The sequence below is a fragment of the Labrenzia sp. THAF187b genome (genome assembly GCF_009363375.1).
GTDB lineage: Bacteria > Pseudomonadota > Alphaproteobacteria > Rhizobiales > Stappiaceae > Roseibium > Roseibium algicola.
Genome location: NZ_CP045344.1, coordinates 4,587,693 through 4,703,035 on the forward strand (window position 1 = coordinate 4,587,693; position 115,343 = coordinate 4,703,035).

Sequence of the window (115,343 nt, forward strand, 5' to 3'; positions counted from 1 at the left end):
ACCTTCCGCCGTGATCTGTTCAATAACCCGTTTGCGCGCCTCGAACCTGTCGAGACCGCGCAGGTCGTCCGGAACGATGTTGATGAGATCGACCTCTTGAATGGTCATCTCTGCGCCATCGATGATCGCCTGGGCCTTGGCGGCCTCTTCGACATAAGGCGCACCATCGGCGCGCATCGCACCCTTGGTGTCCATCAGGCGGTACATCGGGATCTTGTTGCGCTGAGCGACACCATAGTCGTTGAAATCATGTGCACCGGTGATCTTGACCGCCCCCGAGCCGAAATCCGGATCCGGATATTCGTCGGTGATGATCGGGATCAGACGGCGATGTTCCTTCGGCCCGACCGGGATTTCGCAAAGTTTGCCGACAATTGGCCTGTAACGCTCATCGTCCGGATGAACGGCAACGGCACCGTCGCCCAGCATGGTTTCCGGCCGCGTCGTGGCAATCGAAATATAGTCACGGGTCTCGCGAAGGGTGATGTTCCCCTCTTCGTCTTTCTCGACGTATTCATAGGTCGCGCCACCGGCCAACGGGTAGCGGAAGTGCCACATGTGTCCATCGGTTTCGATGTTCTCGACCTCGAGATCCGAAATGGCTGTTTCCATCTTCGGATCCCAGTTGACGAGCCGCTTGGACTTGTAGATCAGCCCCTCGTTATAGAGGTCGACAAAAACCTTGCGGACAGCCTCCGACAGGCCTTCGTCCATGGTGAACCGCTCACGCGACCAGTCGCATGATGCGCCCAGACGCTTGAGCTGAGTGATAATCGCGCTGCCGACTTCTCCCTTGTAGCGCCACGCACGCTGTACGAATGCCTCGCGGCCGATCTCTGTGCGGCTCGGCTCATTGCGTTCGGCCATCTGTCTTTCGACAGCGATCTGAAGCGCGATCCCCGCATGATCGGTGCCCGGCTGCCAAAGAGTATCGAAGCCCTGCATGCGCTTCCAGCGGATCAGGATGTCCTGAAGCGTGTTGTTGAGAGCATGCCCCATGTGCAGCGAACCGTTTACGTTCGGCGGCGGAATTACGATGGAAAAGGAGGCTGCACCCTCTTTGGCACCAGCTCCGGCCTTAAAGGCCTCCGCCTTTTCCCAGGTTTCGTAAATCCGCGGCTCAACGCTGGCCGCATCGTAGGTCTTATCCAGCATCAGGGTCACTCAATGGGAGAATGAATTTCGATTTTCGTGAAGCCCGTGTAAATCGGATGCGCTGCCGCAAGTCAACCGCCTATGCGGGCCAAACCTGCTGCCCAGTAGCGCTTTTGATAGGTGAAGTGCCTGTCTGCCGATCAGAACTTGGGTTGAATGACGTTTGCTGCGATAAGCGGGGCATGACCGTTTCAATCCGTCCACACCACCTGCTTTGCATGCTGACCTATCTGGGCAAAGGCTATACGCCGGCCTTTGTCGAAAATTACAGCACAATCGTTCAGCGCCTGAATGAAGGTGAACCCATTGAGCTGGTAGAAGGTCCTGACACCTTGTGCCAGCCAATGTTGGACGAACCGGGTTGCCATTGTCGAAATGAAAGCGTTCGCAACAGGGACCGGACAGCGGCGGCTGATATTGCACTGGTGCTCGGACGCCCTCTTGAAGAGGGCAATTCCGTCGTTTTGGACCGACAGACCCTGTCTTTTCTGAGGGATGCGTTCGCTAACGGCTCAATCCGCAAGGCATGCCAAGGCTGCGAATGGCAGAGCATGTGCTCAGCGATTGCCAGAAACGAATTCAGGGGATGCCATCTGACACCCCCTGACTGAAAATCGTCGGATAAATCCGGCCTAGCGCCGGCGCGTCACGCGCTGAATTTCCTTTTGAACCATCTGCTCGACCATTCCGGGCAGGTTCTGGTCCAGCCATGCCTTCAGCATCGGCCGCAGCATTTCCTTGACCAGCTCCTCAACCGTCTGCGCCTGCGAGCCTACAAACATGTTCGACAGGTTGTCGAATGCTGCATGAACAGCTTCACCGGTGTTCTGCGATGTCAAAGGGGCGTCGTCCGCCACATTCGGCAGATCGTCAGGCACCGGCCGAGCGGCCATCACAGGCTCAGGGTCGAAAACAGGTTCCGGTTCGGGATCAAATTCAGGAGCAGGTGGAGCCGCGAAGGAAATGTCCCCTTCGTCGCCGTCCAGGTCCTCTGCCATTCCTTCGACAATGTCCATCGCATCATCGTCAGGAATCGCCAGTTCCTCGGTCAGCTCCAGAACGTCTTCGCCTTCGTCTTCTTCGGCATCCGCAGCCATGGCTGCAGCCATGTCATCCGCGTCGTCGTCTTCTACCGGAAGGTCGTCTTCGTCGTCGTCGCTGCTCATGTCGAACAGCTTGTCGAGATCGTCCTGGGACATTTCGGAGGCATTGCCCATATCGTCCGCCGCCTCTTCTTCTACTGGTGTCTCTACGGGTTCGCTGCTGCCGCTTTCGCCGTCTTCGGCTCCCTGGGAGTCCTCATCGGATATGATTCGGCGGATCGACGCGAGGATTTCCTCCATCGACGGCTCATCAGCCTTCTTCGCCTGCGCCATGACTTCCCCCGTACTTACCGGCTACGCTCAGGAACAATCTGTTCCATCAAAATGATTCGTTAACCGAAATTATGCGGGTCAATAAGAAACGCGCAAAGTGAACGCGCCCCGAAGCATCGCCTTATCCCCTTTTTAGTCGGGAATTACCGATCAAGGGTGGAATTCAGCCAGGCGTTTCACGTCATCCTTCGTAAATTTGTCAGGATGTTCAGCCGAATAACAAAAGCGGCTGAAGATCTTTCGACCGTCAGCCGCCATCGTGAAGAATATAAGTTACCAGTTTCTTACCGGCCATCCGGAGTGCGCAGACCAAACCACTGGTCCCGCACGGCTTCGTAATGCTGCTTCGGATTGTAGCGGGCAACGTTGAGGCCAAGTGATTCAGCGTCCAACCGGCCAATCGAAGCAACCAGCTGATATCCGCTGACAATCCGATTGCGCTGCGCTGTTACGAGGTTGGACTGCTGAATGACCAGTTCGCGCTGCGCGTCAAGAACGTCGAGCGTGGTGCGCTGACCGACGCGCTGCTCTTCAATGACGCCTTCCAGAGCCAGCTGCTGTGCTTCGACAGCGGCCTGGGCTGCAACAATGGAAGCTTCAGCCGCCTGGTAGTTACCCCAGGCGGAAATGACGTTGGCGCGAATCTGATCGCGCGCCACATCCAGCTGCAGACGGGTCTGGCCCAGTTCTTCCTTGGCCTGTCGCACACGCGAAGACACGCCACCACCCTGATAGAGCGGAATGCTGACGTTACCGAAGATCTGCGCATTGTCGCTGTAGTCGGTCGTTGCAGACGGGTTCCACGATCTGGAAATGCTACCATCCAAGGTGACGGTCGGCAGAAGTTCACCTTCGATCGTCTTGATGTTGAAAATGGCGGCATCGACAAGGTGTTGCGCCTGCCGGATCAACGGCTGATGTGTTTCGCTCAGCTGCATCGCCTGGTCAATGGACTTGGGAACGTAGCGGCTGATCGACGTATCGGCCGAAAGGCTGCGTGCCTCAACGCCGATCACCTGACGGTAGATGGCGCGACTTGTATTCAGGTTGGCCATCGCGGTGTTGAGGCTGGCGCGGGCTTCGGCAGCGCGGGCTTCCGCCTGGCTGACGTCCGTCCGGGTGCCCTCACCTACGTCAAACCGGTCACGTGCGGCTCTTACCTGTTCCTGAAGGAAGGCAAGGTCACTGCGCTGAAGCGACACCAGAGCCGTATCCCTGATCACATCCACGTAGGACGTTGCCGCATCCAGCAGCGTGTCCTGTTCCGTCGACATCAGGCTTTCGCGCTGAGCACGCACGACAGCTTCTGCCTGACGGGTGGAATTGATCGTCCGGAAGCCGCGGAACAGGGTCTGACTGATCGTCAGCGAGATCGACGCGTTGTTGCGATAGTCGATCGCCGAGTCGGCCCCGGCTGCGAGGCGTCCGGCCGCTGCGGATGCTGTCACGGTTGGCCGCCAGCCTGTCAGTGCCTGAGGCACATTCTCATCCACACCACGAAGCTGCGCACGCGCCGCGTTCAAGGTGGGATTGTTCGAATAGGCAAGCGCCAGCGATTCTCTGATGGTTTCAGCATCAGCGGGGGACAGGGAGGCACCGGTCAAGGCGGTGGCGGAAACGCCACCCAACAGCCCAATAGCAATGGTCAAAACTTTTAGAGTTGAACGACCAGACACCCCACACTCCTTCCGGGTCAACCTATTTGATCCTGTTGAGTAAACTGATGGGTGTTATTCTTCAACCGTTTGAGAGCGGATAATTGCGAATTTCCGCGAGTGCGGCTTAATGGCAACAAGTTATCGCTGCGTTAAGCCATTTCTCGGCTTTTAAAGCAAAAACCCGCCATCATTCGGCGGGTTTCTGTCAGTCCGGACCAAATTGATCGCTCAGAAAACGAATTCGTCAGCCTTGTCGAAGCCAGGAAGCACGCTAACGGAGGCATTGAAACCGAATCGGCTGCTCACCGCAGATCCCGATTTCTGGTAGAGTTTGGCGACACCAGCACCACCGCGCCCTTCAATCACTGTCAGGCGTCCTGTCGGCTTCAGCTGGTCAGTCAGTGCCTTGGGCAGCACTTCGACGGCTCCGTCCACGAAAATGACGTCGTAAGGACCTTCGGAAGAATAGCCCGCTGCCAGTGCACCTTCCACGACCACCGCATTTTCGATGCCGAGATCGACCAGAACCTCGGTCGCGGTCTTGGCAAGGTCCGGATTTTCCTCAAGAGCCACGACGGATGCAGCAAGTTTGGAAACGACTGCAGCGCTGTAACCGGTGCCAGCTCCAATGACCAGAACGACATCACCTTCCCGGATATCCGCCAGTTGAACCAGCTTTCCGAAAATATGCGGCTTCATCAGCATGCGGCCGGTTTCGACTGCTCCAATCGGCAGGTCTTCGTCGATATAGGCAACGGCACGTTTGGATGCGGGAACGAAGCGCTCGCGCGGCACCACTTCCATTGCGTCCAGGATCCGGTGATCGGTCACATCGTTGGTGCGCAGCTGGTTATCCACCATCTTGCGGCGGGACTGATTAAAGTCCGTCATATCGGCCCTCACTTTGACATGCCGGATTACCGGCGCCTCTTGAGAAACGTTCATTAGCGATGCAAAGGCTGCCTGACAAGTATCCGCGCGAGCAGATCCTGCGATGGCACCCGGTTTCTGCCGAAAATAAGCAGCAACTAATGGCTTTCCTCAAATCGATAATCGGCAACGGTGGAAATGTGTACGACGTTGAAAACAGGGCTTGACCAAATCGCGCAACTGTTTGATAAGGCGCGGCACACCACCTAGGGGCCCTGTGGCGGAGTGGTGACGCAGCGGATTGCAAATCCGTGTACACCGGTTCGATTCCGGTCGGGGCCTCCAGACACTTTTTCAAATCATTGCATGTTTTTGGGCGTTCGTTGTCTTGAACGAAGCCGATGCTACATCTTTCCCTTGCGTCATGTTAGCTTCTGTCCAGAAGCCTTGAAAAAGGGGATGTGCCATGAAAACACCAGGTGGAAGTCCGCCAGCGCCAGGCAAACCGGCGCGAGTGATCACGACATCAACCATGAAACGCGTTGAACCGCCCCGGCCGCGCAAGACACCTCAAGCTGTTTCCGCCAGCGACAATACCGCGGCTCTTGTGGAAGCCTTGCGCCAGCGCATCAATGACCTGGAAAACCGAATTGCTGATCTGGAAAGCGTGATTTCGCTACAGAACCAGGATGTCATCATCAGTGCGCCGAAAAGCGTGCTCATCCAGGGCATGGACACTGTCGAGATCTCGGCCGGCAGCAAATTCAAGGTTTCTGCCAGCATGACCGAGACAAGCACTCCGATCGCCAGGTTTTCCGGCATTCTTGAGTGCGACATCGTCAAGGCGAACACGGTGATGGGTGCAGCCTATACGCCTGGCGCGGGTAACATCTGGTAGTTTTTGGCAAGGATGCGGGTGTCGATCGTTTCTCAGGTGCTCCATCCGCATTTATCCTGCCTTGACCGAACGCTGTAACAGCACGGAAGCTGCCTAGCATGAAGGAACCGAGTTTCAGCATTGGCGTCGAGGAAGAATATCTCCTCGTCGACAGATCGACCCGCATGTTGGCGAGTTCGCCACCACCGGAACTGTTCAAGGCCTGCGAAACCGCCCTTGAAGGACGAGTCAGTCCTGAATTTCTGAAATGTCAGATCGAGGTCGGAACACCGGTATGCTTCAGTCTGCAGGAGGTACGCACGGAACTCGGCTATTTCCGCAAGACCATTGCGCGCGAGGCGGCAATGTTCGACATGGCGCCGATTGCGTCTTCAACCCACCCGTTCGCCGACTGGACGGACCAGCCGCACACAGACAAGGAACGTTACAACGAGATCGCCAGGACCATGCAGCTCGTGGTCAAGCGCATGGTGATCTGCGGAATGCATGTTCATGTCGGTATCGAAGACGAAGAACTGCGCATCGAACTGTTCAATCAGCTCGCCTATTTCCTGCCGCACCTGCTCGCACTCAGCACTTCATCCCCGTTCTGGCGTGGTCGGAACACCGGCCTGAAGTCCTATCGTCTATCGGTTTTCAACGAAATGCCGCGGACCGGCCTGCCACCCGGATTCGACAGCTACTTCGACTATCGGCACACGGTCGACATTCTCGTTCGCGCCGGTGTCATCGAAGATGCCACCAAGATCTGGTGGGACCTGCGCCCCTCCGACCGGTTTCCGACACTGGAAATGCGCATTACTGATGTCTGCCCCTTGCTTGACGACGCCGTCGCCATAGCGGCGACTTTCAGATGCCTGTGCCGCATGCTTTACCGGTTGCGCCGCGCCAATCAGGGGTGGAGGCAATATTCACGGTTTCTCCTGGCGGAAAACCGCTGGCAGGCACAACGACACGGCACAAATGCACAACTGATCGATTTCGGCCGCAACGAAACGGCAGCCTTTCCGGACATGATCGAGGAACTGATTGAACTCATTCTCCCGGACGCAGTTCATTTTGACTGCGTGTCCGACGTGAGCCATTTGAGGGAGATCGCCGCCAGAGGCACCTCCGCGGAACGCCAGCTGGAACTGGCTGGCGATATTCCTGAAGACGGTCACCTGCCCCAGGACATTCTCGACAGGATTGTCGATCAGTTGATTTCCGAGACCCAACGAAGGCTTTGATCAATCCAATCGTGCTGTCGGCCCTCGCCACGATCAACCAGGTTGTCTTGGCGGCGTTCCGTGAGCGCCTGTGTGAAAAAACTCGGTCGAACCGGTCAGCACAAAGGCAAACTCGTCGATTTCCTCTATCACCGCGGCGGCAGAGCGTGACAGTCCGGATCTGGAGCGCATGCCGCGCTGCGCCTTGATCAAGGCCTGCCGCGCCAGCGCAAGCTGAGTCAACAGGGCTTCGCGTTCCGCGTCCAGCAATGGTGAATGGTGGTTTGTCTTTGCCATCAGGGCGTCCTTCGGTGCACAATGTTCTTCTTTTGTTCTTTTTTCTGCACTTTGACGGATCTGTCAATGCGCCCAAAGTTGCGTTGCTTTCGGCCGTACCCGCCTCCCTTGCACCCTAATGATAGAAGTGCGGTACCGAACACGGATAAATGTTTGAAAAGGCAGGCAACAGCGCATAACAGCTTTTGGGACAGGACGAACAAATGCGCAGGACGTTCTTGCGGCAACGCATGTCGGGAACCGTCTGTACTTTTGGCCTTCCTACCGGCTAGATGAGTGACAAGAGGCAGATCGGCCGACCTGCCAACTGCAAGAGGCATTTTCATGGAACACGGCGGGGATTTGACCCTTGCGATAGAGCGCTTTGGCGGAACGCATGACGACTGGCTGGATTTATCGACCGGGATAAATCCATACAGCTATCCCGTGCCTGACGACCTGCAGCTGTCCACCTGGACCAGCCTGCCGGCACGCGGGGCCGAAGAACACCTGATTGCAGCTGCTCGCCAAGCTTATCGCATTCCCGACAATCTCGCTGTCTGTGCAGCGCCTGGAACACAGGTTCTGCTGTCGCTTCTACCGATCATACTTCCCGAAGGGCCGGTCGTTCTCGCCTCGCCCACCTACACCAGCCACCGGGATGCCTGGACGCGGGAAAGCCGAGCACCTATCGAAGTATCCAGCGTCTACTCCCTGCCCGCTGATGCAAAGATCGTGGTTCTGGTCAATCCGAACAATCCGGACGGACGTCTGATAGATGTCAAAAGCCTGATCGAAATCGCGCGGACACTGAGCGCACGCGGCGGTTATCTGGTGGTGGACGAAGCCTTTGCCGATGTCGTTCCGGGCGCTACCTTGCTGCCGCACATCGGAACCGAAAACGTTGTCGTTTTGCGGTCCTTCGGAAAGTTCTTCGGTCTTGCGGGACTGCGGATCGGCTTTCTTGCAGGCGAAAAAACCGCCATTTCCAGAATGTCCGGCCTGTTGGACAGCTGGAGCCTCAGCGGACCGGCACTGGAAATCGGAGCCAGGGCACTGCGTGACAGCACCTGGCAGGACCGGACAACCAGGCAGTTGATCGAAGACATGGCGGATCTGACAGTCGCACTTTCCGAGGCAGGTCTCAGCGTCTTCGGCGGCACGCCTCTCTATGCGCTTGCCGGTCTGCGCAATCCAAAAGGCCTGCATGAGGCCCTTGCCCGCCGAAGGATCTGGACGCGGATCTTCGACTACGCACCAACCTGGATCCGCTTTGGCCTTCCAGGTGGACCGGAAAATCTCAAACGTCTGACAGACGCTCTTGCAGAAGCGCTAAAAGAGGTCTGACGGACCGGGATGCTGCTTTACGACCACGCTCTCTGGCTGCTTCTCGCCGCGCTGTTGCTGGACGCCCTGATCGGTGATCCCGACTGGATGTGGCAACGTCTGCCGCATCCGGTTGTCTGGATCGGCAAGTTGATCGGCCTGTTCGACCGGCATTTCAACAAAACGGAATTCGCACCGGCGACGCGCAAGCTCGGCGGCGTGCTGACACTCCTGGCGCTGCTTGCCGGCGCCGGACTTGCCGGTGTCGTCATTGAGGCCGTTGCGAAGTGGCTGCCATATGGCAGGGTGCTTGAGGCTGTCGTAGCTGCGGTGTTTATCGCTCAAAACAGTCTTTACCGTCACGTGGCAGCCGTGCGGGATGGCCTGTTGAAGGATGGGTTGGAAGGTGGCCGCAAGGCGGTTTCCATGATTGTCGGACGTGACCCGAACCGGCTGGACGAAGCCGGTGTCTCGCGGGCAGCCATCGAATCCTGCGCCGAAAATTATTCCGACGGTATCGTGGCGCCCGTATTCTGGTTCGCCTTGCTCGGCCTGCCCGGATTGATTGTCTACAAGGCGGTGAACACAGCCGACAGCATGATTGGCCACAAGAACGAGGTTTACGCCGACTTCGGCTGGGCGGCTGCCCGTTTCGACGATCTGGTCAACCTGCCCGCCTCACGCCTGGCAGGGCTGTTTATCGCCCTGTGTGCGCCCTTGTCCCGAGGCTCGGTCCGCAAAAGCATTGCCTGTATTCTGGACGACGCCCGCAAGCACCGCTCGCCAAATGCCGGTTGGCCGGAGGCTGCCATGGCAGGCGCACTGAACCTGGCTCTTGCAGGACCGCGGATCTATCCGGGTTACACTGTCAATGACCGGTATCTGAATGCGAGTGGACGAAAGGATGCAAGGGCAGAAGATATTTCGCGCGCCTTGAGGATCCTCATTGGCTGCTACGCACTCGAGGCGTTGCTGATTGCAGGTCTGGCGCTATTGCTGGCCTTCTAGGTCAGACGTTTTCAGCCGCGCCGCGTGCGATCGTCAGGATGGCCTCCACGTCGAGGACGCTGTCCAGATGCCCTGCAAGATCATCCAGAATCCTGTCCATGTCCCTGTCGTAACTGATGTCTGAGCGAACGCCGAAGGCATTCAGGTATGCCGTCCGGAAGGCATCGTCGGTGAACAGGCCGTGAATGTAGGTTCCGTAAACACGCCCATCCGCAGAGACCGCACCATCGGACCGACCATCATCAACACGCATCATGGGATTGGCACAGTCTGGCCCGGTCGTTCGGCCAACATGAATTTCGTAACCGGAGACAGGGGCTCCGCTGGCAACATGGGTCGCGCGTGCGGCAACGGTCGATTTGTCTGCCGTCAGTATGGTCTCGACATCCAGATAGCCTAGGCCTTCGACTGTTCCGGGAGATCCCTCGATGCCATCGGGATCCGAGATGATCTTGCCCAGCATCTGATACCCACCGCAGACGCCCAGGATATGCCCGCCCCGTCGGTGGTGTGCCTTGAGATCTATGTCCCATCCCTGTCTGCGGAAAAAGGCGAGATCACCAATCGTGGACTTCGACCCGGGCAAAAGCACGACGTCGGCGTCTCCCGGCAACGGGGTGCCGGGTTGAACAAGCTCAAGCGTTACACCCGGTTCAAGCCGGAGCGGATCCAGGTCGTCGAAGTTGGCGATCCGCGAGATCACGGGAACGACGATCTTGAGCCCCCCGTCACCAAATCCGTCCGCCAGACCGAGCGCATCTTCAGCCGGAAGTTTCGCAGCATCCGCAAACCACGGGACAACACCGAGACCTTGCCATCCAGTGCGCCGCTCGATTTCTCGCAAGCCTTCGTCGAACAGGCTCGGGTCTCCGCGGAACCGATTGATGAAGAAGCCCTTGATGCGCTGTCGTTCGTTTTCTTCCAGCACCGCACAAGTTCCGACGACCGATGCAATAACCCCGCCGCGATCAATATCCGCACAAAGGATCACCGGCAGATCCGCCGCCTCGGCAAATCCCATGTTGGCGATGTCTCCAGAGCGGAGGTTGATTTCCGCAGGGCTTCCTGCCCCCTCGACAATCACCAGATCAACACCTGAGGCGTTTATCGAAAAACTCTCCAGAACCTTCGGTAATAATTCAGCTTTCTGCTTTCCATATTCGCGCGCCCGCATCGTGCCATGTCGCCTGCCCTGTACGATTACCTGAGCACCGGTGTCGGTTTCAGGCTTCAACAGAACGGGGTTCATGTGAACACTCAACGGAACGCGGCAGCCCATGGCCTGAAGCGCCTGGGCCCTGCCGATTTCGCCGCCGTCGGCTGCTACGGCAGCGTTGTTTGACATGTTCTGCGGCTTGAAGGGGCGAACGTTCAGGCCGCGGTTGGCAAAGAGACGGCACAGACCGGCGACGACCAGGCTTTTGCCAACATTCGAGCCTGTGCCCTGGACCATGATTGCCGGCACCTTGCCGGCCGCTTTTGTCTCAACCATGCAACGTCAATCTTTACCGAATGGTGCTGCGCCATATGGCCGAAATTCGCTTGGTACCGGAAGATTGGCGAGCCGCAGTTCCAGCATCAAGCGAACCGTCGGCCGAACGGCAAAGAGAACGGATCCGATCACGAACAACCATGTTCCTGCATACATCAGGCTGTCGTAGAAAAAGAAGACGCTGCCGACAAGAAACGTCAATGCAGCCAGAAATTCGACAACGGTTCGGTAAAGTTCGTATTTCCGGACCGTTTCCACATGCGCCTTCGAGGCCGTGCGAAGACTGTGGTCGAATAGCTTGCTCATCCTCGATCCCCTTTGATTACCTCTGGGTTTCGTGATCCAAGTGCCCGGCTCTAAAACTCGATGCCTTCCTGTGGTTTCACACCAGACCGGAAGGGATGTTTTATCTGGGTCATGTCGGTGACAAGGTCTGCAATGTCGATCAGCTCGTCCTTGGCATTTCGCCCCGTGATGACGACATGCACATCGTCCGGTTTTTCGTTCTTCAGGAAATCGACCACTTCGGCGATGTCCAGATAATCGTAGCGCAGAACGATGTTGAGCTCGTCGCAAAGGATCAGGCGATATTCACCGGATGTGATCATGTCCTTGGCGGCTTGCCAGGCTTCGTTCGCCGCATCGATATCCCGCTGCCGGTCCTGTGTTTCCCACGTGAACCCCTCACCCATCCGTTTGATCGTGACGAGGTCGGAGAACCGTTCCAGCGCCATGCGCTCACCGGTTTCGATCCGGCCCTTCACGAATTGCACCACGCCCACCTTGTGGCCGTGACCGAGAGAACGGAACACCATCCCGAAACCGGCTGTCGACTTGCCTTTGCCCTTGCCCGTGTGGACGATCAGCAAGCCCTTTTCGATGGTCTTGGTCGCCATGATCTTGTCACGCGCAGCCTTTTTCTTGCGCATCTTCTCGGCATGGCGGGCATTGAGTTCTTCTTCGGTCAGTTCCGGCTTGTCCTTGTCGGCGGTCACGATGCGTCCGTCCCTTCCAGTCTTGTTTTCAAATCATTCAGTGCAGCATGGGTCGAATTGCGCCGCGGCGTCCAGAGGCCGCGTTCAATTGCTTCATGAAAGCGGTCCAGCATTTCGGTGAGACCCGCCGGATTGGCATCCTTGAGGAAATCCAGAACTTCTTGGTTATCCACGTAGGCATCATACAGCTGATCAAAATGGTGATCTCCCACGGCACGGGTGGTCGCGGCAAATGCGAACAGATAATCGAGCGTCGCAACCATCTCGAACGCGCCCTTGTAACCATGCCGCATGACACCTGCGATCCATTTCGGGTTTGCCGCACGAGCGCGCACCACGCGGCCGATCTCTTCCGAGAGGGTACGGACCACCGGACGCTCAGGCCGCGAATGGTCGTTGTGGTAGACCGTCGGTGCTTCGCCTTTCAGTGCTTCGACAGTCGCTGCCAGTCCGCCCTCGAACTGATAATAGTCGTCACTGTCCAGAAGATCGTGTTCGCGGTTGTCCTGATTGTGCAGGACTGCGTCCACGGTTTTCAGCCTCGTTTCGAGATCGTGCCTGGCGACGGAGCCTTCCGCACCGCCACCGTAGGCGTAACCACCCCATGTCAGAAAGGCATCGGCAAAATCCGAACGTTCCTCCCAAAGCTTCTCGTCGATCAGCGCCTGCAGACCAGCACCATAGGCACCCGGTTTTGAGCCAAAGACACGGAACCCGGCCCTGCGTTCGGCTTCGTTCTTGTCCAGCCCTTCAGCCTGAAGCCGTGCACTTTCCGATCGCATTCGTGCGGCAATCGGATTGGCTTCGTCCGGTTCTTCAAGCGCACCGACCGCACGGGCGGCGCTGTCAAAAAGATCCATTTGATGCGGGAAGGCATCGCGGAAAAACCCGGAAACCCGCAAGGTAACGTCGACACGCGGTCGTCCAAGCTCTGAAAGCTTCAGAATTTCGAATCCGGTGACACGGCCCGAACCCTGCTCCCACACCGGACGAGCCCCTATAAGCGCCAGCGCCTGGGCAATGTCGTCACCTCCGGTTCGCATGTTGGCAGTGCCCCAACATGTCAGGACCAGCGATTTCGGCCATTCGCCTTCTTCCTGGAAGTACCGTTCTGCAACGAGAGATGCGGATTGCCAGCCGAGCCGCCATGCGGTTTCGGTCGGCACTGCGCGTACATCGACGGAGTAGAAGTTCCGGCCAGTGGGCAGCACATCCGGACGCCCGCGCGAAGGCGCACCGGATGGCCCGGGGGCAACGAACCCACCTTCCAATGCCGTCAGCACCGCGCTTGTTTCTGCGTGTCCGGAGCCGGTTACAGCCGGCCGCAGAACCTGGTTCAGATCATCCAGAACAGCAAGGGTCGATTGCCACGCCCCAGATACTTCTCGATTACCCGCGACGATTTCACGGGCGAGAAGCTCGATACGTTCGACCGTATCGCCTTGCGATCTCCAGGGAGCCTCCAGAACATTTGCAAGGAGCTCCGGTCGACCTTGCTGCCAGGGGGCTGCGAAATCGCAATCCAGTGGATCAAATTTTTCAAAACCGAGGTCCGAAGCGATTGCCCTTTGCAGGCTCTGCTGTTCCGGCCTGTTGCCGCGCGGTACCCTTGCCAACGCAACCAGCAGATCCATCAGTAGGTCGCCTTCGGGGCTTTCACCAAGAATATGCAACCCGTCCCTGATCTGCAGTTCCTTGAGGTCGCACAAGTGAGCATCGAGGCGCGCAAGGCGGGTTTCCTCGTCCATGGTCTCGGTAATGCCGATATCCTTGTCCAGACCATGCCGCGCAGCAGTGTCCAGGATGTCCCGCGTCAATGCCTTCAGGCGGCGCGGGTCAACGCCGCTCGCCAGATAATACTCATCAAGCAGCGTCTCCAGCTCTTCGGCAACGCCATGGCTCTCCGCCCGGGCCAAAGGCGGTGTCAGGTGATCGACAATGACGGCCGAGGTCCGTCGTTTGGCCTGCGCCCCCTCGCCCGGATCATTGACGATGAACGGATAGATGTTCGGAATTGGCCCCAGAACGGCTTCCGGGAAACAGCTTTCAGCCAGGGCCAGTGCCTTGCCGGGGAGCCATTCCAGATTGCCGTGTTTGCCGAGGTGTATGACGGCATCGACGGCGAATTGTTCCCGCAGCCAGATGTAGAAGGCAAAATAGTGGTGCGGCGGCACCAATGCCGGATCGTGGTAGGTTTCCTTCGGATCGATGTTGTAGCCGCGCGCAGGCTGAATACCGACTACCTGGTTGCCGAACCGGTGCAGGGCCAGCCGGAAATGGCCATCCGTTACATGAGGATCGTCCGACGGTGCCCCCCAACGATCAACAACTGCTGACCGAACAACGTCGGGCAACTTGTTGAAGGAACGCTCGTAATCCTGAAGCGACAAGGCCTGATATTCTTCCTTGCCTGATCGGCCCTCCAGGGCATTGGTTACGCCCGAAGTCAGGATATCCATCAAATCGGCGGAGCTTGCTGGAACCCTGCCGGCGTCATAGCCCTCGGCGGACATGGCCTTGAGCAAATGCACGCATGACGCAGGCGTGTCGAGCCCTACGCCGTTGGCAAGACGCCCGTCCCGGTTCGGATAGTTTGCCAGGATTAGGGCCGACTTCTTGGCTGCAGCCGGTTTCCGGCCGAGTTTCCCCCAGGCAGCCGCAAGCGCCGCGGTAAACACGATCCGATCCGGAACAGGCGTAAAGGCAACCGGCGTCGACTGGGTGGCCTCATCGAAGATCCCTTCTTCCTTGAAGGAGACAGCCCGGGTCAATATCCGGCCATCAATCTCCGGCAAGACGACATGCATGGCGAGGTCACGTATCGACAAGCCCTGATCGCTGTCTTCCCAGCCCTCTTTGGAGGAAGACGAAAAGACGACCTGCAGCACAGGTTTGCCGGGACGATCGAGCGGTGTCGGCTGATGGGCTGCTCCCGCCTTCGAGACGGCGAAGGCAGTACCGTTCAACACAACATCAGGCGGAGCCTCATCGAACAGGCTTTCCAGAACGGCGACGGATTCCGCTTCCTTCAGGCTGGACACATAGATCGGCAGTGCATTTACGCCGGCTTTGTCGAGAGCAGCGATCAACGCATCCAGTGGTGCGGTTTGGGCACCTTGCACCAGAGCGCGGTAGAACGTGATCGCTGCAACAGGTCTTTCAGGATCCCGCCAGGAGGCCTTCAGTTGCGCTATATCGGGGGCGGCCTTGCCAGCAAGATAGATACCCGCGCGAGGAAGGGGCACCGGATGCGCGGGCTCCTCGCCCTTTCCGATCAGGTGCGCTGCATATCTCAAGGCATTGGCGTAATTCTCCGCACCGCCTTCCACACAGTATCGCCAGAAGCGATGCACTTCCGCTGATGATCGGGTGGAACGAGACGTCAGTTCTTCGTCCCACTTGTCGTCGCCCGGAATGACGATCAGATCGATACCATTCGCGCGGACTTCTTCTTCAAACCTTTCCAGGCCGTAGCGCCAGTACTCCACTCCACCCAGAATTCTCAGAACGATCAGCCGAGAGCCACGGACGGTCTGTTCGGCATAAAGATCGACCGAATAGGGATGCGACAGGGCCATGAGATTGGCGAGCCGCAGGTCTGCACGGGCTGTTCCAAGCCGTGATTGCGCAGCGGCAAAGCTTCCCAGCTCGGTGTCTGCAGCGGATAGGAACAGAATGTCGGCAGGGGACTGGTCGAGGTCGACCGCGTCCCCGCCGTCATCGATCCGGCGCGTCTGGCTGGCGAGAATGTGCATGCTTGGTCTTTATTTCCAGCTTCTATCCAGCGTGTCAGGCAGCAGCCGTCAATTCACCCAGCAGGCTACGAACCGCAGTCAGGTCGAGGCCCTTCAAACCGATCACGACCAGTCTGCCGCTGCTCTCGGCGCCGGCGGCGAACCAGGTTTCGACACGCGGTCCGACAGCTTGAACCATTGCAGGCGCTGCCTTGCCCTCAATTTTTACAGCCCCCTTGATGCGAAGGACGCCTTTTTGCGCCATGGCTTCCAGAACCTTTGCCTCAGCATCTTTCAGGCTGGCGAAAGACGAGACTGCCAGCACGTGACTTTCAAAATCGTCGTGATGGTGATGATGGTCGTCATGGCGATGATCATGATCATCACCATCGTGATCGTGATCGTGATCGTGGTCGTGGTCATCATGATGGTGGTGATGCTCGTGCCGATCAGCCATGTCGTCCTCGGCAGCAGAGCCCCTGCCGAGCAGAACTTCAATCGGAAGCGTGCCTTTTTCGGATGTGACCACGTGAACCGCCGGACGAACATCGGCGGCGATCTTCTCATGCACCTGCTTCAAGGCGTCTTCGGAGACGAGATCTGCCTTGTTCAGAACGACGAGGTCTGCGCAACGCAATTGGTCGTGGAAGAGTTCTTCAACCGGACTGTCATGATCAAGAGCTTCGTCGGCAGCACGTTGCGCGGAAAGTGCATCTTCATCAAGTGCGATCCGGCCTTCGGCGAGTGCTGCAGCATCCAGCACCGTGACAACACCATCTACCGTTACCTTCGGCTTGACGCTCGGCCAGGAGAAGGCCCGAACGAGCGGCTGCGGCAGAGCCAGACCAGAGGTTTCTATAACGATATGCTCCGGCGGATTGTCCCGCGCGAGCAGCATTTCCATGGTTGGCAGGAAATCGTCGGCAACGGTGCAACATATGCAGCCATTGGTAAGCTCAACCACCTCTTCCGCGGCGCAATCGGGATCAGCGCATCCATTCACAAGGGACCCGTCGAAGCCCATGTCCCCAAACTCATTGACGATAAGGGCAATGCGTTTGCCATTGGCATTGGTAAGCAAATTGCGGATCAGCGTGGTCTTGCCTGCTCCGAGAAACCCAGTGACGATCGTTGCCGGAATTTTTGCGCCCGGCTGCAAGGATGAAGTGGTCATAATTTGATATCCGGTTGTGAGGTGGGTTTCAAAAGTATCGGCAGGCCCGCAGCAACGAAGACAACCTGTTGGCACCTATGCGCCATATCCTGGTTCAGTCGTCCCTGCACATCGCGGAACGACCTCGACAGACGGTTCTCCGGCACGATCCCCATACCAACTTCGTTGGAAACGAAGACGCACGGCCCCTGAAGACCCTTCAGAACCGCGCAAAGCCGCGCCGTTTCGGCGGGGATGTCCTTGCCTGCAAACAGCAGGTTCGACAGCCACAGGGTCAGGCAGTCAACAAGGACCACCCGGTCTTGCCTGCATTCGTTTTCAAGCACGTCCGCAAGTTCGAGCTGTTCTTCCACGGTGCGCCAGGACGGTCCGCGTTGATCTTTATGAGCGGCGATCCGGCTGGTCATTTCATCGTCGTGGGCAGCACCAGTCGCGATATAGATTTTTTGCAGACCGGTTTCATGGACAAGCTTCTCCGCGAACCGGCTTTTTCCGGAGCGGGCACCGCCGAGGACCAGCGTTGTCCTCTCGCCGTTTGAATGCGTCATTCCTTCTCCCAGCCGTCCGCCCGACAGCGCCATAGGGTTGACAATGTGACGGCCGGTCTCCTGGCTTGCGGCTCAGCGCGGTCTGTACCCCTTCCCGGCCCCATCAGGACGCCAGTGGTTTTCGTACAGCCACTCACCGCTCACAGTTGCGGGGGCAGCTCCGGATCTGGACTTGAAAAAGACCGCACCGGATTCCCGTTTCATCCGGATCAGGCAAGGCCTTTTCCGGAACCGTCAGTTTCTTCCTAAACGTATCTTGAGGCCGACACAAGCAGCAGAAAGTCGCTGACGACTAACCTTGAAAATCGGCCAGGCAGTCAACACGGACGCCTTCTTGCGCCAAAGTCAGAAAAAGGCACAACGGATTTAGTCTGCCCGGGGTGTTCCAATCGTAGCGAAACGTAGGGTTTTCCAAGCGCGACAGAACGCCTAGCCATCTGAAATATATCGAGTTTTCCACACCGAGATCAAAAAAATGACGGCTTGATGAAAAAAACGCCCTCGGGGGCTTGGCAAACGGATCAAGCCTTTGATATACGCATCTCCATCGACGGGGCGGCAACGCGCTGGCCCCGAGCGTGGTGATCCCCAGTAGCTCAGTTGGTAGAGCAAGCGACTGTTAATCGCTGGGTCGCTGGTTCGAGTCCGGCCTGGGGAGCCATCACCACCTATTCCTAATCCTCCCGAATGCTGCATTTCTGAAGACCGGAACGCTGTTCAGTAACCGGGTTGATCTTATTAACGCGTGATCTTGCAGCAATCTGCACCGCCTCAAAAATCGACAGTCATTTGATGCGAACTCGTCTTTCGCGGCAGTAACGTTCGGTACCATCTTCCTAAACAACATTTCCTGGCTACGTTTAAAACGAAGATCGCTCCTCCAGTGGCTCTGCGTTGTTGAATCGCGCTTCTTGATAAAGCTCAAGGTTGCTCCTATCGTAATTTCTCCTAGGGGAGCATCATGAAGAATCGCAGCTAAGTCCAGCGCCCCTGAACCCGCAAATCTTCAAATGCGTGGTACCTTTTATGAGCGGCGACAACACGCACACCATTGCCACCGTAACCGCAGCACCAGGTTATGCCGAATTTCTTGAAGCCTACTGCGACAAGGAACAGCCCCTGCTGATCAAGGGATTGGCGAAAAACTGGCCCGCGCGGGAAAGGTGGCAATCCGGCCGATTACGAGCAGAACTCCATACGCTGCCAAAGGTCCGCGACAGAGGTGTCTTTTTCGTCAGCCGCTCACCAGTACTGGAACAAGATATCGAGATGCCGGAATTCCTGAAGAAAATCCTCGCATCCGACCGGATAATGCAAGATTCCGTTGCCTGGAGATTCTGGATCAACAGCAGGAACAACCGGACAGAATTCCACTACGATACCAACGCCGAGAATGTCATCACCGTTCAGGTGAAGGGTCGTAAGGAATGGGTACTGGTTTCGCCCGAAACACCGTTACCGTGCTACCCGTTCACCAACTTCTCTCTGCTGAAAGACGAACAGCGACTGCTACGGAACAAGCGTTTCTACAAATTCGACCTGGAAGAAGGTGATCTTCTCTATCTGCCTCCCCATTGGTACCACCGGGTGGTTGCCAAGGAAGACGAAAACATCAACATCAATTGGACCTTCACGAAACGCGAAACCGTGGTCATCTCGAAGGAATTCAAGCGTGACATGGAGCGGTGCGGCCTGCTGCATTCATTCAAGAACAGTGATTCCGCGCTGGTACGGCGCTGTTACGAAACTGCTATCCGCGCCCTTCCGAATGTCGGCGGAATTGGGTGGGGTCTGAAATCGTTCATTTCTTCACCCTACAAGCCAAGCCGCGGAGCGTTGGTCAGCCGCTTCTTCAAGGAATTGCTGCAAATACCAAATACGCTGCTGACACTTCCAAACGTTCGCTCAACGCTGAAAAAGGTCGACAAGACCTAACCGGCAAACGCGCTGCAAATCCCACAAGTTTGGCGCAGTTACCAAACCACCAGAGTATTTGCCGGGCTACGTATTCGAGAATTGCTCTCCCGCAATCCATACGCCCTCAACCTCATAGGCATTGCCAAGCTGTACGAAGTCGGCCGGGTAACCTTCTTCTAAACGACCGAGCGGGCGTCCAAGAACGTCCGCAGGATCACTGGTCGCCATTGCAAGAGCAGCTTCAACCGGAAGCTCGAGTGTACCGGTAAGAAACTTCAAGGACGCCGGCAAATCTATATCGGCGCCGGCAAGCGTGCCGTCTTCGAGGGTCAATGTGCCATCGCGGCGAAAGATTTCCCGACCTCCGAGAAAGAAGGACGTAACATCGGTGCCGGTCTGGGACATGGCGTCGGTAACGATAAAGATCCTGCCCGGGCCGGTCTTTGACTTGAACGCGACCCGCATCGCGACCGGGTCGACGTGGACACCATCAGCAATGATGCCCACGTTGAGCGCGCCCAGATCGAGCGCGGCACCCACAAGGCCGGGTTCGCGGTGTTGCAACGGGCTCATGGCGTTAAAAAGATGGGTGACCATCGAAGCACCCGCTTCAGTCGCAGTCTTGCACTGCCGGTATGTTGCTCCGCTGTGGCCAAGACTGACGTGAATTCCCGCGTCAGCCAATTCCCGCACCTGTTCTGGTGGCACCGTTTCCGGTGCCACCGTCATGATGAGGCTTGGCAATTCCCGCGCCGCGCGCAGGTAGAGTGCCATGTCTTCGCGGCTCAAAGGCCGGATCAGATTCGGGTCATGCGCGCCCTTGCGCCCCGCAAACAGATGTGGCCCTTCGAGATGCAGACCGTGAAACCCCTTCACGCCCCGCGACCATGCGGCGATTCCCAGATCAACGACTTTGCGCGTCACGTCGGGCGTGTCCGTGATCAAAGTCGGTGTCAGGGCTGTTGTCCCGAGGCTGACATGGGCGGCGCAGATACGTTCGATATCGTCGACTGTTTCCGCATCCCCCAGCATCAAGCCACCGCCGCCATTGACCTGCAGATCGATCAATCCCGGTGCGAGAATGCCGTCGCCAAGATCGACAGTCTCTACACCAACGGGCACCTGATCGGCCGAAAGAAGGCCAGCCACCTTGCCATCTTCGACAAGCAGGGCTGCATTCGCATGGATTTTCTCACCATCAAAAACCCGGCTGCAGAGATAGGCGGTTGTGGAGGTCATACGGTCTGGGTGACTTTTTTCAGGTGCTTGGGAACGTCCGGATTGAAACCGCGCTGCCGTGCGAACCATTCGATGAAGGCGTAGAAAGAAACAATCTGCACCAAGGCGTCTGTCAATGGATGCCCGGTTGCCTGGAACGCCAGCTTTTCTGCCCGCTCCACCTTGTCGGTCGTTGCAAAAACACTTCCGCCCTGGTCCACCATGCGATCCGCAGCCTGGGCCAGCCCCTCTTCGGCTGCATCGCGCACACCAAGTGCCAGGATCGGGTATCCGTTTTCGACGATCGAGACGGGACCGTGCATTACCTCGGCGGACGAATAGGCCTCCGCATGGATCTGGCAGGTTTCCTTGAATTTCAGCGCAGCTTCATTTGCGATTGCCAAACCAGGTCCGCGTCCAATGACATAAAGCGAACCCCGCTGCTCGATCGGCTTGGCAAGCGCGCGCCAGTCCTTGTCGATTGCTTTTTCAAAATGCTCCGGCAAGGCAGCCAACGCGTCGAGCAGTTCCTTGTCAGCCCCGATTTCCGCCAATAGCAGCAGGCCCGCCAAGACGGAATTGACGAAGGTCTTGGTCGCGGCGACACTACGCTCAGGACCTGCGCAGATATCGATGGCGGCACTGGAAAGTTTTGCCAGTTCACTTCCCGACGTGTTGGTAAACCCTACCGTGAACGCCCCCTGCTCGGTTGCACTTTCAACCACCGAGAGACTGTCCGGGCTGGCGCCGGATTGGGAAATTGCAATCACAAGAGCCTGCCCCAGCTTGACCTTGCCGCCATAAACCGAGGAAACGGATGGGCCGAGAGAGGCCATCGCAAGACCAAGGTAGATCTCCGAGGCATACTTGAGAAACGTTGCGGCGTGGTCAGAAGAGCCGCGAGCGACGCTTGCCAGAAACACCGGCGCGCCTGCTTTCCTTGCAATGTCGCGGATCAACGGGTGTCCATCGGCCAACAGACGGCGCGCAGCGTCCGGGATTTCTTCGATTTCCCGGCGCATGTGCGTCGGCGTGGCCATGGTACTTGCTTCAATCATCAGGATTAGTCTTCCGAAATCTGAAGTTCGGCGATGAAGTCATATGCATCGCCGCGGTAAACGGAACGGGTGAATTCGACGACATTTCCGGACGCGAGATAGGACACACGTTCTATTTTCAGCCCGGCAGACCCGGCCGGCACACCGAGAATGTCGGCATCGATTGGCTCAAGATTGCGGGCTGAAATGCGCTGAATAGCGCGGACAGGCTGCAAGCCGGCCGCGCGCAGAATGGCATAAAGAGACGTGGTGACCCGCTCCGGATGAGGCAGGACGCTCTCGGAAAGGGAGGCACGCTCGATTGCCATCGGTGTGCCGTCAGCCTTGCGAAGCCTGTCGACACGGGCAACGCGCTGACCGGACGTGAGACCGAGCGTGAACATTTCTTCGGGCGAAGCTGGAAACAGTCCGCGGCGCAGCCACTCGCTGCTGGCGGAAAGACCACGGCGTGCCATATCCTCGGAAAAGGACGTCAGGCTGGAAAGGCGCTGTTCAACCTTGTGCACCTTGGGCGCGACAAAGGATCCGCTGCCACGCTTCTGGACAACGACCTGATCCTCGACAAGACCGGCAACCGCCTTGCGCACCGTCACACGGGACAGATCCGTAATGGAGGCAATCTCGCGTTCAGACGGAAGCGGCTCATTCTCCTTCAGCACGCCGTCGTCAATAGCCTGCTGAATGCGCCGCCGCAGCTGCAGGTATCGGGGACCGCTGGAATTCGCCAACCAGTCACCATTTTCCAGCAAGGAAATGAAGTCAGTCATGAAATGGGGCGCCTTAGGAGATGAAAATAATACCTTTCAGATACCAATTTAAACTCTATCGAAACCGAAAATCAAGTGTTAAAACAATTTCCGAACCTGCATCACCACCGCTGGAGCACCCAACGGAAACGTTCCCGGAGCGTGATCGACTTGAGAGACTTAATTCCGCGATACGAAACTTGGTGTGCCTCCGAGTTCCTGAACCATGAATTTGCCGACGACCGAAGACCGCGATCCGATTTCCATTGGCCTGTCCAAAAAGTCTGATGAAGACGTCCTGTCGCTGCTGCTGCAACGGCAGAAAGATGCGCTGAATGCCACCGAAACGGCCATTCCGGAGATCGCAAAAGCCGCCGAAGCACTTCAGACAGTCACTGTTTCAGGTGGAAAAATTGGTTATGCCGGCGCCGGCAGCGCCGGACTGACAGCCCTCGCAGATTGCCTGGAATTGCCGGGAACGTTCGGCTTTCCCGTTGAGCGCATGCGCATGCTCTATGCCGGGGGTGCTGCAAACCTGCTTCACCTTGCCGGCACATATGAGGACGACGAAGAAGCCGGCTTCGCTGACTTTCAAAAATCAGGCCTTGGAGAAGGAGATATCCTGATTGCAGTTTCTGCAAGTGGATCAACTCCTTATACTCTTGGCACGTTCAGAGGCGCACAGGCGGCAGGCACGAAAACCGTTGCATTGGCAAACAATCCTGACACTCCCCTCCTCCGTCAGGCGGATTTTCCGATCTTCCTGAAAACACCTCCTGAAATCATCGCGGGCTCTACACGTCTCGGTGCGGCAAGTGCCCAAAAAGCTGCTCTCAACATGATCTCTACATTGGTGGCGCTGAGGCTTGGACACGCAGTTCGTGGTCACATGGTCAACCTGGTTGCGGATAATGAAAAACTGCGTCAGCGCGCCTATCGCATTCTTCAGGATCTGACGGGCTGCACGGCAGAAACTGCAGCGGAAAAGCTCCAGCAAGCCCAAGGCAGAGTGAAGGTTGCGGTTCTCATGATTCGAGAAGGCCTCGACGCGGAAAGCGCCGAAATGTCGCTCAACGAGCACAGTGGAAACTTGCGCCCCTTCCTTTGACGCGTGCCAGCGCCTCCAACAGACACCAGGCACGCTTTCGAACATAATCTCGTCCGCAAACAGCGGGCTTAGCCTCCTTACAGCACTATTGAGCTTGGGCGCTGTAGCCGTTGTTTTCGACAGGTGTCAGCCGCCCAATTCCTTTAAAAAATGATGCCAATTTCTTTTTTTGGTTTACTACCAATGCGATTGGTTGCATATTGGTATTATAACTGGACGTTAACAAATATAACCCAGAGGCGTTTGAACAGGCGATGACCACCTGTTTTGATATCGGCGGCTCCTTCATCCGACATGGAGAGCTCCAAGCGGATGGAACCGTTGCGGAAAAAGGCCGGGTAGCGACACCCGGAACCGACTGGCAGGCGTTTGTAGACGCGATTGCCAACTGCTCAGGGCCGGATGGATCTCCCATCTCGATTTCGCTTGCAGGCGCCTTTGATACCCGCAGCGGCATCGCGGATGTGGCCAACATCCCCTGCCTGCATAAACGACCCGTGCAATCGGATCTGGAAACCGCCCTCAAACGTCCTGTCGCCATTACAAATGACGCCAATGCTTTTGCGCTTGCCGAAGCCGTCGACGGCACCGGTCGAGGCAAGCCGGTCGTTTTCGGTATTATTCTCGGGTCTGGTGTCGGTGGCGGGCTTGTCGTCAATGGCACCCTTGTTACCGGTTATGGCGGCATCGCGGGGGAATGGGGTCACGGCCCCATCATGGACCCGACAGCTGGTGGCCAGTTGAAAGGTATTGAGCACTACCCCTGCGGCTGCGGCCAGACCGGATGCATCGACGCGATCTGCTCGGCCCGTGGCATGGAGAAGATCCACCGGTCGCTGCATGGGCTGGATCAGGCAAGCAAGGATATTACTGCCGCCTGGCATGCCGGTGATGCAGCTGCCACACAAACGCTCGACGCCTTCACCACTCTGCTTTCGCGAGCGCTTTCCGCTTTCGTCAACACCCTTGGTCCGGATGTCATACCGGTGAGTGGTGGCCTTTCGAACGATCTTGTTCTTCTCGACGTGATCGATAGAAAGACACGTGACCTTGTTCTTGCAGACTATAGCGAGCCACTCGTCATCAAGGGCGAATTTGCCGCCAATGGCGGCCTGCATGGTGCCGGCATCGTGGCCCGTACGCTCATCAAGGAGGCGGCCCGGTGACCAGGATCCCCCTCGAGGTATGTGTAGACACCCTCGAAGGCGCCTGGACGGCAGCCGAAAACGGCGCTGACCGAATTGAATTATGCGCAGCTCTGTCCGAAGGCGGCCTGACCCCCTCCCAGGGGTTCATGGTGGCCGCGGCCAGACTACCGGTTCCCGTCTACGCGATGATCCGCCCCCGATCCGGTAATTTTGAGTACTCGGACCTGGAAAAGGCCTTAATGCTGCGCGACATCCACGCGACTGAAAAAGCAGGTCTTGCGGGAATCGTGATCGGGGCAGTCGACAGCCAGCACAACCTCGATCGAGACTTTCTGGCCGCATCCCTGGACAGCACGAGACTGCCGGCAACTTTGCACCGGGCCATCGACACCGCACGCGACTACGAAAAAGCTATAGAAGACGCGATCACGCTTGGTTTCGAACGCGTGCTGACCTCTGGACAGGCCAGCAAGGCAGAACGCGGCCTTTCACTGCTTCAACAAGCGGTCAATGTCGCTGCAGGGCGGATTTCCATCATGGCAGGATCGGGCGTCACTGCCGCCAATGCTTCCCAAATTCTCAAACGATCCGGCGTGCAGGAACTGCATGCGTCCTGCTCTTCCGTGAAGCCCTTGCCGGAGCCGCAGGACCTGGAAACGCGCCTCGGCTTCGTTTCCGAGGCAGGCATCAAGGACACCGATGGAAACGTCGTCCAGGCACTTCGCCGTGCCATGGACCAATTTACGGAGGCCGCAGCATGAAGACCGGCTATGTCGGACTGGGCGCGAGAATTGCCAATGTCAGCAACTGCCTGCAGGAGGTTTCAGGAGATCTTGATCCCTGCGCTTACGTCGACCCGACACCCGCCGGCCTCAAGCATGTCGAGGCCAAATGCGGCCACAGCCTGACCGCCTACACTGATCTCGACAGGATGATCCGACAGGAGAAACTAGACCTCCTTATGATCGGGTCACCCAATTTCATGCACCTCGATCATCTGCGAACCGCGCTCAAATCCGATGTTCGCTACATCTTCTGTGAAAAGCCGGTTGTCGTCAGCGAAGAGGAAACCTTCGAACTCCTGTCCCTGATGAAGGAACACGGTGGATCGAAACGAGTCCTTGTCGGACTGGTGCTGCGATATTCGCCGCTCTACACCGAACTTCAGAAAAGTCTAAAGTCTGGCCAGATCGGCAAAGTGGTCTCGATTGAGGCGTCCGAGCATATCGGTCCCTACCACGGTTCCTTCTTCATGCGCGACTGGCGCCGCTATGACCGGAATTCCGGCGGCTTCATGCTGGAAAAGTGCTGCCACGATCTGGATCTCTACCAGGGTGTCACAGGTTGTCGGCCACGTTTCGTTTCCAGCTTCGGCGGACGCAAGAGCTTTGTTCCGGAGAACCGGCCGGATCAGGACCATACCTTTCCGACACCGAAAATCGAAGGCAGGGTCGATCCGTTCACACCACGCTGGGGTGGTGGCAACGCCGACTTCGACAGTGATGGCGACATCATCGACTACCAGACAGCGCTGATCGAATACGAGGACGGCGCGAACCTCTGTTTTCACACCAACATGTATGTACCAGACGAATTCCGGCGCTTTGCCGTCATGGGGACGAAGGGCATGGCGGAAGGAGACTTCATTCGGAATTACTACCGGGTGCATGACGCCCTGACATCCGCCTGCCTGATCGACAAGCCGCAGGTCGTCGATGCCAGGCGGCACGGCCACTATGGCGCCGATGAGGCCATGGCGCGTGATCTCGACCATTACTTCCGTAACGGCGGACATCTGCCGGTCAGCGTTCTGGATGCGCTTGAGGCCGGTCTGACGGCGATCAAGCTGGACGAAGCGCGCCGGACGCGCAGCGTCATCGACCTTGCCGAAACCTGGCAGCAATTCGACAGCTACGGCGTGGCATAGGGGGCACCATGGCGCACTCGCGAAAGAAGACCGACTATTTTCCTTATCTGCTTCTGGTGCCGGCGTCCCTCGTCATGCTGGCTATCGTCGCCTATCCGCTGTTCGAAACGTTCCGGCTTTCCTTCACCAACACGAGCATGAGCCCGAACTACGAATACGTCGGGCTGGAAAACTACGAGAAGCTCATGTCGCGCCGCTTTCCGGAAGTGATTGCGCGCACCTTCTACTGGATGGCTCTCTCTGTTGCCCTGAAAATGCTGATCGGAACCCTGGGAGCCGTGCTTCTCAACGCGATGGTGCCGGGTCGCACCCTGTTTCGCGTGCTGGTCATGCCGCCGTGGGTGATCCCGATCGCCATTGGCGTCTTCATCTGGGGATGGATGTACAACGGTCAGTTCGGAATGATTTCCGGAATGGCCCAACGGCTCGGTATTCTGAGCGGGCCATTCGAATTCCTCGCCTACAAGAACTCCGCCTTCATGTCGACCATCGTCACGGACGTGTGGATCGGCGTTCCAATGGTGACGCTTTATCTGCTGGCCGCCATGCAGTCCATTTCGAAGGACCTTTATGAAGCGGCCTGGGTGGACGGGGCCTCTCGGCTCTACAGGTTCCGCCGCATTACCTTGCCACTGATCATTCCCTCGATCGCGACGATGGCGCTTCTGTCGGCTATCGCGACCTTCAACTCCTTCGACATCATCTGGATCCTGACCGAAGGCGGTCCGCGCGGCGCAACCACCACGATGATCATCGACACCTACAAGACCGCGATCAGCCGCTTCAAGTACGGCGAAGGCGCCGCCAGAACGGTGATGATCGTGGTGTTCCTGGGCTCGTTCATGCTGGTCTACTTCATGCTGCTGTCGCGCCTTGCCAAAAGGAGCCCGCACAATGCTGCATAAGTATCGCTGGTACGAATATGTGCTGATCTATCTCGGTCTCGCGGTGTTCCTGACCTTCGTTCTGGCCCCCTTCGTCGAAGCCTTCGTGGTGTCGCTGAGGCCGCTCAGCAGCCTGTTCTCGATCCCCTACAAGTTCATCACCGACAAGATGAGCTTCGATGCCTACATCACCATGTGGCAGAACGTGCCGCTGTTGTGGGTCTACATGCTCAACTCGTTCTTCATCGCCACGGTGGTGACGGTCCTCGGCCTGTTCTGCATCATCCCGGCAGCCTATGCCTTCGCCCGGTTCGAGTTTCCAGCGCGAAACTCGCTGCTCGGCATCTTCATAGCGGTAAACATGTTCTCCGGTGCGGTGCTGATCATCCCGCTGTTCAAGCTGATGCAGCAATACGGGCTGCTGAACACCTATTTCGCGATGATTGCGCCAGGAACGGCCTTCGTCATTCCGACCGGTATCTGGCTTCTGCGCTCCTATCTGATCCGGATTCCCAAGGAGCTTGAGGAAGCAGCCTGGGTGGATGGCGCCGGCAAGATCTACACGCTCTGGCGCGTGATCATTCCCGTAGCGTTGCCGGGCATCGTGGTGGTCACGATCACCGCTTTCATCACCGCTTACGCGCAGCAATTCATCTATGCGCTGACCTTCAACTCCGTGAACGAACTGAACCCGCTTCCCGTGGGGCTGTTCCAGTTCTTCGGACGCCAGACCGTGGTCTGGAACGAACTCATGGCCGCCAGCCTCGTGGGCATCCTCCCTGTGCTGTTCGTCTATGTGTTCCTGCAACGTTTCATCGTCGCCGGTCTCACGGCAGGCGCCGTCAAAGAATAACAAAAAGTAGAAACCAACCAGAAAAGGGAAAACAGATGACACTTAAATCAGTGCTATTGGGAGGGGTCTTCGCGCTCTCTCTCGTCGGAGCCTCCCAGGCAGAAGACAAGGTCATTCACATGATCAACTGCGGCGACAACACCGGCGCCGGAATTCCGCTGCAGGATGAGTTGATCAAGGGTTGGGAAGGCGAAAATCCGGGCTACAAGGTCCAGCTCGAGTTCGTTCCCTGGGGCCAGTGCCAGGAAAAGTCCACGACGCTCGCGTCCGCCGGGAACCCGCCGGCCGTTGCCTACATGGGCTCGCGCACGCTGAAGCAGCTCGCGGCCAATGACCTGATCATTCCGGTCAACATGACAGAAGAAGAAAAGGCCACCTACGCGGCCCCGATCCTGGCAACGATCACTGCCAACGGCCAGCAGTGGGGCCTGCCGCGCGCCTTCTCCACCAAGGCACTCTACTGGAACAAGGATCTCTACGAGGCCGCAGGACTGGATCCGGATACGCCGCCGAAAACCTGGGACGAAATGTACGATTTCGCCAAGGCAATCAAGGACAAGACCGACTCTGACGGTTTCGGTCTCGCGGCCGCATCCTTCGACAACACCATGCACCAGTTCATGAACTACGTTTATACGAACGGTGGTCAGGTCATCAATGAAGACGGCGAAATCGTCTTCAATTCCCCGAACAACGTTGAAGCCCTCGCCTTCTACGGCAAGATGGCCGAAGTCTCGCAGCCGGGCCCGATCGCCTATGACCGCGCGAAGCTGCGTCCGCTGTTCTCCGAAGGCAAAATCGGCATGTTCATTTCCGGTCCCTGGGAGCGCACCCGCGTGACTGACGTGAACTGGGGCGTCGCGCCGATCCCGGTCGGTCCGTCCGGCACTCCGGGCACTTTGCTGATCACCGACTCCCTGGCCGTTTTCAAGGGGTCCGGCGTTGAAGAGCAGGCGCTTTCGCTCGCAAAGCTTCTGACCAACCCGGAAAACCAGATGGCCTTCGAACTGGCTGAAGGGTTCACGCCGCTGCGCGATCTGCCGGAAGTGCGTGCGCTGGTTGAGAAAGACCCGACCTGGTCGGCCTTCCTCGATGCGATCCCGACCGGTGGTCCGGAGCCGTTCGTAACAGATTACGTCGGTCTTCAGGATTCAATCAACGAAGCCGTTCAGGGTGTTGTCCTTGGTGAAGTCGATCCGGCTGAAGCCGTCGAAATCGCCGCGGAACAGCTTGAGGAATTCAAGTAACACCTTGAGCACTGTCCGGGCCCCCTCTCCCACTTTCGGGGGCCCGGTCACCTCTTCAAAAAAGGAATGACCATGGGCGAGTTGCAGCTGCGCGACGTACGCAAAAGCTATGGCCATATGGAAGTCATCAAGGGTGTCAATCTTGATGTGGACCATGGCGAATTCATTGTTTTTGTCGGTCCGTCCGGATGCGGAAAATCGACCTTGCTGCGCATGATTGCAGGGTTGGAGGAAATCACGGGCGGCGATATCACGATCGAGAACAAGGTCGTCAACGATCTGCCGCCGGTCAAACGCGGCATCGCCATGGTATTTCAGTCGTATGCGCTCTATCCGCATATGTCTGTCTACGAGAACATCGCCTTCCCCCTGCGCGTCGAACGCCTGTCCAAAGACAAGGTGGAGGAGAAGGTTCAGGCCGCTGCAGGCATTCTTCAACTGAAGGAAAGACTTCAGCACAAACCGGGCGAGCTCTCCGGCGGGCAACGCCAGCGCGTCGCCATCGGCAGGGCCATCGTGCGCGAGCCTTCTGTTTTCCTGTTCGATGAACCCCTGTCCAATCTGGATGCGGCACTGCGAGCGGAAATGCGTGTTGAACTTGCCAAGCTGCACACGGAACTTGACGCGACCATGATCTACGTCACCCACGACCAGGTTGAAGCCATGACCATGGCGGACCGGATCGTGGTGCTGGATCACGGTATCATCTCCCAGGTCGGTTCACCGCTGGAGCTTTATCACAAACCGCAGAACACCTTTGTTGCCGGCTTTATCGGCAACCCCAAAATGAACTTCATCGAGGTGTCCGGAAAGAGTTCCGGTCCTGAAGGCGTTGTCGTCACCTTGCCATCAGGCAAGGACCTGACAGTCAAGGTAGATGCCGCGGAAGAGGTTGCAGGAAAGAGCCTTACTCTTGGTATTCGCCCGGAACACCTGACGTTGGGTGCCGCCGATGCATCCATTGAGATTGTTCCGACCGTCGTTGAACATCTCGGCATTCACACCGTCACCTACAGCACTGTTGCCGGTGCCAAGTCCACCTTCTGCAGCGTCTTGCCCGGATCCGCTCCGGCGAAAGTTGGTGTGCCGGTTTCCATGGGACTGAAGGGTGTAGACTGCCACCTGTTCGACGGTAACGGAAACGCTTTTGACCGCCAGCTTTCGCTTGAAGAACTGGATGCTGCGGACATGCATATCTGACACTTGGCATCAGATAGCCCGAATGAAAACGGCCGCCCCGAAAGGCGGCCGTTTGAAATTTCGGGAAACGGCGGGCAAGTCGTCTGGAGGACTAGACGACTTGCCCACGGGCGGCGACCGTCTCGATGCGGGTCACCACGCCGTCTCTGTGAAACACCAGGCGGTCGAAAAGGTTTGAAACGACGCACGTATGGTTTGGAATGATCCGGACCCGTTCTCCGATCTGCGGTTTTTTGCCAGACTTCGTCAGGTCGACGACGGCATGCTCCTCGCTGAGCGCGGCAATGGATGCCTCCGGATAATCGATCAACAGGCCGTGGTCGGAAAACCCCAACAAATCGGACGTCAACGCTTTCGATCCCGCATCCAGAACCGCCCGGTTTTCGGTCGGCCGGGAGACGACTGTGGCCAGCACATGCATGGCGCAATCGTCAAAATCGCACATACCGGCGCGCACCATCGAGCGGTCGTTGAAGATATAGGTTCCGGCCCTGTGCTCCGTCGCGCTAGGCACAAGATCACTGTCGAACAGGCTCGGTGAACCTCCATGCGAGACGACGGGGCACTCAAGACCTGCCTGTTTCAGAAGTGACAGTGTTTCAGAAAAAAAGGTTTCAACTGCCGTTTCGGACGATGCCTTGGGATAGGTCAGCAGACCATGGAATACCAGTCCGGGCGACGCATCGATGCGCTTTGCCAGCGCGACCGCAGCATCCGGATTTTGCACGCCGTTGCGTCCGGCCCCTGTATCGCATTCGACCAGAACCTTCAGCGGTTGATCCCCCGAAAACGCGCTTGCCAGACCGTCGACGACAACTTCATTGTCGGCAACGACCTGCAGATCCACCTTGGTATTCAACAACTTCAACCTGTCGAGCCGCGATTTGCCGAGCATATTGAAGGTGATCAGGATATCGGTGAAGCCTGCGTCGGCGAACACTTCCGCTTCGCTTATTTTTTGGCAGTTGATACCGCGTGCACCATAGGCCAGCTGCAATGCGGCCAGTGCCGGGATCTTGTGTGTCTTGATATGAGGCCGGAAGTTCCGGCCAATACGGTCGAAATACTCCTGTGCAACCTTGATGTTAGTCTCCATGACCGTTTCATCGATCACGGCGACAGGGGTCAGAAGATCCTGCACTGACAGCCCGACACTCATCGCTTAGCCTCCCTTGCGGCCGGCGGTGCCGGCACTGGTATCGGTTTCATGCCCACTCACAGTGGCTGCCTCGTTGATTGGCCAGATATCCCTCGGTGCTTTCTTGTAAGGGGTTACCCTCGGGTCGTTGGGATATGGACGTCCGGCGGCGCAATAGAGGATCAACGGACTGATGCGGGCAAACGATTGATGAAAATGGTTCGTCGACTTGACCACCAGGATCTTCCTTTTGGTCGGATCGATACCAAAGTTGGAAAACAGGCTCGTGTCGAAGCATTGGGCGCGGGTCGAATTCAGGATCACTTCAATCCCGCCAATCCGGATCAGACTTGCGTCACCGATGGGAACGATGCTTTGGCCAAAAAACTGCTCTGCATTCCGGATGTTGCGGAGAATTTCAACTTCTGCGTCGATCGGCTCACCGGTTTCCGGTGCTGATTTAGCTCCGAACCGCAGCATCATGCGAGCCCCCTCGCCCGCTGCGTGACAGAGCTGGACGGCTACCGGGTCCCAGATTGAACCGAAGGCGATATTCTCGAGCTTGCCGGCAATGGCTTCTGCCAGCAGGACGGTCGCATCCCCGGCCGTTCCCCCACCGGGATTGTCCCACATGTCCGCGATCGTGACCGGACCACCTTCACAGGACAATGCCTTGGCGTAGGCTTCGGCTGGCGCAAGTTCAGCACTTCGAACCTTGCCGCGCAGCTTGAACAGAGCCTCTCCAAGGTCACGGGCAACTTCGGACCCAAGCGCCGGATCGTTGTTTGTCACTGCCAGCAACTTGGTCCCCATTTCGGGGACGTCGCCCGCCATGAAGCCATGGATGACCGAGAGAGACAAAAGGCTCGGCGTTTCCTGCTCCCGGCGGATCATGTCATCGACAAACCGGCGCATAGGCTCGGATGTTGTCGGGAAGACGTCAATCATCTTGGGATCGTAAACGCTCATTACAGGTTTGACTTCGCCTGCAACCGCTTGCCCCGCAATACGCCATGCATCCTCGGCCCGATCGACGAAATCGATGTGGGGAAATTCCTTGAAGGCGATGAGCGCATCAGCCGCGGCAACACGTTTTGCAGTCAGATGACTGTGCGGGTCGAACGTTGCAATAACAGGGACATCCGGGCCGACCACGGATCGAATTCGGCTCAGCAGATCCCCTTCCGGATCATCATACCCGTCAGCCACCATCGCACCATGCAGGCCAATGACGACAACGTCAAAAGGTCCACCTGCCACGATCTGATCCAGAATTTCGTCACGCAAACCTTCAAAGGTCTGCCGCGAAACCAATCCGGCCGGATCTGCCCACGCCGCGGTACCTTCAACCAGTTCCCAGTTGTTTTCACAAGCAAACCGGCGCCCCACGGTGACGACGGCAGAACACAGGGTCGGGGTTTCCGGATGCTCCCCCGGCCTTGCCAGCAGCGACGCCCTGAATGCGTTGATATCAATCCGGATCGGTGAAAACGTGTTGGTTTCTGTTGCCAGAGCTGCCGTAAAAGCGCGGGGCTTCGTCATGATCAGGACGCGGCTCCGAGGGGATTGGGCAAATATCCGGCAAAGCCGCAGATTTTCCAGCGTCCCTCCTTTCGGACACAGAAATAGAGCGTCTGCCACAACAAGCGATCCTCGCCGCCATCTGCTTTCCGGATGCGGCCGTCGAATTTCTTGTGCGCGATCGCCCGATTTCCGTTGATGTCGATCTCGGTCAGGCGGGTAGCGTCGAAAATGGCGGCACGCGCGTCTTCGGCGAATTCCGTCGCTCTGAAAATTTCCGCCTGGCTCAACCAGCGCTCCCTGTAGGAGCCGAGATCCGGAAACCCGAGTTTCCAGTCGTCGGGATTAGGTACCTTTCCACCGTCTACGCCAAAAAAGGCGGGTTCGTCGAAATCATCGGCCACCTGCTCCCAGTCTGCTGCGACGAAGGCATTGATGTCCCGCATGACAAGCATGTCCCAGATCTCGGAGCGATCTTCGTCTTTTCCTGCAAATGGATTTGTCTGGCTGTCTGAAAGGGCCTGCATATCGGAAACCATTTTCATTTTGACGGTTGATTTTTGAAAAATATAAGGGTGAAATAAAACCAATGTCAAACCACTATGTAAATCATTTTCATTTTGGAGCCAAATATGTCTATCAAGCGCTATGGTGCTGAAAAATCAGGTGCCGGCGGCCAGAATCTGCCCTTCGCTCGAGCCGTTGAAGCTGACGGCTGGCTTTATGTCTCCGGCCAGGTGCCGATGAAGGATGGTGAGATTGTCGGCACGGGGATTGTCGAACAGACTCACCTGACCATCAAGAATGTTACCGCGATCCTGGAAGAGGCCGGGTACGGCCTTGAACATGTTGTCCGCGTCGGTGTCTGGCTCGATGATCCGCGCGATTTCTGGTCGTTTAACGGCGTCTATAAAAGCTATTTCGGTGAACACCCACCGGCACGCGCCTGTGTCCAGTCAACCATGATGGTGGACTGCAAGGTTGAGATTGATTGCGTCGCTTACAAGAAGCCGGCCTGACCCCATGCGGGATATCCTGTCCGTTCTGCAACAGATCGAGCCGGAGCTGTCCAAGTCGGAACGGATCCTGGCTGCATTGTTGCGCAACGATGCCGAGTTCATCGTCAATGCCGGCATTACGGATGTTGCCGAACGCGCAGGTGTTTCGCCGCCGACCGTCACCCGTTTTTGCCGTCGGCTTGGCTGCGAGAGTTACACTGCTTTCAAGGTGCAGGTTGCCCAGGTCACCTTCGCCGGCACCAGGTACCTGACCGCTAATGCCGCTTCTGACGCGCCGCGCGATGTTGCTGACAGTCTTCTGGCCCAGTTTCAGGATGCAGCGACCAGTACGCGCAAAGCGTTGGACATGGAGTCGGTGCTGGCAGCCGCAGATGCGATCTCGACCGCCAATCTGCTGGCAGCGTTCGGTGCGGGCGGAACATCCTCGATGATTTCGGACGAAATGCAGAACCGGTTTTTCCGCCTGGGTCTGCGTACGGTGAGCGTGACGGATCATGCCATGCAGCTGATGCAGGCAGCCACCATGAGGACCGGCGACGTCATCATTGCGTCGTCTGTCTCTGGCCGGAACCTGCAGATGGCACGTGCGCTGGAGGCAGCGAAGACCTACGGGGCAATCGTAATCGCCCTCACCCGCCCGGGGCGGCCCGTCGCCGATCTGGCGGATATCACGATTGCCATCGATCTGCCCGAAGGTGACAACATCCTGCGGCCAAGTACCAGCCGCTATGCCTTTCTGTTTGTGACAGATCTCCTGGCAACGCTTGTCGCCATGCGGCGAGGCGACGAGGCGCGAGAGAACCTCAGACGCGTCAAATACCAGCTCAGCAACACGCGCGATCCGGACGACAAGGAAGCCCTCGGTGACTGATCAAACTTCGAAACCCGTTGCGGTGGTAACGGGCGCAGCCGGCGACATCGGCATGGCCATTGCTGCGCAGCTGTCAGCAAGCCACATCATCGCCGCCGTGGACATAGACATGATTGCCCTCGAAGGCGCGGTGGAAAGTCTTGAAAACCACGGTGCCGATATTGCTGCGATCCAATGCGACCTGACCAAAGTTGACGACCTAGCCCGGCTTGCCAGGGAAGCTGCCAGACTGGGGCAGGTCAATACAATCATCAACAACGCGGGCGCCGCTGCAGCACTTACGTTGCATCAGATGACTGCCGAAACACTGTCCAGGGATCTCGCTCTCAATCTGGAAGCCGCGCTCAACTGCTTCAAGGCCTTTGAAAAGCCCTTGATTTCAAGCGGTGCCGGCAACGTGGTCAACATTGCCTCAGTCAACGGACTGTCCGTCTTCGGTCACCCAGCCTACAGCGCTGCAAAGGCCGGCTTGATCCATGCAACAAGGTCCATCGCAGTCGAATATGGGAAGTACGGCATTAGATCGAATGCCATCGCGCCTGGCACTGTTAAGACCCAGGCCTGGAAAATACGGCAGGCTGCCAATCCGGACGTCTTTGACGAGGCCCTTTCCTGGTATCCGTTCAAATCCCTGCCTGAACCGAATGACATTGCCTCGGCCGTTTCATTCCTGATCAGCCCGGCGGCGCGTTGTATCACGGGTGTTTGCCTGCCTGTCGACAGTGGGCTCACTGCCGGGTCACCTGCCTTTGCCCGAACCTTCACTCAATCTCCCGACTTCGACGGATTTTAAGTCATGACCAAGTTTGTGCTCGACTGTTTCTACCGCCCTGCGGAGGATCTTGCTGCATCTCGTCAGGAGTTTGCACTGACCAATACAAGCTCCAAGCCCCTGAAGGATTTCACGCTGGCCTACACGGCCGTCAACCGGGCCACGGCAAATGCCAAGCTTGAAAACGCAGCAAGTTTCAGCCGGATTGCGAATTTTCACGAAATCACGCCAAACACTGGCGAAACGATCGAACCAGGTGAAACCTGGACCTTCGCCATCACCGGCCTGGCGAACGTGGCGAGACACCGGCTTGATGGTCCGAAGTCCGCCTATGTCAGCACCGGTGGCAGCGTCATCGAGGTGCTGTGCAATGATCTTGAAGCGCCGGAAGAGCTGGACAGCGGAGAACGCCGCAACATGCCGGCTGGAGACCTCTCTGAGCCGCTGCATATCGTTCCCTGGCCCCAGAAAGTGGAAATAACGGCCTTTGCGGACGACAAGACAAGCTTTCTTGTTGCCCAGGGCTCTGCAGAGGAAAAGGCGGCGGCGGCCAAGATCAACGCGCTCGCAGCAAGGCTTTTCCCAGGAGCGCCACATCCTTTCCGCTTTTCTCAGTCGCATCATCAAATCGCGATTGAGTTCCAGCAGGACGATAGCCTTGCAGCTGACGGTTACCGGCTCGAATTTGCCCAGGCGAAAGCAGCCTTGCACTACAGCGGCCCCGTCGGCCGTGACTATGGCCTGACTGTACTCGCCCAGATGGCTTACGGCACCTATGAGGCACCTGGTACATTCAAGTTTCCTGCACAGGGCGTGATTGAAGACGCCCCAAGATTTTCCTGGCGTGGAACGCATCTGGATGTGTCACGACATTTCCGTGGCCCCAAAGACATCATGCGCCTGCTCGATATTCTCGCCTGGGGTCGGATGAACGTCTTCCAATGGCATCTGACAGACGATGAAGGCTGGCGACTTGAAATCAAGGCCTATCCCGAACTGACCGAGGGCGGCGCGCGGCGTGGCCCTGGTTGCCAGCAGGTGCCCCAGCTCGGCTTTGCCGCTGAAGTCTACGAAGGGGCCTATTCGCAGGAAGAAGTTCGCGAGATTGTTGCCCATGCCACCAGCCTGAACATAGACATCCTGCCGGAAATCGATGTTCCGGGGCATTCGACCGCCGTTTTGAAAACCTATCCGCGCTTCGCCGATCAGGCGGAGACCCCGGAGAGCTACCATTCCATTCAGGGCTATCCGAACAACGCACTGAACCCGGCAATGGATGAAACCTACGAGTTTCTGGAAAAGGTCTTTGCAGAAGTTGCCAGCCTGTTTCCGTTCGACTTCATCCACATCGGCGGCGACGAAGTCGACGTCAATTCATGGCTCGCCTCTCCGAAGACCCAACGCCTCATGGAGGAAAAGGGTCTTGCGGATACAATGGAAGTGCAAGCCTATTTCATGGGCCGCGTTCGCGACATCCTGAAGAAACTCAACCGGAAACTTGCCGGCTGGGACGAAGTCTCACACGGTGGCGGCATTGACCCGGATGGCGTGCTTCTGATGGCCTGGCAGCGACAGGAAGTCACCAAGGACCTGATCGATCAGGGCTACGACGTCATCTGTACCCCGGGACAGCACTATTACATGGATATGGTCCAGGCATCCGGCTGGCATGAACCGGGTGCGGGTTGGGCCGGCGTTTCGACACCGGAAGACTGTTATGGCTATGAAGCAGCTGCCGGTCTCAGCACCGGCAGTGAAGAGCGCCTCAAGGGGGTGCAGGCCTGCATCTGGTGCGAGCACATGACCGACAACGCCATCTTCAATCATATGGTCTTTCCGCGGCTTTATGCAGTCGCTGAAGCCGGCTGGACGGCCCCCGCCAACAAGGCCTGGCTGCGATTTGCAGCACAGGCCCCCTTCTTCCCCCAGCTTTGAATGCGTGACGAGGCAGGAAGATGAAAATTGCAGTTGGCGGCATTCATACCGAATGCAGCACCTATTCACCGGTCCAGCAAACCACATCAGACTTCACGGTCACCCGTGGCAAGGAGTTGCTGGCACAGGCAGGCGTCGACGGCGGCAGGTTTCCTGACGTCACCTTTTGTCCATTGTTTCACGCCAGATCCATTCCCGGCGGACCGGTGTCTGCGGATTGCTATGCGAGCTTCAAGTCTGCCTTTCTTGCCGAACTTGAAGCCGAGAAGCCATTCGACGGTGTTCTCCTGATTATGCATGGCGCCATGCATGTGATCGGTCTGAGCGATGCGGAAGGGGACTGGATCTCTGCCGTTCGCCAACGCGTCGGGCCGCAAGTGCCAATCGCTGTCAGTTACGATCTGCACGGCAATGTCACGCAAACCATTGTCGATCAGATCGACATCTTCTGTGCTTATCGCACTGCCCCTCATATCGACGTGACCGAAACACATCGACGTGCCGCGGCAAATCTCGTCGACCAATTGGGTGGCGGTCCCAAGAGATACGTGGCCTGGGCTCCCGTGCCGGTTCTCCTGCCCGGGGAACGAACCAGCACGGAAGATGAACCGGCAAAATCTCTTTATGCGACGTTGCCGGTATTCGATCAGAGATCCGGGGTGACCGATGCCAATCTGATGGTGGGGTACGTCTGGGCGGATACGGCAAGAGCCACCGCGGCTGCCGTGGTGACGGGAACAGACCTGGATGCCATTCAACTGGCGGCTTCCGAAATTGCTGCGCAGTACTGGTCCGCAAGGCAAGACTTCGAATTTGGTGTCCCCACGAAGCCGCTCGAACTGTGCCTGGACGATGCAGCAACAGAAAACTCGTCTCCCCTCATCCTTGCCGACAGTGGCGACAATCCGACAGGTGGTGGTGTTGGTGACAGATCTGATGCCCTGGCGGCCTGGTTGGAACGAGGCTTGACTGGAGGTGTATTTGCAGGGATCGCTGATCCGGTTTCGGTCGATAAACTCTGGGCATTGCCTGACGGCTCTTCGTCCCGCCTCACAATTGGCGGTGCCCTGGGCAGCGATTGCAAGGTCGTTAGCACGGAAGCTGTCTTGCTGACTAAAATAGGCAGAGAACAGGATCATAATCGGGAAGTGTTGACCAGGATCGCAGGTAACTTGGTGATCCTGACGGAACACAGACGCCCCTTCCATCAACTGGAGGACTTTCGGCGCTTTGCCATTGAACCGTCCACTGCAAGGTTCCTGATCGTGAAATCCGGATACCTGTCGCCAGAGCTGGCGCCAATCGCCAATCCCGCCCGTATGGCCCTCACGGATGGTGCGGTTAACCAGGACATAGAAGCGCTCACAAACCAACACCGCCCTGTGCCGAGCTACCCTTTTCAGCGGGCCTTCGATTGGAAACCGGTTACAAGTCTATCCCGCAGGGCATCCGCTTGAGTACTGGGCGCTCTTTCGAACTGCATGAGTAACCGCCGAATCCAGCCGACTATAAAGGATGCATTGCTTACCGAACGCGTCCTGAATGCACGGATAATTGGCATTATGCTTGCAAATACAAGCACTCGCAAAGTTTTATTTCTATTATTTTCAGTACCGAATTTAAAATCTGTCATCCCCCAGCATTTGCATTTCTCAAATCAATCATAGTCTTACATGGGATCTTGAGCTCAGCAGCGCCTCCTCAAACACACTAATTGTAATTTTTACCAATGTTGAATGTGAATGGTTGGTCAGTATCAATTTATGGGACGATCGAAATCCAGCCTTCAGGACCTGACCCGATCTGCAGATCCAACGGCAAACTAAAACGGCCTGATTGCTGCAAGGATTTGATCTGTCGGGAGATTTGCACGTACCCCATCAACTGTGCCGATCCCATAAAGCTCCGCCGGACCTCTGCCGGTGGAGCTTTTTAGTTGGAACGTCTGTGAGGTAGACACCTCTAGCCGCGTTGAGCAAACCGGCAGGTTGCTGACCTCGAGTTCAAGGCAAGTGCACAGGCGATAGCGGAAACCGATCAAAATCATCGAAAAACATCGACAAAATTACCACAGTCAACAAACTTACTCTACGTTCATTGTTAGTTATGACGATGGCTTTGCGTTCACGAACTGGTGATTGGCCTTGAACTTCGCAGTTCAACCCACATTTATTACCGAAATATAACTGAAAAAGCCCGGATTTGTGATCTTTGTTACACGCATTCGGGAGATTGTGGTGCGATAATGGCAAAATCGTGACCGCACGAACGGGGCGCAAAAGCGCGGAAGACCTGAAAAGTCCTATAATGGACCTCCGTTTATAGACCCCACGCGCGGTAATTTAAGTTGTATTAGCCTTGGGAGGCGTACATGCAACGGAATACCAGAGCAGGAACTCTTGCGCTTGGCCTCATCCTTGCCTTGGCGGGAAGCGCTGCTGCGGCCCCATTGCCTCAGGAAACGATCACGTTGCCTGAGGATCGTTTGGCGGTCACAGTCGCGTCAGCGTCACAGGATCAGGCCGATCCGCTGGAAAGTGAGCTCACGATATGGGTGGGCGAAATCGAACTTGAAGGCCGGAAAACGATCTGGGTAGAACTGATCGATTCCTTCGGCGAAGTTATCTATGACAGTGAAGTGAACACCAACGAAACCCATCTGCTTCCAGATGGCCGGGCCGTTGTCGTTCGCGCCATGGATCAGGATACGGTTGTCGCCGGCAAGGATGAATCAAGACTGGTCAATGAAGGCACCCTCACGGTCACACGTCGTGTGGTCAATGAAGGTGTTGATGCGACCACAATTGAACTTATCGAAACCGGCCAACAACCCTCGCAGAAACGCGGCACCATGCTGCAGGTCGCAGATTTTGGCGAATTGGTATGGCAGAAGGTCGTTGCCTTCTTCGATGCCGCACGCACACGCGTGGAAATCGCATGGAACTGGATTGTCGACACGATCCAGGCCTGAGGCTTGTTTTGGCGCAATTGCCTTGCAGACTTGCGACACGCCATTCGCTTGCCCGGCTTTTTTGCCGGGCAGCGGCGATGCGCGTGTGAGATTTTCCGCTCTTCCGAGGTCGCAAAACCTCAGATGGCGTTGGCTGAAGTCGCGCCGATGGTTTTGCGTCAAAAATAATCCATAAAATTCATCGTCCTATGTGATCCGCCCTTCAAGGCGAGGCGTAACCGCTGCACATCAACTGGAAAACTTGGCGTCCAACCAGGTTTCCCGCGGTAACACCGACGCCCCGAAGGATATGATATGCGGATTGCCGTAATCGGCTCCGGAATTTCCGGAAACAGTGCAGCCTGGGCCCTTAATGATCTTCATGACGTTGTTCTCTACGAGCGGCGCGAACGGCCAGGTGGTCACAGCGCCACGGCGGATATCGACTATGATGGCGCCCGGATTTCGGTGGACACCGGTTTCATCGTCTACAACGAGCTCAACTACCCGAATTTTACAGCGCTGCTTGACCATTTGGGGGTCGCCAACGAGATAAGCGACATGAGCTTTGCCTTGTCGGCGGACAACGGCAAGCTTGAATGGTCAGGCCATTCTCTGAACGCGGTCTTCGCACAACGGCGTAATCTGGTCTCACCGCGGTTCCTGCGCATGTTGCGTGATATCTTCCGCTTCAATGGCAAAGCCGTTGAAGATCTGAAGGCCGGACGCCTCAGCGGGCAAACGCTCGGTGGCTACCTGGAGCGTGAACACTACTCTTCCGGTTTCATAAATGACTATCTGCTGGCGATGGGCGCCGCCATCTGGTCGACGCCGATCAACGAAATGCGGGACTATCCTGCGGAAAGCTTCGTGGCTTTCTTTGAGAATCATCGCCTGCTTTCATTCGATCGGCCACTGTGGCGCACCATTTCCGGTGGCAGCCGAAACTACGTGGAAAAACTGCTAGCGCCACTTCAGGGAAAGATCAGGCTTGGCAAGCCGGTCACAGAAGTTCTCCGGCAAAACGGTCAGGTTATCGTGCGCGACGCATCCGGCCACCAGGACGTCTTCGATCATGTGATCCTTGCCAGCCACACGGACCAGACCCTTGCCATGTTGGGTGATCCCTCCCCGCAGGAGCGCGATATTCTTGGATCCATCCGGTATCGTCCGAACGAGGTTTACCTTCACCGCGACGAGGCCCTGATGCCGAAACGCAAAAACGTCTGGGCTTCCTGGAATTACATGTCCGATCGCGAAGCCGGCGAAACCCGGGACGTAACCGTTAGCTACTGGATGAACCGGCTGCAGAACTTCGATCACTCCAAACCGGTTTTCGTTACGTTGAACCCCTATGCACCACCTCAGGAAGACAAGACCTTCGCGAAGTATGTTTATGATCATCCCCAGTTCGATGCCATGGCGCAGCAGGCCAAGAACCGACTTGGGGAAATTCAAGGCGTGAACAACACCTGGTATTGTGGTGCCTGGCGCGGTCACGGTTTCCACGAAGATGGACTTTCGTCCGGACTTGATGTTGCCCGTTCGCTGGGTGCCCGTCTGCCATGGGAAAAAGACACGGCTGTCGATACCTATCTGGAGGCTGCCGAATGAAGGCAAGGCCGAGCAATTGTATGCATGACAATGGACCGCCCCCCGAACCGGCGGCATCCTTGTTCATGGGCTCGGTCATGCATCACCGCATGAAACCCCGTGAGCACAGGTTTTCCTACAAGGTCTTTTCCGTGCTGCTCGATCTGGATCGGCTTGAAGAAGCTGCGCAGTCCAGCCTCTTCTTTTCCGTCAACCGGTTCAATTTGCTGTCGTTTCATCAGAAGGACCATGGCCCCAGGGACGGGTCTGATTTGCGGCTCCATGTCGACCGATTGCTCGCCAAGGAAGGGCTAGAGGCACCTGCTCGGGTCCTGCTGCTCGCATATCCGCGGATGCTGGGTTACGGCTTCAACCCTCTCAGCGTCTATTATGCCTATGACCGGTCGAACCAACTGATTGCGCTCGTTTACGAGGTGCGCAACACGTTTGGCGGCATCCACACCTACGTAGCACCTGTCAGTGCCGGCCAATGCAGTGATGCAGGTATACGCCAGGATCAGAAGAAGCTGTTCTACGTGTCGCCCTTCGTCAGCATGGAACAACACTATTTCTTCCGCATGATGCCGCCGGGAAAAACCGTCCGCGTTCGCATTCTGGAAAAGGATTGCGAAGGCCCGCTTTTGTCGGCGACATTTTCCGGCACACAACACCCCCTTTCCAACGGCTCGATTCTGCAGGCCTGCCTTCAGGTGCCGCTGCTGACATTCAAGGTCATCGGCGCCATCCATTGGGAAGCCTTTAAAATCTGGCGCAAGCGTGTACCATTTCACGCTCGACCCGCAGAAGATGCAGGGAATGACGGGTTGCCTGGGCAGACAGGTTCTGTCTTGCCAGTTTCAAACAACTGACGTTTCAAGAGGTTCTGCTATGAGTGAGCCGATTGTTCTGACCAAGGAAAACTTCCGCGCGGAGTTGAAGGGTGCTCCACGCCTCGCCAAAATGGCGGCTGGCCTTGCCCTCAAGATCCGCTACGGGTCACTTGAAGTTCAATTTCCAGACGGTCGAAGGTTCCATATCAAAGGGCAGGAAGATGGCCCACACGGTGTTCTCAAGATCCATAACTGGGCGTTTTTCCGGATGGTCGTCCAAGCAGGCGACGTTGGTGTCGGAGAAGCCTTCATGGCGGGGTACTGGTCGTCGCCCGACGTGACCACGTTTCTGGAAGTCTTCTGCATAAACCAGGAATCGACGCTGGAAGCTCTCCAGGGGAAACCGTTTACACGATTTCTGATGTCGGTACGCCACTGGCTGAACTCCAACACCAAACGCGGGTCAAAGCGTAACATCTCGGCGCACTATGATCTCGGAAATGCATTTTACCGGGAATGGCTCGATCCTTCGATGACCTATTCCTCGGCGATCTACAGCAACGAAACCAACAATCTGGAACAGGCGCAAACCGAGAAGTACGCTTCTCTGGTACGGCAGACGGGCATTACTCCCGATCACAAGGTTCTGGAAATCGGGTGTGGCTGGGGCGGCTTTGCCGAATATGTCGCAAAATCGGTTGGTGCCAACGTGCGAGCCTTGACCATCTCACAGGAACAATTCGATTACGCGCGCGAGCGGATCTACAAGGCCGGCCTCAACGACAAAGTTGAAGTGGTCTTCCAGGACTATCGCGACGAAAATGGCGTGTTCGACAGGATAGCCTCCATCGAAATGTTCGAGGCCGTCGGTGAAAAATACTGGCCAACCTACTTCCGCCAATTGTCGAAGTGCCTGAAGCCGGGTGGCAAGGCGGGTCTGCAGATCATCACGATCCAGGACAAGATGTTCGAGGACTACCGCAGAGGCACAGACTTCATCCAGCGCTATATCTTTCCAGGTGGAATGTTGCCGCCGCCCGGCCGTCTGGCGGAAATCGGCAAGTCACTGGGCCTGGACCTTATGGATCAGAAGATCTTCGGCCAGGACTATGCAAGAACGCTTGCAGAATGGCGTCAGAGCTTCCGACAGGCCTGGCCAAGGATCAGTCCGCTGGGTTTTGACGAGCGCTTCAAGCGCCTCTGGGAGTTCTACCTGCATTATTGCGAGGCAGGCTTCCGGTCCGGCAATATCGATGTTCGCCAGATGGTCTACGTAAAATCTGCCTGAGCAAGACACTGATCTTGAAGACACATTTCAAAGGCCGGGATCACCCGGCCTTTTTCTTGTTCCAACCCGTGGACCGGGCGACCAGCGCGAAGTAGGCACTGTACGGCAACCAGCGCAAGAGCTTCAGTTGCCGAACAAATTTACGCGGAAATGCAATCTCGAAACGGCTTGGATGGGACAGGCCTTTCCTGATTTCCTCGACAGCCTCTTCCGGAGACATCAGATAAGGCATCGGAAACGGATTGGACTTTGTTGCCGGCGTATCGACAAAACCGGGACTGATGACCTGAATTCGGATCCCGGCAAGGTCCAGATCGAATTTCAAGGATTCAACAAGGTTGATCAGCCCCGCCTTGGTGGCACCGTATGCAGCTGACGTCGGCAAACCGCCATAACCTGCCACAGACGACACCACTGCGATCTGCCCCCTGCCTGCCGCCTTCATGGCTGTGATTGCCGGCAGAAGCACATTGACGGTTCCCATGAGGTTCACATCAAAGCTTTTGCGAAAGGCGTCTGCATCGGCATCGAGGCCATCCTGCGGCAGATAAATGCCCGCATTAGCCACGAGCAGGCTCAAACCGCCGAAGTCCTGCTGAATTTTTTTCACGTGTTCGGCCATGAGGTCCGTCTTCGTGACATCCCCAGGCAGCGCATGAATAGAACCGGCTAGCGTCTTGGACTGGTTCTCCAGCTCCGCCAATTCCTGCTGCGAGCGGGCAGTTACAATGACCTTCCAGCCCGAACGGGCGAGGTCAAGTGCAAGCTCCCGTCCGATACCGGAACTAGCTCCCGTGATCCAGGCGCAACCATGATCAGCTTGGGCAACGTAATTCGTCTTGGGCAATTCATTCTCCCGGTTCGTTTGCCTCTTTACGCAAACAGACCGGGTGTCGGATCGAATTTTAGCGGATAAAGGGTGCGAACCAGCGGCCGACAGGGCCGGTCAACTGCAGGCGTCCCGCTGTCACCGCAAAGCAAATGCAGTCTTCACCCTCGTCAGCTATAGGTTTGTGGTCCACATCGCCATCGGCAAAGGCAACGTCACCAGCCACATAGTGGCCGTCTTCGTCCTTGAAACCGCCTGTCAACACCAACGTAAGCTCAGTGCCGTGGTGCGTATGGGACGGCATTGCTCGCCCTGCCCGCACCCAAAGGAGACTGCTTGCGCAGCCGTCAATTTCACCGAACTTGCATTCCTTGACGCCTGGAAGGAGCGTTTTCCAGGGTAGCTGATCCATCGAGGAACCGATAATCGACTGCAGCGATTCGGGAACGGCCGGTCCGCCTTTCTCAGACAGTTCGGCGGCAGGCGCGTTATCGTTCAGGTCATCAACGGCGCCACTGAATATCGATCCGAGAAATTCGTCCCGATTGGAAATGGAGACCGGTTCGGCGTCTTCCAGTTCAAAGCCGGCAAGAGTTTCAAGTGAGTTTACATATGACCTGTTGCAGTCGCTCATTTCGAGATGAGCACCGACCAATGCCTGCGCCGGATAGGTCAAGGTCCCGGCCGCATATCCGGCCAGTAACTCGTCCATTCCGGTCACGTTTTTTTCCATTACCGCTCTCATTTGGCTTTAGAATCCCAAGTTGCCTTACCGGCGATACGACAGGCAACAAAAATCGGATCAACAATTACACCAGAATTGTTAGAAATAGAATTTCAGTGAGCTGATTTCACGGAACAACTGATGGCGTGTTTTTGACACCAGAGGGAAAAAGGAACCTGATTGGCCTCAGGTGCTGGCATTCCCCATTTGAAGCCTTACATTGCGACCTTGATCAAGGCCCTTCAGACCTTTAGCGTCCGGGGCTTATCAGATTTCATCTGGCCGGTCAGCGCCACCGGACCAGATCAGCCGGGAAAGAATAAATGTCTGTGTCCGCTTCTGTTGTCGATGCGATCGGTAACACGCCCCTCATCCGTCTGAAAGCACTGTCCGAGGAAACGGGTTGCGAGATTCTCGGCAAGGCCGAGTTCATGAACCCTGGTCAATCGGTCAAGGACCGACCTGCCCGGCAGATGATTCTTGAAGCCGAAGCCCGCGGTGATCTCAAGCCCGGTGGTGTGATTGTCGAGGGCACAGCCGGAAACACCGGTATCGGACTGGCGCTGGTAGCCAGTGCGCGCGGTTACCGGACCGTGATCGTTATTCCGGAAACGCAAAGCCAGGAAAAGAAGGACATGTTGCGCCTGTGTGGTGCTGAACTTGTCGAAGTTCCGGCCAAGCCTTTTTCCGACCCCAACAATTACCAGCACGTCGCCCGCCGTCTTGCAGAAGAGATGGCACGGACTGAACCTAATGGCGTTATCTTTGCCGATCAGTGGAACAACCTCGACAACCGCAAGGCTCATTTCGTAACCACAGGTCCTGAGATCATGGCCCAAACGGGTGGCCGTGTTGACGGTTTCATCTGTGCGGTCGGTTCCGGCGGCACGCTGGCCGGCGTTTCAACCTATCTTCAGGAGAACAAGCCGGGAGTCGTCATCGGCTGCGCCGACCCGCGTGGCGCCGCGATGCAATCGCTGTTCACCACCGGCAAGGCGGTCGCCTCTGAAGGTGGATCGGTTTCCGAAGGCATCGGCCTTGGCCGCAGCACCGCGATTGTCGGCGATCTTAAAATCGATCACGCCTACACAATTCCGGACGAAGAAGCCCTGCCGCTGGTGTTCGATCTCGCGGAAAAGGAAGGGCTACTGCTTGGTGGCTCGACCGCTATCAACCTGGCCGGCGCCCGTCGCCTTGCTCGCGAGCTTGGTCCAGGCAAGACGATCGTCACGATCCTGTGCGACCACGGCACCCGCTACCAGTCGAAACTCTACAATCCGGACTTCCTCAGATCGAAGAATTTGCCGGTTCCGGAGTGGCTGGAACGAAAAGTCACGATCCAGCCACCCTTCGCCTGATCGATTGACACCGGGGGGCATTGCATGAGTTCAGCGGATCAAGCATTGGCGCAAGGCGGTGACGCAGCCGAAGCGGTGATCCGCGATGCCGTCACAGATGCCGGCGTTCTGGATGTCATGGCAAACAATCTCGGACTGGTCGCGGCGTTTGTCGCGATCATGTACGTGACGGCAGGCATCTGCGCCGTTCGCGAAGTAATGAATTCAAGAACTTCCCAGGGGTCCGTCGCATGGCTGCTGTCCCTGTTTTTTCTGCCTTATCTCACGGTGCCGCTCTATTTCGTGTTCGGCTGGCGATCCTTTTCCGACTACGAGAAAATTCAAGCGACCCTTGGCCGGGCAGAACGGGCAAGGCGAGCAGACGAACTTGGCCTGACCGATCACGAGGAAACCAGAGACTGGCCGGTTCTTTCCCGTGTTGCCGGGGTTCCCTTCATGGCCGGCAACAAGGCAGACCTTCTTATCGATGGTGATGCGACGTTTACAGCCATCAAGAATGAAATCGCAAAGGCCAGAAACGTCATATTCTTCCAGTTCTTTGCCATCCATGACGACGAACTGGGACGTGACATGGCTGACGCCCTGATCGCCCGTGCCAAGGATGGCATAACGGTCTATTTCCTCTACGACGATGTCGGCAGCCATTCTCTGTCAAAAGACTATCTGACCCGCTTGAAGAGCGCCGGTGTCAAGGTTTGCGGTTTCAACGAAAACCACAAGTTCCTGCGACTGCTTGGACCGATGCGTCTCAACTATCGCAATCATCGCAAACTGGTCGTGATCGACTACCGCGTCACATTTGTCGGCGGGCACAATGTTGCTGACCAGTATGTCGGCCGGGACAACTGGTTTGGCCACTGGCGCGACACCCATGTCCGTGTCGAAGGGCCCGCTGCCGTTGCTTGCGCGCTCTCCTTTGTCGAAGACTGGCTCTGGGCGAGCGGCGAGCGTATCGAACTGCCTCAGGTTGGCGAAATTCCGATGCCTGGTGACGAAGCCGTTCTGGTGATGCCGACAGGGCCTGCAGACAAGCTGGAAGAATGCGCACTGGCATTTGTCGAAACGGCAGCCCGGGCACGAAAGCGGCTATGGATCACTACACCGTACCTGGTGCCGTCTCTCGACATCCAGACAGCACTTTGCTCGGCAGCAATGCGCGGTGTGGACGTACGCGTTCTGATGCCGGAAAAACGTGATCACTGGACTGTCTGGCTCGCAAGCCACGCCTACGAGGACACCCTGGTGCAGCGCGGGGTGAAGGTTTACCGCTATATCGACGGTTTTCTGCACCAGAAGGTTACGCTGATGGACGACGAACTCGTTTCCATCGGCACGGTCAACTTCGACAACAGATCATTCCAGATCAATTTTGAACTAACCCTCTGGTTCACCCATCCGCGCATGATCGACAATGTCGAAAGCATGCTGGAGACCGATTTCCAGAACTCACGCCTGACCTGGCCGGACGCGTTCCAGTCCCGCAGTTATGTTTTTCGTGTCCTGGCTCAAGGCGCCCGGCTGCTGTCTCCTATACTTTGATCATTGTTCGGGACACATTCAGTCCCTGACTGCGTGGCCATGCAGAGCGCCTCGTGCAGCTTGAAGGCAATCTCCAGCACCTGTCTTGTGAAATCGAAGGAAGAGCGCCCCCTTCCGGGCTGGTGCCGTTGAGGCGAATGATCTAAACCTCTATCAGACCAACTTCTCCGGCATCTGCAAACCATGGCTTACATACCCGACTACGCGACCCTGCTTGCCTTTACGGCCGCAGCACTGGTGCTGACAGTTACGCCAGGACCCGACATGACACTGTTCATGAGCAAGACGCTGACACAAGGCCGACGCGCCGGGCTTGCTGCTGTGTTTGGGGCAACCTGTGGGCTGGTACTGCACACCGTGCTTGCTGCGATCGGTGTTTCTGCCCTGCTTTCAGCGTCGGCACTTGCATTTACAGTGCTGAAGATCGTCGGCGCCGCCTATCTGATTTATCTCGCAGTTCAGGCCGTCAGGAACGGGTCCTGCCTCGCGTTGGAAGCAGCCTCCGTGAAGAGGCAACCTATTCACCGGGTCTGGTTACAGGCGCTCGGGATCAACATCCTCAATCCCAAGATCGTCTTGTTCTTCGTGACCTTCCTGCCTCAGTTTGTCAGCGCGGCGGATCCGAACGCGACAGGAAAACTGATGTTCCTCGGGTTTTACTTCGTCGTTCTGGGTATGCCCATTTGCGCTGCGATGGTTCTCGGAGCCAGTGCGTTCGCGCGTTTCCTGAAATCCTCGCCGAAATTCATGCGTGCCTTCGACTGGGCTTTTGCGGGCATCATGGGCACCTTCGCCCTGAAGCTTCTGGTGGCAAAGGCAAACAGCTGAACCGGTTCCTTTGGCTGCCGGTGACCCGTGGTGACTGAGCGTCCAAAACCAGTCTAGCGTGCCAGCAGCTCTCTCAGGCCGGCGGGGGTGACTTGGGCCATCTTGCGAAAATCCCGGCTCATATGGTGGCGATCCGAATAGGACGCCTGGTAGGCAATCTCATCGAGACAGCAGTCGCCTGACGCCATCATACGCGTCGCCTTTCGCAGACGGACGAAACGAGCGAGCCTGGCGTAGCCCAACCCCGCCTCCGATAGCCGGCGGGAAAGACTTCTCGGCGATAAACCGAGTCCCGCCGCGGTTGACGACAAGCCGGGATGCTCCCCCACTGAAAGTTCGAGACTGCCGACGACCCGCGCAAGAAGTCGGTTCGTGCCCGGCCCCTGCGGCCTGTTCAGCAGGTGGTGAAAAGACAGGCTTGAAGCAGAAGACATCATTCCGATCTCGGATTTGAACCCGGAAGCTTCTTCTGCAGGAATAATCAGGATATCGCTGTCGAAGTCCAAGTTGCCTTCGACGAATTTGCCAAACCGATAGATCGGCCGGGAAGCAGTGCCGCGGCTAACCGCCCAGATGTCCTGAATGTGTATCCCTGCGCTTTCAAGCGTTCCGGTCGCGACACCGGCCAGCATTGCCGGTCCGAATGGTTTCTGGTTCGCGGGACGAACCTTGTAGGGAGACAGGACCAGTGAATTGCGCTGGACGGCAGAAATAAAATCTTTTCCTTGACCGCTCTCGTAAAACCGAAAGGACGCCTGCAGTGCCAGGACACCCGACCATCTGTTCACCAGATCGGGCATGCTCGGCGCACTCGTCAGGAGATGACTGATCACATCGAAACCGGTTAGGCGACCCAGAGCACGCGCCAGATTGAAAACCGCTCCGCATCCTCGTGAAGCGTAGAGCATTCCGATACGGGGCAGCGGATCCCTCGCCTCAGCGCCATGCAAAACGGAATTCCCGTAAATTGCGGGAAACCGTGCCTCAGCCTGCTTCGCAAAACGCCTCAACCACCAGTTCCAATACGCCGAATAGGCTTCTCCGAGCGGCTCGTTGACACGCACGTTCTCCGCACCTTGTTGCGGCTCATTGGAAATTTTGGCGTCGATATTCACAGGTCTTCTTTCGACCGTGCTGCAGGATGAAATGTGCCCTGGAACGAAACCAAGGGTTTAGCGCAAATGCAAGCATCGAAATCGAGGGGAACATGCGCAACTTGAAATCTCAGCTACGACTTCTTGCACTGACGTCACTGGCTACACTGACGGGCAGCTTTTACGCACTGGCTGATCCGGTCAACCTGACGGCAGGCGAGATCAACGACATGATGTCGGGAAACTCCATCCATGGTTTCTTTCCCGACGGTGTGACGGAATACAAGCAGAACAACCACGCCGACGGCATCGCCGTTGTCGTGGTCAAGGGCGACAAGATCCGGAACATTCCGTGGGAAGCCGTCGAAATTAACGGGACTGGTCAATATTGCGAAGACTGGAGCGGCGATGGCTGGGGCAAACTCTGTTTCACGGTGACGCGCGAAAACCCGGCCAAGCCAATCTTCACAAATGCAAAAGGCAAGGTAAATGCACAGAACTGGTCTGAAGGTTTTGTCGATCTGAATTTCGCCGACTGAACTTGGTCCACATCATTGTTATCGCCCGCGGTCCGGCCGGATTGCGGGCGTTTGTTTTTCATGACCCCGGTTTCCGGCAAATAGGGTCTTGCACCGCATGCTGTTCGTTGGTCAATTCGACGCTATTCGTTTCAGGGAGTTCCGGATGACCACGCCTTTGTTTCGCGACGATGCCTATCTCAGAACATGTGAAGCCGAAGTGACCGGCATCAACGAGCGTGGCGGCATCGTGCTTGATAGAACGGTTTTTTACGCGACCGGTGGCGGTCAACCGGGCGACAGCGGCACATTGGAGCTGGAAGACGGCACGAAGATCGACATTGCCACCACGGTCTATGATGACGACAAGAAAACCATCGTCCATGTTCCTTCAGAAGGACAAAACCTGCCTGCCGCCGGCACAAAAGTGACCGCCCATTTGGACTGGGCAAGACGGTACCGGTTGATGCGCATGCACACGGCCTTGCATCTATTGTCCGTGGCCCTGCCCTTTCCGGTTACAGGTGGTCAAATCGGAGATCCCGAAGGACGGCTTGATTTCGATATGGGCGAAGAAACAATCGACCGGGAAGCGCTTCTGGAGAAGCTCAATGCGCTGGCTTCTGGTGATCATGAAGTAACCACGCAATGGATCACAGACGAAGAACTCGATGCCAACCCGGGTCTGGTCAAGACCATGTCCGTCAAGCCTCCCCGCGGGTCCGGCAGGGTAAGACTGGTCAGGATCGGCGACGATGTGGACTTGCAGCCTTGCGGCGGTACGCATGTAACGAGAACTTCTGAAATCGGCCTGCTTGAACTCGGCAAGATCGAAAAGAAAGGCAAGCAGAACAGGCGCGTCCGGATCCGTCTGACCGACTGACAAAGAAACGGGGGAAGTTGAAATGAAACTGTCAGGTTGCTGCCGGTGTGGTGCCGTTTCCTTCGAACTGGAAAGCAGAACCCCATACCCTTACATGCGCTGTTACTGTTCCATCTGCAGTAAGACAGGTGGCAGCGGCGGTTATGCAGTCAATCTGATGGGAGACGCCGGCAGCCTTGAGGTGTCGGGGGCGGAGACGAAGTCGGTCTACAACGCTGTCATTGATGGAAAGACCAGTCCTGCGGAACGTCATTTCTGCAAGGCTTGCGGATCTCACCTGTGGCTTTGGGATCCGCGTTGGCCTGAACTGGTGCATCCACATGCAGGAGCGGTCGATAGCCCCTTGCCAACACCGCCAGAGATTGTCCATATCATGCTGGCGTTCAAGCCTGACTGGATCGAGGTGCCGAGCGGTCCCGGACACGTTCATTTCGAGAACTATCCGGACCTCTCCATCGAGGACTGGCACAAGTCCAAAGGCTTGCTGGAGACCTAAGGAGCCGTAATGACCGACCATCCCCTCGTATCGACTCAATGGCTGGACGATCATCTCTCCTCGCCAGATCTGATTGTCATCAATGCCTGGATGCCGCCGGTCACGCATCCAGATGCTCCGCCTGTCTATCCGAACGCCCACATTCCAGGCGCCGTCTTCTTCGACGTCAACGAGGTCTGTGACAAGACCAGCGATCTGCCTCACATGCTGCCAGCTCCGCATGTGTTTTCGTCAACCATGCGGAAAATGGGGATAGGCGACGGTCAGACACTGGTGGTCTACGATGATTTCGGTTTCTATTCCGCGCCACGCGTCTGGTGGACGCTTCGCAGCATGGGCGCGGAACGAGTTTATGTTCTGGATGGTGGTTTTCCGAAGTGGCGGGCAGAAGGCCGTGCTTTTGACGACGATACGCCCCGCAGAGTTCAAAGCCACTTCTCGTCCCGTCTGAACCATGGTGCCGTTGCCGACCTCGACCAGATCCGCTCCACCATTGCAAATGGTTCGCGGCAAATACTGGATGCAAGGTCTGCCGAACGATTTGCCGGAGAAGCGCCAGAGCCGCGTGCCGGACTGAAGTCGGGTCACATGCCGACCGCGCTCAACCTGCCCTTCACCCAGCTCATCGCGGAAGACGGCACATTCTTGCAGAAGGAAGACCTTGCAAAGGCTTTTCAGGATGCTGGAGTGGATCTCGACAAGCCCGTCACGACCTCTTGCGGTTCCGGTGTAACAGCGGCGATCCTGACCCTTGGCCTTACCGTGCTCGGTGCTCGGGATCTTGCGCTTTACGACGGGTCCTGGGCGGAATGGGGAAGCCGGGACGACACGGACGTCGTCACCGGCCCAGCTTGAGAGGTCAAATAGCGCCTTGATCAGGTGCCAGTCTTCAAGGTTTCAAAGAAATCCCGGATCTCATCCGAGATAGAACTGGTGCTCGAAGACATTCTGCTGGATGCAGCCAACAGACTGTCGGCCGCCTGATCGGTGGCGGTGATTGCCTGTTCGACACCGCCAATGTTCTCATCGAGGGTCTGCGTTCCCGAAGCGACCGTCTGGATGCTGTGGGAAATTTCCTGCGTTGCAGCTCCCTGCTCTTCAATCGCCGCTGCTATCGACGACGTCATTTCATCAAGTTGCTTGACCACTTCGGAAATCGACTGGATGGAGGCAACGGCGTTGTCCGTCGAACTTTGGATTTCAGTGACTTGCTGGCTTATTTCCTCGGTGGCCTTCGCAGTCTGTTCTGCAAGGGTTTTCACTTCGCTTGCGACCACTGCAAAGCCTTTGCCGGCATCACCGGCACGGGCAGCCTCGATCGTGGCGTTCAGAGCCAGCAAATTGGTTTGTTCGGCAATCGCCTGAATGAGACCGATCACATCCCCGATTTTCTGGGCTGCACCTGCCAGGCTCGCCACCTGAAGACTTGATTGTTCTGTGCCGCCCGCCGCCTGGCTGGCAATACGGGACGCACCGGAGATCTGCTTCGAAATTTCCTGGATCGAACTGGACAGCTCTTCTGTTGCCGAGGCTACGGTCTGGACGCTGACGCTGGAGTCTTTTGAAACATTACCGGCGTTCTCGACCTGGCTTCTTGCGGTCTGCGATACGCTCGTCAAATGCTCGGCTTCACCCGCGACGCTGCGAGCACCGGCCTCAACGTCAGCCAGCGGTTGCTTGACGCTGCTCTGGAACTTTTCGATAGCCTTGTTCAACCGTTCCGTCTGCGCTGCACGCTCCAGAAGAAGCTCTTCTTCGTAGGTTGATATGGCAAGGTCCATGTCAAGGAAGACGGCCGCCGTGACATCGTTCAACAAGACGGCAAGGTTTTGAAAAGACCGTCTGTATTTACGGGTCAGATGGGCATGCAGATGGCGCAGGACATAAAGATACCCGGCAATGTACCAACGCGGTTCCAGTCCGATGCGGCAATGCACATGACCGATCTGGTTGATGCTCTGCTGGTAGCTCTGGTCGAAGCCCGACGTGAACAGCTTCTTCCAATGGCCCTTTTGCGCTGAAACAAGTCGAGACTGATGCGACCCGACGAGTGCAGCCAGATTTGGCTGGGTGTTGATGTGAACGTAAAAACCCGCCAGCACATCGTCCAACACGGGCTCGATTACTGGCCATAGCTTTCTGAGATTTTCGATTGTGGAATGATCAATTTGGGCGAATTTCAAACGGGATTGGAAGTCGTATTCCTGATCGCTCATGGCAGGTCACCTTGATAAAAACTGACCATACGTCATCCGACAATTCTAAATAAACCATAAATTGTATTTCTACGTACGACATAGTGACAATGGCGGGTTGAGCCACAACGATAACGGAATAGGAATAATTACCAATCCCCCCGGTTTTTGGCCGTTTTTTAGGCAATAAAAATGCGACAGCCGATTCTTTCCGATGGGAGCAGCAAACACAACCTGAAAACACAGACACCGATACTTTCGTCGTATTCCGGTTGTCCAAAACAAGGATCACTCACCCGGCTGGGGTCTTGCCTTCATCCCCTCCGGTTTCTTGCGTGAAGGCTCCAGACTGATCAGAAAGTCGGCACGTGTGCCAGCAAGATGATGGCCTGGCCAGATTTCCAGAGCATCGTTCAGTTTCCCTTTCGGGTATCGAGCGAAGATGTCCTTGCGAACCTTCTGCGCAATCCTGCGCTGCCCCATTCCGAACACGTCACACATTGCTCCGCGCGAAACAAGATGTGCTTCTGCACCATATCTCCTGGCAGACACATACCCGTTAAGATGCAGTCCGATGGCATCGGCAATCCGATGTACCTTTGCCCGGTCATGCCCCTGGCCGACAAGGTGGTGCTTGCAGCGTTCCGCGCCATGAACCACGAAACAGCAATCCCGCGGCTCACTGGTCCGGCCTGACGCCAGGCCTACGTCATGCAATATGGCAGCACAGAAGAGGATTTCCTTGTCGACAGTGAGCTTACGATAGCCACCTATCAACAGGCCGAAATAATAGGTGCGCCAACTGTGCCGCATCAGGTCCAAATTCTGGACTTCGTCGGCAAAGTCGAGTGCGTCCCGGACCAATGCGGTCTCCGGTGGCTGCAGTCCTTCAAGGTCTGCACCGAAGCTGTTGATCAGGCTCAGTTTTCCTCTGAAAGCATCCAGCGCTTCAAGCATCCCCATACGGCCAAGATTTGTAAGCACCTTCAGCTTTTCAGTTCTTGTCAGTCGCCCATTGCTGAACTGACCAGGCCTTTTTCCCCAAGCCACCGTCCCCATGTCTGCAGTGTTTTCCGGCATCTCCCAAAACGTCTCCATTGATTGCTCCATTTTATGTACCGTATCGCATAAAAATAGACATGTCGATATTTATGTGCGAATTGGTATAAAATGAAATCCGAAAGCAAACGCGGCCGTCCGCGCAAATTCGATGAAGACATTACGCTCGACCGCATCATGCTGGTGTTCTGGCAGCACGGCTATGCTGCTACCAGTCTCGACCAGATAGCAGAAGCAACAGGCCTGAACAGACCCAGCCTCTACGCCGCATTCGGCAGCAAGAAAGACATGTATCTGAAGGTGATTTCACGGTTCGCGGACCAGATGCAAGCCCTCCTGAAGGCGGCAGGACTGACAAAAACAGGGCTGAAACCCCGGCTCAAGGCCATCATGGCAGCTGCTATCGATCTTTATTGCGGCAGGTCGACATTTGGCGATGCGGCCTATGGTTGCCTGGCCATCTCCACACTGACGACTGAAGCTGCTGATGATCCTGACTTCAGATCAATGCTGGCGCATGTCGTTGAACGAATGGATCGAGGGTTCGCAGGATTGATTTACGCGGAGATGAAAGATGCAGTTCCGGAAGCAAGCGTCCAGTTCGCGGCCCAGCATCTGTCTTTGATGCTGCACGGTCTTTCGGTTCGCGCCCGGGCTGGGGAATCTCGCGATGTCCTGGTGGAACTGGCAGAGGCCGCTGTTGACCGGCTTGTACCGGACGCTGCTTCAGCGCCCGTTATGTAGATCCAGCGACCAGTCAAGTGTCAGAGGCAGCGGCGTCCACATGCCGGTCTTCACCCCTGCCCGCCTCAACATGTCGGCCGTCCAGGTGTTGCAGCCCATCATCGCATTGAAGCCGCCAACTGCCGGAAAGAAAATGTCGTGTGCGTCGTACGCCACTCCGGGAATTGCCGACGGAGGCGCTGTGCCATCTGACTGGAAACTGGTCCTGATATCATTGACCAGCTCACCAAATTCCAGTTGGCTCAATTCGACTACGCGGACGCTTTCCTGCTCAATCGGAATATCGCCAGTGCGACGGACATGCATGACCGAAGCATCCCAGGTCAACGCGTCTATTACCGGCCCCGGTTTCAAATCGCCCCACGTTGGCGTTTCGATATAGAAGGACCGCCCGCCCCACCCGAAAGCAATCCAGAAAACACCCGGATAATCCAGCTCCAGCCCGCCATCCGATACGAATCCGAACGCCTCCAGCACGTCCGGATCAGCCGGGAGGGCGATATCAGTATGGATGGGATTGTTGAGTATCAGAATGCGCCGTTTATCTGCTGAACTTTGCGCAACTTCCATAACCGGGTTGGAAACGAACAAAGGCCTCGGAACGAGTGCTCCGAGGCCCAGTGCTACAACAGCAGTGAAGACAACAAGGCAAATTCCAATCAGGAACCTGCGCAGCAGTTTCATCATCCGCAGTCTTTAGCCGATCAGTGGTGCAGGATCTGGCTCAGGAAAAGCTTCGTACGTTCATGCTGCGGATTGGTGAAGAACTCTTCCGGCTCGTTCTGCTCCACGATCTGCCCCGCATCCATGAAGATAACGCGGTTTGCAACCTTGCGCGCAAAGCCCATTTCGTGAGTGACGCACAGCATGGTCATGCCTTCTTCGGCAAGTCCGACCATCACGTCCAGAACTTCCTTGATCATTTCCGGGTCGAGTGCCGAGGTCGGCTCATCGAACAGCATGATTTTCGGGTTCATGCACAAGGACCGTGCAATAGCAACGCGCTGCTGCTGCCCACCGGACAGCTGCCCCGGATATTTGTTCGCCTGCTCCGGGATCTTGACGCGCTCGAGATAGTGCATCGCGATGTCTTCGGCTTCCTTCTTGGGCATCTTGCGAACCCAGATCGGAGCCAGAGTGCAGTTCTCCAGGATCGTCAGATGCGGGAACAGGTTGAAGTGCTGGAAGCACATGCCGACTTCGCGGCGGATTTCGTCGATCTTTTTCAGATCGTCCGTCAACTCGATGCCATCAACAAGGATCTGTCCCGCCTGATGTTCTTCCAGACGGTTGATACAACGGATCATCGTGGATTTGCCGGAACCTGACGGTCCGCAGATAACGATACGTTCGCCGCGCATGACCTTCAGGTTGATGTCGCGCAGAACGTGGAAATCCCCGTACCACTTGTTCATGTTCTTGATTTCAATAGCCACGTCCGTATCGGAGATGGTCATTCTGGAACGGTCGGCTGCGAGTTCCTCGTCGCGTACAGCGTTTTCAGACATAGTTTTTAACTCCAAGAGTGTCCTGTGGCCGGGGCGCTGCGGTTCATCGCGCGCCCCGGAAGCGGTTTGCTAGCGTTTGTGTCCTGTATGAAGCTTCTTCTCCATGAATATGGAGTAGCGCGACATGCCGAAGCAGAAGGTCCAGAACACCACTGCAGCGAACAGGTAACCCGTGTGACCGGTGCTGGGCGTCGACCATGTCGGATCCGTGAAGGACGACTGGATCTGGCCGAGAAGGTCGAACATGCCGACGATCAGAACCAGAGTCGTATCCTTGAACAATCCGATGAAGGTGTTGACGATCCCGGGGATCACGAGCTTCAGAGCCTGTGGCAAAATGATGAGATACATCATCGGCCAGAACCGGAGCCCGAGCGCCATGGCACCTTCATATTGCCCCTTCGGAATGGCCTGCAGGCCACCGCGGACCACTTCTGCCATATAGGCGGCAGAGAACAGGGTCACGCCGATCAGCACGCGCAGCAGCTTGTCGAAGGTCACGCCTTCCGGCAGGAACAACGGCAGCATCACCGACGACATGAACAGAACCGTGATCAGCGGAACACCGCGCCAGAACTCGATGAAGATAACCGAGACAAGCTTGATGATCGGCATTCTTGATCGACGTCCAAGCGCCAGCGCGATACCGAGCGGTAGCGAGGCCACAATACCCGTGACCGCGATGACAAGCGTGACAAGCAGACCGCCCCAAACCGCTGTTTCAACGATCGGCAGGATGACCGCATCTCCGATGACCAGGCCGGTCAGCAGGAAGTATGCGATGATCGGGAAGACGACCAGAAACAGGATTGCGTTGATTTTCTTGAACGGCGCGCTGGGGATTGCCAGCGGCACGAGCAACACCGCGAACAGGAAATAGACGATGTTCACCCGCCAGATTTCCTCGGTCGGATACCGGCCATAGATGAACTGCGGGAAGTACGCTTCCACGTAAGCCCAGCAGGCACCGCTATGGCCGCCGTCCTGCGGCAGACACGCCTCGCGATTGTCGCCGCTCCAGACAGCATCGATAAATGCGAACTGGATCAAAGGCGCGATAAGTGAGTAGGCGATCAGAATGCCGATCACAGTCAGAACGGTGTTGCCGATGGACGAAAACAGGTTCTGACGCATCCAGCCGATGACGCCGGTGGTCGAGATCGGCGCCGGCAGTCGCGGCGCCTCCTCGGTTCTGATTTGGAACATATCAGTGTTAGCCATTTTGCGCGCTCCTTACCGTTCCACGAGCGCCATGCGCTGGTTGTACCAGTTCATGAAGGCCGATGTGATGAGGCTGAGCGACAGATAGACAACCATCCATATACCGATGATTTCAATCGCCTGGCCGGTCTGGTTGAGCACCGTTCCACCCATCGAGACGAGGTCCGGATAGGCAATGGCAACTGCCAGTGAAGAATTCTTGGTAAGGTTCAGGTACTGACTCGTCAGCGGCGGAATGATCACGCGCATCGCCTGGGGAATGACCACCAGTCTCAACGTCGGTCCGTTCCTCAGACCAAGAGCATGCGCTGCTTCGGTCTGACCGTGGCTCACTGCCTGAATACCGGCACGTACGATCTCAGCGATGAACGATGCGGTATAGATTGCCAGGGCTGCGGTAAGAGCCAGGAATTCAGGAATAATATTGATCCCGACATTGAGTTCGAACCCCTGACGCAGGATTGGCCCGGTTTCGACGAAGTTCGGATGTTCAAGAGTGATCGGCATGCCGGTTGCAAAGTACGTCAGCAAAGGCAGGCCAATAATAAGTCCGACCCCCGTCAGGAATGACGGGAACGGTTGCCCTGTGGCCTCCTGACGCTTGCGCGCCCAACGTGCCACGAGGAACGCTACTGCTATCCCGATCAGGAACGCGTAGCCGATCCATTCCGATCCGGTGCCCATGATGGGTTTGGGAAGCCGAAGACCGCCAATGTTCAGGTGGAATGTGTCGAACAACGACCATTTTTCACGCTTGCCGGGGATCGATCGCAGCACCGCGAAGTACCAGAAAAAGATCTGCAGCAGCAGCGGGATATTACGGACCAGCTCAACGTAGCAATACGCCAGACGGCTGATGACCCAGTTGTTCGACAAGCGGGCGATACCGATGATGAACCCAAAGATCGTGGCGAAGAAGATACCTACGCCCGCCACAAGCAGAGTGTTCAGGAAGCCGACATAGATCGCTCTTCCGTAACTTGATGTCTCAGAGTAGGAAACCAGTGACTGGTTGGTTCCAAACCCGGCTGTATTTTCTAGAAAGCCCCAACCGGAGGCGATGTTCTGCCTTTCCAGGTTGGCTATCGTGTTCGAAACGATGACATATCCCAAAGTCACCAGCGCGACGACCAGCAGCAGCTGGTAAAAGATGCCGCGCGCTTTGGGATCGTTCAACAGCGAAGCACGCGCCGGCGCCCCCGCCGAGTCCTGCTCCATTACTGACATAGAACCTCGCCCAAGTTTTCACGAAAGAGCCCGGCACGCAGCCTCTCCTCAATCGTGTCTGACCTGCTTCCCTGGCCGAACTTCGTCGGCACTCCCCTATCGACGGAAGCAGTCTGTTCCCCCACGCGGTTGCCGGGTATGTTGTCCGGTTTTTATTGCGTGGAATTTATTGAGGGTTCCGGCAGAACAACCGCCGGAACCCCTTCAATCCTCAATCAAAGAAGAGGATTAGCGGACCGGCGGTGCGTACATGAAGCCGCCGTCGTTCCACAGAGCGTTTACGCCACGGGAGATGCCGAGCGGAGTGTCCGGACCAACGTTGGCGTTGAAGGACTCTTCGTAGTTACCGACGTTTTTGATGATCGCATAGGCCCAGTCGTTCGGCAGGCCGATAGCTTCACCAAACGCGCCCTCAACGCCCAGAAGACGCTTGATGGACGGGTTGTCGGAAGACTTCATCTCGTCAACGTTTTCAGAGGTCACGCCGAGCTCTTCTGCGTTGAGCATCGCGTTCAGCGTCCACTTTGCAATGTTGAACCACTCATCGTCGCCCTGACGGACAACCGGACCCAGAGGCTCCTTGGAGATGATTTCCGGCAGGACCATGTGGTCGCCCGGGTTGGTCAGCTTCAGGCGCTGTGCGTACAGGCCGGATGCGTCAGTGGTGTAAACGTCGCAACGGCCGGCGTCGTATGCAGCCACAACTTCGTCGGCCTTTTCGAAGGCGACGATTTCGTACGGCATGTTGTTGGCGCGGAAGTAGTCGGCAACGTTAAGCTCAGTGGTCGTACCGGTGTTGGTGCAGACCGAAGCGCCGGACAGTTCCAGTGCGGAGGTCACGCCAAGGTCCTTGCGAACCATGAAGCCCTGACCGTCATAGTAGTTCACACCAGCAAAGTTCAGACCCAGCTGAGTGTCGCGGGACATGGTCCAGGTGGTATTGCGGGACAGAACATCAACTTCGCCGGACTGAAGCGCGGTGAAACGCTCTTTAGCGGACAGCGGAGTGTATTTCACAGCGGACGCATCGCCGAACACTGCTGCAGCCATAGCGCGGCAGTAGTCAACGTCGATACCGGTCCAGTTCCCCTGAGCATCCGGGTTCGAGAAACCCGGCAGACCCTGACTCACGCCACACTGAATGAAGCCCTTTGCCTTGACGTCTTCCAGCGTCGTTGCACCAGCAGCCGTCGTCGCGGCGACTCCCATAGCAGCGCCGATTACGAGCGGAAGGAATTTATTGGACATGGATATGCAGCCTTTATTTGTTACCCATACTTTTATTATGCCGGGTTTGTTCGAAAGACATCTTCTCCGTCTCTTGTAACCGGACGGATGCCAGCCTTGACGGCTGCTTCCTCCAGATATCTTTCGTCCCACCCAACGGTTCCATACGATGGCATTTAGCTGTTCGGGTCAAGTACTTGCTGCAGATATCTCGTCAAATTTCTCGAGCCATCCGCCATTTGCCATCAGGTTGGATGCACAAACAGCGAACATGTCTAAATCGAATTCATTCAATGCCTAAAAAGGGTTCAATGCATTTAGCGGAGACCTTGCGAAGGTTAACGCTAATCGAAAAATTCTCCACACAAAGACCCGAGGACAGCACGTGAAATCGCGGTTGCGACCATGACGCGAATGACTAAAGTGAGCGCTCGGCACCCGGCAGCTCAATGTCGCGCCGCCTCACACAAAACACACACCCAAGAGCCTTCATGTCTTCCACCAATTCCAAGCCGCCGTTGAGGCAGGATACCAAACTGGCGCATGCAGGGCGCGACCCGCTTGCATTTCACGGTTTCGTCAATCCGCCTGTCGTGCATGCTTCGACTGTTCTCTACCCCGACACCAAAACCATGGTGACGGGCGCCCAGACCTATTCCTACGCCCGTAGAGGCAACCCGACCACGAACTCCCTTGAAGATGCCATGAAGGAGATCGAAGGGGCAGCCGGGGTCAAGATCGCGAATTCGGGCTTGAATGCCATTGCATTGGCCATCCTGTCCTGCGTGAAATCCGGTGACCACATCCTGATTGTCGATACGGCTTACGGACCGACTCGCCATTTCGCCGACACCGTTCTGCCAGGCATCGGGGTTTCCGTGACCTTCTACGATCCGAAGATCGGCGCCGACATCAAGTCACTGTTTCAGGAAAACACGACAGCCGTTTTCACCGAAGCACCCGGCTCCCTCACTTTCGAGATGCAGGATGTTCCGGCGATTGCCGCCGAGGCCCGTGCCATCGGCGCGACCGTTCTGATGGACAATACCTGGGCGAGCCCGATTTACTGCCAGCCACTGTCCATGGGAGTCGATCTGTCGATCCAGGCGGGCACCAAATATCTTGTCGGACATTCCGACGCCATGCTTGGTACGGTCGCTGCCAGCGAACGCGCCTGGGAAAAACTGGATGCGTTCTGTGGTGCCATGGGCTGCCACGTCGCGCCGGATGACATCTACCTCGGCCTGCGCGGTCTCAGAACTCTGTCCGTGCGCCTTGAACGGCACCAGCGCAACACGCTAGCCGTGCTTGGCTGGCTGAAGGACCAGCCCAACATCGAACGCATCCGCTATCCGGGCCTTGAAACGGACCCTGGTCATGCTCTTTGGAAACGTGATTTTTCGGGAGCCTCGGGCCTGTGCGCCTTCGACTTCAGTGAAAGCACGACACAGGAACAGGCCTACGCCTTCCTGGATGCGCTCACGCTTTATGGTCTCGGGTATTCTTGGGGTGGTTTTGAAAGCCTTGCCATTCCGGTTCGCCTCAAGGGCGGCCGCACGGCAACCCCGGTAAACCTGGATCGCCAGTCGGTTCGCCTCCACATCGGCCTGGAAGACCCGGAAGATCTGATTGCCGATCTGGATCAGGCTCTGACGACGGCATTCGGCTGACGGACTGCAGGGCGAATGGCGGAACCACTCAAATCGTCGGGTCGTTCCGCTTTTCCCTGAAGATCAGCCACAGGTTCCGGAAATAGATAAGCAGACCCAGTCCCTGACCGGCGATGAAGACCGGGTCCTGCCGTTGAACAGCGTAGATCAACAGCAGCGACCCGCCTGCAATGGAAAAGAACCAGAACGCGACCGGCACGATTGAGCGGCCAACGCGCTCGGATGCGATCCATTGAATGACGAAGCGCATCATGAACATGGCCTGGGCAAAGAAACCCAGAATGATCCAGAAATCGAATTGCGCGATGAAAACCGCATGGATCCAATCGTAAAGAGCGCTCATGTCTCAGGTCCAGTCAGTGTTTTTGAAAGGTCGGCGGGCTTCTCCACCCGGATTGGGGCATTAATCAGGTCAGCGGCCGGACATCCGGAATTTTTTTACGGCGGCGGCGCAGCCACCACACTCCGAACAGATCCAGCACACCGACCAGCGCCCTGTCAAAGATCCCGTATTTAGACGTTCCATGTCGCCGCTGCCGGTCCTGAACGTCGATATGGGTGACACCGTAACCCTCGCGGATCACGAGTGCGGGCAAGAACCGGTGCCAGCTGTCGAAGTACGGCAGTTGCAGGAACACTTCCCGGCGCAGGGCCTTCAGGCCACAACCACTGTCACGAGTATTATCCCGCAGGATCGCGCCGCGCAGCTTGTTGGCAAACTTCGACGCATAGCGCTTGGCCAGGCTGGCCTTGCGGCCAAGCCTTTGCCCCGCGGCCAGAGCAACTGCCGGGCCGGCAGCGTCGAGCGCGTCCAGAAGTGCCGGTATATAGGCGGGGTTGTTTTCGCCATCTCCGTCTATGGTCGCGACGACGTCGCCCCTTGCATTCAAAAGACCAGTACGCACCGCGCAGCTCTGGCCACAAGACTTCTCGTGCCTGATCGGCCGCAGCCAGTCATGTGTTGCCGCGTAATCCTGCAACACGATATCCGTACCGTCGGACGAGCCATCGTCAATGACGATGACCTCGAAACGCCTGCCTTGCAATGCTGCCTCGATTTCATCCAGCAGGATGGGCAGGTTTTCCGCTTCGTCCTTTGCGGGAACCACGACCGTGACAGCGAGCGCGCCCTTGCTGGCCGCAACAGCTTCCAGATAGCTTTGTGTCATGCGCTTGTCCGTTCTGTCGTGTCTGCGGCAGGGGCCTCGGCCTCTACCCGGTCAGCGCCGCGCTGGCCGCGCAGAACCTGCCAGACAGCCCGCACACAGGCCTTGGCAGACAGGACATTCATGTTGGGTACAATCTTTCCGGAGGAAGACAGGTGAAAGCCGATCCGCCGCCGGGCCATGGCACGAACCGTGAAAAAGGTGAACGTCATCCCCAATAGCGTGCCTGCGATGACGTCGCTGGGATAATGCGCCCCGACCATGACGCGGCTGAACGCAAGCCAAAAGCCCGCAACAATTATCAGCCACCGGTAGGCCGGGAAAATAAAGGCCAGCGCAGTTGCAAGCGCAGCGACAGTGGTCGAATGACCAGAGGGGAAACTGGTGAAGGTGCCGTCGAAGGCCAGAAAGTCGAAGCGGACGGGACCAACTTCCTCGTAAAGCTTGGGACGCGCCCGGCCGAGCGACCACTTGAATGCAATGGCCAGAAGCCCCGTCGCGGCGACTGAATAAAAGATGAAGGCCGCATAAGTGAACATGGCGCCGATTGCCATGCGCAAGCGGAATGCGTAGCGCCCGGCATCGAGCGCCAGCAGAAACAGGCAGCAAAGACCGGTAGAAACGAGGATCCAGTCGGCCTTGCCGATATCGGTAAAGGTTCGGAAGGCTGCCCGATATTCGCCCGGGAGCGAGCGCAGCCACGGATAGGTCGGCACATCGAACGCAACGACCGCAATGCCAACCGTCAACAAGAGGACTGCAAGGATATCCTGCGGCCGCTGCCCGGGTGGAAGCGGATCCCTGTTGTGGCGCGCACGTTCCCTGCGACCGGAAAACAGTATTGCAGCCCGCCGAGAATTCCCGCGCATGCGCGCCAGAACATGCCAGACAAATTTACTGCTGTTGCTCATTGCCGTCTTCTGAAACCGTCGTCGGCACGGACTTCTCATATAGCCCGATATCGACATCGTCCCCGCCGTTGATATTGAGGCCGTCTACCCTTTTTACAGCCTCCGGCACAAGACCAATCTCTTTTGCGGCGGCCAAAAACGCGGCTTCTTCCCGGCTTTCTATTGCCGCGATACGGCAGGTAGCTGGATTCGCTGCTTCATCAGCAGCAAGAAATGCGGCGGCATCCTGGGCGGAAACGATCTTTGTCGTCGTGCCTTCCAGGAATATGAAACTGGGTTCGTGAAAGCCGGTGGTCACGACCAGACGGTTCGACTTGTCTGCGCAACCGGGGATTTCGTCCATGGCTGCGACAAGGCGTGGACTGACCCAGATCGGCGTAAGAGCTGGGCCGACAAAGCCCCAAAACCCGATACTGACGCAGATCGCCGTCAGGCAGATGGCGGGGAAAGCATAGAGTGCCGGTCCACGCAAAACCCGGGATGCTGCTGCAATCGCAAAAACAGCTCCCACTGCAAGCAGAACGGCTCCTGGAGGTGACGGCCAGACACCCAGAGCAAAAGGACCGGCAAACGCGGCGACAGCCAACCCCAACGCAGGCACGGCCAGCAACACTGCTGCCACCCAACGCAGCCACGTTCTTGTCGTGGCGCCAGCCCCTTCCATCAGCGCAGCAGCAACAGGTAGCGCGAGCGCAGGCAGCAGCGGCATCGTGTAATGCGGAAGCTTTGTTGCAACCAGTTCAAACACGATCCAGCTTGGGACGAACCAGGCGACGGCAAACGTCACCAGTGGACTTTTTCGTTCATGCCAGATGAGCGGCAAAGCAATCACGAAGAATGCAGGCAAAGGCCAGAATATGCCGAACATCGCCCCGAGATGGGTAAGCGGGGGTGCACCATGACCTTCCTGCCCCTGCCCGACCTTGCCAAGGAGATCCTTGCCGATGGCTTCGGTGAAGAACGTTCCGTCCGTCGCGATCCAGATTGCCACGAACCAGGGCGAGACGAGCAGCACGAACCATAGCAGACCCGCGACTGGCGCTGTTCCCTTGAACCATGCAGCTTTCCGTTTCATGGCCATGAGACCAACAACCGTAAGGCCAATCACCATGGGCCCAACCGGCCCCTTGATGAGGACACTGCCCGCGAGTGCAGTCCAGAACAGGAACCCAAGACCCCATAGCCGTTTGTCCGGATCCTTCAACCAGACCCGCGCCAGGGCACCTTGCGCTATTATGATCATTGCAAAAAGCGCGGCATCAGTTTTTGCCAGTCGCGCCTCGACGCCGACAATGATTGCCAGCGCCACGAAACCTGCGGCCAACAGCGCACCGGCAGGCCCCATGAATGCCCGTGCGAGCCAGAAGGTTGCCAGAACGCTGATTATCGAGGCTATGACGGAAGGCAGTCGATAAGCCCAAAGCGGTGCTTCCGCCCCCTGCCCCGTCAGCTTTACGGCAGCTGCCTGAAGCCAATAGATCCCGACTGGTTTTTTGTGACGTGCCTGATCCTGAAAACGAATGTCGATGTAATCGTTCGTTTCCAGCATCTGCTTGGTTGCCTGGGTAAAGCGCGGTTCGTCCCGGTCCAGCGGTGGTACCGTCCATTGACCTGGTACGAACAAGGCAAGCGACAGAAGCAGCAGAAGAAACGGGGCAGTGATGTCGTGGCCGAAGACATGCAACCAGACCGGCTTTCGAACCGGGGAAGCCGACGGGCTGTCCACGTTGTCCTTGCGTTCGGAATTCTCGGCTGCCTCGCCTGCCGCCTCGGGCTTCTGATCGTCGCGCGTGTCCGACATCAACTTTCTTGTCCAGTTCCTGCGTCCGGTGTCCTGCGCCCGGTGTCCTGCGTCTGGGCGGTCCGCCCCTGCCCGCCCGTTTCTGAACGCTTCTCCTACATGAGCTTTTCAAAAAGGGAAACTAGTGCTTGCCCTCTTCGAACGCACGGTTATCGTCCGGGCAGATGATCCACCTGACGAGTCACAAGGTTTTCCATGACATTGATTGCTCATATGACGGACCTGCATTTGCGTCCGCGAGGTTTGCCCTGCTATCGCGTTTCGGACACCAATATGCTCGCCGAACGCGCGATCAAGTCGCTGCAGAGCCTCACCCCGAAACCTGATGCTCTCGTTATAACCGGCGATATAACCGACAGAAACGATCCAAGGGAATACGCACTCGCCCGCTCCATCCTCGCGCGCGTCGACATGCCTGTCTATCTTGTGCCCGGGAACCACGACGGCACAGAAGTCATGCGCCGCGAGCTCGGCAGCTTTCCAGGTCTTTCAGGCAGCCTTGAAGACAAGATCTGCTATACGGCGGACATTGGCGACATCCGCCTGATTGCGCTGGACACCCATATTCCGGGTGATCCGCGTGGTCGGCTCGGTCAGGCCCAGCTTGACTGGCTCGACAGCCGGCTGCGCGAAAGCGCCAAGACAACGCTGATCGCCCTTCACCACCCGCCTGCTCTTTCCGGGATTCGACACATGGACGACATCGGACTTGTGGATGCCGATGCACTTGCGGAAGTTGTTTCGCCGCACCGGCACGTTGCGCGCTTCCTGTGCGGTCATCTTCACCGTCCGATCATCGCGAGCTTTGCCGGAAAGGTGATGACGCTTGCTCCCAGCACCGGACACCAGGTCGTTCTCGACCTGACGGAAGACGGTCCTGCCATGTTCAACTTCGAACCCGCAGCCTATTTTCTCCACTATCATTCGCCGAAAACCGGAGTGGTGTCACATATGGCATACGTGGAAGCGTATCCTGGCCCATATCATTTCTTTGCCGATGAAGGTGTCGTCTGGCCGGGAGATGAAACCTGATGTCCGTAACCGCCCTGCCCAAACGCTTCTTGGCTCTGTTGCTGCTTGGCCTTTTCGCGGCCTCACTCGGTGCCTGCGGCGCCTTGCCGGGAAAAAGTGATCTTGAAGACAAGACAGTGCTGACGGACCAGCCGGTCGACAAGGCGCAGATGCTGTCGCTGATAAACGCCTACCGGCAGCAAAAAGGCCTGCCCGCTTTGCGCCACGACCCGGAGCTGGATGTCGTTTCCCAAAAGATGGCACGCCATATCGCCGAGCGCGACAGTATGGACACCTGGGCCCACAGTGCCTTCGGTCTGTCACAACGGCTCGACAAGGCAGGATACGCAAATTACGCAGGCGCGGAAAATCTCGGTGCGGGATACGCCGATCTGGCAGCAGCCTTCCGTGGCTGGCAAGGCTCAGAAGGCCACAACAAGAACCTTCTCAACCCCTACGTGACACGGGTAGGTATTGCCAGAACCAACCGCAACAATGGCAAATGGCGCAATTTCTGGGTGATGACACTGTCCCGCCCTTATGCGGACGGCCGACCGACCGTCCGATAACAAGACACCTGGAAAAAGGGCGGAGCCAAGCTCCGCCAACAAGGCTTCTTCCAGAGATCGAATGACCCAGTTGTCATCCGGACGCCCCACAAACTAAATATGAATGCACGGCTCATATTTTATTAAGGCCGGCACATCAGCCTGTCAATCGTTCAAAAGGGAAATGGTCGGGCGGCAAATTCGGCTTCGGACGCGGGAGTGTCTCGCAAACCACGCTCTACAAACCCGTCGAACAACCTTTTTTTGCCGAACCTTGGCTCCCAACTGCAAAGCTCGGGGGACAACAGCTTGATGCAGGGAATTGCAAGGTCTTGGCGGGTCGCATCAAACTCCCAAAGGCTGATCCCGCGGTCGAAACAGCCCTGAAGCAGGGTTTCAAAAGTCGAGGTCTTCTTCAGAACCTCAGGACGGGCGGCAACCGCACCCCGCAAAGGCAGATCCTCGAATATCACGTGCTCTCTGGCATACGCCAGCTGCCTGGGTAGCGACCTCAGCGCTTCTTTTGTGCCGTGACTGGCGGGATAGGACTTGTCCATCAGAGACAGAGCATTTTCCGATTGCAACATTTCCTGAATTGCACTGGTACAGGCCTGTGCGGTGTCCCAGCCGGCGGATGATCCAAACGCACACCTCCGACCGTAACCGTCATGAGAGACACAAATCACCACCTGGACCGGAAGGTCCGTGTCGACGTGCAAGAGCTCCCATTGCCGCGGCTGGTCATCGAGATATTGGACCAGATCAGGAGGGAGCATCTCCCTCACATAGCTCTCAGGTAGAGAAGTTATCCCCAGGCGGTTGTACCAGGCCTGCGCAACGGCATCACGCTCTACAAGCTCAAGAAGTGCGCGTGCTCGCGCTCCCTCAAGATCATGCCAGACAGCGCATCCTGCGCTCGAAGCAAAAGGCAAACGTATGCCCGTAACGTCATCGGCTTCGTTAAACAAAATTCCCAAACTAAGGCACTGCGCCTCTTCATCAGTCTGCAGATTCCGCAACCGGACACGCCTGCCTGAAAGAGATGACCAGTCTGAAGAGTTGACGCGCGAAAGATCCCGCCCGAGACGGAGCCTGCCGAGAGCGATACTTGCCTGGGTTTCACTCAATCCAATCAATCGACCAAAATCTACCTGCGGTTGTTTTTTATCGTAAGTGAACACCCTATTGTCACTAATCCCGATACTACAAAGGGTTAGCCTTTCGGACAGCTCTCCAATACAACTAATAGCTGCAATTGATGCGATATCCCCCTGCCCCCCGGCAGGAATTGGTGCCCCAGCGGCAGGTACTTCTTTTGCACCAGTTTCAGGCGACTTGAGCAACCCGGTGCAAAAATGCACCGGGCATCCGGGGCGTGTCATCGGGACCAGTCTTGGGGAGAATGACGAAAGCAGCTTCAGGAAAAGACGAAGGTCCGGCTCCAGCAAGCGCACACGATCTCCCTCAATACCCGGCTCCACCGATACCAGGCCCAAACGCGACAGGTCCGCAAGTACGTCGTCCGCAATTCCACTTTCAACAATCATAGAAGAGACACCGCCGCCAACAGTGTGGGTGCGCGACGGCTGCTTATGTTTTGATATGGCAATTTACTTCGCCTCACCCTGCAATTGCACACAACGTAGATTAACAAAACTGCCATTGAGCGAGTTCATCCCCTCGTTCTACATTCTATTCGAAAGCAGTCGATCAGTAGTAAACAGTATCAATACATAACTATTTACTAAAGTTTGACCTAATTTCAAAAAGCCGGGTGACCATCCCACCACCAGGCAGGACACATTGCAACTCAACCTATCGGAGGCTCATAATGCACGCTGACACAACTTCCCGGACTGAACTGGAAATTGGCGCGAAACTTGGCGCGATCATTCAGAACGCCACAGCACGCGAGCGGCTGGTTGCCAACCCGGCTGAAGTCCTGGCTGAAGTTGGCATCAACTCCGATGCCGCAATCTTCGCCGACACTGCTGACCTCGTCCACCTCATCATCCCGGCAAAAATCGATGCAGCGCGCGTTGCTGCTGGCGATGAGAAATATTTCGAAGAACTCGGTAAAGCAGCTCTCGGCAATTGCTTTTACGAAGACGTCCCGGAGTAAGCCGGTAAGGTCGTCACGATACGTCTCCGGCCTTCTTGCTTCGCGCAGGAAGGCCGTCGTTCTTTCCGATTGGGGTAACGATGGCCAGATTTCCCTACTACCAGAGCAACGTCAAAGACCTTGGCAAACTTATCGCCAGGGCAGCGATCGACGAAAACTTCCGACGCGAGCTCGAGCGAGACCCGTTAGCCGCGATTTCCAATATTGGCCTGCCGAAAGAGACGGTGGCGCTCATGCAGTTCAAGATCGTTGATCAGAAAAACAATCCGAACGCGGTAGCTCTGCCTTTTCGTCTGAACGAAGAAAAGCTGAGCAGTGCCAATGAGGAGTATCTGAAAGCTCTTTCTTCGACGTTCGCGCTAAATTGAACCGGAACCGTCGAACAGGAACCGCTGCACCAGAGCTGCACCCTTGTCGAAATCGTTTCGGACTTTCTCGTTCTGGAAGAAATTGATCTTCTTTCTCCAGCTCTTGGGGTCCTGCGCAAGCTCGGGAGAGTTTTTCAGCAAGGCGGCACGATTTTCACCAAAGCGCTCAAGCGTTTGCATGGCTTCTTCTTCTCGCCCGGCACAGACCAAAGCGGCCACCCGAGTGGTCAAGCCACTGATACCAACTCCGGCCCCCCGTTCTATCTGCTTTATCGCGCTGTCGTAATCTTCCGCGGCAAAATAGATGTTCGCCAGGTACTCGTAGAAAACGCGGGGCACAAACGCGAAGAGTGAGAAAGCTCTTTCGGCCGTAACGCGCGCTTCGTTGATGTCGCCGGAAAAAGCCAGGCCCTCGGCAACAGACATCAGGTTGGCCGGATCAGCCGAGCTCAGGCGGCCGGCATTCTGGAATGCCCTTCGCGCTTCGTCTGGCATATTGGACAGAATAAGTGCCCAACCATAAACGCGCTGATTGACGGCCTGCCAGGGATCGAGCCTGATCGATTTTTCGGCAAGGTTCAGAAGATTGTTTTCTTCACCGGAAAACGTCTTGTCCATGAGCGGGAAATGCAATTCCTGCTTCATGATGATCGACGCCTTGCCAGCATACGTCATCGAGAACGAACGATTTGTGCGCTCCAGATCATCCAGCAAGCGCATCGCTTTTTCGTCGGATTGCGGCGTGAAATCCCACAACAGGGCTTCGGCCTGACACCAACGGGCGAAAACGGATGTTTTCGCGGGGTTTCTTAGTCTGCTGGTCGCATGGTTATGGATGCGGCTCACAATCTGGCTCGCAGCCGGGACCAGACCGTCCCAGTATTGCAGGTCAATTATCTCGTTAAAGACAATCTGACCGTTGCCCCTGTCCTCGAACTGGACAACCACTTTGCCCGATCGTTCGTCATGCCGGAACCTGAGCAGATAACAGCCAAGTTCGTGACCTTCCATCAAGGTTGGACGTGGTACGTTTTCTTCGCCGAAATATTCTGATTCAAACAGCTCGAACGACCGAAACGAAGAAAGGCCGGAAACGATTTCCTCTCTCAGATGGATCGCGTCATTCAATCCCTTCTTCAACAGGGATGACGAGACAATGGAAATTTCTGGCAAGGGAACGAAGTCATCGTAATTTGGCAGGAACCCTCGGTTTCCGCCGCTGTTGCCATCACTTCTTCCAACCGGCACCGGAGAAGCTTCGACCTCCGAAACGATGAGCAGCTTCCGCGTCTCTTCATCGGGCTCAGCATCCAGATGGAGCCGCATTTCCCTTTCGCAGGACCTGAGTTGCTGTTCGGCGCGCTCGGGCTGGCCCAGGTTCATGTAGAGACGAATAAGAACGCGATGAGCCGCCTCAAACGCGGGATCGAGTTTCAGGACAAAACGCGCCCCGGCCTCTGCCTGCACACCCCCGTCTTCCGTGGATATTCTGTTCAGATGCTTGAAGGCGGCGCTGATGAGTTCAGAGCGCACCCGTTCACGCTCGACCGTCAGCCACTCGGAGAATTCAGAATCGATATCGTCGTAGCCGGTCAGAAACTCGCCGCGCCACAGTTCTCCCGCCTTGCGGAAATCAGCTGCCTGCCCACGTTCCAGAAGCGTGTTCATGAGCATGAGATCAGACGCGAACGCCGATGGGTCGAGTTGAATATGACCTGGCGCTGAGCGCACTACATCGATGCCGGCCGTTTCCTCGGCGCTCTTCAACTGGCGCAATGCCTGACGCAAGGATTGCATCGCCTTGTGGCGGTCCGTCCCGCTCCAAAGCAAATCCGCCAGTGCTTCCCGGGGCGACGCCATACCGCTCATGCGGCTCAGATAGCCCATGATCGCCAGAGCCTTGCGGGTCTTGACCGCCACAGGTTCCTGGTCGCTATCAAGGAGCAAAGGCCGCCCAAGGCATGCAAAGCAGGACGCGATTGCCATCAATTCCCCGTAATTGAAATGCACGCTTCAGTGGTCGCCTTCGCGCAACCGCGAATATCACGCAACCTGAAACACAACAGCACCTTATCACGCTCATTTCACGCTGCAACAGCATGCTTTTATCGGATGGTCACAGCAGCGACGCTGCAATCGGCAAATCAAATACTGGTGGGTAGTAAAATGTCTAAGACCGTTAGCAAATCGGACCGCACTGAACTCGAGCAGGAGCCTGCAATCGAGGCGATCAAGCGCATGATCCGCTACACGAAAAAAGAATCGGACAAGGACGGCCGTACGTTCTGTTCCTATTTCCTGGATATGGCCCTTCAGTCCCTGGAAGATGGTTCCGAGGACGTGGACATGATCCTGAAAACAAAGATCACACCGCTCATGGTTGGCCAGAAGGTGGAATCGGGAAAGTCCGAGACACTCTGACCTTCAGGCGAATCGCGGTCTAGAAACACCGCCGTGCTCCTATATTGCAGGGGCCGGCGGTTTTTGTTTTTTTGCAGGCTTTTTCCAAATACCTGACATGAATGTCCTCTTATGGACATCTGCACAGCAGGACGCCTTCCCACGCAAGGCAGAGGCATCGAAGCTCAGGATTTTTTCAAAAAAATGAAGGAGATGGCGACTCCGGCAGGATTCGAACCTGCGACCATTCGCTTAGAAGGCGAGTGCTCTATCCAGCTGAGCTACGGAGCCAATTTCTCAGGAACGCAAACCGTTCCCAGATGAGACTATCGGGCAGTATCTCTGAGGCCTGCCAGACGTTCATGCAATCTTGGATCGAGACCAAACGTCCGGAGGCAACCCGATCCGGCGATCGCCTCCACTGCCCTAATGCGTCAAAAACCCGGCTCGTGTCGATTCGAAATCGCCGCTTTCAACAGACAATCCGATCTCTTACCGAATAGGTCAGAGAAGCCGAACGTTCTTGTTCAGTGGGTCCAGGGCGCAGACCGGTTGAATTTGAAATTGTCCGCATAGGCAGACCCGCGCACTTTGCGTTCCTGCGCCTTCTCCACCCTGTGCGGAATGCCATGGCGCTTCGCATATGCGACAGCTTCTTCAGAAGTCTCGAAATAAAGCCGGATTTGCTGCTTCATGTCGGAAGACGACGTATAGCCCATCAAAGGTTCGACGGACTTGGCGACCTCCGGCTCGTAATCCAGCACCCATCTCTGGGTTTTCGCCTTGCCTGACTGCATGGCGGTTTTCGCCGGACGGTAGATACGCGCAACCATGTGACAGTGCCCTCAAGTCTGAATATGTGAGATGCAATTCCCTACAGCAGCTTTTTCCCGCCTTTGCCGCCGGTGTCAACACCGATATTGGCCGCAACCCGCAATCTTCGGTTCGTCGGCGACTCATTTAACAGCACAAGTATGTATTAACGGTGTTGTTGGAGAGGCGATTTATGACATTCACGTAACATGACATGGAGGCGCAACTCATGCTATTAACTACCCTAACGTGAACTTGTCTGGAAGACGCCGATTTTCGGAACGCAGTGCAGGTTCAAAAAATACAGAATCGCAGGGCCGGACAGCCTGAAAGGGCCGATCCAAAGATCAAAACGATAAGGCTTTGACATGCATTACGAATTTCTGAAAAGACTGGAAGGCTATGTTCCGGAACATGTTCGGCCGGTTACCAGAGCGCCGGAAAAAATTGCGCCGGTCGAACTGAAAGCGGCGATTGACGACGCCAATCTCACTGAAATGTGGGACATGATCCTGACGCTGGACTATTCGGTATCCGACCCTACCGATCTGTCACCGGAAAAACGCGACGAATTTCTGAATGTCATGTCGCTGTTGTTGAAAGCCTTCGACCGGTAGAAATGGTTATTGGCAAACGGCGAAGGATTTGCGGTGTCGCTGGTCGATTTTTGCCGGATGGAACAAAATCAAAACATGAGAGAGGACCGTGCTAACACGCCCTGATACTCATTTTTCGGAACTCGGCACACAGGCCATTGAAAAAGGGCTTGCCGACCCGGCTGTGTCCGCGTTCTACGACAGCATCATGTCGATCGAGGCGGGTCAGATCCAGCAATGCCTGAAACCGTTCCTGCCTCAATTGAGCCTTTGCTCGGACAAGATGCCCGGAAACGCTCCCCCTCCGATCTTCTATGTCGGTAAGGAAAGTGGGCAGCGACACCTGTTCGGCGAAGACTGGGCTAGCCCTGCGACACCAGCCTGCGGTCTGCGCACACCAGATCCGGACCTGGAGAAGGCTTCGGCGGAAGGTTATCGCAAAGCGCTGGAAGGCACACCGTATTACGGCTACGCCCACACGAAAATTCAGGTCAATGGCGAACTCTATGAAGTTGCGTTCGAGCGGTTGATCGTCGCCGTGCGACCTTCGTTGCAATCCGATCTTCGCTTCTGCGCCTACCTGGGTGTCATTCAGGATCTTCAGCGGACGTCCTGAGGATAAGTTTTACAAGGCCATGAAGATCGCTTCTGGTGGCATAGACCAGCCAGTCATCCGGCCTGATATGTCCAGGCGCAATCTCCCAATGGGTGCCGCGTGGCACGAACCTGCGGTAGCCGACCCGGATGCCGAAGCCTTTTTCTGCGCTTTTTGCTGCCATCAGGCCATAGAGATAATCCGGCGACCACTTCAATAGTGAGAGCAGAAACCCCAACTGGGTCAAAGGCTCGGCAAGGCCCTGCCCCCGGATGTCCCGTCTCAGCCAGAGATTGCCGTGATAAACGATACGCCCGCGCATGAAATAGGCATCATGCGCGTGGTCTGTACCGAAGCGAACCTGGGGGTTGGGGTCGACAAAGATCCTGCGTTGCTGCTGATGCCAGTGCTCGGCAAGGCTCCTGTCTTTCAGGTCTTCCACCTTTGCGGCCTGCACAGACACGACGTTACCATGGCTGTTGACGGCCCCTACCCAGAACGCGGTCGTCCCGTGCAGGTCGAAAAACCGCGGTGAAAAATCTTCCATCAGGTATTTGTCTTCGGTGCTCCGGACGGTCTTTTCGAAAAGCTCAAAATCCGCGCTTTCCTTCAGAGAAAGCCCAGCCTTTTCAATTCTGGACTGCAGCACGGCTATCGCCGCCGATACATCCAGCGTCGCCTGGTCGTCAGGATCCGGTATCATCAGCCCCATCCGGCGCGGCCTGCATGCCGTCGCAAGCGGCGTCACTCCCACAGGCATTGGAAACGCCTGTCTGACCAGTCTGTTATGCGGCGATAAGTTGCACAAGACGCCTGCGTAGCTTGGCCCTAGTTATCCCGGCCTTTAGGCACGGAACCACAGCAAGCGCATGGATTTGCATTGCAAAGCTCAACTAACGCGTGCTGCATCACATCGATTTTCAGGAGAATGAATGGTCGGGGCAGCAAGATTCGAACTTGCGACCCTCTGGTCCCAAACCAGATGCGCTACCAGGCTGCGCTATACCCCGAACAGTTGATGCGCTCGGATTTATAGGCCACAGACTCCATCGTCAAGCTAGAACAAACCAAGAATATCCGAGTTTTGTGGGCAAAACCTGACAAACATGTCCCGTACTTTGTTCTCAGTTTGCACACAAAAGCTAACCGGCGTGCCCGATGACCACGAACGAGCCTCGTAAACGCGACGGCCAAGGCATCGTGCCATCACGGTCTTCGAAAGTGCAAACCGGACTTCAGTATATTTGCTTGCCCAACCCGATTACTGGCGGCATTCTCCCGAATGAAAAGTATCCAGTCAATTGAATCAAATACCAAAACGTTTACATCAGCAAAATTACAATTTTCGATATATATTTCAGGAAAAGAAGTAGATGATCACGAAGGATGACTTCACAAAGGCATTAGAAGATTTCGGTGGATCCGAGTCCCAGAAAATACTTCAGGATCCGCAAGCATACCAAGCTACCTTTGACCTGCTGATCACCGTCGCAGAAGATTCGTCAATCTTCCAAAAAAAGCTGTCGATCGCGAATACAGCAGCGGGTGTAGCCAATATGGCCGTTGGACACTCCTCTGCCGACCGTCGGACAAAGAATGCTGTTCGCGCAGGGTCTTTTGCTTTGAGCCAATTCCAGCAGACAGCGAATCTAGCAAGTGTCACCAGGTTATCGCCAGGAGCCGCGATGGTTGCTGTCAGTGCCACAGTCGTCAACAAGACAGGTATTATCGTGTCGTTTGCAGGTGGGGACAAAAAGAAGGCTCAGTGCATCGGTGCGGTGATGGAGCTTTCTGCTTCCGCGGTAATCACTGCCGTATCTGCACCAACAGGCGTCCTGCTGGTCCTGTCGGTCGCCAGTCTGGCCGCCTCATCGGTCAACGCATATAATTCATGTTATTAGAATTTTCGGGCGGGCTGGAATAGGTACAGCTCGGGTTCACTCCAGCCCCATGGACGGGCTACTGACCTTGTCCCCGGCCGAGATATCGAGTTTTTCCGCCAGACCGGCGTTTATTTCGAACACGTACTTCGCCGGACCAAGCGAGGGAACGACGTCTTCGGAAAAAGGCGTGGTGTTGTCGGCGATGCTGACGATGGCCCCCTTCGCGTCAATGAAAATGATGTCGAGCGGCAGGGGCGTATTTTTCATCCAGAAGTAACGGTCGCCCTCCCCTTCGAAGAGGAACAGCATGCCGCGCTCTGCCGGCATCTCTTTGCGGAACATCAATCCCATCGACCGTTGCCGGTCCGTCGCCGCAACTTCCGCCTTGAACTGGTGTTCCTTGTCTCCAGACCGAATCACGAGCTCTTCCACCGGCAGGTTCAGCTGCGGGTCCTGCGCCAGCACCTGCCCTGGCGAACCCGCGAGCGAAATCCAGAGTGTTGCGGCAAAAAGCGAGAGGCACAGAAAGAAAGGACGCATTCTGAAAACTTCCTGAAAGACCCGGCAGAACCGGTTTGAGTAACTGGCAGTCAAGGGCAAGGCCGGAATAACACTTCCCGTTTGCCAAAGAAGATTGCCTGAAGGTCGACAAACAAAAAGGCCGGAACATGTCCGGCCAAGTCAATGTGCAGAATGACGGAAAGCGGGGTCAGTGAGAGGCAGGTATGTGGGTGCCTGTCCCGACCGGACGGATTTCAGCGGCCATGCGGCCTTTCGGGCCTTCGCCGAAGCGCACCAGCACATCCTGGCCGGGACGCAATTCAGTGATGCCGAAACGTCGCAGCGTCTCCATGTGAATGAAGATGTCTTCTGAACCTTCACCCTGGGTCAGAAACCCGAAACCCTTGACGCGGTTGAACCATTTGACGGTCGCTTTTTCGAAACCGCTTTCGGGGACAACCTGAACATGGGTGCGCGACGGTGGCAGCTGTGACGGGTGGGTCGCAGTGCTTTCGTCCATCGACAGGATGCGGAAGGCCTGAAGACCGCGCGGCCGGTCGAGTACTTCGCAAACAACCCGCGCGCCTTCGTAAGCAGTCTGGTACCCGTCTCGCCTGAGGCAGGTGACGTGCAAAAGGATATCACCGTCGCCGTCGTCCGGGACGATGAAGCCATATCCTTTCCCGACGTCGAACCACTTAATCGTTCCGGCAATCTCGAGTACATCAACGGCGACTTCGTCCGTCAATGTTTCGAGTGCGCGGGGCTCCCGTGCGGTTTTAACCCCCATAGCCTTTTGTCCCGTCTCTGGTCCGCATCATTAAGCTGAAGGCAAAATTCGACTCACCAGCCAGCTGATTCCTAACAAAAGGATAACATTGTGCTTTCTGGCGAGAAGGGAAATTGTCGGACTAACCACAGACCATTTACGGAAATCAGGCCGGTTATTCGCCAAATCTCGCAAATGTTTGAGCTAAAGGTGTTCGAATGACTGTTGACGCGTAAGAATCGAGCGGCGTTTCCTGGCCGTTTAGAATCACCAGGTCTGCACCGCCACGAACAGCGATGGCCGGCAGTTGTGCGGCTGGATGCACGACAAGTGACGAGCCCAACACCAGAAACAGATCGCAAGCAGCAGCAGCCTCCGCTGCCCGCTCCAGTTCCATTTCCGGCATCTGCTGCCCGAAACTTATGACCGCCGCCTTCAACAGTCCGCTGCAATCTGGACATCTCGGACTTTGCCCGGCGTCTACAATCGGCTTCTGAGATTCCAGTTCAGCCCGCGCACCGCAGGAAAGACAGGTTGCGAATGTGGAATTGCCATGGATCTCGACAAGCTTGTCATTCGGAAAACCTGCTCGCTGGTGCAGGCCATCGACATTTTGTGTGATGAGGCAATGAAGCTTGCCGGCCTGCGCCAGGCTCGTCATGGCCTGGTGTGCTGCATTCGGCTCCGCTCTTGCGAAATAGTCCATCATTTCGAAGCGGCGGTCCCAGTCTTCCAGGCGGCTATCCTCATCGGCGACAAAGTCCTGGTATTGAACAGGCTGACGTTTGGACCATATCCCGCCAGGTGAACGGAAATCCGGAATTCCGGAGTCCGTCGATATCCCCGCCCCGGTCAGGGCAACGATCTGCCGGTAGGAACCGTCCTTGAACTGTGCCACAAAGCGCTGAGCTTCGGGCAAGGTATCAATGCACTTCATCGGCCGGTCCGGTGCCCGTTTGGAAAATCCCTCGATTGAGGAAAAGGATAGGACATGCGTTATTTGCACACGATGGTCCGCGTGACCAACATTGAAGACTCACTTGATTTTTATTGCAACAAGATGGGCATGACGGAAGTCCGTCGCTACGAAAACGAAAAAGGCCGGTTCACCCTGATCTTCCTCGCCGGATCCGACGATGTCGAAGCCGGAAAGGCAAACGCTGCGCCACTTCTCGAGCTGACCTATAACTGGGATCCGGAAACCTACACCGGCGGCCGCAACTTCGGTCATCTCGCCTATGAGGTCGATAACATCTACGAATTCTGCGAGAACCTGCAGAACAAGGGTGTCACCATCAACCGTCCTCCACGTGACGGCCGCATGGCCTTCGTCCGTTCGCCGGACAACATCTCCTTCGAGCTGCTTCAAAAGGGTGAAGCGCTTGAAATCAAAGAACCCTGGGCCTCCATGCCCAATACCGGCGAATGGTAAAACCGGACAGTTTTCAACAGGCGCAAGCCCGGGATTCCGGGCTTGCAAAAAATTGTCGCAAAGGCTCTTGCAGGCTGCTCCAATCCCGCCTATAAGCCTCCCCACGACGCAGCCGCGTCGACCGCGCGCCCATCGTCTAGCGGTCTAGGACGCCGCCCTTTCACGGCGGAAACACGGGTTCGAGTCCCGTTGGGCGTGCCAACTTCTTCCCCTCCGGTTCAGAAGCAGGCACCTGGCACTGGCGTAAGCTACCGGTCAAAGTGCACCTGGCGATATGTAACTGCCTTTTATATCCAGGGCAGGTTCGTCCTTGCGGAACAACGTCCGCCCCGGAAATTCCTTCTTGTAGAATGCTTCGATATCTGCGGCTGCAGGGCCGGCATACTCTATCCGTCCACTCGGGAAGAATATGTCCAGGTCATCATCCTTGTGCTCCGTCGCATAGGTTTCCTGCGATCCGTGCAAGACCATGGCAATGCCGAGCCGGTTGTTGACGAAATGCTGCACGTCAAAAAACTTTGGCGAGCGCGTGTGCTTCTGACCCAGACGATCCTCTCTGACGCGGACCAGCTTGTCAGGAGCATCCATATCGACGATGCCGTAGAGATCGAAGTCTCCGTGCACACACTTGGCCGCGGTGATAAGCGAACTGGACGAGAACTTCACACAGCCGTAATAGGGGTCTTCCGGATTGCGTTCGACGAAATAAACGCCTCCACGCGGAATGTAGGTCAGTTTCCGTTGCTGTTCGAAGGTTGCCATTTCCGGTCGCAACTGTTTTTGAAATCCCCCCCATTCCTCGATCACCTTTGCCATCTTGCTCGCTTTGAAGGCCTTCTCACCAACGATTTTTGGATCGACAACCAGCCCCGCAAAGCTCTTGCGCTGCGCGTCCGGACACTTGCTTCCGACGGGCTTAACATCGAAATCCGCAGTCTTGGCCTTGCAATCCAGACGCTTGGGTGTGGCATAGGGTTCGCCAACGTGCTCAAGGGATGCTGTGTTTGTCCGTCGCACCAGAATCGCAACGTTGTAGAGCCGGGCTGCGGACTGAAATACGCCGACATGCTTGGCTCTCATATGTTTGAGAATATCTGCTCTTCCGGCCATAATGTTTTCTCCGCTGAGCGCAAGCTTCAAACGAGCCTGCGAAAACGCGCATTTGCAATGAAACCAGATTACCAGACAGTCTCTCAAACACGGTGATTCAAGTCACAAAGCGTTTTTTCAGGTCGAAAATCCGGTCCTTTTTCAAGTTTTGGCCGGCAAAAAATCCACTAACACCTTCCCTTGCGTCCTTTCGTGTTAACGTAACTCAAAAAATGGCAGCAACTGTCTGTTGAAAAGTGGTTTTTAAAAAAAGGATTGGCTATAGTCTGCAACTGATTTTAGTGGGGTCATCAACGGACCGTTGCGGTCCGGATTCAGTTGGTTGCAGGGACAGCTTCTTCAATTTGACGTTCCTGTGACGCGTATTACAGAAACATAGTGCCATCCGGGGTACCTGTTCCTCTCAAGAGGACAAAGACCTCGTGTAAAGATCGGTTCAACCGACAGGCAACCATGATCTACGAGAGGACAGGATATGTTCAAACGAATGATCGCCGTGCTGGCAATAATTCTCGCAGGGACGGCTCCGGCACTGGCTAAGCGCGTTGCCCTCGTACTCGGCAACGGCGCTTACGAGCACACAGTACAACTTCCTAATCCGGCAAATGACGCCGAGCAGATGGCCGCCAAACTCAAGGCCCTCGGCTTCGAAGTCGTCGCCGGCCAGGACCAGACTTATGGTGAAATGCGCAGATCCGTCATGGATTTTGCGAAAAAGGCATATGGCGCGGATATCGCCATTCTCTTCTACGCCGGCCACGGCCTTCAGGTCGCCGGTCAGAATCACCTGGTACCTATCGACGCCACGATCGAGGATGAAACCTCGCTCGATTTCGAAACCATTACCGTTGATTTCATCATGCGCCAAATGTCCAAGGACGTGAAGGTTCAGATGGTGTTCCTGGATGCCTGCCGCGACAATCCGCTGGCCCGCACCCTCGCGCGCCGCATGGGACCGAGCCGCTCCGGCAGCATTGGTGCAGGTCTTGCTGAAATCAAGATTCAGGAAACCGGCGGCGAAGGCTCCGTGATCGCTTTCGCGACCAGCCCGGGAGACGTTGCCCTGGACGGCGACGGTGCGAACTCGCCCTTCACCTCTGCGTTGATCAGACATATCGACACGCCGAACGCTTCCATCCAGACCGTCATGACTCGCGTTACCGGTGAAGTCTATGAAGAGACGGAAAAGAAGCAGCGCCCGTGGGTGAATGCATCTCTGATCGGCGAAGTGTTCCTGAACAAGCAGGCTGCACCGGCCGCGACGACCACTGTCGCCTCCCTTGGCGACACCGCGACGTCCGCTCCGCAGCAGCCGGTTGTAAACAATGCAGCAACGACCTCCCCCAGCCAGTCGGCAATTGCATGGGAACGTGAGAAGCTCATCTGGGAAACTGCCAAGTCCAGCAACACCGTTGCTGACTACAAGGCTTACCTGGATGCCTACCCGTCAGGCCTCTTCGCGGACTTTGCGCGCAATTCCATCAAGCGGCTCGAAGCCGGTAGCCAGGTTGCTTCGGTCAATCCGACCGTCGTCCCAGGTGCAGCAACGGCTCCTGCCGCCAGCACGACAGGCGTTGTGGCTACCCTGCCGGACCCGCAAAAGGCCGTTCCGGGTAATGAGGCAACCGAAGCTTCTCTCGGCTGGAACCGTACTGCCCGCCGCGAAGTTCAGACCCGTCTGAACCTGGCTGGTCAGGATGTCGGTCGCCCGGATGGTGCCTTCGGTCCGAAGACCCGCGCCGGTGTGAGTGCCTGGCAGGCTGCCAACGGCATCGTCGCCACGGGCTATTTCACCGCCGCCCAATACGCCTTGCTGACTGCACAGACGGCAACGCAGTACTCGGTTTACCAGGCTGAAGTGAACCGCAAGCAGCAAGCGGCTGCCAGCGCTTCTCGCAGTGCGACCTCCACGCGCCGTACCAACAACACCACCACTCGCCGTGCGAACAACAACAACAATGGTGGTGGCATCAACCCGGCTGGAGCCGCTTTCATCGGTGGCGTTGTGGGTGGCATCATCGGCGGTGCAATCGGTCGCTGATCAATACTGCAATCACATGTCAAACCAGAACGGCCCGGTCTTGAAAACCGGGCCGTTTTTGTAGCCACAGGTGAGGTTTTGCGCACGAACGGCTCGTTTGCATTGCAGAAACGCCTCGTGTTCCTGTCAATCGAGATGCAGCCGAACGCTTGTCAGCTTTGAGGTTCGGGCTTCGTCCAGAATCCGCACGACCTGCTGAAAATCGGTTCCCTTGCCAGGCAAAAGAACAGCATCCCTGGCACCAGCTTCTGCCAACCGGTTCAGTTCCTGTGCCAACCCTGCAAGTGGCAGTTCATTCCCGTTGACAGTCACGGCGGACAGATCTTCACCGGGAACAGACTTCACGACGATCAGGACTGCGGGAACGCTGGCGTTCGATTGTGCCTCTGCCCCCCCTGCCGGCGCTCCGCCACCAAGCGCAACTTCCAGCGGCCGCCAGACACCAAATGTGGAAGACAAAAGAAAGAACATGATCAGAATGAAGATCACATCGATCAGAGGTGTCAGCGGAATGCGCTTTCGCCTTGCAAGCGGTGTTTCGATGGAGATCATGGCTCAGGCCATCCCGGGTCTTCAGGTCATTCCGAAAATCGAGTTTCGCCGAAATACCACTTCAGCTCAATCGACTTTCCTAAATTGACCGCGGGTTCGCAATTCCTTAGCGTATTTAGCAAGTTGGCAAACTGGAAACACGAGCATGAAAACGGACCGCGACAGCGGCAAGGTTAGGCAAAGACGCCGGATCGGGTTACGCGGGATCGCGTTATTCGGGGCGGTGGCGCTGTCTGGAATTTTGTCGACCTCTGCTGCCCACGCAGGCCTGCGTGTTTGCAACGGGTCCGTTGATCTCGTGAACGTCGCGATTGGCTATGAAACCGACGAAGGCATGCGGACTGAAGGCTGGTGGACAATCACCGCAAACGCCTGCAGCCAGGTGCTGCAGGAACCTCTCGAGAAAGCACGCTACTATCTGCACGTGGCAGACGGTTTTGGCGAAAGCCGTCTTGGAGGCGATATCACGCTTTGTATTCGCGAGGAAAAATTCGTTCTTTTCGATGGCGATCAGTGCTGGCAACGCGGGCTGATCGAAGCAGATTTCTTTCAGGTCGAAACCGAGGGAAAACAGGATTGGACGGTCCTATTGTCTTACGATTAGGGACGGCAAAGACCGGCCTTCACAACCCTTTCCAACATTCATTGACGCATTAACCGGGGGAACAAGATGCGGATATTGGTTCAGAGAGTTTTTATAGCGATTGCAGTTGCCATTTTGGCGGCACCCGTGCAGGCACAGCAAGTGACGGGGAAAATCAGCCTCGAACTCAACCAGTTACAACCGACTGCGGACGGCGGCTGCCGCCTTTCGATCATCGCGACCAATGGCCTTGAACGCCCTATGGACAAGCTCGGCCTGGAAATGGTTGCCTTCAACAAGGACGGCCTGGTGGATCAGTTTCTGCGTCTTCAGTTCTCCCGCATATCCGCCGGTAAAACCAAGATCCTGCAATTCGACCTTGCCGGGAAGGCTTGCGACAGCCTTTCGCGGCTTCACATCAACGACGTCATGAATTGTGTGCCTTCCAGCATTACCGATGTCTATTGCCCGGATCTGCTGGACCTGAGCAATCGTACCCCCATCGAATTCGGCGATTGACCCTACCCTTGAACGTCTGATGGAGCGTCTTTCGCATGGTCGAGACATCTTCCTCCCTTCTGGAGCTTGGCGGGCCGGTCGTGCTCATCCTGCTCGCAATTTCCGTTGCAGCGCTTGCAGTCATCCTCGCCAAGACCGTTCAATTCTCCACGGCCCGTGTTGGCCGTCACGGACTTGTTCGTCAGGCTGTCACGCAATGGCGAAGTGGTGAACGCACCAAAGCCGCGCAAAACCTTTTGAAGGACAGGTCCTTGTCGGGTGCGCTTGTGCGCAGCGCCATGGATGCCATCCAGATGCTGGATCAGCAGCCCCTGTCCTCTCAGGTGCGCGACATCAGGGAAGAACGACTACGTGAGGAAATTTCTGCCAGGGCTGCCGACCGTCTGTTCGGCCTCGCCAGTTGGCTGAAGGCGCTTGATCTGGTGACGCAGATTTCGCCTTTGCTCGGCCTATTCGGCACGGTTCTCGGGATGATCGAGACGTTCCAGACCCTTCAGGAATCGGGTGCGTCCGCAAATCCTGCCACGCTTGCCGGTGGCATCTGGGTAGCGCTCCTGACAACTGCCTGCGGCCTTGCCGTTGCAATGCCAGTATCCATTGCCGTCACCTGGTTCGAAACGAGGCTGGAAAAGGAACGGGCCGCGCTGGAAGTTCTCCTCACCGGCGTCTTCACTGCCGGTGCTTCATCATCGCAACCCTCAGCGTGACACCTTGAACGCCGTCAGCGAATAGACCCCAGGCTCTGCCAGTATCTCGGCCACCCGTTCGGAAGGAAGCCGTCCGAATCGAGAAGGCTGCCGCTCTGAAGGGCGGTTCCAGATTGCGAGCACGAGCGCTGTCTCGTCACTCTTGTCGCTGGCAATCATCGTCACCGGTACCTTGAAGCGCCAGCCGCCTGCCGTCTGACTGTTCGATGCAGGCAGAAGAAACTCCCGGCCGTCATGGATCTGCCCGGCATCATCGATCAGGTACAGTTCAGGTGGCCCCTTGCCGCTGAGATCCAGTCCCGACTGTTCCGCGCTTGCAATTCGCTCGATCGGCAAGTCACGCTGAATCACACCGGATACAGGAGTTCCGCTGCGCACGACCGTCCGGTCCAGTTCGACCAGACCGGCTGCTTCAATGCCTTCAGAAACGCCAAGAGCATCCAGCAAGGCGCATTGCCTGCGCGTCACCAGTCGGACTTCGATCTTTGCCTCGAAACCCTGATCCGCCTTGAAGCGCTGATCGAAGATAGCGAAAGGCGCTATGCCTGCGCCAAAGGCCGTAACTTCCGCGGTGTCCGCACCAGCTGCAAGAACAGACATATGTGTGCATTCACCGAACTTGTAACCGGCAACATAGTCCGACACCTTTGCCAGTGGATCTATGGAAGCGACCGCGACGGGCGGCACGTTTTCTGTCAACTCCCCCTGCGGTTGTGTTGCGGGGACCGTTGAAGAGACCGGGGCATTGGGCGCTAGCTCGGGAGTTTCCGTTTCCGTAGGCTGCAGGGCAGCAACCTGTTGTTCCGCAGGCAATACCGCATCCACCTCCGCACTAACCACCGGATCGACAGTAACGCTGGTATCGGGAGCAACAATGCCCGGGCTTTCAACGGAAGGCTGCGTTTGTGGAACAAAGACCTCAGACACGACTTCGTTGCCAGTGGGTTCGGCAGGTGTCTGATCGACGACGAGCGGAGCCAGAACAGGACTTTCCTGCACAGCCGAAACGATTGTCTGCGTCTCACCTGCGGCGGCAACCTCACCGATATCCGTTGCAACCGCTACCGAAGGCACCACTTCCACCGTGGCTGGGACTTCGGCACCGGAAAGAGTGACTTCAGACCCGGCAATAACGTTTGGCGCGACGGACGTCACAGCGACAACGGCATCCGGTACAGGCGTGGCGGCGACAACGGTGGAGGCGGTTTGCGGAACAACAGAAGGCTGAATCACCTGAAGCTGCTCCGGTGGCGTTGCGGTGACCGGGCTTGTTTGGACAGGGCTGACTTCTTGCGCTTCAATGATAGGCGTGTCGTCCGAAAGCGATTGATCCAGAACGGTTACCGGCACGGCTTCAACCAGTGCATTGACTGGGCTTTCGGTGACCACCGGCTCAGACAATACCGGCTCAAGGATCTCCGCAGTCTCGGAATTGACAACTGTTTCCACTGGCACAGAAGTCTCGACGGGCAAGGGAGTGTCCGGTTCGAGCGGTTGTGTGATTTCAGTTTCGACACTTGCCAGATCTTCAAATGGCAGACCACCACTTTCCAGGATCACTTCGGTCTCGACCGGTGGCAAGGGGGCTTCTTCCGTCCAAGGCAACGCTGGCAGGCCGTAGATCAGCGCGGAAACATGCAAGGCAACCGAAACGCCCAAAACAGCCGGCCACACGTACCCCGGGATATCCCATTGCCGGTCCTGGTTATAGGCGACAACGGTCAAGGTGCACCTGCCTCAACAGTCATCAGTGTCAGGCGTTTCACACCGCCAGCTTTCAATCTGTCGGCAAGTGTGGAAATGGCTTCCATTCTGGCTCGCTTGTCGACCTGAACCACCATGTGGGTTCTGTCGGATTGCCGAGCTTCAAGAAATGGGCCCAGGTCGTCGTAAGCCAGAACTTCACCGTCGAACCAGACAGTCCCTGCCCTGTCCAGTACAAGACTGCCTTCCAGTTTGCCGCTGCCATCGTTCTGTTGCGTTTCCGCCCAGTCGAACCCTTCAGGCAAGGGCGGCCGCAGCGTTCCGGATACCAGAAGAAACAGCAGCAGCAGGAACACCACGTTGATCAACGCAAGGGAGCTGTCCGCACGCCGGTGCGGTTTCAGCTCCTGCAAATGGATCGGTTTGGTGTAGCGTTTCATGGTTGGCCAGAATATCCGCTGCGCCAGGTCTCTTCCCGGTCAGGGCACCACTTTGACCGTGGTTGCCGTTGCCCGCAAGACCGGACCATCCTGCATCAGCTTTTCGAAATAGTCTTCCGGATCTTTTTCGCGGCGCTCGGAAAGCGTCTTGGTTATGTCCGGGCCCACCATGGCAATGATCAGGCCGGTTTCTTCAGTAGACGTTTTCAAGGTCAGCGGCACAACGAAACCGGCGCCCCGGTCGTCCGTCTGCAGATATGGGGACAGATTGACCGTCTCCCCCTTGCTGTTGACGAATATAAGCCCGAGCCCGCCAGTTGATGGTTCATAACCGGAAATGCGGCCAGCCATGTTGCTACCGTTCGGCACGACCGTTCGCTGCATGTCGAGACGCAATTCGGTCTTGGCGTTTCCCTGTGGTGTTCCTCTCAGAAAAGCTATCGCCGGACATTGCGCATCGCTCACAAGGTTGACCTGGATCTTCGCTTCAAACCCCTGAGACTGGGTGAAGTCGCTGTCGAAACTGATGAATGGCGGCGTCCTGGAAGCAAATCCCTCAATCTCTGCGGAACGGCTCGCGATCTCTATCGGCTGGAGATACATGCAATCGCCCGCCTGGTAACTGCTCACGAAGTTCCGGATCCGGTCTTCGGGGGTCACGTTTTCAGGCGTCTCTTGCGGATCGGTTGTCACGGGTGGCCGGGTAACGGTTTCGGTCGGTTCCGGTTTCGTGTCGACGGTCTCCTCTGGAGGCGTGGTCGGAATTGTCGGCACGGTGTTGCCTGGCGTCGTCGGCGCCTGCGTTTCCGGCGTTTGTGTTGAAGGCGACTGAAGCGCAGTTGTTTGTGTTTCAGTCGGCTGCTGGGACACTGGTTGCTGCGTTGCCGGTTGCTGGGTCGCTGGCGTCTGCGTTTGTTGTGTCACATTCGTCTGCTGCGACGGTGCGTCAGGCGCATTCGGTCGTGGCGGTGCCACAAGTACAGGTTTCTGGTCCTGCTCGGGCACGGATTGACCGACCAGGAAATAGACACCCCCGGCACCGACACCGGCGAAACCGAGCAGCGACAAGGCTACCAGAATGCGCTTGCCCCAGTTTGCCTGCGGTGGCGGCTGATCCAGTGCGGATTGTTCCGGCGGCGGCGCAGAAGATGGCCGAATGATCGTACGGTCCTGGTCCTGCCGCCCCATCGGAGCACCTAGCGTCCAGTCCGCAATTTCCTGCATGCTGGCCGGGCGGTTTGCCGGATCGGGCTGCAACATGGCTTCCAGCAACGGACGGAAACGATTGTCGATTCCTTCCAAGGGAGGCGTCTGCCGTCGTTTGTCGACGATCTGCACCTGCGTGCCGCCCATATCGATCTGTTTGCCGGTCAGGGCTTCCGCAATGACCAGGCCAAGCGAATAGATGTCGCTGCGGGCAGTCACCTTGGCATCAAAAATGCCGACCTGTTCTGGCGAAACATAATTGACCTTGCCTGCAAAGCCGTCACCGATAATTGTCGGTCCACCCGTGTTCGCCCGCGAAATACCGAAATCGATGATTTTGGCCTGCGCGACATCGCCGTTCTGGAGAATGACGTTGTCCGGCGAAAGATCCCGGTGGATCACTTCCCGGTCGTGAACCGCCTGCAGGGCTTCAGCCAAGCGCTTGATCAACCGTGCCACCGCCTCCGGCTCCAGCGGGCCTGATTCAAGGCGCGTACTCAATGACGGGCCACTGACGAACTCCATCGCCAGGTAATAAATCCCGAGCGTAGGTTCCTTCGCGAAGACGTAGTACTGGGTCAGTGCGTCGTGCTTGAGTTTGCGAAGGATCTTTGCTTCCCGCTTAAACAGATCCAGGATCATCGGGTCGCGCGAGAAGGTCGCGAGAAGGACCTTGACGGCAACCGGATCCCCGCTTTCCACGTCCCTCGCCTTGTAAACCGTCCCGATACCGCCATCGGCAATATGTTCCTCAATCTCATAGAGATTGTTGAGCCGGGTTCCGGCAGGCAGCAGGTGGGCACCAACGTTCATCAGTTGCGAACTCCTTCGCGCGCAGACATTGCATCGATATCGACAATCACGACAGTCACGTTATCCGAGCCGCCCTCTTCGAGCGCTCCATTGATAAGACATTGTGCCGTCGGCTTCGGCGCGCCGTTCATCAGGAAAGTACCAATCACACTATCGTCCAGATGTCCGGTCAAGCCATCCGAACACAGAAGAAACCGATCGCCCTGACGCAGATTTCCGGAAACCAGTTCGAGTTCAAGCTCAATCCCGGATCCGATCGCCCTGGTGATGACATGCCTGCGGGCGAACGTCCTTGCTTCTTCAGGCGTCAGCACGTTCTGGTCCACCAGTTCCTGCGCCTCGGTATGATCTGTCGTCAATTGTTCAAGACGGCCATTGCGCAGACGGTAGACACGGCTGTCGCCTGCCCAGAGGCACGCAAAGTTTGATCCGGAAATCAGAAGTGCGGCGATCGTCGTGCCCATGGCGGCTCCGTTCGCCTTGGCTGCGGCCTGTTCGATCCGGTCCTTTGCGGTAATCAACCTGCTTTCGAACTGCTCCAGAAGGTCTTCCGCGCTGCGCGGTTGCGCGATACTGGCAAGGGCTTCACGCACGAGACTGGACGCCATCGCACCGTCATGCATGCCTCCCGCACCGTCCATCACCGCGAAAACGCCCTTGCCCTCGTCAACGTAGAACGTGTCCTCATTGTGCTGCCGAACCCGGCCAACATGGGTCAGTCCAATCGCAAAGCCACGCATAGAGGCTTCCATTTGTTCGATCATGTTCGATGATCCTCCGGATGAAATCGCCCATGACTATTCCCTGCCACGTCCTGTCGAGCTTCCGAACCGGCGAAGGTTTCCGGTAACAGCAGCCATCGAAAGGCGCTTGCGTCCGGCAGGCCTGCACACGAAAACTCAAAACCCACATCTCCTGCACGGCACCAGAATTCGGATGACAGAACATCCGTTCCTGGCATCGTCGGTAATTCGGCATCCCTGCCCTTCTTGCCGCTTGCCTCCACCGCAAGTGGCGATTCCAGACCTGCGACAGCCTGTTGAAAGTTTTCCAGGCTGGCATCTTCCTGCAAGGTGTCGCGCAAGATTGCCTCGACATGGTCATACCAGGTCTCTTCCGGCCGACCATTCTGCTTTTCCAGTCGGATGTCGCTGGCAAGTGTCAATGGAAAGGTCCGGCCGACCTTGTCGACATTCGGCATGAAAGCACCGGCGACGGCCTGAACAGGTTCGTCACCCTCTGAAGAGTGCATAAGCCAGAATCGCCACACCGGCATTGTCATGAAGGCTTCCTCCCACCCCGCGCCCAGATCCAGACGGGATTGAGCGAGTCCGGTCATCAGGAAGGCCTCCCAGCTTTTCAGAAAGCCGGCAGGGCACTGCCCGATGACAAAATCCGCTCGTGCCGGCAGTTTGCCGAAATAACCGGTTCCCATTCTAGAAGCTCGTAGGGCAACTGAAATCGCCGACTGCAGACAGGAAGAACGGGTTGGGATTCGTTCTCAATGTCACCGTGAAGGCAACCTGTCTGCCGCCAAGCGTTTCACGCACGACGAACTTGTTCTGTCCGGAACTGACCCTGTTATCGCGAACGAAGCGATAGAAGGCCCAATCTCCATGGATTTCACGACGAGATCTGTAGCCTGGCACTTCCGGCTGGATCACCAGTACAACGCGAGGCGTAGCCGTGTTGCTGGGCCAATCAAAGTTGGCCGGCAACGGTTCGATTTCCGCATTGAAGCCGGGCCCACGCGTCACCAGTACGAGATTGCCGTTCACTTCCAGGCTGGCCGCGTCAGCCTGCTGAGACAGGGCGCGCGGAACCACCTGAAGTCCGACGGACGGAAACGCGTTTCCTGTCGGGAAGAAGGCCTGCTTGATCAGGTCTGCACGTTCGAACTGCCGAAGCGTTGCGTTCGACAGACGGTCCGCCTGAGACACTTCAGGCTTCCAGTTCCAGGGGCGCGTCGAGGTATCGACTAGCGGCTTCAGGTTTTCATCGAAAAACCGCTGCATGATTCCCGTCGGTGCGAACAGTTTGGCAAATTCCGTCATCGGCACTTCGGAGCGACCGTTTTCAAACGGATAGTTCCGGGCGACGATCCTGCGGCATTCACCAACAACCTGGGTGCTCAGCTTCTCGTTCAGCTGCGTGATCGAGGTTTCCTTGAACTCCTCGTCAAATTCCTTCGCAGCCTGGATAATCAGTTTATCGAAAGGCGGCGGGAAACGCGTCGCGTTGCTTCTCAGCAGAGACGCCTGAATTTGCACGTTGGAATTTGCCGTTTCGCTCTGCAGCGGGTTGTTGGCCACGATCAGAAGGTTGTCTAGGATGTTCTTGAAGTTCAGCAGCAAGGCATCGATCTTGCGGCTGTTCTCGCCTTCCACCAGTACATGGTAAGGACGGAAGTGATCTTCGATCGCCTTGCCCGGAATAATGGTTGGACCTCCGCCACCAGCGGCAGTTCCAAGCGCGTTGGACAACCCTCCCGGCGCGATTGCCTGAAGTCCGGCTTCAAGGCCGATACGTTTCAATCCACCGGACGAATCCAGCACGTAGCGCTGGAAGATCTTCTGTGCAGCGTTAGTGCCGGCATCTTGCGCGTTGCCGCCTGTCAGGTTTCCGGCAAGGCCTTCACTCGACAGATCCTGGGTGAGCAGGGTTTCGCGCCGAATGCTCTCAAGAAGCTGCACAACAGGTGATGTTGGTGCCGAGACGGCCTGAAGCGTCGTGTAAAGCGGCTTGTCGTTGCGCATCGACTTGAATTTCAAGTTGCCGAGCGCCTCTTCCCAGGCTTCGATGAAATCTTTGGTGTAAAGCGCCAGGATCTCGCCGGGAAGCGACTGATATTGGTCGGAAAAGGCATCGGCTTCCCCGACGTCTCCAAACACCCACTTGTCCCGTTCCAGTTCTTCACGAATGCCGGCAAGGTTCGGCAGAACCGAAAGATGGAAGCCCGGATAGGTGAAGAACTTGTCGACCGCAACCGTGTCCAACGTGTCGCCGTTTTCCGTTTCGAAAACGGTCTCCATGTCGGAGCCGCCACGTTGTTCTGCAATCCAGTCTTCGCTGGCAAGGCCCTTGGCACGAGACTTGAGAAGTGCATACCCACGCTCGGCCAGGCTGACGCGTCCGAGCTCTCGCTGGACCTCGGCAACCAGAATGCCGTCAAGCTGATCAGTCAGGACATTGCCACCGAAATCGAGATCGAGCATCGCAGCAACGTGGTTGTTGAGCTCGTTGCGCAAGATCTCGCCCTGAGGTCCAGGGAAGCTTTGCAGGAAGTCGGCACGGAACGAATTCTTGATCTGCTCCTTGTCGATCTCTGGCGCATCACCTGCCACCATGCGGTACAGCTTTGCCAGATTGTAGAGCGTATCGACGTCCTGTCCGCCCGGACCGGTACGATTGTCGAGCACCTCGGTCATCTGCTCTTCGATCCTCAAGAGCAAACGCGGCCGCAACAACCTTTCCAGACCACTTCTGTAGGACGTCACACCAGCTGCTTCCAGACGATCGCGCTGGCTGAGGCCGAACTGTTCCATGACAGGCGTTGGCGTATCGCGGCTGTCGTAACCGGCCGGCAAGCCTCGTAACATCGACAGGATGTAGGCGGTATCCACCAGATTGTCGTCGCGTACAACCCGCTCCGCCAGAACGGTTTCGCCGTTTACGCGCACCGTGTCCACAGCCTTGGCGGTTTCGTCAATCAAGGCCTTGTTGTTGAGATAACTGATCCCCCACAAGCTGCCGAGGCCCAGGGTCACGAGGGCAATGGCTGCGTAAGCCGCAATGCGGGTTGCGGTCGCAACTCTGACGGCCTGCCGGTTATGGGTTACCCAGCCGGCTTCTCCGATTATCACCTTGGAAAGAAGATCACGCAGGAAGTAGCTCTTGCCCTGACCGGATAGAGCTGCCGCCTGATAGGCTGTCCCGAAGGCCTGGCTCATTGAGCCGATGACCCTGTCGATGGCCGTGCCTTTTTGGGTGCCGGAGGTAAAATAGAAACCGCGCAGAACAGCATTCGGATAATACCGGCTCGGTTCGAAAATCGCATTCAGGAAACCGGTCAGACGATCCTTCAGGGCAGCAACCTGTGTCGGGAAGCCATAGAGCATCAGCCGGGCACGCGGATCCGGTTCTTCCTGAAGACGGTCCGCCATCTCCTCGTTGAGACGCTCCACCAGAAGATCAAACTCGGCGGGCGCTTCCGACACCATGTTCTTGTTTTTTTCGCGGGTCTGGAAAGTCGCTCCCCAGACCAGGTTGCGACGGGTTTCGGGATAGGAGCCGAAAAACTCCATGAAGCCTGCAACCGTGTCGGCCTTGGTGAAGATCACATAGACCGGGAAATCGATTTTCAAGGTCTTGTAAAGTTCGATCAAGCGCGTGCGGATCGCATCGGAATGCTGTTTCAACTCATCGTCAGACAGCGTCATCAGGTCTTCAAGACTGATCGACACCATGACGCCGTTGATCGGCTGACGCGGACGGGCCTTGCGCAGAATATTGAGGAACCCGTGCCAGGCTTCGCGGTCATGCTCCTCGTCGGAATCCTGCGTTGTGTAACGCCCCGCCGTATCGATCAGCACAGCCGTTTCAGCAAACCACCAGTCGCAATACCGGGTTCCGCCAAGGCCCTCCAGCTTCTGGGCCTCTCCCTTAGCGCGCGAACCGGCAAACTTCAAACCGGAATGCATCAAAGCCGTGGTCTTGCCGGCGCCCGGAGGGCCGATCATCAGGTACCAGGGCAAGTCGTAAAGATAGGTGCGCGCGTTTCCGCTGGACGTCTTGAGCGTCTTCAGCGCGTCCTTCATGCGCTCCGACATGATCTGCAAGTCGGCATCACTTGCCTTGGGCTGCAGGATCTCACTCTCGAGTTCCCGGTTGGCCTTGACGCGCTTGTAGATCCGGTAGCCGGTCCAGCCGCCAACGGTCAGAAGGACAAGCGCAACCAGCGACAACCTTACCCAGAGAGGTTCGAAGGGCCTCACACCGGCGATCGACAGGAACGGCCCACCAAACCAGATCAGACCGATCAGGGCGAGTATGCCGATGACGATTGCCGTTATTCCGAGCCAGAATTTCATAGATACAGCCTTGTTCTGCGGTTGCCCCGGATATCAGTTGTTTATCACCAGCCCTTTGGCCGGTGGTTTCAGGAAGACTTCCACACGTCTGTTGAGCGCCTTGCCTTCCCTGCTTGTATTGGGAGCGATCGGCTCGTCGGCGCCACGTCCTTCCACCTGCACCCGCCCTGGTGTCTGGAGGACTGCTTCCATGACGGCGGCAACTGCCTTTGCCCTTTCAACAGACAGGTGCCAGTTGGTCGGGAACCGCGGATTATTGCGGATCGGGTCGCTGTCCGTATGGCCGACGACCAGAATTTCACCTTCCACCTGATCGAGGGTCTGGCTGACCTGCTCGACAAGAAGCTGGAATTCAGGACGCAGCGTGGCGGCTGCGACGTCGAATTGCGCGCGCATGCGCAACATGATCGCCGGGCCCGCCTGCGAAATTTCCAGGCCATCGATACCTGCCAGCTGAGCGGAGACAGTATCGATCGCCGCATCTTCCGGTGGTGGTGGCGCGGGTGGCGGTTTGGGTTGATAGCCTTCGCGCGCCAGTTCGATCGGGCCCGACGGGTAAAGCGCACTTGCGCGTCCCGCGACAACTTCGCTTCCGCTCGACAGAAGAAGCATCAAGGTGACGTAGCCCCCGAGAAGCAATGCGCCTGCAACGGCCGCGACCGACCAGATCGGTACCGAGAACCCCGCCCGCTTTTGCAGGAGTTCCAGGCCACGCCAATGGGGAGAGAGATCGTCTCCAGGCCGCGGGCGAACACGACGCAGAATTTCATGCAGGTCGCGTCGTTCGCGCTCCAGGCCCTGCTGGCCACCCTGGATCGCACGGTACTTGCCGTAAAAGCCGAGTGACAGACAGGAATGCATGACCTCCAGAACACCGTAGTTACGACCGGGATCCTGCTTTGCCTTTTCCAGTAGCTGATAGAACTCGACACCGCCGGTTGCTTGACCGAAGAACTGGGTCAGCATGGAATATTGCGTCCATTGGTGGCGTCCGGCAGACGGCAGGTTCTGGACGATATCGTCTGATGTCGCACAGAGCGCATAGGCGGCGGAACGGATCTGGTCGTCCGTGATTCCGGCGCTCCGCAATTCTTTCTCGAACGTCTTGATGGCGCTGTAGACATCGCGCATCAACTGGTCGAACTGGGCATCCGTCATTGTCAGGTGAAGCCGGCCCAGAAGCAGAAGCAACGGGGCAGCCGCACGGGAAATCGGATTTCGATTGGCAACGCGGATCTGGTTGATGTCCGGCATATGTGCCAGTTTACCGGCCCCTTGTGCAGGTGCGGCCGCCGGCTGTGGCGCAGCGCCTTGCGGCGCCTGGTAACCGCCTGGCGGGGTTCTGAGATCCGGTGCCTGCTGCTGGCCATACTCGTATCCAGCTGGCGTCGGAGCGTAAGGATCACGTCCTCCGCCGCCTCCCCCGCTTTGCCACGGGTCCGAGCCACCGGAAGGCGGATTGTGTGGCGGAGGCGGAGCTGCGTGTCCAGGAGGCGCCTGACCGGGAGCCTGTTGTGGCGGCGGCGCAGGTTGTTGCGGGGGCTGCCCGGGTTGTCCTGGCTGGCCTTCGCTCCATCGCCCGCCCGGATTGGGCATTACAATTGTCTTCCCCTTGCGTTTGGAAACACCAAAGGGATCGTCATTGTCCGACATCAGCGGCCCTCCCGGACGGCATAGAACTCAAGCTGCAGATCCGGCCAGTTGCCGGAGAATTGCAGCCCGATCGCCGAGTCCTGGCTAAATTCGCGCCAAAGCGGGGTCGTCTTGTCCAGCCGGAAGTAGACCCGGTCCGTGAGAGCCCGGATCTGTGCCGGTGGTACCGGCATGTGGATCAGCGGAATACCCGGCAGGTTGGAATAGACGATCTGGCGCATCTGACCGAAGGGGCCAACCTTGAAGAGCCTCGGAAACTCGTTCTGAATTTCCGTCAAAGGCCTGCGGGCAGCCACTTCGATGACAAAGCCCGCCTGCGAGAACAGGTTGCGATCGACAATGGTCGACTTGAACGCATTCGGCGCCAGCTGTTCCAGAGGCAAGCGGATTGCCCGCCGGTCATAACCGGCCGACAGGAACGCCTGTATGTCGGCCAGGACCGGTTTGAAGATATCATGCAGCTTGTCGTGGTCATAAACCGGATAGTTGCGCGCTCGGCGCTCTTCCGTTGCGAACGTTGCAAGCTCCCCCGCCAGCTGCAGGAACAGTATGTACAGCCGCTCCGGATGCACATAAGCGGATTTGCGAAGGTGCATCAGCAAAGGATAAGTGCGGTTGAGCAGCTGCAACGTCAGATAATCGAAATTCTGCAGTCCGCCCCCGGCGGACGTATCGGCGGCGTAACGCGCCAGTTCGCTCAGTTTGCGCTCCACCCAACCAATGACGGAGTCAATCCAGCCGGTGACGACCGGATGCACATGACAGGCAAGTACCGGCGGCGCAAAGGAACCATCGGTTATGACGATGCGATCCTTGATTTCCGTGATACGGGCGACCGGCAGGCAGACCTGACCGGGATGGGGTGTCGAGCGAATCGAATACTGCAGGCGCGGATGCGCAACATCGATCTCCTCCTCCTGGCGGATGGTGGAGGTGGAATCGATGATCGTCTCCCTGCCCTGAATATATCTCGTGGCGGCATCGTCGCGGCCATTGGCGACTTCCACTGCATTGACGGTCGTCTCTGGAATTCCCAGCCAGACGATTTGTCCAGCTGCGTCCTCCGGAACGTCGATTGCAGGCGGCGGCGTACCGTCGGCCGGGAAGTTGAACACCGTTCCGTCGGAGAATATGCCTCGGCCATAGCGAAGCGCGAACCGGCATTGCTGGCCTACGTCCTGATCAATTTCCAGCTCGGAAAAGCCCCAGGGATAGGGAGAGGCAAAACGGACCCGTTCGTCCAGCATGTGCTCCGCGTACCGGTCGCTCTGCTGGAGATGATGAGGCCGCAGAAATAAGCCTTCGGTCCATGCAACCTTGCTATACCACGACATAAAGGTACTGCTCCCTTAACACTTTCGCGCCTTCGCGCTCTTAAAACTGGCAAAGGTCTTAATTCATCAGTCCGGAGCTCTGCTCCGGATCGTCACTGCTCAATTCTTCATAACCTTCGGTAAAGTATTGCGTGAAAAGCCCGACCACGCCATCGTCGTACGAACCGGACAAGGAACTCCAGCGTTCCTGAATCCGCTCCCATAGCTTGGCCTTCTGGTTACCGAAGGTACTCTTGGCGACCTGGCCTTCTGCTTCGATCGCCTTGGGGGAAAGCTTTTCTTCAAATCTTCCTGCAGCCTTCTGCATGGCTGCATAGGTCCAGACATGATGTTTCTGGATGTCCTTGAAAGCAGCCTGCATGGCCTTTGAAATCGGCAAATACCCGTTTTCTTCCGCTCCTGGGGCCAGCATCGTCTGCAATGCCATTTGCGGTGTCGGAGAAAACTTCAGGGCATTGTTCCCGCTGCGCATGATAAGCGTGCGGTTGGCGTTCCGGGTCATGGCTTTCACCTGACTGCGTGCCTGCAAAAGACCCATCAAGTCGCCGGTGATGCCTTGCAATATGGCCCCGACTTCCCTGGCAAATTCTTCTGGATCGCGGCCGGCCAGCGTTGCAGCCGGGATACCGGCTCCTTCGGCGAATGCCTTGATAAAATCAACATTACCCACTGGAATGTTTGCCGGCTCAACATCACCCTTCGCAACCGCCGCTGTGTCTGCCTTCGCTGGTTCTTGCGAGGCAACAACAGGCATGGCCGCAGGTGCAGATTGCTCCACTGGAGCCGGTTGTTCAGGCTGTGGCTCCTGGACAATTGTCGGCTGTGTTTCCTCAGCCTCTGGCGCACTCCAGACAGGCGCTTCGGGAAACGGCGACGCTGTGGGCTCTCCTGCAGGTGGCGGAGCAGATTCGGCCACTGGTTGCTGGCTTGGTGCCTCTGGTTGAAGATCGGGCATCTGGAAAAGCGGCTCAGCACTTTCCTGCGCCGGGGTTTCAGACAGCGCCGGAAACGGAGATTGCGCTTCAGGTTCCGGAAAGCCGAAAAGCGGCTCTGCGGGCGCGGCTCCGGCAGATTGAAGATGCGGTTGCTGGGCAAGATGATCGAGCGGGTCCGCCTGGGCCGGTCGAGGGGCTTCGCGTTCGCCGATGTGCGCATTCGGATCGTACAGCGAAGGATCCGCCGTGCCCCAGCCGTGTCCTTGCTGGCTCCAGACATCATCTGCCGGCGTGCCTATGCCAGGATTGGAGGACGGCGGTGCGTGTCGCCCTTCCATGCCCGCTCCCGGTGCAGCCCAGGGCCCGCCCTGATTTTCCATTGGGTAGTGACCGGGAGCCGCGCCCGCCGGACCAGGCCCCGTAGGCCAGGAGGAGCCTCCGGATGTAGACGAGGTTTGCGGTGCGTCCCAGGGCTGCGGAGCAGCGGCGGCGACTGGTGCAGCGGACATGGCTGGCTGCCCGGATCCGGCTTCCAGCGATACGACGATGATGTAATCGCCAATCATCAGCCGATCGCCGGAGCGCAGCACATGTGCCTTGTCCATGCGGGTCTGGCTGCCATTGAGGAAAGTGCCGTTTGTCGAATAGTCGTAAAGAACGAAATTCCCGCTTTCAAAGCGCACTTCGCAATGCTTACCGGAAATCATCCGCTGGGGATCAGGGAGGCTCCAGTCCAGATGTTCGTGCCGACCAATGTCGAAGCCTCGGTCGGCACAGCTGTATGATAGCTGACCGCCGGTCTCCAACCGGTCAACATTTTCAATCTGGAGCGTTATGCGCATTCCCACGTTTCCTCTTTGCGCTTAGGAAAAGGCTGACGAAGAGCTGCCGACGGTCACCGCAGGCATCGTCCCACCTCCGGCGAAGGACAGCCCGGCAGACAGGCAAGATTTCAGGGCCTCATCCCGTTTGGCAGGCTCAAGTGTTCCAAGCGCAATCAACACAGCTGTATTTACGGCCTTGGCCGTCAGGTCGTCCGGCATGTCCACCCGATGCTCGGGGCTGGGCGAGAGGGATCCGCCAGACCAGCCTGCAGCGAGACCGATCCAGACGGACGCGCTGTCCTTCTTGGCGGCCTCAGCCGCCGCGTGAACCGCAACACGGGCATCTTCATCCCCCTCGCGGACCCAGGTCTCGCTGAGTTTAAGAACCTGCCGGTCATCCTCGTTCTTGGCCTGATCCAAACCGGCAACGCAGTTCATGCCCCACCAGACCGATTCCCGTTTCGGCAGGATATGAGCGAAATAGGCGATCGCCGACAGCGGTGCCTCGCTTTTCTGCAATTCCAGAGTATAGGCGTCCGGAGCGATATCTGTGGCCGGTTCGCTTACCGTTTCCGACAACTCCGGAAAAGTTTCAAATACCTGTCTAGCCTTTGTAAAGCGGATACGTGATCCCATCTGCTCTACTCCGTTTTTTCTCTTGGCCGCATTCGTTCAAGAACCGCAGCATCAATTGATCATTACAAGGCCGCCCTTGAGCTTCAACAACGCACTGCCTGTCACATTGGTCATTGTACCCTTGGCGTTGAGCATACCCGAAGCCACGATATCGATTTTCACCGACTCGATCTTGATCGAGGCAGGCGTCATGGTGATCTTGCTGGCGCCGCAAATAAACTCGATCTTCGTTCCGGCAGTTACCTTCCAGTTCATGCCGATATCTTCGGTCGTGTTTCGGCCAACCGATTCCGTTCGGTCAACGTCGATCTGAGTTTCGCGGCAGTTTTTGACATGCAGCATTTCGTTATTCTCGATAACGGTCTCCATGTCTTTTTGGGCATGAACTCCAACCAGCTCATTCCCTTTGGTGTCGTCGAGCACGAACTCGTTGTAACCGCCGCCGCCTACCGTTGAATCCGACTTGATGCCGGCTTTGTTTTTCTCGCCCGGCAAAGAATAAGGCGGCATGTTTTCCGCATTGTAGACTGTGCCGACGATGATCGGTTGATCCGGATCGCCTTCCAGAAACTGAACAATCACTTCCTGGCCGACACGAGGGATATAGATGCCACCCCAGTTCTTGCCTGACCACACTTGCGCCACACGAACCCGCCGAGACGCTGTCTTGTCGCGGTCCCAGTGAAAGGCGACCAGGATCTGACCGTATTCGTCCACATCGATTTCGCCTTGCCCCACGACTTTTGCCGTTTGCGGGCCGGGTATTCGAGGTTTGCGGGTGATGGCCGGTGTGCGGAACGTTATACTGGAAGGCAGAACGTCATATGTCCCGGTATAGGCTTCTCCCTGGGCCCCACCACCACCGGAGCGATATGCCTCGGTGATGATCCGATGGCTTGCACGCACGATCAGGTGCTCCACGTTCTGCGGTTTGTGGGGATGGTCGGCTAACGTGAACAGCCCCCCCGCAAAGAATCGCGGCACTTCGCCGGCTGTTTCAATTCGCTTGTCCGCAGCCTGTTCGGCTTCCATACGAATCTTGCTGAAGGTGCTGCCCTTGTCTTTTTCGGTGTACCTTCCCGGATAGTCATAATTTTCCAGAGACCCTGCCCGATATTTAGCACCTGCATCACGCTCGGCTTCCAGCAGCGCACTCGGTTTCTCGAAATCATAATCATTGACTGCAAACTTGCCGGTCCGAAACTTGCGCGTCGGAATCCAATGGTAAAGATGCTCCTTGTTCCTTTGACTGTCGCCGCCAAGAGCAATGTAGGGAATGGAGCTGTCACCAACGATCGGGCTGTAGGACGATTTGGCGTCCGCCAGAATCATGATGTGCTTGCCGTCCTTGTGCTCGAAGAAATAGGAAATTCCGAATTCTTCCATCAACCGGCAGCAGAAATCGTAATCCGATTCCCTGTACTGGACGCAGTAATGAATCGGATCATAGGATTCAGTCAGCTTGATCTGGAAATCGACGAAGTCATGCTCATTCAGGACGTTCTGAATGATTTCAGGCGCGGACATGTCCTTGAAGATTCGACAATTTGAGTTCTTGGTTAGCAGCCAGAACCAGGGGCGTAGCGTCAATTTGTAGATGTAATAGGAATCGCGATAGCCCATCCATTTCGCATCGGTCAGAAGACCGTCGAAATACCGCGTGTCTCCATTGTTGGTGACAACCTTCACCGTCATGGAAGTCGCTATGGCCTGGTCAAAATCCAGATCCTCTTTCTGACTCAGAACCTCAAGCCTGATCTCAAAATCTTCGCTGAGACCCTCGTCGCACTCGATGGTGACAACGGAAAGCTCATCCTTGCCAAAGACCGATGTCAGCTCGGCCATTCGGTTAGCTTGTTTAAGTTGTCCTACGGCCACGAAAGATCTCCTCGGAAATAACGCGGTTTTCTGCAAAAAGGCAGCCTGGCGGCTACCACGTTTCAGACACTAAGGCGTTTCCGGCAAAAATAGTGTGCTCAAGAACACACTTGATGCAAATACTTTGAACTTCAAACCCTTTTGTGAAGGAGGAGGCACTTGCCCCTTCCCCAAGTGCGGCTAAAAAACACCGCCTGCTGCTTTTAAATACTAACCCTGCTCACCGACGTCACCCCAACAGCTCTCCTCTTGCTTATTGCCGATAAAACGACATACTGACATCAAATCGCACTTTAGTGACTTTCGCCACACTATTATTCTTATCCATATGGCACGATCCATTTCGAAGCCCAAAGCGACATCGCTTTTGAACACTCCACAAGGGAGGATTGAAATCGTGACCCCTACTGTATTTTCGCTCGACCGGAACAATGCCGCTCGGACCGGCCTTCGCCGCGCTCTCCTGGCTGCTTCCGTTTCTCTCGCCATTGCCTTGCCGGCACTTGGAACCGCTCCGGCTTTTGCCCAGGACGCCACTTATTCGGCAGATGAAGTCAGCAAGCACTTCAAGCAGCTCAAAACGCGTTCACTGAAGCCGGCTGGCGGAACGCGAGCTCTTTGTATCGGTACTCGCGACGAATGTAATCCGAACGCCAAACCGGAAGAAGGCGGCCAGGTCGCAGTTTCCCAGGACGGTGCAAAGACCGAAGGTGGTGAAACGGAACAGACCCTTGTGGTCGATCCGGAAACCAACGCCATCGACGCTGCCTTCAACCTGCTGGTTTCGTTCGAATATGCCTCGGCCAAGCTCAGCACGTCCGCACAGGCCAACCTTCGCGAGTTTGCCAAGGGCATCAATGATCCCGACCTGGCCAAAGCCACATTCGTGATCGAAGGCCATACCGACGGAATAGGCTCGACCAACTACAACCAGCGTCTTTCCGAAGACCGTGCGCAGGCGGTTACGCAGTATCTTGTCAACCTCGGCGTCAGCCGGGACCGCCTGAAAACTGTTGCCTACGGCGAATCCCGGCCGAAGGTTGCAGATGTCAACGATCCGGCAAACCGCCGCGTTGAAAGCAAGCTGGTTCTCGAGCAGTAAAAATTCACACACCAGACATGCCGGACCGGAGCTTTTCCCGGTCCGGGTCTCCTGAACAATAACCGGGACCGATCCCGGACATACCACCGGAATGCATGCCGGGCTGGGGAGCACGAATGAATTTCGATCCGGAAACCTACGGCACTGAAGTAGCGCCGGGTGCTGGCTGCGGGCCGGACCTCTACGACACCGAGCCCGCCTTTGCCGCGCTTCTGGATTCGTGTGAGGAATTGCTGCCGGAGCGGTTCAGCGAATTCGACCGATCCGAGATCGACTTTACCGACCTCTTCAAGCAGATGGACGGCTTCCTGAAGCAGTCCAGAGACTTGAGACTGCTTGTCATTCTCGCGCAGTTCGGCCTGCTGAGCGGTCAAGTCCATACGTTTGCGAACTCGATACGCATCATTCGCAAACTGCTGGAGAACCATTGGGACGACGTCCATCCAAGCGATGCCGACTTCGGCCATATGGAACGAGTCGGAGCGCTCGAATCTCTCAACAACAGGCCCACGGTTGTTCTTCCGCTGGAAGCAGCGCCCCTGCTCAAGACCCGCCGGACGGGGCCCATCAGCTATCGCGCCATCCAGATTGCGGCCGGCGATGCCACGGCACGTCCGGATGAGCATACAATCTCTCTTGGCGCGATTGAGGCGGCACTGACATCGGGCGAACTCGAGCAGGACGCGATTGACGAGATCCTCAAGGACCTTGGAGACCTGCCGGACGAGCTCCAGACTATTGCCGAGCTGTGCACCGAAAAGCTCAAGGAGAGCGGTGCTAAAGCAGCTCCTCCCAATTATGAGGCCTTGACCACTCTCCTGAAGGAGATGAGTGCCGAACTGAACAAGCGGCTCGGACGCCTCTCCCCTGAAGAGACGGAGGCCTCTTCGTCTGAAGATACTGCAGCAGAGGCAGCAGCAGCCGACACGTCGCAGGCGTCTCAATCAGAAATCAAGAATGCCGCCCAGGCAAAACTGATTCTGGATGCTGTCGAGGACTATTTCGCCAGCCGCGAACCATCGCATCCGGCACTGTTTCTGGTACGCGAGGCTCGCGGCCTCGTCGGCAAGTCCTATCTGGATGCCTTGAAAATACTGATGCCGCGCAGGTTCGACGACGTAGCGCTGATTCTGGGTGCGAGCGGTTTACAGCTTTCCAACGACCGACTGATCGACCTGAACGACGGTGGTGACCGGGAACTGGGCGAAATTGATGATTTCGCAGTGATGGTGATCGAAAGCCGAAGTGACGCCATGAAGGGTATTGCGGCGGTCAAGGGTTACTATTCTTCCAATGAACCCACCAGCCCGATCCCCCTTTTGCTGGACGAGGCACAGAATATGAGTTCCGGTTCATTCACCGGTCTTCTCAACCTCTTCCTGAGGCCAGAGGAGGACTGATTCAACTGCCATTACAACCCCTATGTTACCTAGGGTTTTCAGCTTCTTACTTGACACCAATGGCCAACGGGTCCTCAATATTTCGAGAAAAAAATAAACCATCGATCATGTGACCGTGATCACTTCCCGTTCCCCAGAAACGCAGTACATAGATATCAACGAAACGCAGCGCCGACCGAAGTACAGCAATTAGCAAACAAGAGTTGCGCGCTAGTATTTGACTAAAATTGACCTTTTTTCTTCTGGGTCATGAAAATGAAAGGCGAGTACAATGGCATCGAACAGCGGGCAAGGCTTTATCAAGCGCAACAGACCTCCGCGGGTCCACATTTTCTACGAAGATCCGTTTGACGCGGAACAGAAGGTGGAACTGCCATTCGTCATGGGCATCATGGCCGATCTTTCCGGCGACAACCCTGGCGTGGAAAAAGCCGATATCGACGACCGCAAGTTCCTCGACATCGACATGGACAACTTTTCCAAGCGCATGGAAGCAATTGAACCTGGCACCTCCTTCACCGTGAAGGACAAGCTGTCCGGCGAAGAAAACTCCAAAATGAGCGTCCAGCTGCGTTTCAAGAGCATGGACGACTTCACCCCGGGACGTGTTGCCGAACAGGTTCCGGCACTCAAGAAGCTGCTCGATGCACGCCGCAGCCTGGCTGCATTGCGCACTATGATGGACGGACGTGTCCAGGCGATCTCCCAGCTCGAGGAGCTGACCCGGGACCCGGCCCTGATGCAGGCACTTGCTCAGAAAATCGAAGCCGACAAGGCATCGTCCGCCGACAAGCAGGCAGACGGCGACGGCACGGAGGAGGCATAAATGAGCAGCACCGATACCAGCGCCCAGGCAAGTGGCGCAGCAGCCGGCGAAGTCGCGGTTGAGAAGAGCCCCGAGGAGTTTGCCTCGATCCTGAAACAGAATTTCCGGATCAAGAACGAAAACGATACGGCCAATCAGCTGGTTGACAACGCCATGTCGACCTTCCTCGCCGAAGCCCTGTCCGATCAGGCGCTTATCAAGGAAGACGTCTACGACACGATCGATGAGATGATCGCGAAGCTGGACGAAAAACTGACGGCTCAGGTGAACGAGATCATTCACGCCGAGGAGTTCCAGACACTTGAAAGTGCCTGGCGCGGGATCGATTACCTCGTGCACCAGTCTGAAACCGACGCATCGCTCAAGCTTCAGTTCCTGAACATCTCCAAGAAAGAACTTGCAGGCGTGTTCAAGAGCTACCGCGGCGCCAAGTGGGATCAGAGCCCGCTGTTCAAGCAGATCTATGAAGCCGAATTCGGCCAGCTGGGTGGTCAGCCCTACGGCTGTCTCGTGGGTGACTATGAATTCTCCTACGACCCGCAGGACATCACCGTTCTGCGCGGCATGGCAAAGATCGCTTCGGCAGCCCATGCACCGTTCCTGGCAGCGGCCAATCCGCAACTGATGCAGATGGATAGCTGGACGGAACTGCCGGCCAAGCGTGATCTGTCCAAGATCTTCGATACGGAGATCCATGCCCAGTGGCGGACGCTGCGGGAATCCGAGGACTCCCGTTACCTTGGTCTGACAATGCCCCGCGTGCTGGCTCGCCAGCCCTACGGTGCGAAGTCCGACCCGGTGGAAGAATTCGCCTTCGAAGAAGAGTTCGGCGAAGACAGCCACGAGAATTACGCCTGGATGAGCTCGGCTTATGCCATGGCAACCAACGTCAACCGTGCCTACAAGGAATTCGGTTGGACTGTGCGCATCCGCGGCGTCGAAAGCGGTGGTCTGGTGGAAAACCTGCCGACCCACGTCTTTGAAACCGACGATGGCGGTGTGGACCAGAAGTGCCCTGCGGAAATCGCGATTTCCGACCGGCGCGAACACGAGATCTCCCGTCTGGGCCTGATCCCGCTGATCCACCGCAAGAACACGGACCAGGCAGCCTTCCTTGGAGCTCAGTCCGTCTTCAAACCGCGCCAGTTCTCCGGACCGGACGGCAAGGATGCAACGGCATCGGACAACCTGTCTGCCCGCCTGCCCTACATGTTCGCGACCACTCGTTTCGCCCACTACCTGAAAGTGATGGTGCGCAACAAGATCGGTTCGACCAAGGAATCGGCGCAGCTGCAGCGTTGGCTGAATGACTGGATCATGGACTATGTCGATGGTGATCCGGACAACTCGACCGAGGAAACCAAAGCGCGCAAGCCGCTGCGGGAAGCCAAGGTCACTATCGTGCCCGACGAGGAAAACCCCGGATATTACCGGGCCCAGTTCTTCCTTCGTCCGCACTATCAGCTGGAAGGCATGGACATCGGCATGAGCCTGGCGTCCCGCATTCCGCAAGACGGTAATTGATTTCACAAATTGCCGGCGGGGCGGCAGCCTGCCCCCCGGCATGCATCCCACGGGATGCAGCCCGGTTTTCCCGGGCGGAGGTACAAACAAGGTGCGCAAGCGCCTAGGGGTTTGGACCGCGAGGTCCGAGGTAGTTGTCAGGAATAGCAGAGTTTGAGCCAGGAACATTTACCTGGCCCTCAACAACCAAGAGGATCTATTAAAATGGCCGTCGATTTTTATCTGGAACTTGAAGGTATCAAAGGCGAAGCACAGGACAAGACCCACAAGGACAAGATTGACGTCCTTTCCTGGTCCTGGGGCGCTTCCCAGTCCGGCACCACCCACATGGGTTCGGGCTCCGGCTCCGGCAAGGCACACTTCCAGGATCTGAGCATCACCAAGTTCGTCGACAAATCCACCCCTGTGCTTCTGCAGCACGTGTCGACTGGCAAGCATATCACCAAAGGCACTCTCTTTGTTCGCAAGGCTGCCGGTGATAACCCGCTGGAATACATCAAGCTCGAAATGAAGGACATTATCGTGACCAACGTTTCGACCGGCGGCAGTGGCTCCGACGATCGCATCACGGAGAGCGTCACGCTGAACTTCGGTGAGTACAAATACATCTACACCGAACAGAAGCCGGACGGCTCCAAGGGCGCAGCCCCCGAGTTTGCCTGGGACATTGCAGCAAACGAAAAGAAATAAGGCTTCGGCCTGCAGGGCTGCCGCGCTTCGGCGCGGCAGCCTTCTTTGGTTCAGACCGGCGATGCAGACTTTCAACTTTCGAAGCGGCACCGCCACGGTCACACTTAGGAATTTCCGGGGCAGCAGTCAGCGTGGGCTTGGCCGATGGCTAAATCAAATGTGAAAATGCACTCCCCGCTGATGTGGGCCTTCCGTGCAATGGACGACCCAGACTACAAGGCCGCTCAGGACAGGCAAAAAGCAGCACAGAACGGCGCCAACCTCAGGTCCGGTCGGCGGCTTTCCAGATCCTACGGTGTTTCTGAACACACGCTGCTTTCTGAAGTCCGGCAAGATCTGCAGGCGCTCCTCAACACGGTCAACCTCAATTCCACTCAGGACCTTTCCGATTTTCCGGAAGTTGAGAGTTCGATCATCAATTACGGATTGCCGGACCTTTCTGTCCATATCGTTGACAGCGTTCGCATTGATCGACTTGCCGAAGACATCCGACAGGCCCTCATCCATTTCGAACCGCGCATGGACCCGCGCACGCTCAAGGTCGAGCGAGACGACAAGGTCGAAAGTGATACCTTCAAGGTAAGATTTCTCATCAAGGCAGAAATACGCTGCGATCCGATCCGGGTCGCGAGTGAATTCGTTGCCGACGTCGACCCTGCTTTCGGCCGTATCAAGATCATCGGGGCAACTGCATGAACCGGGAATTTCTCGACCTCTACAATCAGGAACTCACCTACCTGCGAGAACAAGGGGCGTCATTCGCGGAGGCCTATCCTGCTGTAGCAGAACGCCTGGGTGGGCTTCTGGAAGACCGTTCCGACCCAATGTTGTCCGGATTACTTGAAGGTACAGCCTTCCTGTCAGCTCGCGTGCAGCTGAAAATGAAGCATGAATTCGCCGAATTCACTTCCAACCTGTTCGAACAATTGTATCCGACCGCGCTGGCGCCCATTCCCTCTCTGGTACTTGCCCGCGTGACGCCGAAATATGGCGACGCGAATTTGCGCAACGGCATAAAGGTCGATCGCCATGCTCCCATGGAGGCCGTCTTCCGTGAACGCCAGGGAGAGGTTCGCTGCAGGTTCACTCTCACCTCTCCTATTACGCTGACACCCCTGGAGCTGACAGCTGCAAAGTATTTGAGCTCAGCTGCGCAGGTCTCCGGTCTCGGTGCGGAAATGGCTGAAGACAGACGCACGCGCGCAGGTCTGTCCATCACGTTCACACACCGCATGTCCGAGGATCCGGAAAACGAGGTTTCAGCCGAAGAAGCCTTGAAGAAACCTGAATACCAGGTGGCCGGCTGTCGGATCGATTCTCTTCCCGTTCGGTTGATCGGACCTCTGGATCTGGCCGCGAAGGTCTATGAACAGATCTTCGGACATACAATCGCGCTCTACATCCGTACCGAGGACGCCTTCGGTCAGGCCAGCCTGCAGCGCCTGCCCGTCGATGCCATCGAGCAGCTTGGTTTCGATGAAGAAGATTCCCTCTTGCACAACGATTTGCGCCTGTTCACCGGCTTTGATCACTTGCGCGACTATTTCAACTTTCCGCGCAGCTTCCTCGGGTTCCGTCTGAACGGCCTGCGCCGGTACCTGGATAGGGTCAAGGCAAAAGCATTCGATCTGGTCTTCGTGTTCGATGAAGCAGAAAACCGGCTGCCAGCTCACGTTGAACGCAAGATTTTCGCGCTTCACGCAGCGCCGGCCGTCAACTTGTTCGAAAGGCAGACTGACCGTGTGCCGATCAAGAAAGGACAGCACGAGTTTGCTGTCATCACGGACCGGACACGGCCACTGGATTATGAAGTGCATGCCGTCACTGAAGTTGCCGCCCACTTCTCAGGAGGCGAGAAACGTCCGGTTGAACCACTCTACAGCGTTGCACCAGACACTGAAAAAGCCGGTCACGAGTGGTTTTATACCATTCGCCGTTTGCCGCGACGCCAGTCGTCTTCTGAAATCCGGCGCATGCAGCCGAGCCACTACATAGGCACAGAAACCTTCATCTCTATCTCAAGCGGAGCACAGGCTGCCGCCCTGCTGCAAACCGGCAAGAAACGTCTTTCGGAACTATCACTGAAGGTATTGGCATCCAACCGGTCACTGGCCGCAGACCTCCCCGTGGGAACCAACCCGGACAAGTCCGAGATTGGGGATTTCCGCATACTGGAGGATATCGGTCTCAAGGTAGATTGTGTTGCCGGCCCGACATCGCCAAGACCGCCGCTTCTTTCCTACAATGAAAGACTAGGCGAACAGGGTCACGCCGGCGCCATTGCCTGGCGGCTCATTAACATACTGGCCTTGAACCATACCGGCCTTGTACACGATGCGGCAGGTCAGGACGGTCGGTCTTTCCGCGATGTGTTGAGCGTCTTCGCGCCACTTTCCGACAGTTCGGCAGACCGGCAGGCCCAGTCTGTTCGGTCGGTTTCGACAAGGCCAGTTGTGCGCCGCCTGCAACAGAAGTCCGGGACAGGTGTCGCCAGGGGTCTCGAAATCACGATCACGCTCGATGACAAGGCTTTTGAAGGGGCGAGTGCCTTTCTGATGGGGGCTGTCCTCGACCGGTTTGTCGCCGAATACGCTTCCATCAATCACTTCACGCAGTGCGTGATCGCAACGACCGAGCGCGGCGTTATCATGAAGTGGCCTCCGCGGATCGGCGCGAAAGGAATTCTATGAGCGGTCCGGCAGACAAGGATCTGACGAAAACCCGTGTTGCACGGGACAAGACCGTTGTGCCTTCATCCTCCCGGAAGGCCCCGGCATGGCCGACCAAAGAGCAGACGGCGACTGCAATCGAGTCTGATGAGAAGGCCGACGCTGACGATATCTGGACCGAAAAACCGCAGGACAACAACACACCTGAGGACGAGACAGAAGCGCCGACCACCAAATCGCTCGCGACTGAATCTTCCACGATCACATCGCCCGAACAAGCTGCTCCCTCGCCTGCCGGATCCCAACCAGAAACGCCTGCACAACAAATCGATCCTCCTGCGGAACCCCCTGCCGAGGGAACGGAAGAGGTGATTGAAGCGCAGACCGAAGAGACTGCGTCTGATCCAGCAGCTGAGGAAGCAGTTCCGGAAACCCCGCGTATCGAGGTGCCGGTCCAGCAGCAATACGCGTCGTTGCTTGCAGCCCTCGGAGACCGCATCGAGAAGCATCCAGGGGGACATGATCTGCTGGCGGTGCTGAGAATGCTCGAAGGCCAGACCGCTCCCGGAATTTCCGAAACCGGAATAAAACCGAAGAACGCCGATGAGCCCGCTCCACCCAGGATCGGTAAAAGCCGGCGCATGATGGAAGACATCGTTCGCTTCGGTCAGGACCCGTCCAGCGAATTCGCCACATCGACAATTGAGCGTGCGACAAAGGACGGTGACGGCGGCCTGGTCTTGCTGGAGCGCTTCCTTGGTTTGCTTGGGCCGCAAGGCGCTCTGCCTTCCGCCTATACCGATGAAGCGATCATGCGTGGGCTCAGAGGCGATGACAGTTTTCCGAGATTCCTTGACCTGTTCAACAACCGCTTCGTGCAGTTGTTCTACCGCGCGTGGGCCGATGCCAGACCGATCGTTCAACATGACCGGCCGGACGACGACCGGTTTCTTGCCTATCTCGGGTCGGCGATCGGCATCGGCACCCCGTTTTACCGGGACCTCGACAGGATCGATGATCGGCTCAAGCTGCTCTATGCGGGCCTTACGGCCCCCAAGACAAAGAGCGCCGCTCGTCTGAAGGCCCTCATCACGGGCGTTTTCGATGTCCGGGTAGAGATTGATCAGTGTGTCGGGACGTGGCTGCATCTGGACAAGGATGATCAGCTCAAGCTTGGAGGTTTCGGGCCAGGCGGTGCCGGGCAACTTGGCGCCGACACGATCGTCGGGTCCAAGGTCTACAGTGTGAGTGACAAGATCCGGATCAGGATTTTCACGAGCAGCCTGGAGGAATATCGGCAGTTTCTCCCGCCAACCCGGGCAAGACCCAATCCCTGGACAGAGAAGCTTTTCGACCTCATCGATTTTTATCTGGGTCTGGAAATCGAATACGAAATTGAACTTGCGCTGCCGAAAAGATGCGCATCCGCTGTCCGGATGGATGCCAACAACTCCGCAACGCTTGGACATATCGGCTGGCTGAAGCCTGCCGCTTCCGGCCCCGACGACGATACTGACCTGGAGGCCGAAGAAGAAGAAATGCTTACCGACACCCGTTTCCGGCCTGTGCGTCGCCACACCACAGTCTACCAATAGGTCTCAAGTCTGAAGGACCGATATTATGAATGACATTACGGTTGAAAAAGTTGTCAACAAGACCAACTCAACTGCCTACGACAGCCTGGACAAGGCCATGAGGCTTACAAAGGATGCCGGTCATCGGCATCTCGAGCTGGTCCACTGGTTCTACTATCTGATCCGCAACGAAAATTCTGATGTATTTCATATTCTGCGCCATTTCGACGTCGATCTCGGCGCCCTGGACAAGGACCTTCAGGCCGCGCTTGCAGAGTTCAAGATCAACCAGACCGAACTTCCGTCCATGTCCAAACCTTTCCGCGAAGCGCTGGAAGGAGCCTGGTTCGTTGGCACGCTGACATACGGCGACTACAAGATCCGCACGGCGTATGTCCTTCTTTTCATGCTTGGCGAAGAGAGCACCCGCACGCAGCTTTTCCAGCTGTCGAAGGCTCTCAACAAGCTCAAGCACGATGAAATCGCGAACAACCTGGACGCTATCGCCGGATCATCCGGCGAAGTGCGGGCGAGGCCCATCGACGGTTCAAGTCCAGCCTCCGGTAGCACAGCAGGCGAACCGGGCGCAGAGCCGCTCGCAGCAGGCGGCCCCGGGGAAGATGCACTCAGCCAGTTCACGGTAGATTTCACAGCTCGTGCGCGGGCAAAGGAATTCGATCCGATCGTCGGCCGGGACGAAGAAATCCGGCAAGTCATCGACGTTCTGATGCGCCGCCGCCAGAACAACCCGATCCTGACCGGCGAAGCCGGGGTCGGCAAAACGGCTATCGTCGAAGGCTTTGCGCAGAAAATCGTTGCCGGGGATGTTCCGCCAGCTCTTCTGGGCACTCGCCTTTGTGCGCTGGATCTCGGCCTGCTTCAGGCCGGCGCGTCGATGAAAGGCGAATTCGAAAAACGTCTGCGCGCGGTCATTGATGCCGTCCATGGCTCCATCGTGCCGACGATCCTGTTCATTGATGAAGCTCATACGCTGATCGGAGCCGGCGGCGCTGCCGGCACGGGCGATGCGGCCAACCTTCTGAAGCCTGCGCTTGCCCGCGGCACACTCAGGACCGTCGCGGCCACGACATGGTCGGAATACCGCCAGCATTTTGAAAAAGATCCGGCCCTGACACGGCGCTTCCAGCCTGTGCAGGTTGACGAACCGGATGAAGAAAAGTGCTTTGCCATGGTGCGCGGCCTGCTTGGTCCGATGGAAGATCATCACCAGGTTCGCATCCTCGATAGCGCTGTGCGGTCGGCCGTATCGTTGTCACATCGCTACATTCCAGCGCGCCAGCTGCCGGACAAGGCGGTCAGCGTTCTCGACACCGCCTCGGCACGCGTCAACATCTCGCAAGCAGCACAGCCAGCCCGGTTGCTGGACCTGGTTGCCCGAAAAGGTTTTCTGGAGACAGAGAAAAAGGCCCTGACCAACGATGCCGAACTGGGCCTGGAGCATCAGGAACAGCTCGAGGCACTGTCCAACGCGATTACGGAAACCGAAAGCGACATCGAGACTGTCCGCAATCAGTGGGAAAGCGAGCGGAAACTGGTAGCCGGAATCCGGCGTCTGAATGCGGCTCTTGCAAAGCTTCGCGGTGTTGAACCTGCGCCTCATCCGGAAAGCGAGGCAATCGAAGATCCGCAGCACGACAAGCCCGCTCTCGTTCCGATCGACGAGATCGAGCTTGAACTTGACGTGGACCTGACCAACGAAGACGCCATTCGCGAAGCGCTGCAGGCGATGCGCACGGAGCTTTCCGAAATCCCCGAAGACGATCGCATGGTCTATGCCTATGTCGACGATGAGGCTGTTGCCAGCATCATTTCCGACTGGACCGGCATTCCGGTCGGGCGGATGGTGCAGGACGAAATGCAGACGATCCTGTCGCTGACCGACAGCCTCAACAAGCGCGTGATCGGTCAGGCCCATGGTCTGGCAATGATCTCGAAGCGCATCGAGACCAGCCGCGCCCAGTTGGGCAATCCGGACAAGCCCATCGGCGTGTTCATGCTGTGCGGCCCCTCCGGTGTCGGTAAAACCGAAACCGCCCTGGCCCTTGCCGAGACCCTTTATGGTGGTGAGGAAAGCCTGATCACCATCAATATGTCCGAATTCCAGGAAGCGCATTCCGTTTCCGGTCTCAAAGGCGCTCCTCCGGGATATGTAGGCTATGGCGAAGGCGGCCGGTTGACCGAAGCCGTGCGGCGTAAGCCTTACTCGGTCGTCCTTCTGGACGAAGTCGAAAAGGCTCATCCGGATGTTCACGAGATCTTCTTCCAGGTGTTCGACAAGGGTTGGATGGAAGACGGCATGGGCCGCAAGATCGACTTCCGCAACACGTTGATACTGCTGACCTCGAATGTCGGCACTGACATCATCATGAATGCAGCAAGTCACATGCTGGATGCGCCGGTTTCCAATAATCCGGACCTCGCGGCAACCGACCCGAACGCGCCGGATCCGGAGAAGCTCGCGGAAACCTTGAGACCAGCATTGCTCGACGTGTTCCCGCCGGCCCTGCTCGGCCGTATCGTGACCATCCCCTACTA

At 56.9% G+C, this 115,343-nt stretch carries 105 protein-coding genes, 5 tRNA genes and 1 riboswitch (2 of these 111 cut by a window edge); of the genes, 57 read left to right on the forward strand and 53 right to left on the reverse strand.

What is annotated here, in order from left to right:
- Positions 1–1,155: the start of a valine--tRNA ligase gene (locus tag FIV03_RS21135; protein ID WP_152510870.1), read on the reverse strand. Its footprint begins 1,776 nt before the window's first position; the window shows 1,155 of its 2,931 coding nt (coding positions 1–1,155); it begins with the start codon at positions 1,153–1,155; its stop codon lies beyond the left edge, outside the window.
- 20 nt (positions 1,156–1,175) lie between these two features.
- On the opposite strand from FIV03_RS21135, the gene FIV03_RS21140 reads away from it, so the two are divergent.
- Positions 1,176–1,766: a DUF1284 domain-containing protein gene (locus FIV03_RS21140; RefSeq protein ID WP_286202215.1), complete on the forward strand. Its 591-nt coding sequence runs from the start codon at positions 1,176–1,178 to the stop codon at positions 1,764–1,766.
- Between the two features lie 21 nt (positions 1,767–1,787).
- Here FIV03_RS21140 and FIV03_RS21145 read toward each other — a convergent pair whose 3' ends face one another.
- The 3 genes from FIV03_RS21145 to FIV03_RS21155 form a co-directional block, all read right to left on the reverse strand.
- Entirely contained in the window at positions 1,788–2,531 is a 744-nt protein-coding gene (locus FIV03_RS21145; RefSeq protein WP_022998753.1) for a DUF2497 domain-containing protein, read from the reverse strand.
- 284 nt (positions 2,532–2,815) lie between these two features.
- A complete protein-coding gene (locus FIV03_RS21150; protein ID WP_286202216.1) occupies positions 2,816–4,180 on the reverse strand; it encodes a TolC family outer membrane protein in 1,365 nt (454 codons plus the stop codon).
- Between the two features lie 237 nt (positions 4,181–4,417).
- Positions 4,418–5,080, reverse strand: a complete 663-nt coding sequence (locus FIV03_RS21155) for a protein-L-isoaspartate O-methyltransferase (RefSeq protein ID WP_055656503.1) — start codon at positions 5,078–5,080, stop codon at positions 4,418–4,420.
- 250 nt (positions 5,081–5,330) lie between these two features.
- Here FIV03_RS21155 and FIV03_RS21160 point away from each other — a divergent pair.
- The 3 genes from FIV03_RS21160 (at position 5,331) to FIV03_RS21170 (ending at position 7,186) form a co-directional block, all read left to right on the forward strand.
- Positions 5,331–5,404, forward strand: a tRNA-Cys gene (locus FIV03_RS21160).
- A 187-nt stretch (positions 5,405–5,591) separates the two neighbouring features.
- Complete coding sequence (locus FIV03_RS21165; RefSeq protein WP_022998757.1) at positions 5,592–5,957, forward strand: hypothetical protein; 366 nt, start codon at positions 5,592–5,594, stop codon at positions 5,955–5,957.
- Between the two features lie 98 nt (positions 5,958–6,055).
- Entirely contained in the window at positions 6,056–7,186 is a 1,131-nt protein-coding gene (locus FIV03_RS21170; RefSeq protein WP_152510871.1) for a carboxylate-amine ligase, read from the forward strand.
- A 33-nt stretch (positions 7,187–7,219) separates the two neighbouring features.
- On the opposite strand, the gene FIV03_RS21175 is transcribed toward FIV03_RS21170, so the two are convergent.
- Positions 7,220–7,462, reverse strand: coding sequence for a hypothetical protein (locus FIV03_RS21175; RefSeq protein WP_152510872.1), 243 nt, complete (start codon positions 7,460–7,462; stop codon positions 7,220–7,222).
- Between the two features lie 324 nt (positions 7,463–7,786).
- Between FIV03_RS21175 and cobD the strand changes: the two genes are divergently transcribed.
- Complete coding sequence (gene cobD, locus FIV03_RS21180; RefSeq protein ID WP_152510873.1) at positions 7,787–8,788, forward strand: threonine-phosphate decarboxylase CobD; 1,002 nt, start codon at positions 7,787–7,789, stop codon at positions 8,786–8,788.
- Between the two features lie 9 nt (positions 8,789–8,797).
- On the forward strand, positions 8,798–9,775 hold the full coding sequence (gene cbiB, locus FIV03_RS21185; protein ID WP_152510874.1) for an adenosylcobinamide-phosphate synthase CbiB: 978 nt from the start codon (positions 8,798–8,800) through the stop codon (positions 9,773–9,775).
- A gap of 1 nt (position 9,776) precedes the next feature.
- Here cbiB and FIV03_RS21190 read toward each other — a convergent pair whose 3' ends face one another.
- From FIV03_RS21190 to cobU, 6 genes are read right to left on the reverse strand one after another with little or no spacing between them, the layout of a single operon-like run.
- Positions 9,777–11,267, reverse strand: coding sequence for a cobyric acid synthase (locus tag FIV03_RS21190; protein ID WP_152510875.1), 1,491 nt, complete (start codon positions 11,265–11,267; stop codon positions 9,777–9,779).
- Positions 11,268–11,273: 6 nt separating this feature from the next.
- Positions 11,274–11,573: a YrhK family protein gene (locus tag FIV03_RS21195; RefSeq protein ID WP_152510876.1), complete on the reverse strand. Its 300-nt coding sequence runs from the start codon at positions 11,571–11,573 to the stop codon at positions 11,274–11,276.
- A 50-nt stretch (positions 11,574–11,623) separates the two neighbouring features.
- Entirely contained in the window at positions 11,624–12,262 is a 639-nt protein-coding gene (cobO, locus tag FIV03_RS21200; protein WP_022998764.1) for a cob(I)yrinic acid a,c-diamide adenosyltransferase, read from the reverse strand.
- A complete protein-coding gene (gene cobN / locus FIV03_RS21205; protein ID WP_152510877.1) occupies positions 12,259–16,017 on the reverse strand; it encodes a cobaltochelatase subunit CobN in 3,759 nt (1,252 codons plus the stop codon). Before cobN ends, cobO begins: the two co-directional genes overlap by 4 nt.
- A 34-nt stretch (positions 16,018–16,051) precedes the next feature.
- Entirely contained in the window at positions 16,052–17,170 is a 1,119-nt protein-coding gene (gene cobW / locus FIV03_RS21210; protein WP_152510878.1) for a cobalamin biosynthesis protein CobW, read from the reverse strand.
- Positions 17,167–17,718 (reverse strand): bifunctional adenosylcobinamide kinase/adenosylcobinamide-phosphate guanylyltransferase, encoded by a 552-nt coding sequence (gene cobU / locus FIV03_RS21215; protein ID WP_152510879.1) that lies wholly within the window; start codon positions 17,716–17,718, stop codon positions 17,167–17,169. Before cobU ends, cobW begins: the two co-directional genes overlap by 4 nt.
- A gap of 32 nt (positions 17,719–17,750) precedes the next feature.
- Positions 17,751–17,969, reverse strand: a riboswitch (cobalamin riboswitch).
- A gap of 334 nt (positions 17,970–18,303) precedes the next feature.
- On the opposite strand from cobU, the gene FIV03_RS21220 reads away from it, so the two are divergent.
- A tRNA-Asn gene (locus FIV03_RS21220) sits at positions 18,304–18,379 on the forward strand.
- Positions 18,380–18,744: 365 nt separating this feature from the next.
- The gene (locus FIV03_RS21225; RefSeq protein ID WP_152510880.1) at positions 18,745–19,653 is read left to right on the forward strand and encodes a cupin-like domain-containing protein; all 909 of its coding nucleotides are present in this window, start codon (positions 18,745–18,747) and stop codon (positions 19,651–19,653) included.
- Between the two features lie 66 nt (positions 19,654–19,719).
- Here the strand turns inward: FIV03_RS21225 and nagA are convergent, their stop codons facing one another.
- Genes nagA through FIV03_RS21240 form a run of 3 tightly spaced genes read right to left on the reverse strand, consistent with a single transcriptional unit; the run spans position 19,720 to position 22,678 of the window.
- Positions 19,720–20,874 (reverse strand): N-acetylglucosamine-6-phosphate deacetylase, encoded by a 1,155-nt coding sequence (gene nagA / locus FIV03_RS21230; protein ID WP_152510881.1) that lies wholly within the window; start codon positions 20,872–20,874, stop codon positions 19,720–19,722.
- Positions 20,871–21,911 carry an SIS domain-containing protein gene (locus FIV03_RS21235; RefSeq protein WP_152510882.1) on the reverse strand — a complete coding sequence of 347 codons (1,041 nt, stop codon included), beginning with the start codon at positions 21,909–21,911 and terminating at the stop codon, positions 20,871–20,873. The genes nagA and FIV03_RS21235 overlap by 4 nt, the downstream gene beginning before the upstream one ends.
- A 5-nt stretch (positions 21,912–21,916) precedes the next feature.
- A complete protein-coding gene (locus tag FIV03_RS21240) occupies positions 21,917–22,678 on the reverse strand; it encodes a GntR family transcriptional regulator (protein ID WP_075283015.1) in 762 nt (253 codons plus the stop codon).
- A gap of 205 nt (positions 22,679–22,883) precedes the next feature.
- Here FIV03_RS21240 and FIV03_RS21245 point away from each other — a divergent pair, with 205 nt between their 5' ends.
- The 8 genes from FIV03_RS21245 to ugpC all read left to right on the forward strand — a co-directional run bounded on the left by FIV03_RS21245 (position 22,884) and on the right by ugpC (position 31,024).
- On the forward strand, positions 22,884–23,765 hold the full coding sequence (locus FIV03_RS21245) for an N-acetylmuramic acid 6-phosphate etherase (protein WP_152510883.1): 882 nt from the start codon (positions 22,884–22,886) through the stop codon (positions 23,763–23,765).
- Between the two features lie 254 nt (positions 23,766–24,019).
- On the forward strand, positions 24,020–24,931 hold the full coding sequence (locus FIV03_RS21250) for an ROK family protein (RefSeq protein WP_152510884.1): 912 nt from the start codon (positions 24,020–24,022) through the stop codon (positions 24,929–24,931).
- Positions 24,928–25,674, forward strand: a complete 747-nt coding sequence (locus tag FIV03_RS21255; protein ID WP_152510885.1) for a copper homeostasis protein CutC — start codon at positions 24,928–24,930, stop codon at positions 25,672–25,674. The genes FIV03_RS21250 and FIV03_RS21255 overlap by 4 nt, the downstream gene beginning before the upstream one ends.
- Positions 25,671–26,840, forward strand: coding sequence for a Gfo/Idh/MocA family oxidoreductase (locus FIV03_RS21260; RefSeq protein WP_152510886.1), 1,170 nt, complete (start codon positions 25,671–25,673; stop codon positions 26,838–26,840). The genes FIV03_RS21255 and FIV03_RS21260 overlap by 4 nt, the downstream gene beginning before the upstream one ends.
- 8 nt (positions 26,841–26,848) lie before the next feature.
- Entirely contained in the window at positions 26,849–27,745 is an 897-nt protein-coding gene (locus tag FIV03_RS21265; RefSeq protein WP_022998785.1) for a sugar ABC transporter permease, read from the forward strand.
- On the forward strand, positions 27,735–28,577 hold the full coding sequence (locus FIV03_RS21270) for a carbohydrate ABC transporter permease (RefSeq protein WP_022998786.1): 843 nt from the start codon (positions 27,735–27,737) through the stop codon (positions 28,575–28,577). The genes FIV03_RS21265 and FIV03_RS21270 overlap by 11 nt, the downstream gene beginning before the upstream one ends.
- Before the next feature lie 35 nt (positions 28,578–28,612).
- Positions 28,613–29,824, forward strand: coding sequence for a sugar ABC transporter substrate-binding protein (locus tag FIV03_RS21275; RefSeq protein ID WP_031268566.1), 1,212 nt, complete (start codon positions 28,613–28,615; stop codon positions 29,822–29,824).
- Between the two features lie 72 nt (positions 29,825–29,896).
- A complete protein-coding gene (gene ugpC / locus FIV03_RS21280; RefSeq protein WP_152510887.1) occupies positions 29,897–31,024 on the forward strand; it encodes a sn-glycerol-3-phosphate ABC transporter ATP-binding protein UgpC in 1,128 nt (375 codons plus the stop codon).
- 91 nt (positions 31,025–31,115) lie between these two features.
- On the opposite strand, the gene FIV03_RS21285 is transcribed toward ugpC, so the two are convergent.
- The 3 genes from FIV03_RS21285 to FIV03_RS21295 are packed head-to-tail and all read right to left on the reverse strand — an operon-like array spanning position 31,116 to position 34,228.
- The gene (locus FIV03_RS21285) at positions 31,116–32,183 is read right to left on the reverse strand and encodes a D-TA family PLP-dependent enzyme (RefSeq protein WP_152510888.1); all 1,068 of its coding nucleotides are present in this window, start codon (positions 32,181–32,183) and stop codon (positions 31,116–31,118) included.
- A 3-nt stretch (positions 32,184–32,186) separates the two neighbouring features.
- Complete coding sequence (locus FIV03_RS21290; protein WP_152510889.1) at positions 32,187–33,704, reverse strand: M81 family metallopeptidase; 1,518 nt, start codon at positions 33,702–33,704, stop codon at positions 32,187–32,189.
- Between the two features lie 2 nt (positions 33,705–33,706).
- Positions 33,707–34,228 (reverse strand): hypothetical protein, encoded by a 522-nt coding sequence (locus FIV03_RS21295; protein WP_152510890.1) that lies wholly within the window; start codon positions 34,226–34,228, stop codon positions 33,707–33,709.
- An 87-nt stretch (positions 34,229–34,315) separates the two neighbouring features.
- On the opposite strand from FIV03_RS21295, the gene FIV03_RS21300 reads away from it, so the two are divergent.
- The 9 genes from FIV03_RS21300 (at position 34,316) to FIV03_RS21340 (ending at position 44,941) form a co-directional block, all read left to right on the forward strand.
- Entirely contained in the window at positions 34,316–34,702 is a 387-nt protein-coding gene (locus FIV03_RS21300; RefSeq protein ID WP_152510891.1) for a RidA family protein, read from the forward strand.
- A gap of 4 nt (positions 34,703–34,706) precedes the next feature.
- Positions 34,707–35,573, forward strand: coding sequence for a MurR/RpiR family transcriptional regulator (locus FIV03_RS21305; RefSeq protein ID WP_152510892.1), 867 nt, complete (start codon positions 34,707–34,709; stop codon positions 35,571–35,573).
- Between the two features lie 52 nt (positions 35,574–35,625).
- Complete coding sequence (locus tag FIV03_RS21310) at positions 35,626–36,366, forward strand: SDR family oxidoreductase (protein WP_286202313.1); 741 nt, start codon at positions 35,626–35,628, stop codon at positions 36,364–36,366.
- 3 nt (positions 36,367–36,369) lie between these two features.
- Positions 36,370–38,280 (forward strand): family 20 glycosylhydrolase, encoded by a 1,911-nt coding sequence (locus tag FIV03_RS21315; protein WP_152510894.1) that lies wholly within the window; start codon positions 36,370–36,372, stop codon positions 38,278–38,280.
- Positions 38,281–38,300: 20 nt separating this feature from the next.
- On the forward strand, positions 38,301–39,737 hold the full coding sequence (locus tag FIV03_RS21320; RefSeq protein WP_152510895.1) for a M81 family metallopeptidase: 1,437 nt from the start codon (positions 38,301–38,303) through the stop codon (positions 39,735–39,737).
- Between the two features lie 914 nt (positions 39,738–40,651).
- On the forward strand, positions 40,652–41,251 hold the full coding sequence (locus FIV03_RS21325; protein WP_022998797.1) for a hypothetical protein: 600 nt from the start codon (positions 40,652–40,654) through the stop codon (positions 41,249–41,251).
- A 294-nt stretch (positions 41,252–41,545) separates the two neighbouring features.
- Complete coding sequence (locus tag FIV03_RS21330; protein WP_152510896.1) at positions 41,546–42,844, forward strand: FAD-dependent oxidoreductase; 1,299 nt, start codon at positions 41,546–41,548, stop codon at positions 42,842–42,844.
- Positions 42,845–42,933: 89 nt separating this feature from the next.
- Positions 42,934–43,692 (forward strand): DUF1365 domain-containing protein, encoded by a 759-nt coding sequence (locus FIV03_RS21335; protein ID WP_286202217.1) that lies wholly within the window; start codon positions 42,934–42,936, stop codon positions 43,690–43,692.
- A 19-nt stretch (positions 43,693–43,711) separates the two neighbouring features.
- Positions 43,712–44,941 carry a cyclopropane-fatty-acyl-phospholipid synthase family protein gene (locus FIV03_RS21340; RefSeq protein WP_055654086.1) on the forward strand — a complete coding sequence of 410 codons (1,230 nt, stop codon included), beginning with the start codon at positions 43,712–43,714 and terminating at the stop codon, positions 44,939–44,941.
- 40 nt (positions 44,942–44,981) lie between these two features.
- On the opposite strand, the gene FIV03_RS21345 is transcribed toward FIV03_RS21340, so the two are convergent.
- On the reverse strand, positions 44,982–45,788 hold the full coding sequence (locus FIV03_RS21345; protein ID WP_152510898.1) for an SDR family NAD(P)-dependent oxidoreductase: 807 nt from the start codon (positions 45,786–45,788) through the stop codon (positions 44,982–44,984).
- A gap of 58 nt (positions 45,789–45,846) precedes the next feature.
- Positions 45,847–46,503 (reverse strand): ChrR family anti-sigma-E factor, encoded by a 657-nt coding sequence (locus FIV03_RS21350; protein WP_152510899.1) that lies wholly within the window; start codon positions 46,501–46,503, stop codon positions 45,847–45,849.
- Positions 46,504–46,817: 314 nt separating this feature from the next.
- On the opposite strand from FIV03_RS21350, the gene FIV03_RS21355 reads away from it, so the two are divergent.
- The 3 genes from FIV03_RS21355 to FIV03_RS21365 all read left to right on the forward strand — a co-directional run bounded on the left by FIV03_RS21355 (position 46,818) and on the right by FIV03_RS21365 (position 50,219).
- Complete coding sequence (locus FIV03_RS21355; RefSeq protein ID WP_062488848.1) at positions 46,818–47,852, forward strand: cysteine synthase A; 1,035 nt, start codon at positions 46,818–46,820, stop codon at positions 47,850–47,852.
- 24 nt (positions 47,853–47,876) lie between these two features.
- Positions 47,877–49,391 (forward strand): cardiolipin synthase, encoded by a 1,515-nt coding sequence (gene cls, locus FIV03_RS21360; RefSeq protein WP_077292954.1) that lies wholly within the window; start codon positions 47,877–47,879, stop codon positions 49,389–49,391.
- Positions 49,392–49,574: 183 nt separating this feature from the next.
- Entirely contained in the window at positions 49,575–50,219 is a 645-nt protein-coding gene (locus FIV03_RS21365; RefSeq protein ID WP_152510900.1) for a LysE family translocator, read from the forward strand.
- 53 nt (positions 50,220–50,272) lie between these two features.
- On the opposite strand, the gene FIV03_RS21370 is transcribed toward FIV03_RS21365, so the two are convergent.
- Positions 50,273–51,334 (reverse strand): AraC family transcriptional regulator, encoded by a 1,062-nt coding sequence (locus FIV03_RS21370; protein ID WP_152510901.1) that lies wholly within the window; start codon positions 51,332–51,334, stop codon positions 50,273–50,275.
- A gap of 92 nt (positions 51,335–51,426) precedes the next feature.
- On the opposite strand from FIV03_RS21370, the gene FIV03_RS21375 reads away from it, so the two are divergent.
- The 4 genes from FIV03_RS21375 (at position 51,427) to sseA (ending at position 54,065) form a co-directional block, all read left to right on the forward strand.
- On the forward strand, positions 51,427–51,852 hold the full coding sequence (locus FIV03_RS21375; protein WP_152510902.1) for a hypothetical protein: 426 nt from the start codon (positions 51,427–51,429) through the stop codon (positions 51,850–51,852).
- A 145-nt stretch (positions 51,853–51,997) separates the two neighbouring features.
- Positions 51,998–52,714 carry an alanyl-tRNA editing protein gene (locus FIV03_RS21380; RefSeq protein WP_152510903.1) on the forward strand — a complete coding sequence of 239 codons (717 nt, stop codon included), beginning with the start codon at positions 51,998–52,000 and terminating at the stop codon, positions 52,712–52,714.
- Between the two features lie 22 nt (positions 52,715–52,736).
- A complete protein-coding gene (locus FIV03_RS21385) occupies positions 52,737–53,210 on the forward strand; it encodes a GFA family protein (RefSeq protein WP_173013903.1) in 474 nt (157 codons plus the stop codon).
- Between the two features lie 9 nt (positions 53,211–53,219).
- Positions 53,220–54,065: a 3-mercaptopyruvate sulfurtransferase gene (gene sseA, locus FIV03_RS21390; protein WP_062488852.1), complete on the forward strand. Its 846-nt coding sequence runs from the start codon at positions 53,220–53,222 to the stop codon at positions 54,063–54,065.
- 20 nt (positions 54,066–54,085) lie between these two features.
- Here sseA and FIV03_RS21395 read toward each other — a convergent pair whose 3' ends face one another.
- Entirely contained in the window at positions 54,086–55,426 is a 1,341-nt protein-coding gene (locus FIV03_RS21395; RefSeq protein ID WP_152510904.1) for a globin-coupled sensor protein, read from the reverse strand.
- A 267-nt stretch (positions 55,427–55,693) separates the two neighbouring features.
- The gene (locus FIV03_RS21400) at positions 55,694–56,503 is read right to left on the reverse strand and encodes an HD domain-containing protein (protein WP_152510905.1); all 810 of its coding nucleotides are present in this window, start codon (positions 56,501–56,503) and stop codon (positions 55,694–55,696) included.
- A 72-nt stretch (positions 56,504–56,575) separates the two neighbouring features.
- Here FIV03_RS21400 and FIV03_RS21405 point away from each other — a divergent pair, with 72 nt between their 5' ends.
- The gene (locus tag FIV03_RS21405) at positions 56,576–57,208 is read left to right on the forward strand and encodes a TetR/AcrR family transcriptional regulator (RefSeq protein ID WP_152510906.1); all 633 of its coding nucleotides are present in this window, start codon (positions 56,576–56,578) and stop codon (positions 57,206–57,208) included.
- Here the strand turns inward: FIV03_RS21405 and FIV03_RS21410 are convergent.
- The 5 genes from FIV03_RS21410 to FIV03_RS21430 form a co-directional block, all read right to left on the reverse strand.
- The gene (locus FIV03_RS21410) at positions 57,191–57,892 is read right to left on the reverse strand and encodes a TIGR02117 family protein (protein WP_353622178.1); all 702 of its coding nucleotides are present in this window, start codon (positions 57,890–57,892) and stop codon (positions 57,191–57,193) included. The genes FIV03_RS21405 and FIV03_RS21410 overlap by 18 nt on opposite strands.
- A 20-nt stretch (positions 57,893–57,912) precedes the next feature.
- Positions 57,913–58,716: an amino acid ABC transporter ATP-binding protein gene (locus FIV03_RS21415; protein WP_022998815.1), complete on the reverse strand. Its 804-nt coding sequence runs from the start codon at positions 58,714–58,716 to the stop codon at positions 57,913–57,915.
- 69 nt (positions 58,717–58,785) lie between these two features.
- Complete coding sequence (locus tag FIV03_RS21420) at positions 58,786–59,937, reverse strand: amino acid ABC transporter permease (protein ID WP_031268584.1); 1,152 nt, start codon at positions 59,935–59,937, stop codon at positions 58,786–58,788.
- 12 nt (positions 59,938–59,949) lie between these two features.
- Entirely contained in the window at positions 59,950–61,164 is a 1,215-nt protein-coding gene (locus FIV03_RS21425; RefSeq protein WP_209009736.1) for an amino acid ABC transporter permease, read from the reverse strand.
- Between the two features lie 228 nt (positions 61,165–61,392).
- Positions 61,393–62,412: an amino acid ABC transporter substrate-binding protein gene (locus tag FIV03_RS21430; protein ID WP_031268586.1), complete on the reverse strand. Its 1,020-nt coding sequence runs from the start codon at positions 62,410–62,412 to the stop codon at positions 61,393–61,395.
- 470 nt (positions 62,413–62,882) lie between these two features.
- Between FIV03_RS21430 and metC the strand changes: the two genes are divergently transcribed.
- Entirely contained in the window at positions 62,883–64,061 is a 1,179-nt protein-coding gene (gene metC, locus FIV03_RS21435; protein WP_152510908.1) for a cystathionine beta-lyase, read from the forward strand.
- A gap of 28 nt (positions 64,062–64,089) precedes the next feature.
- Here metC and FIV03_RS21440 read toward each other — a convergent pair whose 3' ends face one another.
- The 4 genes from FIV03_RS21440 to FIV03_RS21455 form a co-directional block, all read right to left on the reverse strand.
- Positions 64,090–64,404 (reverse strand): lipid-A-disaccharide synthase N-terminal domain-containing protein, encoded by a 315-nt coding sequence (locus FIV03_RS21440; RefSeq protein ID WP_152510909.1) that lies wholly within the window; start codon positions 64,402–64,404, stop codon positions 64,090–64,092.
- A gap of 64 nt (positions 64,405–64,468) precedes the next feature.
- Positions 64,469–65,230, reverse strand: coding sequence for a glycosyltransferase family 2 protein (locus FIV03_RS21445; protein ID WP_152510910.1), 762 nt, complete (start codon positions 65,228–65,230; stop codon positions 64,469–64,471).
- The gene (locus FIV03_RS21450) at positions 65,227–66,138 is read right to left on the reverse strand and encodes a phosphatase PAP2 family protein (protein ID WP_152510911.1); all 912 of its coding nucleotides are present in this window, start codon (positions 66,136–66,138) and stop codon (positions 65,227–65,229) included. Before FIV03_RS21450 ends, FIV03_RS21445 begins: the two co-directional genes overlap by 4 nt.
- The gene (locus FIV03_RS21455) at positions 66,122–67,939 is read right to left on the reverse strand and encodes a glycosyltransferase family 39 protein (RefSeq protein WP_152510912.1); all 1,818 of its coding nucleotides are present in this window, start codon (positions 67,937–67,939) and stop codon (positions 66,122–66,124) included. The genes FIV03_RS21450 and FIV03_RS21455 overlap by 17 nt, the downstream gene beginning before the upstream one ends.
- Before the next feature lie 213 nt (positions 67,940–68,152).
- Here FIV03_RS21455 and FIV03_RS21460 point away from each other — a divergent pair, with 213 nt between their 5' ends.
- Entirely contained in the window at positions 68,153–68,971 is an 819-nt protein-coding gene (locus tag FIV03_RS21460; protein WP_152512022.1) for a phosphodiesterase, read from the forward strand.
- Positions 68,971–69,519: a CAP domain-containing protein gene (locus tag FIV03_RS21465; RefSeq protein WP_152510913.1), complete on the forward strand. Its 549-nt coding sequence runs from the start codon at positions 68,971–68,973 to the stop codon at positions 69,517–69,519. Before FIV03_RS21460 ends, FIV03_RS21465 begins: the two co-directional genes overlap by 1 nt.
- 152 nt (positions 69,520–69,671) lie before the next feature.
- On the opposite strand, the gene FIV03_RS21470 is transcribed toward FIV03_RS21465, so the two are convergent.
- Positions 69,672–71,045 (reverse strand): YcaO-like family protein, encoded by a 1,374-nt coding sequence (locus FIV03_RS21470; protein WP_152510914.1) that lies wholly within the window; start codon positions 71,043–71,045, stop codon positions 69,672–69,674.
- Positions 71,046–71,329: 284 nt separating this feature from the next.
- On the opposite strand from FIV03_RS21470, the gene FIV03_RS21475 reads away from it, so the two are divergent.
- Both FIV03_RS21475 and FIV03_RS21480 read left to right on the forward strand, forming a co-directional pair.
- The gene (locus FIV03_RS21475) at positions 71,330–71,620 is read left to right on the forward strand and encodes a hypothetical protein (protein ID WP_152510915.1); all 291 of its coding nucleotides are present in this window, start codon (positions 71,330–71,332) and stop codon (positions 71,618–71,620) included.
- A gap of 80 nt (positions 71,621–71,700) precedes the next feature.
- Positions 71,701–71,988, forward strand: a complete 288-nt coding sequence (locus FIV03_RS21480) for a hypothetical protein (protein WP_152510916.1) — start codon at positions 71,701–71,703, stop codon at positions 71,986–71,988.
- On the opposite strand, the gene FIV03_RS21485 is transcribed toward FIV03_RS21480, so the two are convergent.
- The gene (locus tag FIV03_RS21485; protein ID WP_152510917.1) at positions 71,980–73,974 is read right to left on the reverse strand and encodes a BTAD domain-containing putative transcriptional regulator; all 1,995 of its coding nucleotides are present in this window, start codon (positions 73,972–73,974) and stop codon (positions 71,980–71,982) included. The genes FIV03_RS21480 and FIV03_RS21485 overlap by 9 nt on opposite strands.
- 180 nt (positions 73,975–74,154) lie before the next feature.
- On the opposite strand from FIV03_RS21485, the gene FIV03_RS21490 reads away from it, so the two are divergent.
- Entirely contained in the window at positions 74,155–74,409 is a 255-nt protein-coding gene (locus FIV03_RS21490) for a hypothetical protein (RefSeq protein WP_022998829.1), read from the forward strand.
- Positions 74,410–74,602: 193 nt separating this feature from the next.
- Here the strand turns inward: FIV03_RS21490 and FIV03_RS21495 are convergent.
- A tRNA-Arg gene (locus FIV03_RS21495) sits at positions 74,603–74,679 on the reverse strand.
- A gap of 236 nt (positions 74,680–74,915) precedes the next feature.
- Positions 74,916–75,221, reverse strand: coding sequence for an ETC complex I subunit (locus FIV03_RS21500; RefSeq protein ID WP_022998830.1), 306 nt, complete (start codon positions 75,219–75,221; stop codon positions 74,916–74,918).
- Positions 75,222–75,569: 348 nt separating this feature from the next.
- Here FIV03_RS21500 and FIV03_RS21505 point away from each other — a divergent pair, with 348 nt between their 5' ends.
- Together FIV03_RS21505 and FIV03_RS21510 are read left to right on the forward strand one after the other, a co-directional pair.
- Positions 75,570–75,818: a hypothetical protein gene (locus tag FIV03_RS21505; RefSeq protein WP_055654038.1), complete on the forward strand. Its 249-nt coding sequence runs from the start codon at positions 75,570–75,572 to the stop codon at positions 75,816–75,818.
- 88 nt (positions 75,819–75,906) lie between these two features.
- Positions 75,907–76,413 (forward strand): hypothetical protein, encoded by a 507-nt coding sequence (locus FIV03_RS21510; protein WP_152510918.1) that lies wholly within the window; start codon positions 75,907–75,909, stop codon positions 76,411–76,413.
- Here the strand turns inward: FIV03_RS21510 and FIV03_RS21515 are convergent.
- Positions 76,385–77,095: a hypothetical protein gene (locus tag FIV03_RS21515; RefSeq protein ID WP_152510919.1), complete on the reverse strand. Its 711-nt coding sequence runs from the start codon at positions 77,093–77,095 to the stop codon at positions 76,385–76,387. The genes FIV03_RS21510 and FIV03_RS21515 overlap by 29 nt on opposite strands.
- Positions 77,096–77,325: 230 nt before the next feature.
- A tRNA-Pro gene (locus FIV03_RS21520) sits at positions 77,326–77,402 on the reverse strand.
- Positions 77,403–77,765: 363 nt separating this feature from the next.
- On the opposite strand from FIV03_RS21520, the gene FIV03_RS21525 reads away from it, so the two are divergent.
- Positions 77,766–78,293 (forward strand): hypothetical protein, encoded by a 528-nt coding sequence (locus FIV03_RS21525; RefSeq protein ID WP_152510920.1) that lies wholly within the window; start codon positions 77,766–77,768, stop codon positions 78,291–78,293.
- 36 nt (positions 78,294–78,329) lie between these two features.
- Here FIV03_RS21525 and FIV03_RS21530 read toward each other — a convergent pair whose 3' ends face one another.
- From FIV03_RS21530 to FIV03_RS21540, 3 genes are all read right to left on the reverse strand, one after another.
- Positions 78,330–78,815, reverse strand: a complete 486-nt coding sequence (locus FIV03_RS21530) for a DUF192 domain-containing protein (RefSeq protein ID WP_152510921.1) — start codon at positions 78,813–78,815, stop codon at positions 78,330–78,332.
- A 169-nt stretch (positions 78,816–78,984) separates the two neighbouring features.
- Complete coding sequence (locus FIV03_RS21535) at positions 78,985–79,566, reverse strand: cold-shock protein (protein WP_022999344.1); 582 nt, start codon at positions 79,564–79,566, stop codon at positions 78,985–78,987.
- Between the two features lie 154 nt (positions 79,567–79,720).
- Complete coding sequence (locus FIV03_RS21540; RefSeq protein WP_152510922.1) at positions 79,721–80,482, reverse strand: Sir2 family NAD-dependent protein deacetylase; 762 nt, start codon at positions 80,480–80,482, stop codon at positions 79,721–79,723.
- Between the two features lie 54 nt (positions 80,483–80,536).
- On the opposite strand from FIV03_RS21540, the gene FIV03_RS21545 reads away from it, so the two are divergent.
- Together FIV03_RS21545 and FIV03_RS21550 are read left to right on the forward strand one after the other, a co-directional pair.
- On the forward strand, positions 80,537–80,977 hold the full coding sequence (locus tag FIV03_RS21545; RefSeq protein WP_022999346.1) for a VOC family protein: 441 nt from the start codon (positions 80,537–80,539) through the stop codon (positions 80,975–80,977).
- Between the two features lie 125 nt (positions 80,978–81,102).
- Positions 81,103–81,178: transfer RNA gene (locus tag FIV03_RS21550), tRNA-Glu, on the forward strand.
- A gap of 54 nt (positions 81,179–81,232) precedes the next feature.
- Here the strand turns inward: FIV03_RS21550 and FIV03_RS21555 are convergent.
- Entirely contained in the window at positions 81,233–82,087 is an 855-nt protein-coding gene (locus FIV03_RS21555) for a hypothetical protein (RefSeq protein WP_152510923.1), read from the reverse strand.
- A 475-nt stretch (positions 82,088–82,562) separates the two neighbouring features.
- On the opposite strand from FIV03_RS21555, the gene FIV03_RS21560 reads away from it, so the two are divergent.
- Positions 82,563–84,128, forward strand: a complete 1,566-nt coding sequence (locus FIV03_RS21560) for a caspase family protein (protein ID WP_055654023.1) — start codon at positions 82,563–82,565, stop codon at positions 84,126–84,128.
- A gap of 126 nt (positions 84,129–84,254) precedes the next feature.
- On the opposite strand, the gene FIV03_RS21565 is transcribed toward FIV03_RS21560, so the two are convergent.
- Positions 84,255–84,680 carry a biopolymer transporter ExbD gene (locus FIV03_RS21565; protein WP_152510924.1) on the reverse strand — a complete coding sequence of 142 codons (426 nt, stop codon included), beginning with the start codon at positions 84,678–84,680 and terminating at the stop codon, positions 84,255–84,257.
- A 145-nt stretch (positions 84,681–84,825) separates the two neighbouring features.
- Here FIV03_RS21565 and FIV03_RS21570 point away from each other — a divergent pair, with 145 nt between their 5' ends.
- From FIV03_RS21570 to FIV03_RS21580, 3 genes are all read left to right on the forward strand, one after another.
- A complete protein-coding gene (locus FIV03_RS21570; protein WP_082444406.1) occupies positions 84,826–85,284 on the forward strand; it encodes a DUF1036 domain-containing protein in 459 nt (152 codons plus the stop codon).
- Between the two features lie 126 nt (positions 85,285–85,410).
- A complete protein-coding gene (locus FIV03_RS21575; protein ID WP_152510925.1) occupies positions 85,411–85,782 on the forward strand; it encodes a hypothetical protein in 372 nt (123 codons plus the stop codon).
- A gap of 35 nt (positions 85,783–85,817) precedes the next feature.
- Complete coding sequence (locus FIV03_RS21580; protein ID WP_022999352.1) at positions 85,818–86,489, forward strand: MotA/TolQ/ExbB proton channel family protein; 672 nt, start codon at positions 85,818–85,820, stop codon at positions 86,487–86,489.
- Here the strand turns inward: FIV03_RS21580 and FIV03_RS21585 are convergent.
- Genes FIV03_RS21585 through tssI form a run of 11 tightly spaced genes read right to left on the reverse strand, consistent with a single transcriptional unit; the run spans position 86,481 to position 103,038 of the window.
- Positions 86,481–88,214, reverse strand: a complete 1,734-nt coding sequence (locus FIV03_RS21585) for a hypothetical protein (protein WP_152510926.1) — start codon at positions 88,212–88,214, stop codon at positions 86,481–86,483. The genes FIV03_RS21580 and FIV03_RS21585 overlap by 9 nt on opposite strands.
- Positions 88,211–88,633 (reverse strand): biopolymer transporter ExbD, encoded by a 423-nt coding sequence (locus FIV03_RS21590; RefSeq protein WP_152510927.1) that lies wholly within the window; start codon positions 88,631–88,633, stop codon positions 88,211–88,213. The genes FIV03_RS21585 and FIV03_RS21590 overlap by 4 nt, the downstream gene beginning before the upstream one ends.
- Before the next feature lie 39 nt (positions 88,634–88,672).
- Positions 88,673–90,652, reverse strand: a complete 1,980-nt coding sequence (locus tag FIV03_RS21595) for a serine/threonine-protein kinase (protein ID WP_152510928.1) — start codon at positions 90,650–90,652, stop codon at positions 88,673–88,675.
- Complete coding sequence (locus FIV03_RS21600) at positions 90,652–91,416, reverse strand: PP2C family serine/threonine-protein phosphatase (RefSeq protein WP_022999356.1); 765 nt, start codon at positions 91,414–91,416, stop codon at positions 90,652–90,654. The genes FIV03_RS21595 and FIV03_RS21600 overlap by 1 nt, the downstream gene beginning before the upstream one ends.
- A complete protein-coding gene (gene tagF, locus FIV03_RS21605) occupies positions 91,413–92,087 on the reverse strand; it encodes a type VI secretion system-associated protein TagF (protein ID WP_152510929.1) in 675 nt (224 codons plus the stop codon). Before tagF ends, FIV03_RS21600 begins: the two co-directional genes overlap by 4 nt.
- 1 nt (position 92,088) lies before the next feature.
- On the reverse strand, positions 92,089–95,742 hold the full coding sequence (gene tssM, locus FIV03_RS21610) for a type VI secretion system membrane subunit TssM (RefSeq protein WP_152510930.1): 3,654 nt from the start codon (positions 95,740–95,742) through the stop codon (positions 92,089–92,091).
- 33 nt (positions 95,743–95,775) lie between these two features.
- Positions 95,776–97,395: a type IVB secretion system protein IcmH/DotU gene (icmH, locus tag FIV03_RS21615; RefSeq protein WP_152510931.1), complete on the reverse strand. Its 1,620-nt coding sequence runs from the start codon at positions 97,393–97,395 to the stop codon at positions 95,776–95,778.
- Positions 97,395–98,729, reverse strand: coding sequence for a type VI secretion system baseplate subunit TssK (gene tssK / locus FIV03_RS21620; RefSeq protein ID WP_055654006.1), 1,335 nt, complete (start codon positions 98,727–98,729; stop codon positions 97,395–97,397). The genes icmH and tssK overlap by 1 nt, the downstream gene beginning before the upstream one ends.
- Positions 98,730–98,787: 58 nt before the next feature.
- Positions 98,788–100,506 carry a type VI secretion system-associated FHA domain protein TagH gene (tagH, locus tag FIV03_RS21625; protein ID WP_152510932.1) on the reverse strand — a complete coding sequence of 573 codons (1,719 nt, stop codon included), beginning with the start codon at positions 100,504–100,506 and terminating at the stop codon, positions 98,788–98,790.
- A 21-nt stretch (positions 100,507–100,527) separates the two neighbouring features.
- A complete protein-coding gene (locus FIV03_RS21630; protein ID WP_152510933.1) occupies positions 100,528–101,124 on the reverse strand; it encodes a hypothetical protein in 597 nt (198 codons plus the stop codon).
- Positions 101,125–101,175: 51 nt separating this feature from the next.
- A complete protein-coding gene (gene tssI, locus FIV03_RS21635; protein WP_152510934.1) occupies positions 101,176–103,038 on the reverse strand; it encodes a type VI secretion system tip protein TssI/VgrG in 1,863 nt (620 codons plus the stop codon).
- A gap of 361 nt (positions 103,039–103,399) precedes the next feature.
- Between tssI and FIV03_RS21640 the strand changes: the two genes are divergently transcribed.
- From FIV03_RS21640 to tssH, 9 genes are all read left to right on the forward strand, one after another.
- Positions 103,400–104,104, forward strand: coding sequence for an OmpA family protein (locus tag FIV03_RS21640; RefSeq protein ID WP_168686947.1), 705 nt, complete (start codon positions 103,400–103,402; stop codon positions 104,102–104,104).
- 116 nt (positions 104,105–104,220) lie between these two features.
- Entirely contained in the window at positions 104,221–105,504 is a 1,284-nt protein-coding gene (locus FIV03_RS21645; RefSeq protein WP_173013904.1) for a type VI secretion system ImpA family N-terminal domain-containing protein, read from the forward strand.
- A gap of 271 nt (positions 105,505–105,775) precedes the next feature.
- Positions 105,776–106,330, forward strand: a complete 555-nt coding sequence (gene tssB / locus FIV03_RS21650; RefSeq protein WP_022999366.1) for a type VI secretion system contractile sheath small subunit — start codon at positions 105,776–105,778, stop codon at positions 106,328–106,330.
- The gene (gene tssC / locus FIV03_RS21655) at positions 106,331–107,854 is read left to right on the forward strand and encodes a type VI secretion system contractile sheath large subunit (RefSeq protein WP_022999367.1); all 1,524 of its coding nucleotides are present in this window, start codon (positions 106,331–106,333) and stop codon (positions 107,852–107,854) included. It abuts the gene before it with no gap.
- 204 nt (positions 107,855–108,058) lie between these two features.
- The gene (locus FIV03_RS21660) at positions 108,059–108,544 is read left to right on the forward strand and encodes a type VI secretion system tube protein Hcp (RefSeq protein WP_022999368.1); all 486 of its coding nucleotides are present in this window, start codon (positions 108,059–108,061) and stop codon (positions 108,542–108,544) included.
- Positions 108,545–108,688: 144 nt separating this feature from the next.
- Complete coding sequence (gene tssE / locus FIV03_RS21665; protein ID WP_152510936.1) at positions 108,689–109,240, forward strand: type VI secretion system baseplate subunit TssE; 552 nt, start codon at positions 108,689–108,691, stop codon at positions 109,238–109,240.
- On the forward strand, positions 109,237–111,234 hold the full coding sequence (gene tssF / locus FIV03_RS21670; protein WP_152510937.1) for a type VI secretion system baseplate subunit TssF: 1,998 nt from the start codon (positions 109,237–109,239) through the stop codon (positions 111,232–111,234). Before tssE ends, tssF begins: the two co-directional genes overlap by 4 nt.
- A complete protein-coding gene (gene tssG, locus FIV03_RS21675) occupies positions 111,231–112,808 on the forward strand; it encodes a type VI secretion system baseplate subunit TssG (protein WP_152510938.1) in 1,578 nt (525 codons plus the stop codon). Before tssF ends, tssG begins: the two co-directional genes overlap by 4 nt.
- A gap of 25 nt (positions 112,809–112,833) precedes the next feature.
- Positions 112,834–115,343, forward strand: partial view of a type VI secretion system ATPase TssH gene (gene tssH / locus FIV03_RS21680; RefSeq protein WP_152510939.1) — the 5' portion only. 298 nt of this gene lie beyond the right edge of the window; the window shows 2,510 of its 2,808 coding nt (coding positions 1–2,510); the start codon lies at positions 112,834–112,836; its stop codon lies beyond the right edge, outside the window.

Bases quoted from the DNA above. Each gene is read 5' to 3' on its own strand.
- FIV03_RS21445 (WP_152510910.1), bottom strand. From the start codon at position 65,230: ATGACACAAAGCTATCTGGAAGCTGTTGCGGCCAGCAAGGGCGCGCTC.
- FIV03_RS21410 (WP_353622178.1), bottom strand. From the start codon at position 57,892: ATGAAACTGCTGCGCAGGTTCCTGATTGGAATTTGCCTTGTTGTCTTC.
- tssM (WP_152510930.1), bottom strand. From the start codon at position 95,742: ATGAAATTCTGGCTCGGAATAACGGCAATCGTCATCGGCATACTCGCC.
- FIV03_RS21165 (WP_022998757.1), top strand. From the start codon at position 5,592: ATGAAACGCGTTGAACCGCCCCGGCCGCGCAAGACACCTCAAGCTGTT.
- FIV03_RS21515 (WP_152510919.1), bottom strand. From the start codon at position 77,095: ATGATACCGGATCCTGACGACCAGGCGACGCTGGATGTATCGGCGGCG.
- FIV03_RS21480 (WP_152510916.1), top strand. From the start codon at position 71,701: ATGGCCAGATTTCCCTACTACCAGAGCAACGTCAAAGACCTTGGCAAA.
- FIV03_RS21565 (WP_152510924.1), bottom strand. From the start codon at position 84,680: ATGATCTCCATCGAAACACCGCTTGCAAGGCGAAAGCGCATTCCGCTG.
- FIV03_RS21440 (WP_152510909.1), bottom strand. From the start codon at position 64,404: ATGAGCGCTCTTTACGATTGGATCCATGCGGTTTTCATCGCGCAATTC.
- tssC (WP_022999367.1), top strand. From the start codon at position 106,331: ATGAGCAGCACCGATACCAGCGCCCAGGCAAGTGGCGCAGCAGCCGGC.
- tssK (WP_055654006.1), bottom strand. From the start codon at position 98,729: ATGTCGTGGTATAGCAAGGTTGCATGGACCGAAGGCTTATTTCTGCGG.
- FIV03_RS21595 (WP_152510928.1), bottom strand. From the start codon at position 90,652: ATGAACGTTGGTGCCCACCTGCTGCCTGCCGGAACCCGGCTCAACAAT.
- FIV03_RS21425 (WP_209009736.1), bottom strand. From the start codon at position 61,164: ATGTCAGTAATGGAGCAGGACTCGGCGGGGGCGCCGGCGCGTGCTTCG.
- FIV03_RS21570 (WP_082444406.1), top strand. From the start codon at position 84,826: ATGAAAACGGACCGCGACAGCGGCAAGGTTAGGCAAAGACGCCGGATC.
- FIV03_RS21235 (WP_152510882.1), bottom strand. From the start codon at position 21,911: ATGATTGAAGCAAGTACCATGGCCACGCCGACGCACATGCGCCGGGAA.
- FIV03_RS21175 (WP_152510872.1), bottom strand. From the start codon at position 7,462: ATGGCAAAGACAAACCACCATTCACCATTGCTGGACGCGGAACGCGAA.
- FIV03_RS21465 (WP_152510913.1), top strand. From the start codon at position 68,971: ATGTCCGTAACCGCCCTGCCCAAACGCTTCTTGGCTCTGTTGCTGCTT.
- FIV03_RS21245 (WP_152510883.1), top strand. From the start codon at position 22,884: ATGAATTTGCCGACGACCGAAGACCGCGATCCGATTTCCATTGGCCTG.
- FIV03_RS21530 (WP_152510921.1), bottom strand. From the start codon at position 78,815: ATGCGTCCTTTCTTTCTGTGCCTCTCGCTTTTTGCCGCAACACTCTGG.
- FIV03_RS21490 (WP_022998829.1), top strand. From the start codon at position 74,155: ATGTCTAAGACCGTTAGCAAATCGGACCGCACTGAACTCGAGCAGGAG.
- FIV03_RS21305 (WP_152510892.1), top strand. From the start codon at position 34,707: ATGCGGGATATCCTGTCCGTTCTGCAACAGATCGAGCCGGAGCTGTCC.
- cobD (WP_152510873.1), top strand. From the start codon at position 7,787: ATGGAACACGGCGGGGATTTGACCCTTGCGATAGAGCGCTTTGGCGGA.
- FIV03_RS21225 (WP_152510880.1), top strand. From the start codon at position 18,745: ATGAGCGGCGACAACACGCACACCATTGCCACCGTAACCGCAGCACCA.
- FIV03_RS21290 (WP_152510889.1), bottom strand. From the start codon at position 33,704: ATGACGAAGCCCCGCGCTTTTACGGCAGCTCTGGCAACAGAAACCAAC.
- FIV03_RS21375 (WP_152510902.1), top strand. From the start codon at position 51,427: ATGCGCAACTTGAAATCTCAGCTACGACTTCTTGCACTGACGTCACTG.
- FIV03_RS21505 (WP_055654038.1), top strand. From the start codon at position 75,570: ATGCATTACGAATTTCTGAAAAGACTGGAAGGCTATGTTCCGGAACAT.
- FIV03_RS21660 (WP_022999368.1), top strand. From the start codon at position 108,059: ATGGCCGTCGATTTTTATCTGGAACTTGAAGGTATCAAAGGCGAAGCA.
- FIV03_RS21275 (WP_031268566.1), top strand. From the start codon at position 28,613: ATGACACTTAAATCAGTGCTATTGGGAGGGGTCTTCGCGCTCTCTCTC.
- FIV03_RS21385 (WP_173013903.1), top strand. From the start codon at position 52,737: ATGAAACTGTCAGGTTGCTGCCGGTGTGGTGCCGTTTCCTTCGAACTG.
- FIV03_RS21260 (WP_152510886.1), top strand. From the start codon at position 25,671: ATGAAGACCGGCTATGTCGGACTGGGCGCGAGAATTGCCAATGTCAGC.
- FIV03_RS21395 (WP_152510904.1), bottom strand. From the start codon at position 55,426: ATGAGCGATCAGGAATACGACTTCCAATCCCGTTTGAAATTCGCCCAA.
- FIV03_RS21405 (WP_152510906.1), top strand. From the start codon at position 56,576: ATGAAATCCGAAAGCAAACGCGGCCGTCCGCGCAAATTCGATGAAGAC.
- FIV03_RS21335 (WP_286202217.1), top strand. From the start codon at position 42,934: ATGAAACCCCGTGAGCACAGGTTTTCCTACAAGGTCTTTTCCGTGCTG.
- FIV03_RS21630 (WP_152510933.1), bottom strand. From the start codon at position 101,124: ATGGGATCACGTATCCGCTTTACAAAGGCTAGACAGGTATTTGAAACT.
- cbiB (WP_152510874.1), top strand. From the start codon at position 8,798: ATGCTGCTTTACGACCACGCTCTCTGGCTGCTTCTCGCCGCGCTGTTG.
- FIV03_RS21455 (WP_152510912.1), bottom strand. From the start codon at position 67,939: ATGTCGGACACGCGCGACGATCAGAAGCCCGAGGCGGCAGGCGAGGCA.
- FIV03_RS21535 (WP_022999344.1), bottom strand. From the start codon at position 79,566: ATGGGGGTTAAAACCGCACGGGAGCCCCGCGCACTCGAAACATTGACG.
- FIV03_RS21310 (WP_286202313.1), top strand. From the start codon at position 35,626: ATGGCCATTGCTGCGCAGCTGTCAGCAAGCCACATCATCGCCGCCGTG.
- tssF (WP_152510937.1), top strand. From the start codon at position 109,237: ATGAACCGGGAATTTCTCGACCTCTACAATCAGGAACTCACCTACCTG.
- FIV03_RS21320 (WP_152510895.1), top strand. From the start codon at position 38,301: ATGAAAATTGCAGTTGGCGGCATTCATACCGAATGCAGCACCTATTCA.
- tagF (WP_152510929.1), bottom strand. From the start codon at position 92,087: ATGGGAACCGGTTATTTCGGCAAACTGCCGGCACGAGCGGATTTTGTC.
- FIV03_RS21420 (WP_031268584.1), bottom strand. From the start codon at position 59,937: ATGGCTAACACTGATATGTTCCAAATCAGAACCGAGGAGGCGCCGCGA.
- FIV03_RS21525 (WP_152510920.1), top strand. From the start codon at position 77,766: ATGATCACGAAGGATGACTTCACAAAGGCATTAGAAGATTTCGGTGGA.
- FIV03_RS21355 (WP_062488848.1), top strand. From the start codon at position 46,818: ATGTCTGTGTCCGCTTCTGTTGTCGATGCGATCGGTAACACGCCCCTC.
- FIV03_RS21560 (WP_055654023.1), top strand. From the start codon at position 82,563: ATGTTCAAACGAATGATCGCCGTGCTGGCAATAATTCTCGCAGGGACG.
- FIV03_RS21285 (WP_152510888.1), bottom strand. From the start codon at position 32,183: ATGAGTGTCGGGCTGTCAGTGCAGGATCTTCTGACCCCTGTCGCCGTG.
- cobW (WP_152510878.1), bottom strand. From the start codon at position 17,170: ATGACCACTTCATCCTTGCAGCCGGGCGCAAAAATTCCGGCAACGATC.
- FIV03_RS21330 (WP_152510896.1), top strand. From the start codon at position 41,546: ATGCGGATTGCCGTAATCGGCTCCGGAATTTCCGGAAACAGTGCAGCC.
- FIV03_RS21170 (WP_152510871.1), top strand. From the start codon at position 6,056: ATGAAGGAACCGAGTTTCAGCATTGGCGTCGAGGAAGAATATCTCCTC.
- tagH (WP_152510932.1), bottom strand. From the start codon at position 100,506: ATGCGCATAACGCTCCAGATTGAAAATGTTGACCGGTTGGAGACCGGC.
- FIV03_RS21590 (WP_152510927.1), bottom strand. From the start codon at position 88,633: ATGAAACGCTACACCAAACCGATCCATTTGCAGGAGCTGAAACCGCAC.
- FIV03_RS21340 (WP_055654086.1), top strand. From the start codon at position 43,712: ATGAGTGAGCCGATTGTTCTGACCAAGGAAAACTTCCGCGCGGAGTTG.
- FIV03_RS21240 (WP_075283015.1), bottom strand. From the start codon at position 22,678: ATGACTGACTTCATTTCCTTGCTGGAAAATGGTGACTGGTTGGCGAAT.
- FIV03_RS21250 (WP_152510884.1), top strand. From the start codon at position 24,020: ATGACCACCTGTTTTGATATCGGCGGCTCCTTCATCCGACATGGAGAG.
- icmH (WP_152510931.1), bottom strand. From the start codon at position 97,395: ATGTCGGACAATGACGATCCCTTTGGTGTTTCCAAACGCAAGGGGAAG.
- FIV03_RS21270 (WP_022998786.1), top strand. From the start codon at position 27,735: ATGCTGCATAAGTATCGCTGGTACGAATATGTGCTGATCTATCTCGGT.
- cobN (WP_152510877.1), bottom strand. From the start codon at position 16,017: ATGCACATTCTCGCCAGCCAGACGCGCCGGATCGATGACGGCGGGGAC.
- FIV03_RS21460 (WP_152512022.1), top strand. From the start codon at position 68,153: ATGACGGACCTGCATTTGCGTCCGCGAGGTTTGCCCTGCTATCGCGTT.
- FIV03_RS21190 (WP_152510875.1), bottom strand. From the start codon at position 11,267: ATGGTTGAGACAAAAGCGGCCGGCAAGGTGCCGGCAATCATGGTCCAG.
- tssB (WP_022999366.1), top strand. From the start codon at position 105,776: ATGGCATCGAACAGCGGGCAAGGCTTTATCAAGCGCAACAGACCTCCG.
- FIV03_RS21430 (WP_031268586.1), bottom strand. From the start codon at position 62,412: ATGTCCAATAAATTCCTTCCGCTCGTAATCGGCGCTGCTATGGGAGTC.
- FIV03_RS21450 (WP_152510911.1), bottom strand. From the start codon at position 66,138: ATGAGCAACAGCAGTAAATTTGTCTGGCATGTTCTGGCGCGCATGCGC.
- FIV03_RS21325 (WP_022998797.1), top strand. From the start codon at position 40,652: ATGCAACGGAATACCAGAGCAGGAACTCTTGCGCTTGGCCTCATCCTT.
- ugpC (WP_152510887.1), top strand. From the start codon at position 29,897: ATGGGCGAGTTGCAGCTGCGCGACGTACGCAAAAGCTATGGCCATATG.
- sseA (WP_062488852.1), top strand. From the start codon at position 53,220: ATGACCGACCATCCCCTCGTATCGACTCAATGGCTGGACGATCATCTC.
- FIV03_RS21545 (WP_022999346.1), top strand. From the start codon at position 80,537: ATGCGTTATTTGCACACGATGGTCCGCGTGACCAACATTGAAGACTCA.
- FIV03_RS21350 (WP_152510899.1), bottom strand. From the start codon at position 46,503: ATGGAAAAAAACGTGACCGGAATGGACGAGTTACTGGCCGGATATGCG.
- FIV03_RS21555 (WP_152510923.1), bottom strand. From the start codon at position 82,087: ATGGCCGGAAGAGCAGATATTCTCAAACATATGAGAGCCAAGCATGTC.
- tssE (WP_152510936.1), top strand. From the start codon at position 108,689: ATGGCTAAATCAAATGTGAAAATGCACTCCCCGCTGATGTGGGCCTTC.
- FIV03_RS21365 (WP_152510900.1), top strand. From the start codon at position 49,575: ATGGCTTACATACCCGACTACGCGACCCTGCTTGCCTTTACGGCCGCA.
- FIV03_RS21300 (WP_152510891.1), top strand. From the start codon at position 34,316: ATGTCTATCAAGCGCTATGGTGCTGAAAAATCAGGTGCCGGCGGCCAG.
- FIV03_RS21265 (WP_022998785.1), top strand. From the start codon at position 26,849: ATGGCGCACTCGCGAAAGAAGACCGACTATTTTCCTTATCTGCTTCTG.
- FIV03_RS21195 (WP_152510876.1), bottom strand. From the start codon at position 11,573: ATGAGCAAGCTATTCGACCACAGTCTTCGCACGGCCTCGAAGGCGCAT.
- cobU (WP_152510879.1), bottom strand. From the start codon at position 17,718: ATGACGCATTCAAACGGCGAGAGGACAACGCTGGTCCTCGGCGGTGCC.
- FIV03_RS21315 (WP_152510894.1), top strand. From the start codon at position 36,370: ATGACCAAGTTTGTGCTCGACTGTTTCTACCGCCCTGCGGAGGATCTT.
- FIV03_RS21380 (WP_152510903.1), top strand. From the start codon at position 51,998: ATGACCACGCCTTTGTTTCGCGACGATGCCTATCTCAGAACATGTGAA.
- metC (WP_152510908.1), top strand. From the start codon at position 62,883: ATGTCTTCCACCAATTCCAAGCCGCCGTTGAGGCAGGATACCAAACTG.
- FIV03_RS21540 (WP_152510922.1), bottom strand. From the start codon at position 80,482: ATGAAGTGCATTGATACCTTGCCCGAAGCTCAGCGCTTTGTGGCACAG.
- FIV03_RS21475 (WP_152510915.1), top strand. From the start codon at position 71,330: ATGCACGCTGACACAACTTCCCGGACTGAACTGGAAATTGGCGCGAAA.
- FIV03_RS21485 (WP_152510917.1), bottom strand. From the start codon at position 73,974: ATGGCAATCGCGTCCTGCTTTGCATGCCTTGGGCGGCCTTTGCTCCTT.
- cls (WP_077292954.1), top strand. From the start codon at position 47,877: ATGAGTTCAGCGGATCAAGCATTGGCGCAAGGCGGTGACGCAGCCGAA.
- FIV03_RS21400 (WP_152510905.1), bottom strand. From the start codon at position 56,503: ATGGAGACGTTTTGGGAGATGCCGGAAAACACTGCAGACATGGGGACG.
- FIV03_RS21645 (WP_173013904.1), top strand. From the start codon at position 104,221: ATGAATTTCGATCCGGAAACCTACGGCACTGAAGTAGCGCCGGGTGCT.
- FIV03_RS21500 (WP_022998830.1), bottom strand. From the start codon at position 75,221: ATGGTTGCGCGTATCTACCGTCCGGCGAAAACCGCCATGCAGTCAGGC.
- FIV03_RS21140 (WP_286202215.1), top strand. From the start codon at position 1,176: ATGAATTTCGATTTTCGTGAAGCCCGTGTAAATCGGATGCGCTGCCGC.
- FIV03_RS21470 (WP_152510914.1), bottom strand. From the start codon at position 71,045: ATGATTGTTGAAAGTGGAATTGCGGACGACGTACTTGCGGACCTGTCG.
- FIV03_RS21415 (WP_022998815.1), bottom strand. From the start codon at position 58,716: ATGTCTGAAAACGCTGTACGCGACGAGGAACTCGCAGCCGACCGTTCC.
- nagA (WP_152510881.1), bottom strand. From the start codon at position 20,874: ATGACCTCCACAACCGCCTATCTCTGCAGCCGGGTTTTTGATGGTGAG.
- FIV03_RS21155 (WP_055656503.1), bottom strand. From the start codon at position 5,080: ATGACGGACTTTAATCAGTCCCGCCGCAAGATGGTGGATAACCAGCTG.
- FIV03_RS21295 (WP_152510890.1), bottom strand. From the start codon at position 34,228: ATGAAAATGGTTTCCGATATGCAGGCCCTTTCAGACAGCCAGACAAAT.
- tssG (WP_152510938.1), top strand. From the start codon at position 111,231: ATGAGCGGTCCGGCAGACAAGGATCTGACGAAAACCCGTGTTGCACGG.
- FIV03_RS21580 (WP_022999352.1), top strand. From the start codon at position 85,818: ATGGTCGAGACATCTTCCTCCCTTCTGGAGCTTGGCGGGCCGGTCGTG.
- FIV03_RS21145 (WP_022998753.1), bottom strand. From the start codon at position 2,531: ATGGCGCAGGCGAAGAAGGCTGATGAGCCGTCGATGGAGGAAATCCTC.
- FIV03_RS21600 (WP_022999356.1), bottom strand. From the start codon at position 91,416: ATGATCGAACAAATGGAAGCCTCTATGCGTGGCTTTGCGATTGGACTG.